Source organism: Nocardia sp. NPDC057455 (assembly GCF_042802775.1).
GTDB lineage: Bacteria > Actinomycetota > Actinomycetes > Mycobacteriales > Mycobacteriaceae > Nocardia.
This window is the reverse complement of sequence record NZ_JBHVDM010000004.1, coordinates 1-111427: the sequence shown is the minus strand read 5'-3', so window position 1 is coordinate 111427 and position 111427 is coordinate 1. Positions and strand designations below refer to the sequence as shown.

Sequence of the window (111427 nt, the reverse complement as noted above, 5' to 3'; positions counted from 1 at the left end):
GCCGTACGACACCATCGAACTGTCCAAACCCACCATCGCGGCGGTGAACGGCGCAGCCTTCGCCGGAGGCTGGATGATCGCCCAGGCATGCGACCTGTGTGTCGCGAGCACGACCGCGACCTTCGCGGTCACCGAGGTCAAAGTGGGCCGCAGTTCGCCGTGGGCCGCGCCGCTGATCCACATGATCCCGCAGCGGATCATGATGGAGCTGCTGTTGACCGGCAAGCCGATCGATGCGCGGCGGGCCTACGAGATCGGGCTGGTGAACCGGTTGGCCGAACCCGCGGACTTACTGGACACCGCGCTGGAGCTGGCCGCCGAGATCCTCGCGGGCGCTCCTCTGTCGGTGCGGGCGGCCAGGGAGACGGTGATGCTCGCGACCGAGATGGGCCGCTCGGCGGCGCTGCAGGCGGCCCGGCACGCTTCGGTGCGTTGCTACACGAGCGAGGATGCGCAAGAGGGTCCCCGCGCGTTCGCCGAGAAGCGCAGTCCGCGCTGGACGGGTCGCTGATCCGGGCCCACCGGTTCGTTCGACTATTGACCCATCCGGAAGAACCATGCTAAGCATGTGCACAGCATGCTGAGCTGATGCTCGATTACGCCGGAACGGCGGCCGGCGCGACGTCGGTGATGTGCGATCCCATTGATCAGGAGTGTGCTGTCATGGCCTTATCCCCCCTGCCCGAGTCGCCGGAGTCGGTCACCTGCGGAGTGGTGACCGTACTGTTGGACGGCACGGAATCCGCCATCGACGTGCGCCCCGACGAGACGGTGCTGGAAGCCGCGAAGCGGGCCGGGCTCAATCCGCCGTTCGCTTGTGAAGAGGGTAATTGCGGCACTTGCATGGCGCGGCTCGTGGCGGGCCGCGTCGAGATGCGGGTGAACGACGCCTTGACCGACGAGGACGTGGCCGACGGCTACGTGCTCACCTGTCAGTCCGTCCCGCAGACCCCGTCGGTGACCGTCGACTACGGATGACCCGGGTTGCGGCTCGAATTCGGCCGCAGCGCAATGATCCGATCGACTGCGCCGAATCCGGTGCCTGTCCACCGGCTAGCTGGCACGCAGGTCCACCAGCACCTGGCCGATCGCGCGGCCGTCGGCGACGTGCCGCAGCGCGGCCGCGGCCTGTTCGAGCGGGTAGGCCGCGCCGATGTGCGGCCGGATGTGGCCACCTGCGAGTAGAGCCGCGAGTTCTTGCTCGATGCGGTGTTATTCGGCGGGCCTTGTCGATCTCCCACGCGGTGTAGAGCACGAACAACCGGAACTGCTGCAACTGCGCGTAGGAATCGGCGATGTAGCCCTGCACGCAATGCGACACATCGCCGACCTGACCGGCCCGGCCCATCGGAACGGCGACCCGCGTGCAGGCCGGATCGTCGAGTGCCCCGTCGGCGTGGGCGATCCGAGCGAGGTTCGGTGTCGGGACGCTGTGAGGACCTGCGGGTCACGCGCGTCACCGGCCTCCACGAGAGCCTCTCGGGGTAGTGGCAGATGAAACGCGTTGTCCGCCTATCTGTTCGTGCGGGTCATCGGCCGCGCGCGACTTGGTTGAACGGGATGTCGCGATCGGCGGCGAACTCGCGCGGCATGCCGAGCACTCGCTCGCTGATGACGTTGCGCGCCATCTCGGTGCTGCCCCCCGCCAGGCTCCACGCCGATCGGAACAGGTAGTCGAGGCCTACCCCGGTCGTGTCGGCCGCGTCCCCGGGGCTGTGGGTGGCCGCGGTGGACCCGGCGATGCGCACCGCCAGATCTGTTTGCAGCCAAGCGTTCTCGGCGGTGAAGAGCCGGGGGATGGCGCCGGCGGATGGCGGCAGGTCGCCGCAGGCGATCGCCCGCGAGACATGCGCGATGAGCTGGTCGCGCACCACGTTCATGGCCCGCGCCTCGCCGATGTCCTCCCTGGTGCGCGGGTCGTTGCTCTGCCCGGTGGCGCGGGCCAGCGCGAGCAACTGATCGGCCTCGCCACCCAGATGCGGGCGGGCGCCGCTGGTGTACGGCGAGGTGCCGCCCAGCGCCGCCCGCTCGTGGTAGAGCAGCCGGGACGCCGCGTCCCAGCCGCCGTCCACCTGGCCGAGCACCGCTTCCTCGGGCAGCGTGACGTCGTCGAAGAATTCCTGGCAGAACTCGGTCGAGCCGGTCACCTGTTTGATCCGCTGCACCGTCACGCCCTCGGCGCGCACCGGCACCAGGAACATGGTGAGCCCGCGGTGCTTGGTGACCTCCCAGTTGGTTCGCGCCAGGCACAGGCCGTAGTCGGCGGCGTAGGCGCCGGAACTCCAGATCTTGGATCCGTTGAGAATCCAGCGGTCGCCGTCGCGCTGGGCGCGGGTGGTGAGCCCGGCCAGATCCGACCCGCCGCTTGGCTCGGACAGGAACTGCGCCAGGATCTCCTCGCCGCGCAGCACGGCGGGCAGGTGCGCGCGCTTCTGCTCCTCGGTGCCGAGATCGAGCAGGCTCGCCGCGCAGATGGCCAGCGTCGGCACGTTCAGCAGCAGCGGCATCTCGTAGGGAAGCGATTCCTCGGTGAACGCGCGCTGGTGCGCGGTGGTGAGGCCGAGCCCGCCGTAATCCGCCGGGAAGCAGATCCCGGCGAAGCCGCCGTCGTGCAGGATTCGTTGCAGTTGCCGGGCGCGATCCCACGCCTCCTCGGTGTCGGACTTGTAGTCCGCGGCGGAAGCCGGGGGCAGATTGTTCCGCAACCAGGTCCGCGCACGGGCGCGGAAGTCTTCAGTGGGCTCCAGATCGGTGGTCATAGCGTCGTGCCTTCCAGGAGTTCGATTCGGTTCACGCGGCTGCCCGGTCGAGCAGGTCGGTGATGTGGCGCCGATGCTCTTCGGGAGTGCCGTAGAGGGCCCGGCCAAGGGTGATCCGGCGCAGATACAGGTGCAGGTCGTGTTCCCAGGTGACGCCGATGCCGCCGTGCAACTGCACGCAGTCCTGGGCGATTACCGGAGCCTTCGCTCCCACATACGACTTGGCGATGCTGATCGCCTCGTCCGCGCCCGAAGGGTCGTCGTCCCATGCCGCCGCGGCGGCGGTCGAGGTGGCGCGGCAGGCTTCCAGCCACGTCTTGTTGTCGGCCATCCGATGCTTGAGCGCCTGGTAGGAGGCCAGCTGCCTGCCGAAGGTGTAGCGGTCGAACAACCAGCCCAACGTCGCGGCCAGGGCGGTGTCGGTGGCGCCGACCATCTCGGCGGCGGTGAGCGCGGCCGCGGTACGCGCCTGCGCTCCGATTGCGTCCGTGGCGGCGCCGCCCACCTGCACCACGGCGTCCGGGGGGACCGCGACGTCCTCGAAACCGACGCGCGCGGTGCGGCGGACCAGATCCAGGGTCCATGCCGGGGTGACGGTCACACCGGGGGCGTCGGCGCGCACCAGCAGTTGAACCGGGCCGTCGGCGTTCTCGGCGGTCACCAGGAACAGGTCTGCCTGGTCGCCGGACTCCACGCGGTCTTTGACCCCGTTGAGCCGGTAGCCGTCGCCGTCGGGTTCGGCTCGGGTGCCCGGGGCCTGCCCGGCGGTGCCGGAGCCGGGTACGAGCGCGTCGAAACCTCGGCCCGGTTCGTAGACCGCCCACGCCGCGATCGTTTCGCCTGCGGCGACGGCGGTGACGATTTCGGCGAAACGACTCGCGTCCGAGGCGAGCCCGGCCAGGACCGCGTTGGTCGTGACGAACGGGCCGGGCGCGCAGGCGCGGCCCAGTTCCTCGGCCACCAGAGCGAGCTCGGTCATCGCTCGCCCGGAAACCGTTCCGCCGCCGAGGTTTTCCGGCACCAGCATGGCCGTCCACCCCAGTTCTGCCCCGCGCCGCCACCAGGTCCGGTCGAATCCGGTTCCGGACTCGCCGAGCGTTCGCACGGTGTCCACCGGGACGGTGCCCGCCAGGAAATCGCGAGTGGTCGACTGGAAAAACCGCTGATCCGCGGTGGGGTCGAGGCTCATGATGCCGGTCCTTCGGTTGACGTGCGGCGCTGAATATGGAAATCTCATACTCACAGATGAGAGTCATATTCTCAATCGCGGAAGTCAACCGGCGATGTCGGCCGATGAGCGGCGCCGGCCGGGATGTCGAAGGGACCGTCGAGTGGTGAACAACTTCCAGGATCTGGACTTCTTCCTCGGGCAGGAGCTGGTCGCCGATCCGTACCCGTACTTCGACGCGCTGCGCGAGCAGTGCCCGGTGGCGCGCGAGAAGCACCATGACGTGATGATGGTGACCGGCTACGAGGAGGCGCTCGAGGTCTACAACGACGTCGAACGGTTCTCCTCCTGCATCTCGGTCACGGGTCCTTTCCCCGGCTTCCCGGTTCCGCTGGAGGGGGCGGCGGACGTCGACGCGCTGATCGCCGAGCATCGGGACAAATTGCCGATGAGCGACCAGTTGCCCACGCTCGACCCGCCGGTGCACACCGATCACCGCGCCTTGCTGATGCGGCTGATCACTCCGAAACGACTCAAGGAGAACGAGCAGGCGATGTGGGCGATCGCCGACCGGATGCTCGATCGGTACCTGGCCGAGGGCAAGGGGGACTGCATGCGCGAATTCGCGGGCCCCTTCACGCTGTATGTGATCGCCGATCTGCTGGGTGTCCCCGAGGGCGATCAGGAAGAGTTCCTGCAAGCGCTGCAACGTGATCCGCACCGCGAGGGCGCCAGCGTCGGCAGCACCGCGGGCGAGAACATGTCGCACAACCCCATCGAATTCCTGTACGCCAAGTTCTCCGACTACGTCGAGGACCGCAGGAAGAACCCGCGAGGCGACGTGCTGACCAGCATGGCCACCGCGACCTTCCCGGACGGGCGTGAGCCCGAGGTGCTCGACGTGGTGCGAGTGGCGGCGAACCTCTTCTCGGCGGGGCAGGAGACCACCGTCCGGCTGCTCAGTTCGGCGCTCAAGATCCTGGCCGAGCGCCAGGACATTCAGCAGTACCTGCGCGAGGACCGTAGCCGCATCCAGAACTTCATCGAGGAGTGCCTCCGGATGGAGAGCCCGGTCAAGGGCGACTTCCGGCTCGCCAAGGTGTCCAGCACGGTCGGCAAGACCGAAGTGCCCGCGGGCACGGTCCTGATGGTGGTCAACGGCGCCGCGAACCGAGATCCGCGCCGGTTCGATGATCCGACCACCTTCGCGGCAGAACGCTCGAACGCCCGCTCGCACCTGGCTTTCGGGCGCGGCGTGCACACCTGCCCTGGCGCGCCGCTGGCGCGTGCCGAAGCGCGCGTCGCCATCGAACGGCTGCTCGAGCGCACCAGCGGCTTCCGCATCGATGAGAGCGTGCACGGCCCCGAGGGCGCCCGCGACTATCGCTATCTGCCGACGTTCATCCTGCGCGGGCTCACCGCACTGTATCTGGAGTTCGACGTCGCCGAGGGCGGGGCCCGATGAAGGTCACCGTCGACGCTGATCGTTGCCGGGGCCACGGCGTCTGTCTCGGCCTGTGCCCGGACGTGTTCTCCTTGACCGACGACGGCTACGCCGCAGCCACTGTCACCGAAGTGCCCGCGCACCTCGAGGCGCAGGTGCACGAAGCGGTGCGGTCCTGCCCCGAGAGCGCGATCGTCGTCGAGTGAGTGCGGCGGCGGGCATGCTCGGGTGCTCGCCGCACCACCGAGAACGGTGCCGCTGCGCACGCAAACCACCCGGGCGGAGACCGCCGTTGCGTTCCTGCCGTTCGCGGGCACTCCGGCGACGCCCAGAACAGGGCTTCGGTCGAGCCGATGGAGGGCCGCGAGGGCCGTCCGGCGGGGGGAGGAGCGAAAGCGGTTACGCGGTGGACGTATTGCCCGAGTTCTCGACCGTCGGCGGGATCGTCCAGTGCGGCTCGCGGACGGCATCGTCGCCTCCGCAGGCAACGCGATGATGACACAGCTCGGTTGATCACTGTTTCATATTGCGGAGCAAGCGTTCTCGCCGCGCATAGCGCTCTGATCCGAGCCGCACCGGATCGCTGATCAGCTCCGGTCGGTGGCGGGCACACCCGCTGCGATGGCGGCGTCCAGTATCCCTAGCTCACCGCCCGATTCGGTGATCAATGCGCGGGCGACCGCCACGTCTTTGCGAAGAAATTCGCCCACCGAAGCGCGGAAAGCGTCGACGGTGCCTTTGGCCGCGATGCTGGTGACAGCACGGCCGCCGCTGCTCGCGTGTGGCAGTGCCGACAGCAGCGTCGCCTCGTCCAGGCCCAGCTGGCCGCCCAGCCGGACCGCGTCTGCGACCAGTCCTATCTGCGCCGCGAACAATGCGTTGTTGACCAATTTGACCCGCTGTCCCGCACCCACCGGACCTACGTGCAGGACAGGGCCGGCATACGCGCGGACCACCGTTCGCGCTCGATCCACCGAGCCGTCGTCCCCGCCTAGGAAGACTGTGAGTTCGCCCGCGGCGATGCTGTGCGGCCCACCGCTCACCGGCGCGTCGACGACGCCGACGCCACGAGGCGCCGCCGCCGCGATCTCGGCCACCGTCGCGGGACTTCCCGTGGTGTGCACGATCAGCACCGCATCGTGTGGCAGGTCGCGCAGCAGAGTCCCGCCGAGGCACACCTCGCGGACCTGATCGTCGGTGAACACGCACACCACCACGGCGTCCGCGGCGCCGGCGGCCTCGGCGACGGTCGCGACCGCGTCGGCCCCCCTCCCGGCGATCGCCGCGCGGGATTCGGCGGATCGCCCGACTGCTCGGACGGTGTGCCCGGCGAGCGCCAAGCGCTGGATCATCGGGCGGCCCATCCGCCCGGCTCCCACGAAACCGATGCGCACGCGAATCCTCCTTCAGCGCTGCCGGTCCATCAGCGCCAGGGTCGCGTCGGCGGCGCCGAGCACGATCCCCGGCGCCACGCCCGCCGTGTCGGCCAGGTCGGCCACCAGGCCCACGTCCTTGCGGAGCAGATCGCCGGCATGCGCGGCGAGCCGATCCAATGTGCCACCCGCGGAGACGATCCGGCCCAACGCGAAACTGTTCGCGGTGCCGTGCGTGATCACTTCACCGAGCCGTTCGGTGCTGATGCCCAGACCCCGGCCGAGCGCGAGCGTGCCGGCGGCGGTGGCGAGATTCGCGGTGAACAACAGGTTGTTCAGCAATTTCGTGGCCTGGCCGGAGCCCACGTCGCCGAGGTGGACGATCGGATTCGCGTAGGTCTCGAACACCGGACGGCTGCGCTCTACGGCCTCGGCGGAGCCGCCCGCCATGACCAGCAATCTGCCCTCCGCCGCGGCGGGCCCGCCGCCGCTGACCGGCGCGTCGATCACCGTGACCTGGTATGGCGCAGCCAGTTCGGCCAGGTCACGGCAGGTGTGGGGGTGCACAGTGGAATGCACGGCGATGATCGACCCAGGTGCGAGCCCGGCCAGTACGCCGTTGTCGCCGGTGACCACCTCGCGCACGTCGGCGTCGCCGACCACGCACAGGCAGACCAGATCGCTGCGCGCGGCCAGGGCGGCGGGGGATTCGGCCGTCATGGCCGCGGTGCCGGCGAACGGCTCCAGCGAGGCGGGTCGCCGCGCCCACAAGGTGGTCGGGTAGCCGCCCTCGACGATGCGGCGCGCCATCGGCGCACCCTGACTGCCCAGCCCGATGAATCCGACACGCATCAGCGCACCTCCTCGGTGGTCGTTTCCGGCGCGGGAGCGGGCCGGTAGAAGACGGCGAGCAGTCCCGCCGTGGCGAGTAGGGCCACACCCAGCGCGATGCCGCCACCGGCCCAGCCTGCGACCTCGATGCCTGCCGCGTGGTCCAGCGACAGGCGTCCGGGCCCGAGCAGGCCCAGCACCAGCGCGATCACCGCCAGCACGAGTACGTACTCGTAGCCTTCCTGGAAGACGAAGAACCCGTTCGCGCGGTGCGCCAGCAGTCCGGCGACGAGCATGACCGAGATGACCGCCGCGGCGGCGAACGGGGTGAGCAGGCCGAGCGCCAGCAGTGCGCCCGCGCCGATCTCGGTGATCACGCTCAGCCAGGCCTGTAGTACGCCGTTGCGCAGTCCCAGCCCGCCGAACCACCGCGCCGTCCCGGCGATCCGGCCGCCGCCGATCCAGTGATTGACGCCGTGCGCGATCATGGTGACGCCCACGACCAGCCGCAACAGCAGCAGCGCGACATCGGTGACCTCCATGGCCTCACCTTTCTGGTCGCACGTACGCGCGACCGTCCAATTGAACTGCGGGTCCGGTGAATTCGCCGGTGTCGGCCGCGACGACGCACTCTTCCGCGAAGGCGAGCGCCTTCAGGTGGTATGCCGCCGCCGTGTAGCCCAAGCTGACGTTGTGCCCGGTGTTGGGTTGTAGATTGAGCACCACTCGCGGCGCCGCCAGGAACAGCGCGCCGATGGCGATCAGTTCCTCGATGTCGTTGCGCCACACTGTCTCGTGATCGCCCGCGGTGAAGCGCACCGGGATCGGCACCCGCGCGGCCATACGCGGGAATTCCGCTTCGGCCCAATCGGTGATGACGGCGGCCTCCAACCGGGGACCGGGGACGGCGATCGCCGCACCGCCCACGAGTTCGGGTGGATACAGCCGCTGCGGTCGCCACAGCAGCCCCCCGAGTCCGGCGGGACGGGTGCCTTCCGGTCGTGGCCCCCACAGCACTTCCTGGGCTTCGGGATGGTGAGTGCGCCCGGTGCCTGCCAGCTCCACGCCGAGCAGTGCGCGGCCGCGCTCGTCACCGGCCATGCGCAGTGCGAGTTCACATCCCGCCGAGTGCGCCAGCAGGAAGACGCCCGCACCGCGCGGACGGTCGTCGAGTAGCGCTTCGACGGCCCCGTACATGAGGTCGACGCGCCGCTGGGGTGCTGCGAGCTGATCGCCGAACGGCCCGGAAGCGCCGTAGCCGGGCCGGTCCAGCGCCAGCACGGTGTAACCCAGCCGTTGCCCCATGCGCAGCAGTGAAAGCTCCGGGTGGCCAGGGCAATCGAAGTACGTCGAGGTGGTGGCGCCGCCGTGCAGGGCGAGCACCACCGCGCGTGGCGCGGACGCTTCCGCCAGCAACCCCGATACCGGGATACCGTCGACCTCGGCGACCACTCGCAGCGGTCCGGCGGCGTCCACCGGGGTGAAATCGGATTCGGTGAGTGTCATGGCGTGCCCGTCGATGTCGCAGCTCAGGAATCGGAGCGGAGCAGCATCGCCCCGCCGGGCGTGAGCCCACCACTGGAGACGACCGCGACCCGCGCACCGGCGACCTGCCGATCCCCGCCCGCCCCGCGCAATTGCACCACGGCCTCGTGCAGAAGTCCCATGCCGTGCGTGCGGCCGTGCGAGAGCTGGCCGCCGTGCGTATTGACCGGGATGGCGCCGTCGCGGGCGATGTTCTTGCCCCCGTGGAGAAAGTCCTTGGCCTCACCGATCCCGCAGAAACCGAGCGCCTCGATCCAGGACAGGCAATTGAAACTGAACCCGTCGTAGAGTTCGGCGACGTCGACGTCCGCGGGACGCAGCGTGGTACGCGTCCACAGGTGCGCGGCCGGGCCGAGTACCTGTGGCTCGTGGGTGAGCGTGCTCTGGTCCCACTCGACGCGCTCGACGATCTGGGTGCCGACCGCCTCCACCAGCACCGGCGGACCGGGCAGATCGCGTGCGGCGTCGAGCGCCGAGACGATCACCGCCACCGCGCCGTCGCAGGGCACGTCGCAGTCGTAGAGCCCGAACGGGGTGGTGATCGGCCGTGCCGAGAGGTAGTCGTCCATGGTCATCGGGTCGCGGTAGACCGCGGTCGGTTCGAGTTCGGCGTTGGCGCGCTGGTTGAGCGCGATCCAGCCCAGCGTCTCGCGCGTGGTGCCGTAGCGGTGGAAGTGACGCTGGGCGTTCTGGGCCAGTGTGTGCGCGGCGGAGATCGCGCCGAACGGCATCAGCCAGCTCGTGGTGCGGCCGCCGGCGGGTGGGACGCGGCCCGCCTTGGTCAACTCGTTGAAGGTCGATTCCCAGACGGTGCGAAAGCACAGCACGTGCCGGGCCAGTCCGGCCGCCACCGCGGTCATCGCCGCGACCACCGACCCGCCCGGCCCGAAGGTCTCGATGCCGCCGTTGTGCCAACTGGGCCGCAGGCCGAGGGCGGCTTCCAGGGCGGTGACCCCGCCCTCGCCGAAGCCGCCGAGATTGCCGCCGCCGGGATAGGAGGCCAAGCCGTCGATGTCGTCGAGGGTCAAGCCCGCGTCGGCGACCGCGCGCTCGCACGCCTCGATGGTCAGCGCGAGCGGTGGCACCATCAGCCTGCGCCCGATCCGGGACATCCCGATCCCGGTGAGCGCGACCTTGTCCTCGAACTTCTCCTGCCGCAGCATCGGCCGTACGTGTTCGGCGAATCGCTCCGGCTCGATGTCGTCCACCGGCAGCGGCGCCGGCTCGGCTTGTCCGGCGGCGGGGCGGAACAGCGGCAGCCAGACGTCGGCGTCCTGCTGGAAGACCACCTCCACCCGCATACCGAGGGCCAGGTCGTCCGGATCGGCGTCGATGATGTTGGTGGTCAACCGGACCCGCGGATCCTCCACCAGCGCCACCTGCGCGACCACGTACGGCGGTCGCAGGCCGGGCACGGCGAAGCGGTGGTTCACCGTGAAGCCTGCCAGGGTGGCTTCGCCGGAGACCTCCCGCACACCGAGATCGTGCCCGCGGCAGTACCGGCACACCGGTTGCGGCGGGTGGATGAGCGCCGCGCAGGATCGGCACTGCTGGATGCGCAGCGTGCCGTCGGCGCCCGAGGTCCAGAAGAACTCGGTGTCCAGGCCGAGTAGCGGCAGCGGCCGTCCCGACGGCTCGGCCGTCGTCGCAGGGGTCTGCTCCGCGTCTGCCACAGCGTCTCCTCGTAGTCGTCGCAGCCGGTAGCCGCGTGTGTCCAGCGGTGGCCACACGCGGCGAGTCGTCCGGTTCGGTCAGATCTGTGCCGCGCCTCTGCGGACGGTCACCGGCTCGGCGAGCCGCTGCTCGTCGCAGATTCGCTGCAGCTTCTCCAAGGTCTCGTCGAGCCCGGGACCGAGCCGGGGACCCGGGGTGAACTCGGTGGGCAGGTGCCGCATGCCCTGGATCACCGCGATCGTGTCGTAGTGCACCGTCTCCTCCGGAACGCACCGGAAGTCCGGCATCCGGTCCAGCACGGCGACCAGCATCCGCTTGAACACCGTGCGGGCCACGTTGGACCCGATGCAACGGTGGATGCCGAGGCCGAAGCTGTAGTGCCGGTTGCCTTTCCGGTCCAGGATCAGCGTCTCCGGATGATCGAACACCGCGGGATCGCGGTTGGCCATCGCCCACGACAACCAGACGCGATCGCCTTCTCTGAAGGAGGCCCCCGCCACCTCGCAGTCCTCCGCGACGGTGCGCCCGTCGCCGGGGGCCGGGGTGTAGTAGCGCAGGAACTCTTCGGTGGCCGAGTCCAGCAGCAGATCCCGTTCCCGGCTGAGGGTTTCGCGTTCAGCCGGATTCTGCGACAGCCATTCCAGAGCGTGTGCGGTGAGCGCGGTGGTGGTGTCGAAACCGCCGCCGATGAGCAGGCTGAGCATGCCCAGGATCTCCATGTCCGGCAGCGGCTCACCGTTGACCTGCGCCGCGGCGACCGCGTGGATCAGCCCGGGCCGGGGATTCTCCCGGATCTCGGCGAGATTGGTCAGCAGGTCCAGTCCCATCGTGCGGTGCATCTCCGCGACGCGCGGGTAATCCGGCGAGTCCGGCGGCGTGTACACCGCGGCGTGCACCGGCTCGTTGTAGATGGTCCACTTCCGCAAGGGGACGCCCAGCATGCCGAGAGTCAGCACGGCGGGAACCACATTCGCCAGATCGTCGACGAAATCGATCCGGCCGCTCTCGATCTTCTCGTCGAGGGCCGCGCGCACCACCTCGTCCACGAACGGCACCCAGCGTTGCACCGCCGCGGGGGAGAGGTACGGGTTGAGCGCCGAACGCAGTTCCCGGTGCTCGGGCTCGTCCATCTCCAGGATGCCGCCGCGGATGCCCCGTGCGCGAGGCGCGGGCGGAATGGAGATTCCTCGGTAACCCTTGCGGACACCCTGGGGGTCGTGGTCGTTGGACAGATGCGGGCAGCGCGCGAGTTCGAACACCTCCTTGTTGCCCGCGGCCACCCAGTGACCGTCGTAGGTGTCGGTCCACGCGAGTGGGCACTCGCTCTGCATCGCCTCGGTGATCGGCTGGAAGTTCTCCCGGTATTCGGGTGCGTAGCGGTCGAAATGGAACCGGGGCTGCTTGCGCTCGATATCGGTGACGTTCTCCACGGTCATGGTGAGCCCTACTCGGCGATCGAGATCGCGCGTTCCGGGCAGGAGTGCGCCGCCTCGCGGACCTGATCGTGCTGGTCCGTGGGAACCGATTCGCCGATCGGGGAGGAGTGGCCGTCGATCTCACTGAGTTCGAACGATTGCGGGGCGATCATCGCGCACAGCGTGTGCCCTTGGCAGCGCTGCTGATCGACTCGGACCTTCACGGTGTTTCTTCCTCTCAGATGTGGTAGTCGTACCACTTCAGGTAGCCGCCCGCGTCGACGCGCAACTGCGTGCCGGTGATGTAGCGCGCCTCGTCGGAGGCCAGGAACAGCACCGCGTCGCTGATGTCCTCGGGCTCGACGTAGGGGGTCGGCATGGCCTGCTGCACATGGAAGGCGGGCTCGGCGTCCGCGCGGGTGGGATGTTCCAAGTCCGGGCGGAAGGATCGGTACATCGGTTCGCTCTGCAGCATCGGAGTGTTGCAGTTGGTGGGGTGGATGACGTTGGCGCGAATGTTCTGCGGCGCGATGTGCAGGGCGAGTGCGTGCACGTATTGCGCGAGACCGCGTTTGGCGACCACATAGGCGATCCCGCCGGGATCCTTGCCCGGCTGATCCACCTTGGACACGTCCATCAGCGCGGCCACCGAGCCGGTGGCGATGATCGAGCCGCCCGCGCCCAGATGCGGTAGCGCGACCTGGATGGTGTTGATGACGCCAACGAGGTTGGTGTCGATCACGTCGGACCAGGCCTGCCACTGCGGTGTGCCCTTCATGCCCGCGATGCCCGCTTGGGCGATGACGATATCCAACCGCCCGAATTCGGCGAGACCGCGCTCCAGCACGGCGCGCAGCTGCCCGGCCTCGCGCACATCGGCCGGTTCGGCGACGATGCGGCGGCCGGTCTTCTCGACCAGCCGTGCGGTCTCGTCCAGATCCTCCGGGCGCGACAGCGCGTACCCGATCGTGTCGATGTCGCGGCAGATGTCCACCGCGATGATGTCGGCACCTTCTTGCGCCAGCCGTACCGCATGGCTGCGGCCTTGGCCACGAGCGGCTCCGGTGACGAAGGCGACCTTGCCCTCCACGCGTCCCACGGGCCATCCTTTCGTTCTTGCTTGTCGTGCTGATCCATCGCGCCTGTTGCGCGACGGGTCTCAGGTATTGCGTCCGCCGTTGACGCCGAGGATCTGGCCGGTGATGTAACCGGCCTCCTCGGAGATGAGGAACGCGCAGGCGGCGGCGATGTCCTCGGGTGTGCCGACCCGGCGGACCGGGGTCCGCTGGATGTGGTCCTCGACGGAGCCGCCGAGTCGGCGGGCCTCCTCGTTCTTGCGCAGCATCGGGGTGTCGATGAACCCGGGCGGCACCGCGTTCACGGTGATGCCGGACGGGCCCAGCTCCAGCGCCAGCGCTTTGGTCAGGCCGTTGACCGCCGACTTGGCCGAGACGTAGTGCGTCATGAACGGCTGGCCCGAATGCGTGCTAGATGAGGAGATATTGACGATGCGCCCCCACCCCGCCGCCAGCATGTCCGGCAGCACCGCCTGGACGCAGTGGAAGACACCGTTGAGGTTGACGTCGATCACCCGTTGCCACTCGGCGAAGGAAATGTTCTGGAAGCGCTTGAAGCCGTCCACGCCCGCCGCGTTCACCAGCACGGTGACCGGGCCGAGCTTCGCGCGGACCGCGGTGAGCGCCTCGGCGATCTCCTCCGGTTCGGTGACGTCGGCCCGGTAGGCGAAGTCGTCGTCCGCGGGTGGGTTGAGGTCCAGGGAGGCGACGTGGAATCCATTGCTGCGCAACCGCTGTGCGATCCCCAACCCGATGCCGGACGCTCCTCCGGTGACCACTGCCGTCTTCACGCCTTCGACCCCTCTCCGGTCAACGCGCTGATCGGCGACCGGTGCAAGCGCGGGTCGGTCGAGACCGGGACGCATGTAGTGTCGACCACAAGAATCTTCCTTTCGAATGTGAGAACCGTACTCTCCGAAGTGATCGACGCGCAAGAGTTGCCGCCTGTCGGGTGGAGCTGCGCCTCGTGGGCCGATAGCAGTTCTCGAGGTTTCCCGGGTTGGCGATTACTGCTGCCTTTCGCGATATCAAGTGTTAAGTTCTCCGCAATAGAGAATCGTATTTTCATATCCGGCGAGGAGACAGGATGTCAACGCAGGAACAGGCGATAGCGGTGGCGCGGCGGCTGCTGATCGACGGGCAGCTGGTCGAGACCGGGCGCACGCTCGCGTCGCTCGATCCCGCGACCGGCGCGGTGTACGGCTACGCGCCGGAGGCCGGTGTGGCCGAGGTGGACGCGGCCGTCGCGGCGGCGCGCCGGGCCTTCGACACCACCGACTGGGCGACGAACCACGAGTTCCGGGTGCACTGTCTGAACCAGCTGTACCAAGCGCTGCGCGACAACGTGGAGGAGCTGCGGGAGCTGACCATCGCCGAAGTCGGTGCGACGCGCACGCTGACCCACGGCAACCAGCTCGAGGTTCCCTTCGAGATCGTGCGCTACTACGCCGGACTGCTGGCGGGCTACGCCTGGAGCGAGGACCTCGGCGTGGTCGAGATCCGCGGTCAGCGGCACCGGCGCTGGGTGGAGCTGGAGGCCGCGGGCGTGGTGGCCGCCATCGCCGCCTACAACTATCCGCATCAGCTGGCGCTGGCCAAGCTCGCTCCATCCCTTGCCGCCGGATGCACCGTCGTGCTCAAGGGCGCGCCCGACACTCCGTTGGCCACCTTGGCGCTCGGCGAGATCATCGCCCGGCACACCGACATCCCGCCCGGCGTGGTGAACGTCCTGGCCTCCTCCGATGTCGAAGTCGGCAAGCGGATGACCACCCACCCGGACGTCGACGTCGTCACCTTCACGGGGTCCACGCCGGTGGGCCGCCAGATCATGGCGGCCGCCAGCGGCACGCTCAAGCGGGTCTTCCTGGAACTGGGCGGCAAATCGGCGATGATCCTGCTCGACGACGCCGACTACACCAAAGCCGCGCTGTTCGCGGCGTTCAGCGTGGTGACCCACGCCGGGCAGGGGTGCGCGCTGACCACCAGGGTGCTCGTGCCGCAGCAGGACCACGACAGGATCGCCGAGTCGATCGCGGCGAATTTCGCACACGTCAGCTACGGCGACCCGGGGGATCCCAAGACCTATATGGGCCCGCTGATCAGCGAACGCCAGCGCGACAAGGTGCACGGCATGGTGCAGCGCGCGGTGGCCGCCGGCGCCACGCTCGTCACCGGCGGCGAGAAGATCGACCCGGGCTACTTCTACAAGCCCACCCTCTTGGCGAACGTCGACCCGGACAGCGAGATCGCGCAGGAGGAGGTCTTCGGCCCGGTGCTCACCCTCCACCCCTACACCGACGAGGACGACGCGGTGCGCATCGCGAACAACTCCATCTACGGCCTGTCCGGGGCGGTCTTCAGCGCCGACTCGGAACGGGCGAAGGCGGTGGCGCGGCGGATCCGCACCGGCACGCTCAGCATCAACGGCGGCAACTACTTCCATCCAGACGCTCCCTTCGGCGGTTACAAGCAGTCCGGCATCGGCCGGGAGATGGGCCGCGTCGGCCTGGAGGAGTTTCTGGAGCGCAAGACCCTGGCGGAGGTGGTCGTGTGAGCGAGTGCGGACGAGTTCGAGCACGTCACGCGCAGCCGAGGACGAAGTCCGGGGCCGGGGAGGGGCTGTCATGAGCAAGCCGCTGGAGGGCATCCGGGTACTCGAGGTCGCGATGTACGGCTTCGTCCCGTCGGCGGGCGCGGTGCTGTCCGACTGGGGGGCCGATGTCGTCAAGGTCGAGCACGCCGTCACCGGTGACCCGCAGCGCGGGCTGCGGCAGGTGGGGGTGTTCAAGGTCGAAGGCGATCCCAATCCCAACGTGGAGCATGCCAATCGGGGCAAGCGCAGCATCGGCGTCGACATGTCGGTAGCCGAGGGACGCGAGGTGATCTACGACCTCGCCCGCCGCGCGGACGTGTTCCTGACCAGCTTCCTGCCGCAAGCGCGCGGCAAGTTCGGCATCGACGTGGACGACATTCGCGCGGTGAACCCGGACATCGTCTACGCACGGGGCAGTGCGCTGGGACCGCGCGGTGTCGAATCCGACCGGGGCGGCTACGACATGACCGCCTTCTGGTGCCGCGGCGGCATCGCGGCCACCATCACCCCGCCCGGCATCGAGGGCATGATCCAGCCGCCCGGCCCGGCCTTCGGCGACACCATCTCCGGCACCAATCTCGCCGGTGGGATCGCGGCCGCGCTGCTGAAACGTGAACGGACCGGACAACCTTCGGTGGTCGACGTCTCGCTGCTCGGCAGTGGACTGTGGGCGCTGGGCCACACGGTCGCATTGTCGGCCAGCCAGGACAAACCGCTGGTTGCGCCGGTGCCCGGCGCCCACGGCGCGCCGACCAATCCGCTGTCGGGGCTCTACGCCACCGCCGATGATCGCTATCTGTCGTTCGTGATGTTGCAGCCCGCGAAGTTCTGGTCGGACGTCTGCCGTCACATCGACCGCCCGGATCTGGCCGAGGACCCGCGCTTCGCCGACGCCGCGCAGATCGCCGCGCATACCGCCGAGGCGGTGCAGATCCTGCGCGAGGTGATCAAGGGGCGCACCCTGGCCGAGTGGAGCGAGCGCTTCGCCACCCTGGCCGGTCCCTGGGCTCCGGTGCAGGACTCGTGGCAGGTCACGCAGGACGCGCAGATCAAAGCGAACGAATATCTGCTTCCCGCAGGCGAATTGGAGCTGGTTTCCAGTCCGGTGCAGTTCGACGTCGGCGCACCGGACCTGCGGCCCGGTCCCGAATTCGCCGCCCAAACCGAGGAGATCCTGCTCGAAATCGGCCTGGATTGGGACCGCATCATCGCGCTCAAGGCCGCCGGCGCGGTGGCCTAGGCGCGGGAAAGAGGAACGGATGCCGTACATCGCATCGCTGGGCACGTATCTGCCCTGCTGGGGCAGCCAGCGCAGCCGGATCATCGGCGACGACGAGGACGCCGTCACCCTGGCGGTGGAGGCGGGACGATCCGCCGTCGCGTTCGGCGAGCCGGTGGAACGCGTGGTGCTGGTCAGCCGTGATCTGCCGCTGGTGGAGAGCAGCAACGCCGCGGTGCTGCTGGCCGGGCTCGGCCTGGATCCGGAACTGGAGGTCATCGAGCGGCTCGGCGGCGCCCCGGCGGCGTTGGACGCCTTGAGTTCGGCGCGCCCGCGGACCCTTGTCATCGGTGTCGACCTCGAGCCGGCGGGCGCGGTGGCGGCCTGGGTGTCCGACCGCGACGGCCTCCAGGTGCGCACCGCGGCGCGTGTCACGCGCAGCCTGCCGGTGCGTACCCGCAACGCCCTCGGCGCGGTACACGACTACGGCGATCCCCGGCTGCTGCACGAACGGGGGTTGGTCGCCTCGCTCTCGGCGGCGTGGCTGGACACCCCGGTGGCGGTGGCGGGCGTCGATCACAAGCAGGCGGCGGCACTGTGCCTGGCCGACCCGCCGCAGTTGCCGACGCTCGGCGCCAGTGCCGGGATGTTCGCGCTCGCCGCGATGGCCGAGTGGGGCGGCGCTGGATTGCTGGTCGGCGTGGAGCAGGCCAACCTGAGCGGGGTCATGGTTGTACCGGGCGCCGCCCGGGTGCGGCGCAACGAACTACCCGCGCGTGCGCTTCCGGAGGTCGTCGCCTTGCCCGGCGCGGACCTGCCGATCTCGCTTGCCGCGTATGAGCGCGCGTTCGAGGCGAAGGTCCGCTGGGAAGCGGGCAGGCACGGCGACAGCGCCGAGTTGGATTTCCCGCCCCGCTACCGGGTGGGACCGGACGGCAGTCTCAGCACCGGCTACACCCTGGTGCCGCTGCCACGGACCGGCAGCGTCTACGCCGAGACGACCGTGCGAATCCCGGTGCCCGGGTTGAAGAGTCCGTACTCGCTGGTGATCGTGGAACTCGATGACGTCGGCGTCCGTGCGCTGGCCAAGGTCACCGGCGCCGACCCGGGCACGGTCGCCATAGGCGACCGCGGGCGCATGGTCCTGCGCCGGGTGGCGGTGCGCTCCGGCGTGCCCGACTACGGATACGCGTTCGAACCGGAACCGGAGGCGGTATGAGGAAAGTGGCCATCGTCGGCGCGGGGATGACGCCCTTCGCCGAACACTTCGCACTCGGCATCCAAGACCTGTTGCTCATGGCGTTCGCCGAATGCGCGGCCTCGGTCGACAAGGGCCTGCGCACGACCGATCTGCAGGCCGCCTGGTTCGGCGCCATGGGCACCACCGGCGGTTTCCCGGCAGGCGTGCTGGCCGACGCGCTGGACCTGCCGGAGCTGCCCGTGACGCACATCGACAACTCCTGCGCCACCGGCAACGACGCTGTCCGCAACGCGCTGTTCGCCATCGCCTCCGGCGCGATCGACGTGGCGCTCGTGATCGGCGCCGACAAACTGCGGGAGACGGCGCAGAAGGATCTGCTCCGCGAGTGGGAGACGCTGACCAGGGACAACGCTTGGGACTACCAGCTCGGCCTGTTCGCTCCCGCTGGTTTCGCGTTGCACGTCAACCGCTATCTCTACGAGTCCTCGGCGACGCGGGAGCACTTGGCGATGGTCGCGGTGAAGAACCATCGGCACGGCGCGCGAAACCCGAAAGCGCGGTTGCGGTTCGAGATCACCTTGGAGCAGGCGCTGGCCGCGCCGATCGTGGCCGACCCGTTCGGCGTGTACGACTGTGTCCCGCAGAGCGACGGCGCCGCGGCCCTGGTGCTCGCCGCCGAGGACGTGGTGGGCCGCTATACCGACAGCCCGGTGTGGATCCGCGGTGTCGGTCTGGGCCTGGACTCGGTGATGCATCAGCACAAGCGGGACATGACCACCTTCCCCGCCACGGTGCGGGCGGCGCGCGCCGCGTTCGCGATGGCGGGCCTCGGCCCGGCCGATATCGACGTCGCCGAGGTGCACGATTTCTTCACCGGCATCGAGCTGATCAGCTACGAGGATCTCGGTTTCGCCGAGCGATTCGAGGCGCACAAACTGGTGGAAGCCGGAGCCACGGCGGTCGGTGGCGTACTACCGGTCAATCCCAGCGGCGGACTGAAGACGAAGGGGCACCCACCTGGCGCGACCGGCGTCGCGCAGTGCGTGGAATTGTTCGAGCAGTTGCGCGGCACCGCGGTCAACCAGGTGGACGGCGCGCGAATCGGTTTGGCCCACAATCTCGGTGGGCCCACCGCGGTGTCGGCGGTGACGATTCTGGAAGGCTCGCGCTGAGGACGAACACCCCGGTGCGCGACGGCTTCTGTCGTCGCGCACCAGGGCTGTCCTTACTCAGATCTGTTCCCAGACGGTGATTCTGGTCCGGGCCGGGTCGGCCGCCGAGGTGACGGCCATGCGTCCGTCGGCCGCGCGCTCGCCGAGTTCGGCCAGCAAGGTGCGGATGTCGCCGTCGATGTCGTACACGGCGAGGTAGCGCGCCTCGCCGTCACCACCGCGAATCAACCGGTGGCGGGTGCACGACAGGACGCCGGGGACGGCGAGCATCTCGGGGATGTGCGTCCCGGTGTACCACTCGTTGTATTCGGCGTCCATTCCGTCACGCGGAGTGGAGAAGATCAGCAGCCGCACTCCGCTGCCTCAGCTCGCGCGCTGGGCGTAGGCCGCCGCGTATTCCTTGCGGGACCTGGTCGAGGTGTCGACGTCGGTCGCCTTCGCCCGCAGCGCACCCACGGTCGCCTGCTCCTTCGGGATGTGCGCGAAAGGATCCCAGTTGAAGTGACGCGTGGCGTTCTCCCAGGTGATCTTGTGGATGTCGGCGTCGTCGGCGCCCGCCGCCCGCAATTCCTCGAGCACGAACTCGGGGGCATCGGGCCAGATCGAGTCCGAGTGCGGATAGTCGCATTCCCACGCGATGTTGTCGATGCCGATGTCGTGGCGGAATTTGAGCGCGGTCTTGTCGGTGACGTAGCAGGCGAGCACGTGCTCGCGGAACACCTCGCTGGGCAGCTTGCCGCCGAAGTCGCGGCGCAGCCAGCGCTGATTGGTGTAGTGCCGGTCGGAGCGGTCCAGGAAGAACGGGATCCAGCCGACGCCGCCTTCGGACAGCGCGATCTTCAGTTTCGGGTAGGTCCGGAACGCGGGACCCCACAACAGATCCTGAGCGGCGATCAGCGAGATGCTCGGCGCCAGCACCATCAGGTTGTCGATGGGCGCGTCCTGCGCCAGCCGCAGCACGCCGAAGCCTTGGCCGATGTGCAGGTTCATCACCGTCTCGTGGTCCGACAGGGCCTGGAACACCGGCGCCCAGTAGTCGAGATCGTGGTAGCTGGGCAGGCCGTCGATGTGCGGCAGCTCCGGCATGGTCACCGAGTGACAGCCCCTGGCCGCGAGCCGTTCGATCTCGGCGACCGCCAGCGCCGGGTCCCACATGGGCAGGATGCCGATCGGTATGAACCGGCCCGGGTAGGCGCCGGCCCAGTCCTCGATGTGCCAATCGTTGTACGCCGAGATCATCGCGACGGTGATCTCGTCCTGCCCGCCGCGGCTGAGGTGCCCCGCGCTGAAGCCGGTGAACGTGGGGAAGCACATCGAGGCGAAGACACCGTTGACGTCCATGTCGCGCACGCGGTCGTGCACGTCGTAGACCGCGGGCCGCATCTCGGCGTAACCGGCCGGGTCCCTGCCCCACTCCTCGGCGGGCCAGGTGACGACGGCGTTGAGGCCGGCCACGCCGGTGGGCCGATCCCGGTACACCCACCGGTCGATGCCGTTCTCGTCGGCGACGACCTTCGGGGCGAGGTCGGTCCACTTCTTCGGAACGTGGCCGTCGAACATGTCGAGCGGCTCGACCACATGGTCGTCGATGCTCACCAGGATCATGTCGTCGATGTTCACGTGACTCCTCGCTTTCGTGCGCTGCGCCGCGCTCCGACGGGTGAGACGGCAAATCTTCATTAGAGAGAATCTCACTCTCATATCTGCAATAGACGATACACCGGGGTTTGGGGTTACGTGGACATGAAGATGGTGACCGAGACGGAGATGCCTCTGAGTGGCGCGCTGACGCGCGCAATCGCCAGCGGGCGGGCCTACCACTGGAATCGGCGGATATCCATGGCATCGGTACCCCTGGCCCCAGCACTGCGGAGCCGCTCAGGTCAGCCGAACGCCAGATGCACAGGGGTGCCGTCCACGATCGTGGCCGCGACGAGGTCGCGGTCCGGAACGGTGACCTCCTGGGGCGGCACGCGTAGCAGGGTCAGGTCGGCGACCGCTCCGGTGGCGACGGTGCGTGGCACGCCCGGCCTATTCGGATGTCCGGCGAACAGGGCGAGCGCGGCGGCGAGAGATATCCGCTCCGAGTTCGGCTCGCGCTCGATCGCCGCGCGCACCACTCGCCACGGGTCGGCGTCACCGAACGGGGCATCGGTTCCCGCCGCGACCAGGACCCCGGCGGCCGGAAAGGAGCCCAGCCGCCACAGGTCGCACCGGTCCTCGGCCGCCACCTCGCGGGCATACTGGCCGGCCCGCTCCACCAGGAAATGCGGTTGGGTCACCACCGGAATCCGGTTGCGCCGCAACCATTCCATGGTGTCGGCAGGCACCATGGCGCCGTGCTCGATCCGGTCACCGGCCAGCACCCCGGCCTCATCGATCGCGGCGATGGTCAGGATCAACTGCACCCGGGTCACGCAGTGCACCGCGACCGGTCGCGTGGCCAGGTGCGCTGCCCGGACGCGTGCGACGAACTCCGGCAACGAGGGGAGTGCGGTGTCGTCGAGCAGGATCTTGGTGGGCCCCAACGAGAAGCGCGGCTGCCCGGGATCGGTCACCCCCGGCGGTGCCATGCAGTGCACCCGCTGCCGGATCGTCCCGGCCGCCACTGCTTCGGCCAGCGCGGTGACGTCGTCCTGCGACAGCCCTGGAGTAGCGTCGGTGTACCCGGTGACGCCCGCGGCCGCGGCCTGGGCGCTGATCAGCGCCGGATCGGCGGAGGTGGGCGGCACTCGTGCGCCGAGCCAGGAATCCAACCGCCACAGGCGCCCGTTCGCATCGCCGTGCGGATCGCGCTCCACCCCCGGAAGCGCGCATGTGTTCACCCGTGTCTCCTGGCAGCCACGGGAGTTCAGCACCCACAGCGCACCGGACCGGTGCTGGATCCGGACCGGCCGATCCGGGACCAGGCGATCGAGAACGGCACGGTCGAGCGGACCCGCCACACTGTCGTGGTAGCCGACGCCGCGAATCCACCGGCCCGGTGGAAGCTCGGCGTCCGCTCCACGCAGCGCGGCGCCGAACTCGGCGGCGTCACGAACCAGCGGCGGCCCGACCGGCACCGACCCGGCCCGTGCGGCGAGCGCCCGCAGATGGATGTGGTGATCGTGTAGTCCGGGCAGCAACCAGCCGCCGTGGGCGTCCAGGTCGTCCTCGCCGGGCAACGGACGCAATCGCGTGCCGCATTCGACGATTCGCCCGCCGCGCCAGCGCACATCGGTGTGCGGACTGCCGGACAGCGTGGCGTTGCGAATCAGCATGTGCCGCTCAGGCCAGGTACCGGACCAGGTGCTCGGCGACGCAGGCCGGCTTGTCCGCGCCTTCGGCGGTGATCGTCACGGTGCGTTCGGCCTGCACCCCGCCGGGCACATCGGTGACGGCGGCGAGCGTGACGGTGCCGCGCACCCGGCTGCCGACCCGCACCGGACTGACGAAGCGCACCTTGTTCAGACCGTAATTGATGGCCATCCGGGCCGACCGTACCGACATCAACTGCTGGCTGATCGGGGCGAGCAGCGCGAGAGTGAGGAAACCGTGGGCGATGGTCGCCCCGTATGGGCCGCCCGCGGCGCGCTCGGAGTCGACGTGAATCCATTGGTGGTCGCCGGTCGCCTCGGCGAACAGATCGATGCGCCGCTGGTCGATCTCGATCCAGTCGCCGGGTCCGAGCACGGTGCCGACCGCGGCGCGCAGGGCGTCGAAATCACGGAACTCGGTCATAGGGCATCCCTTCGGCGATCGACGTATGCACGATATCCTGTGCCCGGATCCGACATCGCTACCGCAGCTGGTCCTTCATCACCTTGCCGGTCGCGTTCAGCGGCAGTTCGCGCAGGAAGCGCACCGAGCGTGGAACTTTGTAACCCGCCATCCGGTCCCGGCTCCAGGCAATCAGCTCCTGCTCGGTGACCGGGTTCTTGGTCACCACGAAGGCTCGGCCGACCTGCCCGAGCCGTTCGTCCGGGACGCCGATGACGGCGGCCTGGGTGATCGCGGGATGTTCCAGCAAGAAGCCCTCTATCTCGGCCGGATAAGCGTTGAACCCGCCGACGATGAACATGTCCTTCTTGCGGCCGATGACTCGCAGCCTGCCGTCGGGATCGAGACTGCCGAGGTCTCCGGTGTGCAGCCAGCCGTCGGCGTCGATCGCCTCGGCCGTCGCGCGCGGGTCGTCGAGGTAGCCCTGCATCACGTTGTAGCCACGAACGAGAACCTCGCTGTCATCGGCGATGCGGACCTCGATTCCGTCGCAAGCCTTTCCGACGGTCGTCGCGATCTGCTCGAAGGTGTCCCCGGGTCGCGAGGCGGTGGCGGTGCCCGCCTCGGTCAATCCGTATCCGGTCATGATCGACTGGAACGGAAGTTCCTCGCGCACCCGGCGGATGAGCTCGACGGGAATGTCGGCCGCTCCGGTGACCGCGGCGCGCAACGACGACAGATCGTGCTCGCCCGCCGCCTCCAGCAGTGAGTGGTAGAGGGTCGGTGGGCCGGGCAGCATCGTGATCCGCTCCCGCGCCACGAGTTCCAGCACCCGATCGACGTCGAACACCGGGACCGGAAGGATCGTCGCGCCACGGATCAGTGACGCGATGAGCCCCGCTTTGTATCCGAAGGTGTGGAAGAACGGGTTGACGATGAGATAGCGGTCGCCCGCTCGCAGATCCGCCAGATCGCACCACTCCGCGTAGAGCCGCAGCGTCTGCTCGTGGTTCATCAGCACGCCCTTGGGGCGCCCGGTGGTGCCGGAGGTGTAGATGATGTCGGCGATATCGGTGCCCGCGACGTTCCGCTCGAACGGCGCGCCGCTGTCGAGGAAATCCGACTTCAGGTCGATCACGGGCACCTCGGCGGCGCCGGTGTAGTCGACACCGAGGAAGCCCTGCTGGACGAGCACCGCTTTGGCGCCGCTGCGCCGGATGATGTCGCCTGCTTCCTCGGCCTTGAACCGGGTGTTCACCGGCACCAGCACGCCACCGGCGGTGAGCAGGCCGAACGCGGCGACGATCCACTCCGCCGAGTTCGGCGCCCAGATGGCCGCCCGGTCGCCCTTGTCGATTCCCGCCGCGGCGAACGCCCCCGCTGCCCGGCGCACCCGGTCGGCGAGTTCGGCGAAGCTCCAGCGCAGGTCCCCGTCGACGACCGCTTCGGCGTCACCGAAGCGGTCCGCCGTCGTCTGGACCATCTGCGGGATGGTCTCCCAGGTCATACCTTCAGCAGCCCCGCCAGGTTGCCGCCCATGATCTTCGCCTGATCCGCCAGCGGCATGTCCTTGATCTCGTGGATGTAGCGCGCCGGCTCGGCCAGGCCCTCCGGATGCGGCCAGTCGGAGCCGAACAGCACGTGATCGGCGCCGATGACGCTGGACAACCGCTCCAGGTCCTCCTCCCAGAACGGGCTGACGTAGAGGCTCTGCTTGATGGCTTCGATCGGGTCACGGAAGCCGAAGCCCTCCGGCGCCTTCTTGTAGACGTCGGACAGCTGCTGCAACAGCGGCTCCAGCCAGGCGGAGCCGTTCTCGATGACGGCGACCTTCAGTTCCGGGAAGCGGTTCAACGCGCCGTGGCAGACCCAGGACGCCACCGCGTCGGTGACCGGCCGCCACTGATTCGTCATAGCGAAGGTGTTGGTCTTGAACGGCAGCATCTCCAGGCTGTTGCCGTCCCATTCGGCGTCGAAGCGCGAGTAGCCGCTGTCCGAGGAGTGCATGGTGACCAACACGTCGAGCTCGACGACCCGCTTCCAGAACGGATCGAATTCCGGCAGTGCGAACGATCGCATGCCCTTGAAACCGGGCACCGGGGCCGGGCGGACCAGGATCGCCTTGGCGCCGTGCTCGACGACGCACCAGTTCAGTTCCTCGATCGCCTTCTCGATGATCGGCAGGGTGACCACCGGGACGGTGAAGATCCGGTCGGAGTGCACGAAATTGCCGTTCTGGCCCCAGGTTTCGAGCATCCACTGGTTCAGCGAGTGGATCACCGCGTGGATCAGCTCGGGGTGGTGTCGCATGCGCTCCTCGACCAGGCTGGCCAAGGTCGGGAACATCAGCGCGCGCTGCAACTGCAGCTCGTCCATGATTTTCAGGCGTTCCACCGGGTCGCGGAAGGCCTGGATCGCGCGCATCGGCTCGCCGAAGATCTCACGCCTGCTCTTGCCGTCGGGGTTGCCGTGCTTGAAGTACTCCTCCATGGCGCCGGGCTTGGCGACGACGTCGAACGTGGGATTGGGGATGTACTCGCTGATCTGGCCGAGCACCGCGATCTTGGTGCGGCCGTTGATCTCCACGTACTGGATGGCCCCCGCGTACTCCTTGGGCAGGTACCTGGTGAGGGCGTCCTTGGTCTCGTACAGGTGGTTGTCGGCGTCGAAGAGCTGATAAGGCAGCTCGACTCTGGTCATGGAATTCTCCTTGTCGTTTTCTGAGAATGTTATTCTCTTCAGGGTCGCATCGCAATGCTCCCGGCGGCGGCGCGCGCGGCCGCGAGATCCTTGCGGACCACGAACTTCTGGATCTTGCCGCTGGCGGTACGAGGAAAGTCCGCGACGACGTGCACTTGTTCCGGCCATTTCTGCTTGGCCAGCCCGGCGGTGGCGAAGTGGGCGCGCAACTCGTCCAGGCTCGGCGCGGATCCGCCCGGCTGCAGCCGCAGCACCGCGGCGGTGCGCTCGCCGAGCCGGGCGTCGGGCACGGCGACCGCCACCGCCTCGGTCACGCCGGGCAGGGTGAGCAGCACTTCCTCGACTTCGAGCGCGCTGATGTTCTCGCCGCCGCGAATGATCATGTCGGATTTACGGTCGGTGATCGTCAGGTAACCGTCCGCGTCCAGCACGCCGATGTCGCCGGTGTGATACCAGCCCTCGTCGTCGAAGGCGGCCGCGGTGAGTTCGGCGTCGGTGTAGCCGAGGCACAGATCCGGTCCGCGGCTGAGGATTTCGCCGTCCTCGGCCAATCGCAACTCCACCCCGGGCAGTGCGTCGCCGTCGGTGAACAGCCGCTTGGCCTCGGGCGCTGTGTGGTGCGATCCGGTGATCGAGGGATGCTCGGTACTGCCGTACGAGCGGTACACGGTGATGCCGACCCCCGCCAGCCGGGTGGTGACCACGGTGGGCACCGCCGCGCCACCCAGACCTGCGTAGCGCAGGTGCGGCAAGTGCTCGGGGGTGAAGTCCGGATGGTCGAGCAGGCTGGTGACGTAATAGGGCACGCCGCCGCCCACGGTGAGCAGCTCGGTGCGCATCAACTCGAGCACCTTCCCCGGATCCCAGACATCGAGGAGGTTGATCGGCATCCGGTCGAGTACCGGGATCAGGAAGGCGTTCACCATGCCGATGAAGTGACCGACCGGCGCGCCGGTCAGTTGGTCGCCACGATCGGCCGGATAGATGCCGGCGAGTTGCCGGGTCTCGTGGCCGAGTGTCTGGTGGCTGTGTACCACTCCTTTCGGAGCGCGGGTGGTGCCGGAGGTGAATGCGATCAGCGCGGGGCCGGCCGGGTCGACGGCAATGATCCCCGGCATGGGCTCCGGGTCGAGCAGGTCCTCGAAATCCTTGCCCACCACGCCGACGATCGGGACGGCGTCGCGCAGGTTCGCAGCGAACTCGGTGTTGCCGAACTGATCGGTGGTCACGAAGACCTTCGGCCGGACGGCCGACAGGATGTAGGTGACCTCCTTGCGTCCGTAGAAGTGCACGATCGGCACCACCGTCGTCCCGAGGAACGCCGACGCCCAGAACACCGCCGCCGCTTCCATCCAGTTCGGCAGCTGGAAGGCGACCGTGTCGCCCGGGCCGACGCCGTGGCGGCGCAATCCGGCGGCCAGCCTGCGGGCGACGGTCTCGACCTCCCCGAAGGTGCCGGACCAAGGGCGTACCGCGGAGTGAACGCGAAAGGCGGTGTCGGGCACGGCGGCCAGCCCGTCGGCCAGGAGTTCACCGATCGTCTCCGGGGTCCACCAGCCCTCCTCCTGGTAGCGATGGACCAGGTCGAGGGGGATCTTGCGCATCGTCGAACTCCCATCCCGTGGCGGTGCGCCGCGCGAGATACGTATATTGTTCTCTAAAATAGAGAATCACATTTCCTAATGGGAGAACAAGGCATGGTCGAGCTCGAGTTGGACGCGGGATTGGCGGTCGTCACGATCAATCGCCCGCATGCACGCAATGCCATCGCGCCGGGCACGATGGACGAACTGGAGAAGGCGATCGACGCCGCTTCCGAAGCCGGGGCGCTGGTCATCACCGGCGCGGGAGACCGTGCCTTCGTCTCCGGCGGCGACCTGAAGGAACTCGCCGCCCTGCGAACCGAGGAGCAGGCGGCGGGCATGGCCCGGCGGATGCGCGGCATCTGCGACCGGCTCGCCGCGTTCCCCGGTCCGGTGATCGCCGCGCTGAACGGGCACGCGCTCGGCGGTGGTGCAGAGGTGGCGGTGGCCGCGGATATCCGAATCGCGGCCGACGACATCAAGATCGGGTTCAACCAGGTGTCGCTGGCGATCATGCCCGCCTGGGGTGGCGCCGAGCGGCTGGCCCGGCTGGTCGGTCCGGGCCGGGCGCTGATGCTCGCGGGCGCGGGAACCATCCTCGACGCCGCGTCCGCCGAGCGGGTCGGGTTGGTGGACATGGTGCTACCACGCGCCGAGTTCGACAAAGGCTGGCGCGCCACGGCTCGATCGTTGGTGAACGCGTCGGCCGGCGCGATCAAGCGGGTGGTCGGTGGTGCACCCCCGGAGGAGGCTGTCGAGGCGTTCGCCCGGCTCTGGGTGGCCGACGAGCATTGGCGGGCTGCCGAACGAGTGATGAATCGCGTCAAGTGATTCCCGGTCGTGCCTCGGCATGGAGCGGGTGGGTGGACCGGCGCCGGAGGTCGGCAAGTGATGTAAATCACATAGTGCATATGTGCAAGTAGATTATCAGAGCTGGAGAACCGACTTACGGTGTGATCGGTAGGTTTTCCGGTGGAGTGGACGGCGCTGCGTCACCAGCCCTGGTGCGCTGTCCGCTCTCCGCATCGACCGTTCGGCTCGACGTGCGGGCGCCGTCGAGGCGATGGCTGGGCCGATTCCAGTGTCGGCGCGGCCACCGGTGCCCGCGCGGGTTTCGCGGTCGGGCCTGCCAGAACTGCATGTTCGATAACGGGATGAGTAACCATGGCCAGACGATCCGTCGATTCCGTTGACCGAGGTGTTCGGGAACTCCACTCCGTCGCACGGTGGCGAGCCCATGCGCGACGGCATCCGCTGCGCTACCGCTTGGCGGTCGTGGCGCCGAGCGCGACCGAGGTGATCCGCCACGCGGGCGGTTGGTTGTTCGACCGCACCACCGCGGGGTGGGAGGTGACGGTGCTGGTCTCCGACCACGTGAATGTGCGTCCGCTGCGGATTCTCGGCGCAACGGTGCTCGACTTGGAGCAGTCGCTGGCGGCCCCTGTGCACGACACCTGGCCCACGGCGGTCGCAGTGGCCGCGGAGACGTACCGGTCCGATGGCCGGGTGCGCGACGGAGTGCTCGACTGCCTCGATCGCGGGCTCACCGAGGTCGCGGTGTGGGGTGCGGACCTGCCCGCCGAGCTCGATAACCGCGTGGGCCCCGCGCAGCATCGAATGAGCATGGCGGCGCGGGCTTTCAAGTCGTGCGCTCTCACTGCGGCCGGAGTTCCGGCCGAGGCGGTGGCGTCGAGCGAGATGTTCCGGACGGGTGGTCTCCGGCCGCCGACCTATCGGTGCGAGGTGGATCTCGTTCCGGCGCGCTGACGGCGGCCGGTCGCGGCGCCAATCAGGTGGATTCCGGTCCGGCATCGCGCTCGCCTTCGAGTTTCTCGATCTCCCGCTCGACCAGCTCGAAGGCTTCGGCGTGCCCGCCGGACATGCCCAGCGCCCGCTCGAGTACCACCACCCGGGAAACGCTGGTCATCAGCACCGCCATCGCCGCGGGTGGAAATCGCGCGGTGTCGAATTCGTATTCGTTCAGGATCCGCTGCAGCGCGGCCGTCTGGATGGTGCGGAATCGCTCCGCGTAATCGGCCACCGCCGCACGTATAGCAGGCCGGTGATTGGAGAGGCCGACGAATTCCATGGTGAAGCGCACCGCGGCCGGGTCGGTGCTGAAATCCCACAGGGCGCGCAGCGGTTTGTCGGATTTCATCATCTCGGCTTGGAGTTCGAGTCCTTGCTCGGCGCGGCGCTGGAAGATCTCCAGGAGAAGTTCGTCCATGGAGCGGAAGTAATAATGCACCAGCTGCGGTTTGAGTCCGGCGCGGTCGGCCACCCGACGGGAGGTCACCGCTGCCCAGCCCTCCTCGAGCAGCAGTTGTTCAGCGGCGTCGAGCAGGACGCTGCGATTCCTGGCGTCGGGTGCTCCGATCCTGCGGGGCGATGGCATGCGCCGTCCTCCTTCGAGAAATCCGGTCGTGGGGTCGATTCGTATCGTAATACCAGCAAACGCTTCTATTGACGCGTTGTCTCGGCACATGCTATGCATGTGCACAGCATCTTGCTGAGCACCCGCTCGGCATCCGGTGTCGGGGCTGGTCCCGGCCGTGCGATTCGATGCTGTGCGGTACCGACATATGGACACCAGGTAGTCAGGAGGTCCGTGCGGGCTCGTGGTGACACGGCGCGCGATCCGCTGCACCGATTTCGTGGTGCGTGCGCAATTTCTCGCATGACGGCTCGGTTGCCGAAATAACGGCGGCAGGTTCGGTAAACGAGCCTTTCCGGACGACGGAAGCGCCGCCCGTTCGAGTGGCAGGATAGTGGCCTGCCACTCTATTGGTGCTTTCATCGTGGGGTCGAATTTTATTCACCACTGTCCGGCAAAATCACGAAAGTTTTTCCGCTATTGACTCGTGATGTGGCTGCCCGCACAATAGCGATGTGACGCTTCGTTGCCGGAGCGGTACTCGGGGCGAGATTCGAGTCGGGTAGACGGGCCGACGTCTCGAGCGCGGATTTCCGACCCTTCGGAAGCGCGGCAGTCACTGGACCGTTCGAATGTCCGATTATTTCTTCACATCAGTGCGGCCGTCGCAGGGAACAAACTGTTTCGGATTGTTTCGCGCGGCGGGCGATGAGTGGCGGACCTGGAGAGTTTCGAGATCGATGATGATTCCCCGAGAAGCCGACGCACGCGCGGATACGCGCGTCGCCGCCGACGGCGGCGCGCCGCCGGAGAGGTGGGCGACTCGGGCGATCACCGCGTGGTGCCGCGGTTACCTGCGCCGGCATCCGATCACCGCCCTGGAAACCGTTGGCGGACAGTTCGTTCTGGGCGTGCGCGCACTGCAGTACTTGTGCGTGGACGTTGTCACCGGGCGCTTCGCGTTCGAGGAGTTCGTCAGGCAGGCCGCGTTCATGGCCTCGGCGGCCGTGTTACCGACGATCTTCGTGTCGCTGCCGATCGGGGTGACGCTGTCCATCCAGTTCGGCCTGCTGGCCGGGCAGGTGGGCGCCACCTCGCTGGCGGGCGCAGCGAGCGGGTTGGCGGTCATCCGGCAGGGGGCGCCGATGGTGGCCGCGCTCCTCATGGCCGCGGCGGTCGGCTCGGCCATCTGCGCGGACCTCGGCTCCCGGAAGATCCGGGACGAGCTGGACGCGATGGAGGTGATGGGGGTATCGGTGGTACGGCGACTGGTCGTGCCGCGCCTGGCCGCCGCGGTGGTGGTGGGCGTGTCGCTGACCGGTGTCGTCTGCTTCGTCGGCTTCCTGGCCGGATACCTGTTCAACGTCTTCGTCCAGAGCGGCGCGCCCGGCAGTTTCGTCACCACCTTCGCGTCGTTCGCGACCGTGAGCGACCTGGTGCTGACCCTGTTCAAGGCTGTCGTGTACGGCGCCATCGTGGCCGTTGTGGCGTGCGAGAAGGGATTGTCGACCAAGGGTGGTCCCGCGGGCGTGGCCAACTCGGTCAACTCGACCGTAGTCGCGTCGATCCTGTTGTTGATGAGCGTGAACGTCGCGGTCACGCAGCTGTCGATGATCTTGCTCCCCAGGCAGGGGCTGTGATGGCCGCGCCCTATCGCCCGCCGGGGACGCGCCTCGCGCTGCGGAGCTTCACCCAGCTGGGCACGGCGGTCATGCGCCTCGGGCACATGATGACGTTCTTCCTGCGCGCCTTGTTCTCGATTCCGGTGATGTTGCGCTACTACCGAACCGAGTTCGTGCGCCTGCTGTCCGATGTCACATGGGGCAACGGTTCGGTCGTCGTCGGTGGCGGGACCGCAGGGGTCATCATCGTGCTGGGTGCCGCGGGCGGGGCTATCGTCGGCTTGGAAGGCTACAACGCCTTGCATCTGCTCGGGATGGAGCCGACGATCGGGCTGATCGCCTCGACCGCCTCCACGCGCGAACTCGCTCCGATCATGGCCTCGCTGGCATTCGCGGCGCAGGCGGGCTGCCGGTTCACCGCGCAACTGGGCGCGATGGGGATCGCCGAGGAGATCGAGGCGATGGAGTCGATGGGTATCCGCTCCATCCCCTACCTGGTCAGTACCCGGATACTCGCCTCGGTGCTGGCGATGATCCCGCTGTACGTGGTGTGCCTGGCGGTGAACTATATCGCGGTGCGGGTGGTGGTCGGGCTGTCCGGCGGCCTGTCGGCGGGAACCTACGAGCACTACTTCCAACTGGTGCTCAACGGGCCCGACATCGTCTACTCGCTGATCAAAGCCGTCGTCTTCGTCGTCCTCACCTCGACCGTCCAGTGCTACTACGGCTTCTACGCCGCCGGCGGCCCGCAGGGCGTCGGCATCGCCGCCGGCCGGGCGATGCGAGCGGCGATCTCGCTGATGATCGTCGTCAATCTGCTGCTCACGGTTGCGCTGTGGGGCATCGGCGCCAGCGCGAGGCTCGGAGGATAGCCATGTCGATCCTGTTCGAGAAGGACGGGCGTGGCCCCTCGGTGGTCGCGCTGCTCGTGCGCGGACTGATTCTCATCGTGGTCACCGTGGCGGTCGTATCGGTGCTGCTGATGAAGTCCACCGGCCGCTTCGACGACAAGGTGGAGGTGACCGCCCTGCTGGAGCAGCTCGGCGACGGACTGCCCGCACGATCGGACGTGAAATTCCGCGGGATGCTGGTCGGCACGGTGGCCGAGGTCGCACCGGCCGTCGGCAGCGGCCCGAACCGGGTGCGGCTGCTGCTGGATCCCTCCGCGGTGGCGCGAATTCCCCGGACGGTGACCGCGCGGGTCGTCCCGAGCAACGTTTTCGCCGTGTCGTCGGTGCAATTGGTGGACAACGGGCCCGGCGCCGCGCTGACCGCTGATGCCGAGATCCGCCAGGACGGCAGCCTTTCGACTGTGCAACTGCAGACCGCCCTCACCAAACTGCGCGAGATCATCGCGAGCACGGCGCGAATCGGCGCGAGCAACACGGTGGGTGTGCTCGCCGCGGTCGCGACGGCGACCGATCGTCGTGGCGCCGACATCGTGGCGGCGGGCGCGCAACTCGAACGCATCACCAAGGAGTTCGACGCGCTGCTCACCCCGGACGGCGGGCCGCCCACGCTGACCCTGATGGCCGCCGCCGTGCGCGGACTGAACGCCTCCGCGCCCGATCTGCTCGACGCGCTGCACCACGCGGTCATACCCATGCGGACCTTCGCCGAGCACAACCAGCAACTCGTCGGTCTCCTCTCGGCCGGTGGCACGAGCCTGTCCACCGTCGGCGAGACGCTGGACCGGCGCACCGACCAGATCGTCACCCTGGTCGACCAGATGGGCCCGGTTCTCGATGTGTTCGCCGAGGGCTCACCGGCGTTCGGGCCGATCGTCGTCCGGATCAAGAAACTGTCCGACCAGTGGTTCACCGAGTTCTGGAACCAGGACAGCCCCCGCGGGCGAGGCAAGTTCCAGTTCCGCTTCACCCCGCACACGCTCTACACCCGGGCGGATTGCGCACACTACGGCGAGCTGGCCGCGCCGAGCTGTAGTACGGCGCCCACCGCCGTACCCACTCAGGAGCTGCCGCCCACGATGGACCCGCGGACCTATCCACCCCCGCCCGTCCTGCCCGCGGATCTGCAAGAGCTGATCCGTCGTGTACTGATCGGCGAGGCCGATGGCGCGGAGTCGATCCTCGCGCCCCTGCTGGGCGACGGCCCGTTTCCTGGAGGCGCTCGATGAGCTATCGCCGTTCCCTGGTCGGGGTGAGTTTGTTCGTCGCCGTCGCGGTCGGCCTGCTCTGGGTCACCTTCGTGACCCTGGACCGCGGTGTCGATGGGGGTGCCCACCCCTATTCGGCGGTGTTCAGCGATGTCAGCGGATTACGGGCCGGCGACGACGTGCGCATGGCCGGAGTCCGGGTCGGCCGCGTCGACAAGATCGAGTTGGACGGCACGCGAGCCCGGGTGCGGTTCCGGGTCGAGGACGCCCAGCAGCTGTCCGGCAACACCAAGGCGTCGATCACCTACCAGAACGTCATCGGTCAGCGGTATCTCGGTCTCTCGCCGGCCGATTTCGGTGATCCCGCACCGCTGCGGCCCGGCGGGGAGATCCGGTTCGAGCACACCGAGCCCTCGTTCGACATCTCCGCGCTGCTCAACGGATTCGAGCCGCTGTTCGGCGGCTTGGACCCGAAACAGGTCGACAACGTGACCGGTGCCCTGATCAAGGCCTTTCAGGGCGACAACACCTCGGTGGTGCTGCTGATCCAGCAGGTATCGACGCTGGCCCAATCGCTCGCAGGACCGGACCAGGTGCTCGGCGCCGTCATCACCAACCTGAATCAGGTGGTGGGCGATCTCGCCGTGCACAGCGGCGAGGTGAGCTCGCTCATCGCGCGGTCACGCTCGATCATCGACGGGCTCGCGCGGCACCGCGACGAGCTGCTCGGCACACTGACCACCGCCGCGACGGTGACCGACCGGATGGCGGGCGTAGTCGCGGGGGTGCAACCCGATCTCGACGAAATGCTGTACCGAGAACCGGGTTTCACCCGGCACTTCATGGAGAACAAGGAGAATTTCGCCTATCTCGGATTCAATCTGCCCGCCCTGATGAAGGGCCTGGCCAGGGTGAGTCAGGAAGGCGCCTACCTCGGCACCTATCTGTGCAATTTCGGCGTCGACCTGTTACCCAGCCTGACGACGCTAGTGCCCACCGTGGTGGGGCTCGCGTCGGCCACCGGGAAGCCCCAGCAATCACCGATCTGCGGGTGAGAGTATGAGATTGAAAAAGTTCGCAAGACAGGCTGTTTCGACAGCAAGGCAACCGATCGAGAGCCACCCGCGTGCCACGCTGGGCGTGGCGGCGCTGGTGGTGCTGCTGACCGCCCTCGGCGCCGCGCTGGGGGTCAACGCGCTGGGCGTCGGAAAGGTGTCCTACGAGGCGGAATTCGCCCAAGCGGCCGGGATCCGCCCGGGCGACTCGGTGAGCATCGCCGGCGTGCCGGTGGGGACCGTCGAGACGCAGCGGCTGGTCGGCGACCACGTGGTGGTCACCCTGGAGGTCGACAAGAGCGTGTCCCTCGGGTCGGAGACCGGGGCCGCCATCAAGCTGACCACCTTGCTCGGCGCTCGTTACGTGGAACTGCGCCCGGCGGGGCAGGGTTCGCTGCCCGGCCGACGAATCGGGTTGAGCCATACCACCGTCCCCTACGACCTGCAGCGTGCACTGGAGAACGCCACGGTCACCTTCGATCGGATCGATGCCGCGCAGATCAGCAAGTCGCTCGACGGCTTGGCCACCCAGCTGGACGGTGTGCCAACGGTGCTGCCCGGACTGCTGGAGAACATGCGCGCGCTGTCGGCGATCATCGGCGATCGCCGCGGGGAATTGGGCGCGCTGCTGGCCGGCACCCAGCGGTTGACCACGGTGGTCACCCAGCAGCGTGCCGACCTGGGCACGATCACGACTCAGGGCCGCGACCTGCTGACCGAAATCGTCTCCCGCCGCGACGCCATCCAGCGACTGATGGACGGCACGCGGCGTCTCGCCGACCAACTCCGCGCGCTCGTGGTCGACGACCGTCCGAAGCTCGAAGAGCTGATCACCGGCTTGAACGGACTGCTCGGCAGCCTCGCCCGCAACGATCAACTGCTGCGGAACACGCTGGAGATCCTGCCCGTTCCGGTGCGCAATTTCGCCAACGCCTCCGGTACCGGCAACGAGGTCGATTTCACCTCGTCGGCCGGTCCGCTGGTCGATTCCTGGATGTGCGCTATCGGCAGCCGCGCCCAGCAGGCGAATCTGCCTCCGTATTTCAAGGACTGCAAATGAGAGGGATAGGTCTTCTGATCCGGTTCGGCGCGGTGCTGCTGGTCGGTGCGCTGGCCGGATGCGCCGGTGACGCGGTGGGCTTGCGCGACAGCGGAAAGACGGTGACCGCCTCGTTCGACAACGGCGCCGGTCTCTACGTCGGCAACGCGGTGGCGGTGCTCGGCATGCCGGTCGGCGAGGTCACCGACGTTGTCGCGCGTGGTTCGCATGTCGAGGTGACGATGAAGATCGACGCCGACGTGGACATCCCCGCCGATGCGACAGCCGTCACGTTGTCGACGTCGGTGCTGACCGATCGTCACGTCGAGTTCACCCCCGCCTACCGGGGCGGCCCCACTTTGGCCGACGGCGCTCGGATCGATATCGACCACACCAGGACTCCGGTGGAGTTCGATCGTCTGCTGGGCGCGGCCGATCGGATAAGCGGCGAGCTGAAGGGCGCGCAACCCGGCGACGGTCCGATCGCGAAGCTGCTCGGCGTCTCCGCGGCGATCACCACCGGCAGCGGCCCGCAGCTGCGTGCGACCATGGACGAACTGGCCGCCGCGATACGCCTCGGCGACGACGGCGGCGCCGAGGTCCGCGACTCGATCACCCGGATCCTCGACCAGCTGGCCACGCTGATGCGCGCGGTCGCCGACAACGAGGGCGTGATCCGCGAATTCGGCACCGCTACCGGGCAATTGGGCGATGTGCTGGCCGACCTCGATATCGGCGCCGGCGACACGGGTGCGCAGATCAACCAGATCCTGCTGCAGGCGAGCGATCTGCTCACGCACAACGCCGGGAGCCTCGCGGCCACGGTGTCCGACGCGAACACGGTGACGCGGGCACTCGCCGACTACCGGCGCGAGCTGGCCGAATTCATCGACGTGACGCCGCTGCTGCTGAACAACGCCTACAAAGCGGTCGATTTCGAGCATCGCGGCGTGCGGGTGCACGCGCTGCTGGACAAGGTGTTCTTCGACAGTCAGCTCGTCAAAGAGGTGTGCAACATCCTGGGCCTGCGCCAGCTCGGTTGTGCGACCGGTACTTTGCAGGACTTCGGGCCGGATTTCGGGCTCACCGACATGCTCGAAGCGATGTCGAGGTTGCCGCGATGAGGCACTGGGAACGAGGAATTCGCGCGGCGGCGCTCGGCGCGGCGGTACTGGCGACGACCACGGCGTGTTCGGTCGGGCTGGAGGACCTCCCGTTGCCCGCGCCCGGCGTCGGAGGCGCGAATTACACCATCCATGCCGACTTCGCCAATGCGCTCAACCTGCCCGCAAAGGCGAAGGTCCGGCTCGCTGGGGCGGATGTCGGCGAGGTGACCGGCATGGCGGTGCGCGACTTCACCGCGGTCGTCACGATGAGCATCGGGAAACGCGTGATCCTGCCGCTCGGGACGCGCGCCGAACTGCGCACCGCCACTCCGCTCGGCGATGTCTTCGTCTCGCTCACGGCACCGGCGGACGCCACACCCGAGACGCCGGCCCTACGCGATGGCGACAGCATCGCTCGCGATGCCACGGCCGCCGCCGCCACCATCGAGGAGCTGCTGACAACCGCCTCCCTGTTGGTGAACGGTGGCGCGATCCGCAATCTCACCACCATCGTCAACGGTCTCGGGCAAGCGGTCGGCGATCGCGGCGACCGGGTCGGCGCCTTGATCGAGCAGTCGACCCGGGTAGTCCAGGCGCTGTCGGCCCGCTCCGAGGACATTCGAACCACCCTGGCCCAGATCGACCGGCTCGCGGTGCAACTCAACGCCCAGCGCCGGACGATCGATGACGTGGTCTTCGCGGCCGGGCCCGCGCTGACCACCCTGCGGGACAATGCGAGGCAAGCGCTGGACCTCGTGCGCCGAGTGGACCAGATCAGCGGGCAGCTCGCGAAATTCCCCGGACTGAACGGCGCCGCCACCACCGGCATGGTCGCCGACATCAACCGGATCGCGGCCGAACTCGATGCCGCCGCGACCGACCCGAACGCGAGCGTGGCGGCGATGAACGCGATGCTCGGACCGATCATCGCCATCACCACGAGCACGTCGGCGAGCGTGGACGCCGACATGCGAGATCTGGCGATCGGCGCCTTGCCCGACCCGAACCATACCGGTGATCCGGAGAGCCGGGTGCCCGGCGCGGAGGACTGGGCGGCGTTCGTCGGGAGCCTCACCTACACGTTGCTGAGGCTCCAGCAGCGGGTGACCGGAGGTGGCCGATGAGCACGTCGACCCGCCTGCGCGCGGCGGGTGCGAGGGCACTGGAGATGCCCGCGCGGGTGCTGGTGACGGCAGTGCGCGCGGGACGAGCCAGGCGTCCGGCCCTTTCCGCGACCGCGCTGGTGCTCACCCTGGTGGTGGGCGTGGGTTATCTGGTCTTCGGCGCGCTCGGTGTCGATCCGGTGGCCTCGACGATCACCGTGCGGGTCCACCTCGCCGATTCCGGCGGTCTGCTGGCCGGTCGGCAGGTCACCTTGCGCGGGGTGCCGATCGGGCGGGTGGAGTCGGTGGAGCTGACCGGTACCGGCCTGGTCGCGGTCGCCTCCGTCGACGCGGACGCGCGCGTGCCCGCCGAGGGAGAGGTGCGCGTGGCGAGCCTTTCGATGGCAGGCGAACAATACCTGGACTTCCGTCCCACCCGGGACGACGGACCGTATCTCGCCGACGGCGCCGAGATCGCGGTCGAACGCACGACCACGCCGACACCGCTGTGGAAGACGCTCACCCAACTGGATTCGGCGCTGGCTCAGGTCGATCCCGCGGAACTGGCGGCCATCGTGGACGAGCTCGGAGTGAGCCCGGAGGGGCCGGGCAAACTCGCCGACATCCTCGACGGCGGCGTATTCCTGGTCTCCACCCTGGATTCGGTGCTTCCGCAAACGGTGAGCCTGCTGCGCGACAGTCGGTCGGTGCTCGCGACGATCGGTGATTTCGGTCCCGGTCTGAGCAGATTCGCCGCCGACGCGAATGCCTTGCTCGGTGGTGTCGAGCAGAAATCCGGCGGATATGTCGAGTTGCTCGCAGCGGCACCGGGAACCTTGCGCGCGCTGGACGCCGTACTCGCGGAGAACTCCGCCGCGGGCGCGAGCCTGCTGGCGAACCTGGCGGTGGTGGCCGACACGACGTCGAAACGAGTGCCCGCTTTCCAGGAGTTCTTCTTCCCGACCGAGCGCTCCGGCTCGACGCTGGACGCGATCGGCGTGGCGTTCCACGATGGCGGCGTATGGGGTTTGGTGAATCTGTATCCCCGGTACACCTGCGACTACGACCTGCCCCGGCACCCGCCGTCACTGCCGGACTTCCCCGAGCCCTACCTGTACACGACCTGTCCCAACCGCGATCCCTCGGTGCTCATCCGCGGCGCGCGCAACGCGCCCCGCCCACCGGGCGAGGAAATTCCGGACGGTCCGCCGCCGGGCGTGCGTGCGGACCAGCAGGCCACCCCCACACCGATCGGGCCGCTGTCGCTTCCGCTGACATTCGCGGGACCGCCGCTGCCACCCCCGCCGCCCGCGCCGCGGCGATGACCGGAGAAAGGAAGCACCATGAGTCACAGCGAAACCGGGACATCGGTAGCGACTGAGGAGAAGCCGTCGACCGGCCACGACGAAGCCGAGGAGGCAGCCGCCACGACGGACGCCGCCCGGACCGAGCAGCCCGCCGAGGACGCCGCGGCCGACCCGCGGCCGAGCGCGAGCACGCGGCCGGACCGGATGTCCCGGGTGCTCCCGCTGATTCGCCGCGGCCTGCTGCCCGTGACCGCGGCGGTCGCGGTCGCGGCTGTCGTCGCCGCGGCAGTCCTGGGATGGCAACTGAAGACGGAGCGTGACGTGGATGCCGCGGCCGAGGCCGGGCTCGCCGCGGCGCGCTCGTATGCCGTCACGCTGACGAGCGTGGACTCGGGCACGCTCGATCACGATTTCGGCGCCGTGCTCGACGGGTCGACCGGTGAGTTCCGGGACATGTACACCCGCTCCAGCGGACAGCTGCGGCAGCTGCTGCTGGACAACAAGGCGACCGGTAAAGGCACGGTGCTCGACGCCGCGGTCAAGTCGGCGACGAAGACGAAAGTCGAAGTCCTGTTGTTCATCGACCAAACGGTGACCAACACCGCTTCGACGGATCCGCGGGTCGATCGCAGCCGGGTCGTCATGACCATGGAACTCGTCGGCGGCCGTTGGCTGGCGAGCCGCGTCTACCTGCCCTGATAACTGATCCACCGATTACCGGCGCACCCTCGTGAGAATGGTATTCGCATATATGAAGAGTACTGTTACCATCGAGAAGGTTGCTTCTATCCCTCCAGGAGTGCTGCACATGACTGACTTCGATTCGGTCGACTACTTCACCGATCCGGCGCTCGTTCCGGACCCGCACCCGTATTTCGATCATCTGCGCGCGAAATGCCCGGTGACGCAGGAGTCCCGGTACGGCGTGTATGCGGTGACGGGGTACGAGGAGTCGACCGCGGTGCTCAAGAACGCCGATGTGTTCTCCTCGGCGATCGCGGTCGGAGGACCGTTTCCCCCGTTGCCGTTCGAGGTCGAGGGTGACGACATCACCGAATTGATCGAGCGGCATCGGAATCAGTTGCCGATGTTCGAGCACATGGTGACGATGGACCCGCCGCAGCACACCTATGCGCGCTCGCTGCTCAATCGGTTGCTGACGCCTGCGCGGCTGAAGGAGAACGAGGACTTCATGTGGCGGCTGGCCGATCGCCAGCTCGACGAGTTCCTGGAGCGCGGGCGGTGTGAGTTCCTCGCCGAGTACGCCAAGCCGTTCTCCTTGCTGGTGGTGGCCGACATGCTCGGCGTGCCGGAGGAGGACCACGAAGAGTTCCGCATCGCGCTCGGCGCCGAGCGTCCCGGGTCGAGAGTCGGTGCGATCGACAACGAGATCGTGTCGAGCAATCCGCTGGAGTGGCTGGACGAGAAATTCAGCTCGTATATCAGTGACCGGCGGCGTGAGCCACGTGACGATGTGCTGACGTCGCTGGCGCTGGCGAAGTACCCGGACGGATCGACGCCCGAGGTCATCGACGTCGTGCGTTCGGCCACCTTCTTGTTCGGAGCCGGGCAGGAGACCACGGCGAAGTTGCTGAGCGCGTCGTTGCGGATCCTGGGTGATCATCCCGAGGTGCAGGCGCGGTTGCGGGCCGACCGCAGCCTCATTCCGGTGTTCATCGAGGAGACGCTGCGGATGGACTCGCCGGTGAAGAGCGGTTTCCGCTTGGCGAAGCGGGCGACGACGATCGGTGACACCGATATTCCGGTGGGGTCGACGGTGATGGTCTGCCCGGGTGCGGCAAATCGTGATCCGCGTCGTTTCGAGGATCCGCACGAATTCCGTTTGAACCGCCCGAATTTCCGTGAGCACATGGCTTTCGGCCGTGGCGTGCATTCCTGCCCCGGCGGCCCGCTGGCGCGCGTCGAAGGCCGGGTATCTATCGAACGAATCCTGGACCGGATGCTCGACATCTCGATCGATGCGGACCGGCACGGCCCGGCCGGGCAGCGTGACTACACCTACGAACCCACTTTCATCCTGCGCGGGCTCACCGACCTGCACATCACCTTCACTCCCAATCCCTGAGTGAACCGGCGCGAATACCCCTCGCACCGGCGTAGTTCACGAGCAAGCCGTTTCGGCGGCACGACGAATAGAGGTAACCATGACCGGACGGGTCGAAGGAAAGGTCGCGTTCATCACCGGCGCCGCGCGCGGCCAGGGCCGCAGCCACGCGGTGCGGCTGGCGCAGGAGGGCGCCGACATCATCGCCGTCGACGTCTGCAAGCAGCTCGACAACGTGCCCTTCGCGATGTCCACGCCCGAAGATCTCGCGACCACCGCCGATCTGGTCAAAGCCGAGGGCAGGCGCGTGTTCACCGCCGAAGTGGACGTGCGCGACTACGCCGCGCTGAAGTCCGCTGTCGACACCGGCGTCGAGCAGCTCGGGCGGCTGGATGTCATCGTCGCGAACGCGGGTATCGGCAACGAGGGCGGGCAACTGCTCGACCTCGAGGAGAACCTGTGGGACGACATGATCGGCGTGAATCTCGGCGGCGTGTGGAAGACGGTGAAAGCCGGTGCGTCGCATCTCATCGCGGGCGGCCGCGGTGGTTCGATCGTGCTGACCAGCTCGGTGGGCGGGCTCAAGGCGTACCCGAACGTGGGCCATTATGTCGCCGCCAAGCACGGCGTCGTGGGTCTCATGCGCACCTTCGCCGTGGAACTCGGCCAGCACTCGATCCGGGTCAACTCGGTGCACCCGACGCACGTGAACACGCCGATGGTGATGAACGAGGGCACCTACAAGCTGTTCCGTCCCGACCTGGAGAACCCGGGCCCGGCCGATCTCGAGCCGATCTGCCGGATGTTCCACACCCTGCCGATCCCGTGGGTGGAGCCGGTCGACATCAGCAACGCGGTGCTCTACCTGGCCTCGGACGAATCCCGTTTCGTCACCGGCGTTCCGCTGCCGATCGACGCGGGCAGCATGCTCAAGTAGCTCAGCTACGCCAGGGGATGAGAATGCCATGCGATACGGCTTATGTGTGCCCTGCCTCGGCGAATTCGCCGACCCGCGTCAGGTTGCCGACCTGGCCCGGCGTGCGGAGGAGGCGGGGTGGGACGGCTTCTTCGTCTGGGACCACGTGGTGTTTCCCTACGGCGCCGTCGAAGTCGCGGACCCCTGGTTGCTGCTCACCCTGATCGCGGACGCGACGACCCGAATTCGTCTCGGCCCCTTGGTGACTCCGGTCGCACGACGCCGCCCCGGCACGCTGGCGCGGCAGACGACCTCGCTGGACCGGCTCTCCCGCGGCCGCTTGGTGCTCGGTGCAGGACTCGGCTTCACGCTGGAAGCCGAGTACGGCACCTGGGGCGAACCGGCCGAGCCACGTGAGGTCGCCGGACGGCTCGATGAAGGGCTGGCTCTGCTCACCGAACTCTGGTCCGGTGAGAAGGTCGACTTCCGCGGCGCACACCTGCGCGCCTCCGACGTCACGTTCCACCCGACCCCGGTGCAGCGCCCACGTCCGCCGATCTGGATCGGCTGCAACTGGCCCAACCGCTCGCCGCTGCGGCGTGCCGCCCGGTGGGACGGTGTCGTACCGATGATCGTCGGATCCGACGGCTCCTTCGGCCCGACACCGCAGATCGTCACCGAACTGATCGGCGCTGTCACCGAACATCGTTTCGACACCGGCGCTTTCGACGTCGTCATCACCGGGCGGACGCCCGCCGACCGGCCCGACCACGCCTGTGCCACGGTCGAGGCCATCGCGGCGGCGGGCGCGACCTGGTGGCTGGAGGGCTTCCATCCCGGCACGGGGGAGTACGCGCAGGCGCTGCGCCGGGTGACGGCGGGTCCGCCACGCCGGACTCGGCCGCGGCACCGCAGAGAAGGAACGAGATGAAGCACACCGAGCACGACCGGATCGGGCTGGGAGCCGACGCGATGAGCGGCACGGAGGAAACGTCCGAGTCAGGCGAGTCCTCCGTGACGCGGATGCTCGAGATCTTCGATGTCGTTCCGGTCGGCCCGAACACTTTCGTCGGCGCCAATGACGGCGGATCGCGCAAGGTGGTCGACGGCACCCAGTTGCTCGCCCAGTCCATCGTCGCGGTCGCGAAACGACTTCCCGGCAGAACGATCCGGTCGGCGCACGCCGTGTTCGTCCGGGTCGTGGATCCGGACGAGCCGGTGGAGTTCCTCGTCGACGTGACACACGAGGGGCGTTCGATAGCCGCCGCGGCAGTGGCGGTGCAGCAGAACGGGCGCCGTTGCGCTTCGATCTCCATCCTGGCCGATACGCCGGCATCGGACGTCATCCGGCATCATGCGCCGCCCCCGCGGGTCACCGGGCCCGCCGAGTCGATCGCGGCCGATATGCCCATGGCGGGCCGCGAGTTGCGCGTCGTCGATGTCGCGGACGTGAACGATCCCGCGGAGGTCGGCCCGCCCGAGTTGTCCGCCTGGCTGCGCTACGAACCAATTCCGGTCCGCGACGATCTCGCCAAGGCGCTGCTCGCCCACTTCACCGGTCACCTCTCGGTGTCGACGACCATGCGCGCGCATGACGGTGTCGGCACCAGCCAGGCGCACCACACCATCTCCACGGCGGTCATGACCGTGACGGTGAGTTTCCACGAGCCGGTCGGATGGGACGGCTGGCTGCTCTATTCCCACGAGAGCACGCAGGTGGGCGCCGGCATGTCCTACGTCCGCGGTCAGGTGCACACCGAGGACGGCCGGCTGATCGCCTCCTTCACACAGGAGGCGATGATCCGCCCGCTGCGCCGGGAACATGCCATGATCCCCGCGAGTTCGCGGCTTTGAACCTCGCCGGCCTTCGGGAAGGAGTCTTCGAATGGGTGAACAACAGGCGGACGTCGAGTCCTCCGGTTTCGCGGCCAGGCCCGACTATCGCGTCGACATCCACCGCCGCCGTAACCTCGTCACCGCGCGCCTCGGTGGCCGGCTCGTCGCCGAGACGACCCGGCCGCTGCTCGTCGACGAACAGGACCACGGGCTGGTGTTCTATTTCCCGCGCGAGGACTTGCGGGTCGCGCTTCGGCGCGACGACTCGCGCAGTAGCCGATGCCCGTTCAAAGGCCAGGCGACCTACTGGCGTTTCGACGGCGATGGCGAGGCAGCCGTGTGCTGGAGCTATGACGATCCCGTCGGCCAGGTGGGCCGTCTGCGTGGGCACGTCGCGTTTTACCAGAACCGGGTGCAGGTCAGCGTCGGTGTGGCTACACCGGCGGTGCTCGGCGTACCCGCCGTGATCTAGAACGCCGGCTACGCACCTGCGGCGGCTTTCGCTGTACCGAAAACTGAATTCTCGAATCCGAGAATTACGCTTCTGCGGTGTGCCAGGGAGGCCTATGCTGAGCGCGTGCCAAACACAGCTACCTACAAAGTCGTCCAGTGGACGACCGGCAATGTCGGGAAGAGTTCGGTGCGAGCGATCGTGGCGAATCCCTTGCTCGAACTCGTCGGCTGCTACGCGTGGTCGCCGGACAAGGTAGGCCGCGACGTCGGTGAGTTGTGCGGTATCGACCCCCTCGGTATCGCGGCCACCGACGACGTCGACGCACTGCTGGCGCTGAAGCCGGATTGCGTGGTCTACAACCCGATGTGGATCGACGTGGACGAGCTGGTCCGCATTCTGTCCTCGGGCGTGGACGTCGTCGCGACCGCTTCGTTCATCACCGGCCACAACCAGGGGCAGGGGCGCGACCGGATCGCCGAGGCATGCCGCCGCGGCGGTTCCACCATGTTCGGTTCGGGCATCAGCCCGGGGTACATCAACCTGCTCGCCATTCTGTCGGCGAGCATCTGCGACCGGGTCGACAAGGTGACCGTCGATGAGGCGGCGGACACTACGTTCTACGACTCGCCGGATACCGAGAAGCCGGTGGGATTCGGCAGGCCGATCGACGATCCCGGCCTGCCCGCGATGACCGCGCACGGCACCGGAGTGTTCGGCGAGGCGGTGCGGCTGATCGGCGACGCGCTCGGCGTCGAACTCGACGAGGTGCGCTGCGACGCGGAATACGCGCGGACGACAGCTGATCTGGATCTCGGATCGTGGACCATCCCGGCGGGCTGCGTCGCCGGTGTGCATGCGAGCTGGAGGGGCCGGATCGGCGACAGGACCGTCGTCGAGATCAACGTCCGGTGGCGCAAAGGGCAGACGCTCGAGCCCGATTGGAAGATCGATCAGGACGGCTGGGTCCTGCGAGTCGACGGCCGCCCGACGGTGAAGAACGTGGTCAGCTTTTTGCCGCCGCCGGATTTCGAGGCCGAGACGATCGCCGATTTCATGACCCTCGGGCACATCATGACCGCGATGCCGGTGATCAACGCCATTCCCGTCGTCGTCGCAGCGGCCCCCGGCATCGTGACCTACAACGACTTGCCGCTCACTCTTCCGCGCGGCGTCGTGCCGCAGGGCTGAAGCCGGTCAAACGCCGAAGACGCGCGCCGTGGCCAGCGTGGTGAGCCGGTTGTCGTTGCCGCTGTCGCGCAGCTCGACCCGGCCCAAAGCCTCGTGGACCCGCACTTCGGCCACCACCGGGCCCACCCGGGCGCCGAGCAGATAACGCAGGCCCAGGAAACTCGAGCTGTCGCCAGGGAGAAGCGAGAGCACGGCCTCCTCGGCGGCCAAGGCGATCAGGCCGCCGCAATAGCATTCTCGCCGATAAGAATATGAATCTCGAAGATGGCCGGCTCTCGGTCTCCCGGCGGTATCGCCGGTGTTGCTCGCCAGTCCGGGTTTGGGCTTCCCGGGCGGCAGCGACCTGCCGAAGCAGAGGGAAATGGCCGGTCGGGCAATGTCCAACGTGCGTCGGAGGTGACCGCGTGCCGATCTACGGGCCGCCGACCGCCTCCAATGCTTCTCGTGCCGCCGGATGGGAGAACTCGGACACGAGTCTCATCGTGCGCCCGGCCTCGACGGCGTCGAATCCCGCTCCCGGTCAGCGACCCGGCTATGCGCTCGATGACCGGGGGTATCGCTCGCGGTCCGCGCTCACAGCTGTGGCATGACCTCTTCGGCGAATAGTTCCATCGTCTCGGCGGCCTGTTTCGCACCGGCCATGAACACGAAGGACGAAATGCCTTGTTGTGCTCGTTCGCCCAGGCGGTCCACCAGCATGGCGGGCGTCCCGACGTAGCCGTGTTCGACACCGAACGCCTCGGCGCCGAAACGGCGGCGGATGCGTGTCTGCAACGCGGGCAGATCGCGCTCGTGTGGGGCCACCGCGAGGATCGCCTGATGCGATCTGCGGATCCGGGCCGGATCGCGGCCGATACGTGCGCATTCCGCTTCCAGCGCAGCGGTGAGCGTGGGCCAGTCGCGCAATCCGTAGGTAGGCACATTCCACACATCGGCGTAGCGTGCGACCAGCGGCATCGTGTATTTCGGTCCCGCGCCTCCGACGTGGATCGGGGGACGCGGCTGCTGGATCGGTCGCGGCAGGTTGGGCATGTCGGTCACTTGGTAGTGGCGACCCCGAAACGACGTGCGCTCCGAGGCGAACATCCGGGAGATGATCTCGAGCGCTTCACCCAGCCGCTCCGACCGCTCCGCGGCCGACCCCCACGGCATCCCCGCTTGCCGGTGTTCCTCTCGGATCGAGCCGCTGCCGAGGCCGAATTCCAACCGCCCCCCGGAGATCACATCGAGTGTGGTGGCCATGCGTCCCAGCAGCACGGGATGCCGAAAGTTGTTGCACAGGACCAAAGTCCCGACGCGCAACGTCGTCGTATCGGCCAGTAGCGCGGTGGCGGTCGTCCATGCCTCGAGCGCCGGGTGGTCGGGGAGTCCGGGGGCATAGAGATGATCGAACAGCCATAGGGTGTCGAAGCCGGTGTGCTCGGCCGTTCGAGCGAGGCCCGACAACGTTCCGTAGTCCGGGACTATCTGGGGGACGTAGATTCCGAACTTCAAGCCGGGAGTCCCGGCCCTTCGGCGCGGCGGCACCGGATCAGGGGGCGGCGAGTTCGTCACGCGACCACTTTCCCGAGATGTGACCTTGCTCCAGATCCGGGCGCTACCGGACATGCATATCCGGTTATATCAGTAATCCGGGCTTCCGTCCCGCCGAGGGTGCCGATGCCTCCGATGGTCGGAATCGGCCTCGGCGACAGTCGGGGCCACCGCGTCGACGAGCGCGCGACGATGCCGTCCGGCACCGGCGGGCGGTAGTCGAGCGAGCTTCGAACAACTCGGCCGTACGAGGCATCGGCACTATCGTCTGATCGCTTCCGGCCGCGCCGGTCACCGTGGCCGTGGTCGAGTGTCCGGAAGCAGCGGGCGCACCGCCGTGGCTTCGGGGCCGCGCTTGCGCATGGTGGCGGTGAAGAGGACGGGCTGGCCGGCGTACAACGACTTGTATCCGGTCGTCTCGATACTGGTGTACTCGACGAAGACCTGCGTGGGATCGTCGGCGGGCTGAAGGAATCCGAAACCCTTCTCGATGTTGAACCAGACCACCGTGCCGCGGCGCCAGAAATCCGCCGCGGTCCGGTGGTCGGGGCGTCCGGTCACGAAAGGATGGCCCGGGTCACGCGGCGTCGGGCAACGGATCGGCGTGCATGATCCGCTGCCACCAGGCGTCCAGTGGGCTGGGATCGGGCCAGACGACCGCGGCTTCGGGGGAACCTCCGCTTTTGGACTCGGCCGTTGCGAGCAGCGGGTCGTGCCGTTCGGTCAATGTCATGATCGGGTGCTCCATCAGGTGTTCCGTTCGCAGGGATAGCCTTTGTGCGGTAACGCCTCTCGCGTTCCGGTCCGGGTGCGGGCCCGGGAATCCGGGCCCGCTTTCTCCGCGGCTGCCTCAGGCGTCGATCGCCTTGTGCCCGTTGCCGCGACCGATCTCGATCTTGCGCGGCTTGGCCTTCTCCGCGACCGGAATAGTCAGTCGCAGTACGCCGTCGGTGTAGTCGGCGCGAATCTTGTCGGTGTCGAGGTTCTCGCCCAGGAACAGTTGACGGCTGAACACGCCGCGGGCGCGTTCAGCGGCGATCATCTCACGCCCCGAGTCGAGTTCGGGACGGCGGGCGCGCACCGTCACCACATTGCGCTCGATGTCCAGGTCCAGGGATTCGGGGTCGATACCGGGCAGGTCGAACTCGACGACGAACTCCTCGCCGGCGCGCCAGGCATCCATCGGCATCACCGCGGGATGCGCCTTCGTGCCGAACACCTGCTGCGTCAGACGGTCCAGATCGCGGAACGGATCGGTGCGCATCAGCATGGTCGCCACCTCCACTCACTCCATTCTCCGTAGTAGGGGCCAGGTAACCTCTGTTATCTGGCATAGATTTTTTATAGCATCGAGAGAAGTTGAGTGCAAGGCGCTAAACTAGGAAATCTGTTGAACAACCAGAAGTGAGGATGGATGACGCAGGAGAGGGGCGACTCGGGGCATCTGCCGGAGCCCGGCCGAGCGGTGTACGGCATCTCGGTCGCCGCCGGCCTGGCCGGGATCGGCGTGCAGACGCTCAGGCTCTACGAGCGTCACGGGTTGCTGACTCCCGAGCGCAGCGACGGCGGCACCCGCCGCTACAGCGGCAATGATCTCGCCCGGTTGCGGCGGATCACCGACTTGGTCGCCACGGGGGTGAACCTGGCGGGGATTCGCCGGATTCTCGACCTCGAGGACGCGAATGCCGACCTGCACGCGGACAACGACCGGCTGCAGGCCGACAACGTCCGCCTGCGAGACGCGCAGGACGACTGGCCCGGCCGGGCGTAGCCGGAAGCTATTCCGAGAAGTGTGTGCGCAGATCGACCACCGTGCCGGAATCGCCGGTGGTGACGGTGACGTCCGGAATGAGCGCGCGAATCAGCGGCATGCCGCGCCCGCGCAGCGGATCCGCCTGCGGGTCGGGTTGTTTCCATCGGCCGCTGTCGGCGATGGTCACCCGAAGTTCGTCGCCCTCGATCGACGCGCGCAAGCAGACCGCGCCGCCGTCACCGTGATGGCCGTGTTCGACGGCGTTGGTACACGCCTCACCGACGGCCAGCAGCACGTCGTAGGCCGGCGCGGCCGCCATCCCGCACTGGGTGAGCCAATCCTGGAGGGCATGCCGGACAGTCGCCAATTGCATCGCCTCGGCAGGAAAGTCCAGCTCCAAGGGCGGTACGGCGTTGGGTAGCGGGACCCGCTCGCCCGCGCTCACGAGCGCGCACCAGCCGCCGGGATCGGAGTGCGTCTGTCGCGGTCCGGTCGTGCCGTCGTCGTGCCGTGCCAAGGGCGTCGATGCGCCGTCACCTCGTTACCTCCCTGTCGGGGATCGGTGCGCTGTACCGTCACGTCGAGCACCTGGACCGTCATCGGGCTCGGCGGCCGTGTTCGCCGTGCGTGTGCCATGCTCCACGAAGCTATACCCCGCTGATCATTCCCCATTCATCGCGGGGTTCGTTCCGAAGAACCGCCGGGGCCCGAGCATTGCGCGAGATTCGTAAAACGCTGTGCCACAGCCCGGCAGGGGCGCGGTGGTATCGCGGGCGAACGCTGTTACAGGTTTTGCCGCGGCAGCCGCACGACTTGGACGAAGAAGTCGTCGATCTGCTTGATGGCGGCCACGAACTGATCGAGGTCGACCGGTTTGGTGACGTACGCGTTCGCGTGCAGCCGGTAGCTGCGCAGTATGTCCTCTTCGGCCGCGGAGGTCGTCAGCACGACCACCGGGATGTGGGCCAGATCGGGATCGGCTTTGATCTTCTCCAGCACTTGCCTGCCGTCGTACTTGGGCAGGTTCAGGTCGAGCAGGATCAGATCGGGCCGCGGCGCGCCCCCGTGCCTGCCCTGGCGGTAGAGGAACTCGAGCGCCTCCTCGCCGTCTCTGGCGACATGCAGGGTGTTGCCGATCTTGTTGTCCTCGAAGGCTTCTCGCGTCATCAGCTCGTCGCCGGGATCATCCTCCACCAGCAGGATGTCGATGGGCTGGCTGGGCGTGGTCATGCGGTTGCTCCTTCACGGGCGGCGAGGTCGGCGGTGCGGGCGGCGCTGTCGGATTCGGCGGTGCTCAGGGTAAAGCAGAAGCGCGCGCCCGCGGTGTAGTCGGTGTCGATCCAGATCCGGCCACCGTGATACTCCACGATCTTCTTACAGACGGCCAGCCCGATGCCGGTTCCGCTGTACTCCTCACGACTGTGCAGCCGCTGGAAGATGACGAACACCTTCTCGGCGAATTCGGGCGCGATCCCGATGCCGTTGTCGGAGACCGACAGCAGCCAGTCACTGCCGTTCTCACCCGGCTCGCAAGTGATCTCGAGCTCCGGTGCGCGCTCGGGTTCACGGAACTTGATGGCGTTGGCGATCAGGTTCTGCCACAGCATCGTCAGCAAGGTCGGATCGCCGACGATCTCGGGCAGCTCGTCCGGACGACGGATGCGGGTGGCGGTGTCGTCGATCGCGGTGGACAGGTTGGTCAGCGCCTTGTCCAAGGACTGGCCGAGGGCGGTGGGTTCGGTGCGGTCGGTGATCCGGCCCACACGAGAGAAGGTGAGCAGGTCGTTGATGAGCACCTGCATCCGCTTGGCGCCGTCGACGGCGAAGTCGATGTACTGCTTGCCGCGCTCGTCGAGCTTGTCGCCGTAGCGCTTCTCCAGCAACTGGCAGAACGACGCCACCTTGCGCAGCGGCTCCTGCAGATCGTGTGAGGCGACGTAGGCGAACTGCTCCAACTCGGCGTTGGACCGGCGCAGTTCCATGGCCTGCAGGTCGAGATCGGTTTTCTGCTCGGCCAGCGCGGCTTCCTGGGCACGCGAGGAGTCCAGCTCGGCGACAATCCGGCGGCGCATGCTCTCTACCGCGTGCGCGACGGTCGCCAGGTCGGCCGGGCCGTGCACGTCGATGTGATGATCGAAGTCGCCGCCCGCCACCCGAAGCGACGCGTCCGTCAAGGAGCCGAGGGGACGGGCGATCAAGCGCCGGATCAACACGGTCAGCAGCACACCGGTCAGCAGGAACGCGACGACCATCCCGGCCAGCACGGCGTCGCGCACCGTGCGGGTGTGCGCGAGCTCGTCTTCGTCGTGCGCGATGGTCGCCGCGAGACTGTTGCTCTGGACGTCGAAGCGCGTCCGGAGTTCATCGAACAGTGGTTTACCGCGGCTGGGGGTCGACGGTTCGATGCCGCGCGTCGTCCCGGAGGCCAACGCGGCTACCAGCGGCTCGGCGTACTCGGTGCGCCACCGCCGCGCGGACTGCTCCACGGCGTCGAGTTCGTCGAGTTGTGGCTGCCGGCCGGCCAGCAGCTCCCGCAGGCGGGTGACCGACTGCTCCTCGTCTCGGATGCCGTCCCGATAGGGCTGCAGAAACTGCGGGTCGGCGGTGATGCCGTAGCCACGTAGTCCGGTCTCCTGGTCTACCAGGGCACTCTGCAACCGGTAGGCCTCGGCCGCCGCGGGCAACGACTTGTCCAGCAGCCGATCGGTCACCCGGTTGGTCTGTGCGATCACCTGGGCGCCCGCCACGGTGCCGATGATCACCACCAGCACCATCGCGGCCAGCACCAGCTGGAACCAGGCCTGGGCGGTCAGCCGCGTGCTCAGGGGCGGCCGCCCGGTCGTCGTCGTCATCGGTTCTGGTCCTGTCCTCGCCTCTCGTCGTTCCATCCCAGATACAGGATGGCGACATCGTCGTCCAAACCGCCGCTGGCCCCCGCCAGTGCCTCGACGCGGCCGATCAGCTCGTCGACGAACCAATCGGGATCCGCGGCCAGGACGGCGCGGGCGACGTCCATCAGCCCTTGCTCGCCGAGACGTTCCTGGTCGGTCCCGATCCGTCCCTCGAACAATCCGTCGGTGAACACCATCAGCCCGGAGCCCAGCGGCAGGTTCAGATCGTGCACGGGCCACTCCGCGCGACCGGGCAGGAAGCCGAGGGCAGGCCCACCGGGCACCTCGATCCAGGTCAATCCGGAGGCCGAGCGCAGCAGCATCCCCGGGTGCCCGGCCCGCAGCACCTGAGCGCGGCGCTCGCCAGGATGCAGGATGAGGCTGGTCACCGTCGCGAAGGTCTGCCTGCCGGTGCGTTCGGCCAGCAGGACCTGTTCGAGCAGCCGCAGCTGCCGCGCACCGGTCACCCCGCTCAGCACCAGGGTGCGCCAGGCCAGGCGCAGCGCCACACCGGTCGCCGCCTCGTCCGGACCGTGTCCGGACACGTCGCCGATGACGGCGTGCACCGTACCGTCGGAGTCTTGCACCACGTCGTAGAAATCGCCCCCGAGCAGCGCGTGGGCCCGGCCGGGACGGTAGCGCGCCACCACGTCGACGACCCGCTTGCCGCGCAGTAGCGGAGTGGGCAGCAGGCCGCGTTCCAGCCGCGCGTTCTCCTGCGCGCGCATGTTGATCGCCTGCAACGCCGCGCTGGTGCGCTCGGCCTGCTTGCGCTGGATCGCGTAGCGCACGGCACGCCCGAACAGTTCGGGTTCGACCCGGCCTTTGACCAGGTAGTCCTGGGCTCCCGCCGCCACCGCCGCCAACCCGGTCTGCTCCTGATCCAGCCCGGTCATCACCACGATCGCGACTTGGTCGGTGTGCTGGCGGATTCGTTCCAACGCCTCGAGCCCTTGGGCGTCGGGCAGATGCAGGTCAAGCAGCACACAGTCGGGCGCGGCGGTGGCCAGATGTTCGGCGGCCTCCGCCAGTGACCGGACCCAGTGCAGCTGCAGCCCGGGGGCGCCGTCCACGACCAGCTCCTCCACCAGGAGCGCATCCGCCGGATCGTCCTCGATCAATAGCACCGAAGGTTGCTGCCACGGCCAAGCCGTGTCCACGATCACCTCGGGATCGTCGTCTGTCCCGTCACGCCGCACGGACACCACCGGTCGAGGGTCCGATTGCGGCAGAACGAATGACAGCACGATTGCCGTCGTCGGCGAACACCGACAACCCGGCCTCCGATCACCATGGGGCGGCACCAGCGCACGCCGACTGTCTCAGCGGCCGTTTGCTGGACCGAGAGGCAGTCAAGATCGTATCCGATCCGAGATTCGACCGAGACATGACAGCGTCGACCCGCGTGCAGGCGGAGGCCACCGAAACGATGGCGCGGGGAATCAGACCGCGGTGCCCGTGAGCCGCGCGATGTCGCGCTCGTCCTCCCGGACCGCACCGGTGTGGCGCGGCGAGCGGAGCTCCGCCAAGCTGCGGGCGACGACCGTGGCATGAACCGCGATGACGGCAAGGGAGGCCGAGCCGATCACAGCAAGAAGCACAACCACGACAGATACCGGTCCTTTCGGGTGCGAGCGGGCCGGTTGCCCACTCGATCGGGTGCCGAGTTCACGTTCGCCGATCTCGGCGGGCGCGCGCTCCGCCTCCAACGTGCCCCGGCTGCTCCGGACCAAACCCGCCATTCCGGCAGCGCGAACGGGACATCCGATCACGCGAGGACGACCTCGGCCGTCGCGCGACCGAAGATCTTGCGTCCGTCGTGTTCGGCGGTGATCGCGATGGTGGCGGTACGGGTGTCCGCGTCCAGGTGTTTCACCCGGCCGGAGAACTCGATCCGGCCGCCGGTCACGCCGACATGGACGGGATTGGTCAGGCGCACGTTGTAGGAGCGCAGCGCGCGGGGGTCGCCCAGCCACGAGGTGAGCAAGTCCACACTGAGCCCGATGGTGTACATACCCTGCGCGACCACGGTGTCCAGCCCCATCAGCGCGGCGGCCTCGGTGCTCCAATGGATGGGGTTCGGATCTCCCGCGACTCCGGCGTAGTTGACCAGATCGCCCCGGGTGACCGTGAGCGCGCGCGGGGGCAACTCCGCGCCGAGGGTGACGGTGCCGAAGGGCCGTACATGTGGGCCGGCCGGTGCGGGCGGTGTCTCGCGTACGGGCTCGCCGCCGTCCCCGATATAGCGCGGTTGCGATGCCCGGCGCTGTTTGCGTGCTTCGGGGCGGGCGCCGTGCATCACGACCGCGCCGAACCACGTCGGGAGAGCCTCGTCGGCCCGCCCGACCAAACTGGTCCGGGACGTGAGAACCGGCAGGCCGTCCTGATCGAGGATGGTCTGGCGCAGGCCGATGAGGTCGCCGCCGAACGCGTGCCGGAACGAGTCCAGGCACATCTCGAAGGCGATCCGGTCGCCGGCCTGCAGCGGCCGGTGGAATTCGATCATCTGATCGGTCTGGATGGTCCGGCTCAGGTCGTAGCCGGGCAGGATCGTGTCGAACGCCTCGGCGTAGGCGAGATATCCCGGCACCGCGCCGAAGGTCGGGGGAGCGAGCAGGCTGTCGTAACCGAGGTCGGCCGCCGCCTCCTCCGACCGATGCGCGGGGTGATGGTTGCGCACCGCGCGGGCGTACTCACGGATCTTCTCGCGCCCGACCTCGTAATGATCGCTGCTGCGATACCGGCGCCCGACCATCGAGGCGGGAAGCGCGGCATCGGTCACGTCGTTCGCGCCGGATGTGGCAGGGAGTCTGGACATCGCGGGGGAATCTACCCAACGAGAGGCGGAATTCCGGTCAGCCCGCATCGCACGCCGTTTCGCGGCCGGCGAGGTCCGCGAACCAGGCCGCGTCCCGCCGCGCGAGTTCCATTTCGCTTCCCATCGAAACAATAAGTCTCGGACGGAATTCGGCATGCGACAGCCGACGCGGCGTAGCCGCCCATCGGCCACCGCACCACAGAGCCCGGCGCCGATCGTCGGCGACGGGTGCGTGGTCGATCCGGCGCCCCGGTCGGCAGTAGTTTGAGCAGCCGACCCAGGGGAAGTCGATCGACAGGACCGGCAGGATGGGGTCGGCATTCGGCCCCGTTGTGGTCGCGCTCCTCGGCAGGCAGGCAGGTCGGTTCGATACCGATCGGGGAGTTGTCGGCCGAGTTGCCGCGCGGGCCACTTCGCAGCCGGGGACGGCGATCTCGTGCCGCCCGTCCCGACGGTCCGGTCGCCGGCCTTCCGCCCGCGGCTCGTAGGAGAGGAGAGAGATGCCTGATCCGAACCACACCACCGACGACGCCGGGATTCCGGTTCCCAGCGACGAGCACTCGCTGACCGTCGGGCCGGATGGACCGATCCTGCTGCAGGACTGGTATCTGATCGAGAAGATGGCGGCGTTCAACCGGGAACGCGTGCCCGAACGGCAGCCACACGCGAAGGGCGGCGGCGCGTTCGGCGTCTTCGAGGTCACGCACGACGTGAGCGCCTACACCATGGCCGACGTCTTCCAGCCGGGGAAGAAGACGGAGATGCTGGCCCGCTTCTCCACCGTCGCCGGAGAGCGCGGCAGCCCCGACACCTGGCGGGATCCGCGCGGGTTCGCTCTGAAGTTCTATACCGAGCAGGGCAACTTCGATATGGTCGCCAACAACACGCCGATTTTCTTCGTGCGCGATCCGATGAAATTTCAAGATTTCATCCGCTCCCAGAAGCGCCGCGCCGACAACAATCTGCGCGACCACGATATGCAATGGGACTTCTGGACGCTGTCACCCGAATCCGCACACCAGGTGACCTGGCTGATGGGCGATCGCGGCATCCCGCGCACATGGCGGCACATGAACGGTTACTCCAGCCACACCTATATGTGGGTGAACGCCGCGGGCGAGCGGTTCTGGGTCAAGTACCACTTCAAGACCGATCAAGGCATCGAGTTCTTCACCCAGGACGAAGGCGATCAGATGGCGGCGATGGATACCGACTATCACACACGCGACCTGTGGGAATCGATCGACGGCGGCGACTTCCCGAGCTGGACGCTGAAGATGCAGATCATGCCGTTCGACGAGGCGAGGAACTACCGGTTCAACCCCTTCGATCTCACCAAGGTGTGGCCGCACGGCGACTATCCGCTGATCGACGTCGGCAAGATGACCCTCGACCGCAATCCGGCGGACTACCACACCGAGATCGAACAGGCGGCATTCGAGCCGAGCAATTCGGTGCCCGGCACCGGGCCGAGCCCGGACAAGATGCTGATGGCCCGCTGGTTCTCCTACCCTGACGCGCACCGGTACCGCATCGGCGCCAACTACAAAGAGGTGCCGGTCAATACCCCGCACGCCACCACTGTCCGGTCGTACAGCAAGGACGGCGCGCTGCGCCACCACAACCCCGGCGACCCGGTCTACGTGCCGAATTCGAAGGGCGGCCCGCATGCCGATCCCGCGGCCGCGGGTCCGCCGGCGACCTGGCACACCGACGGCGAACTCGTGCGCTCGGCCTACACCCTGCACCGGGACGACGACGATTGGGGTCAGGCCGGAACCTTGGTCCGTGACGTGCTCGACGACGCGGCGCGCCAGCGGTTGGTCGACAACATCGTCGGACACCTGCTGAATGGTGTCACCGCGCCGGTGCTGGAACGGGCTTTCGAGTACTGGCGCAATGTCGACAAGCAGCTCGGCGACCGGGTCGAGGCCGGGGTGCGCGCGAAGCAGGACGAACGTGACCCCAAGGCGGCCCGGCAAGCCAATCCGGCTCGCTCGTCGGCGCAGGTCAAAGCTTGACGGACGCTACGGCGGCCGGTTTCGGGACCGGCCGCTTCGGCCTGCCTTCGTTATTCCTTCGTTATATGGTTCGCGAGTGTCCCTGACGGGCTCTTCGACCGGATACGGAAGCATTACTTCCGGATCCAGTGGACCGCAAGCACCGTGGTGTTTCGAATCAATTCGAGGCTCGGTGACGTCCCCGTGGCACCGGATGGGTCGTACCGGGCGGGCCGACAGAGATCGGAGGACCGCAGCATGGCGTTCGAGGCCGATGTTCGACGTCCGCCACGACGCTCGTGGCAGATCATGACCGCCGGGGCGGCTGCCGCCGCCGCGATACTCGCCGCCGCTCCCGCCGCCGCGCAGCCATCGCTCCGCAGTGCGCCCGAGGTCGGGGTGGAAGTCCCCATTCCCGGTGGATTTCCGGGTTTTCCCGAGATTCTCCGCTTCGCCCCACCGGCGCCCCCGGTTCCGCAGATGCCGCTCGGTCGAGCGGTTCCGCACCGCGCTTCGGCCGTTCCCACGATGCACGCACTCATGTCGAGTCGCTGACGTTCTCGGCACCCCGCGCCGCTGCCGCCGCGGAATCTCTCGCCTCGGCGGCCGGATCCCGAGTTGCCTCGTCTCTGGGGAAAGCGCGCAGGACGAGCCCGATCCCGCAGCCGACCACGATGGCGAAGCCCGCCCATGCCGAACCCGAGACGACGGTCACGGGGCCCCGGTCGCCGAGATGGTGTGGGGAGACCATCGTCCAGTCGAAAGATTCGGTACGAATGGGCGCCACGGTAGACGGTCGCCACAGGATCGCGATCGCCAGAATGCTGCCCGCCGTTCGCGGCTGGATGTAGGCACAGCAGTATCCCGCGACGACGGCGAGCGCGGCCGTGGCGAGGTTGCGCATGCCGCCGGCCGGGGCGACGGCGGCGAGGAGCGCGACAGCCGCCAGCAATCCGGCGCCGACCAGCGGGTTCGATAACCGGATCCCGCCGAGATAGCCGAGCAGGATCAGACCCAGCAGCAGCGGCACGCTCCATGCCGGGCGCGGCCCGTTGCCCACCGCGCTGCCGGTGGCACTGAGCGCGACCGCGAGAAAGATCGTGATCCCGTCCCGGCGTGGCAGCAGCCACGCGGCGACGGTTGTGGCCAGCAAGGTACACACCGCCGTCACGATGAGCCCGACGCTGCCGTCGTCGTGGCGCAAACGCCACTCTGTGACGGCCAATTCGGTCATCACCAGCACGATCGCGGCGACCACGGGGCTGAGCGGCAATTCCGGGTAGATGGGTTCCGGCGTCAACCGCTGTCGGCTGACCAACTGGCACGCCAGGATGAGCGCGGCCACGGCCGCGAGCAACCAGAGCGGCTGCGTTCCGAACACCGACCACACGCGCGGTTCGGACGCCGCCCGGTGTGGGTTGCCCAGAAGTCCCGAGGCCTGCGAGAGCGTGATGACCACGAAGCACCCGGCGCCGCCCACGACGAACCCCATCCCGGGTACGCGGCGGCCGAGCACCGCCACGCCCGTCGCGCCGAGCAGGATTCCGCTGCTGATCGCGTCGAGGTATGCGGTGGTGGTCAGGATATCGGGCGAGGAAGTGTGCGCTTCGACGGTGTGCGTGATGAACAGCAACAGCGTCGCCGCCAGCGCGATCCACCACGCGGTACGCGGCCGGGCCAAGCTGACCGCGACCACCGCGGTGACCGCGGCCACCAGCACTCCGATCGCCGCCTCACGCGGCACGCTGAGGACCAGCCGGTTGACCTGATAGGGCGTGCAATGGCAGGTCCGCCCGAAGCTGAGCGGCACGACCAGCAGCAGCCCGGCCACCGCGGTAGCCAGGAACGCGGTGACGCCTTCGAGCACCTCACTCCGTCGCACCACTCCACGGGCGTACCCAGCGAAGACGAACCGAACATCACTTCATCGCCGCGGCGCGCAGCATCAAACTGGGCGCGACCAGAGATTAGCTGATTGGATGCTGTTGCTGGATCGGTGCGGTGATTTGGTCGATCAAATCCCGCTTTTTGGCGGTTTAGCGCGGCAGAATGTGGCGATGCGGACATTTGCCCGATCGTTGCATGCTGTTGGTGCCGGGGTGCTGGTCGTGGTAGCCGGTCTGGGCATGGCGGCCGCCCCCGCCGCGAGCGACGCCCATGTTCAGTTGCCCTGGTCGACGTCTGATCTGGATGTGGTGCAGGCGTCGGGCGCAGCGCTGGCGGACGGAATCAGCGGCACGGTGCTGTGGTCGCGACAGCCGAACGTCCCGGTCCCGATAGCCAGCATCGCGAAGGTGATGACGGCACTGGTCGTGATCGACGCCGGCGACCTCGACCGAACCATTACCGTGCCGCAAGAAATCATCGCCTACTGCACCACGTACGACGGAAGCGACGCGGGCTTGATCCCCGGTGAGGTGCTCACCGCGCGACAACTCCTATACGCGATGATGCTGCCATCCGGCTGCGATGCCGCCTATACCCTTGCCGAGGCCTACGGGCCCGGCCAAGACGGCTTCATCGCCAGAATGAACGACACGGCGCGTCGAATGGGCCTGGCGGGAACGCATTTCACCGACCCCAGCGGGCTGCCCGCCCCCACCGACCACTCCACCTACTCCACACCGGCGGACCTGGTGGCCCTCGGCCTGCGCGCGATGAGCATGCCGGTGTTCCGGGACATCGCCGGGTCCCAGAGCTATCACCTGCCCGCCGGTCCTGGCAACCGCGCCCACTCCTGGCAGACCACGAACCGGATGCTGCACGACTATCCCGGCACCATCGGCATCAAAACCGGTTGGACCGACGCTGCGGGAACCTGCCTGCTGTTCGAGACGGTCCGGGCAGGAATACCGCTGATCGGTGTGGTCCTGCACAGCTCGCCCGACAGCGACGTCGCCGCAAGAGACGACGCCGAGCATATGTTGAACTGGGCCTACGATCCGATCCTGAGCGCGCTGCCGATCAGGTAGCGCCGAAGGCGGCGAGCCGGCCCGCGATAGACCGTCGCTCGCATACCGCCTCCTCTCTTCAGGTCCTGACGTCCTCCCCGCACTCGAGCGGGCGAGACGGAACGATCAGTGCTCGCCCGATGCTCCCGATGTGATCGCATGAGTTGGGGTCTCGGCGGTGCACGCGCTCGACACCGAATCCGGAGCCATCGCTGGGCGCTTCGACGCGCGTCGAAGCCGGTTTCTGCGTCAGGGGGTGAGCTTGCCGGGGTTGGCCCAGCGGGCGAGTAGGACGGTGGCGTCGTCTTGCAGGGTTCCGTGCTGATGGGTGAGGACGGCGTTGATCAGTCGGCGTGCGGTCTCGGGTGGTGGGTAGCCTGCTGCGGCTTCGCGGCGCAAAAAGTCGGTGAGGCGTTCTTCGCCGAAGAACGCACCTTCGGAGTCGCGGGCCTCGGTGATGCCGTCGGTGTAGAGGATGAGCCAGTCCTCTGGTTGCAGTACTTCCTCGGCGATGGTGAGCTCACCGTCGCCGAGCCCCAGCGGCAGTCGATGCCCGCCGGTGAGAGGTTTGACGATTCTGCCGCCGCGCATGATCATCGGTTGAGGGTGGCCGGCGTTGATGTAGCGCAACCGGCCGGTGGACATGTGCAGTTCGGCAAGGACCGCGGTGGCGAACTTCCCTCGTCCGAATCGGTCGGCGATGGTCTGGTCGATGACGCGAGCTTGTTCGAAGAGTCCGTGGCCGGCGCGGCGCGCGCTGCGGTAGGCGGCCAGCGCCGTGGCCGCGATGAGGCCGCTGGACGGGTCGTGGCCGACCGCATCGAGAACGATGAGTTGTGCGCTGGTGTCGGACAGCGCGTAGTCGAAGGCGTCGCCGTTGAGGTCGTAACGAGGTTCCATAACGCCGCTGATAACGAAGTTGTCCACGACGGCGGTCAATGGAGGCAGCATCGACCAGATCAATTCCGCATTGGGCGTGCGAGGCACAGTCAACCGGACTCGGTCCAAAGCGTCACCGAATCCGGTCATCGCTGTGACCAGGTGACCTAGCAGCCGTGACACCCATCGGCATTGCACCCGAAGTCCCGGGTCGTACAGGTCCTCAGGGTCACCGACTTGGATGTCGAGGACGCCGAGGCGTTCGCTTCCATCGAGTAGCGGCACCCACAACCGGGGGCGGTCGGCTACGTGTGAAGGGAGCGTCTGCACGAGCCGGAATGCGCGGCCGGGCAGGGTCGTGTCGACATCGAAACCCTCCTCCGGATTTGCGTGCTCCCACACACGGGACGGCGCCCGGACGGGATGCAGATAACTCTCGTCGTAGTCGACAAGGTACATGGAGATACGCACGCCGAGGGCGTCACCGGCGGCTGCCGCGATGGCAGGTAGCCGTTCGGGCGCCGCATTGTGGGCGCCGTCGAGAAGGGTCACCAGCCCCGCCAAAGCAACGCTGCCGGCTTCGGTGTCCCGGATGGTGCGGCTGTAGGTGGCGCGTCTGGACCAGGCGCGTTCGTCGAGGTGTTCGTTGACGGCATGGGCGAGAATGTCGCGGTCGAGTGTGGGAAGTTCGCCGAGCCCGTGCACATAGGCGTCGATCTCGAGGCAGCCGACGTCTCCACCCATGGTGAAGTAGCTCATCCACAGTTCTTCGAGGTCCAACTCGGCCCCCTTCAGGGCGAGGACCAGGCTGCGCTGCTGTTCGCGGGCGCGGTCTCTGCCCCGACCGGTGCTTCGGTCGGCGGCGGACTCGTCGTTCATGGCGACCACCATGTCTGGGAGACGGTGTCAGCTGTCGGCACAGCGGTTGCCGATCAGCGCCGACGACGGACGGTGGACATGGCCAGGCGTTCGGCGACGCGCCGCACGGTGCTGCGTTGCCGGCGTGCGGTGTGCGCGAGGATCAGGAACGCGGCCTGCTCGTCGACCCCGTCGCGGGCCATGATGATGCCCTTGGCCAGCGTGGTTACCTCACGGCCATGCAAACTGTTCGCGATCTGCCCGGTGACCCGCTCCGCGTCCTCGGCGGCTCGCATACCGGCCAGCAGCATCGCCGCCTGGGACGAGAACATCGTGAGCAGATGCTCCTCCCGCTCGGTGTAGGCGCCCGGTTGCACGGCGTAGACCTTGATCGCGCCGAGCGCCCGCGTGCCCGCGACCAGAGGCACACTCAAGGACGAGGCCAACCCCAACTCCGCCGCCGGCCGCGACCACGTCGGCCAACGCTCGTCGGACGCCAGATCGTCGACGCGCACCACCACTCGATCCGCCCACGCGGTCAGGCAGGGTCCCGCGCCCAGCCGGTACTGGAGATTGTCGGCCCGCTCGACCACCGCGTCGGTAGCCGCCGTGGTGGTGCGTCGGCCTTCGCTGTTCAACAAGCTGATCCCGGCACCCACGGTATGGGGAACCATCTCCACCGACAAGGAGGTAACCAACTCCAGCGCCGTGCGCACCGTCTCGGCAGACAAGAACAGACCCGACATACGCGCGAACGCGGCAACGATCCGATCCGCGGCCACATCCGGGTCCACCACGTCCTCGACGGCCGACACATCAGCAGACGAGGGGACATCAGAAGACATTCATCGACACCTCCTACCTCCGCATCAGCCCCTGCGCGCCGCACCGCTTCGACATCGCCGGGTCACGCGACGATGACCTCGTACGGCAAACCGCTGTCGCCGTTTCGAGTCGCCGCACCAGTGCGGCAACCTGGATCCGATCGAGGCAATACAACGTGTGCGACAACTGGCCCACTGTCGCCGACTACTCGATCACCCATGTCCGATTTGTCGAGCAAAGTATGTCGACAACGCTTCGATAGCCACCGGCGCTCGCGATCATGCCGATCGGTCTCCGATTCGGCGTTTCGATCATAGTGCACTGCTGGCATTCGCCGCGTGTTTGCCGGGAGGGGGAGTGCTGCCGCGGCACCGGCAGGCCGCGTTCTCTTTCGATGACGTTTCCGGTCGACGAACCCGACGGTGAACCGTCGGTAAATCTGCGCAGCAATCTCGCGGCGGAGTCGCGGGCGAAGATCGTCGACGAATATCCGAGATAGTTCACCGATGATCGGTTGGACGAACGCGACGGGGCGGTGATCGCCCTGTCGAACGGGGTGATGCTCGGTCCCAAAAATGATCATCGGCTGCGGTACACCGTCGCGTGGCTGCCGGCGATCGATCTGAGATATGTGCCGAAGGGCGACATTCCGAAGACCTACCTGCTCGCCGCCGCGATGGAAGTAGGCTGGTTGATGGCGTGGACACGTCCGGACCTGCGGGCTCGTATGCAGGGGATGAACCCTCGAATTCCCAGCCTGTCGGGCGGACAACATTTCGGTTTCGGCTTTCGCTCCTCGAGTATTTCGGGGGCGCCCGGACGAGGAAGGTGCACGATGGCAGCGATGGCGCGTGAAGTCTCACCCGTCGAGGCGGTGCGGCCGTATCCCGCGCGAGTCGGGCCGAAAGGGTCGTTCCTGTGGAAGATGGTCACCACTACCGACCCGAAAGTGCTCGGCATTCTGTACCTGACCTCGGCGACCGGGTTCTTCCTCATCGGTGGCTTGATGGCGCTGTTGATGCGCGGTGAACTGGCCAGGCCGGGCCTGCAGTTCCTTTCGCCGGAGCAATACAATCAGCTGTTCACGATGCACGGCACCATCATGCTGTTGTTCTACGCGACACCGGTCGTTTTCGGGTTCGCGAACGCTATTCTGCCGCTGCAGATCGGTGCTCCGGACGTGGCGTTCCCGCGGCTGAACGCTTTCAGTTATTGGCTGTATCTGTTCGGAGCCACCATCGCCACCGCGGGTTTTCTCACTCCGGGCGGCGCCGCCGATTTCGGGTGGACCGCCTACACCCCGCTCAGCTTGTCCGAGCACGCGCCGGGAGTGGGCGCGGATCTGTGGATCATGGGTCTGGCCGTCTCCGGGCTGGGCACCATCCTCGGCGCGGTCAATATGACGACCACGGTGATCTGCCTGCGCGCGCCGGGGATGACGATGTTCCGGATGCCCATCTTCACCTGGAACATCCTGGTCACCAGCATCCTGGTGCTGTTGGCCTTCCCGATCCTCACCGCGGCGCTGATGGCGCTGGCCTACGATCGGCATCTGGGTGGGCACATCTACGATCCGGGCACCGGGGGCACGATCCTGTGGCAGCACCTGTTCTGGTTCTTCGGTCATCCCGAGGTCTACATCATCGCGTTGCCGTTCTTCGGCATCGTCACCGAGGTGATCCCGGTGTTCAGCCGCAAACCCATCTTCGGCTACACCGCGCTGGTCTACGCCACGCTGGCAATCGGCGCTTTGTCGGTGGCGGTGTGGGCTCACCACATGTACGCCACCGGCGCGGTCCTGTTGCCCTACTTCTCCCTGATGACTTTCCTGATCGCCGTACCGACCGGGGTGAAATTCTTCAACTGGATCGGCACCATGTGGCGCGGCCAATTGACCTTCGAAACACCGATGCTGTTTTCGATCGGGTTCATCGTGACGTTCCTGCTCGGCGGCCTCTCCGGCGTGATCCTGGCCAGCCCGCCGCTGGATTTCCACGTCCACGACACCTATTTTGTGGTCGCGCACTTCCATTACGTGCTGTTCGGCACCATCGTGTTCGCCACCTTCGCCGGTATCTACTTCTGGTTCCCCAAACTCACCGGTCGCTTCCTCGACGAACGGCTCGGCAAGATCCATTTCTGGACCACGCTGATCGGCTTCCACATGACCTTCCTGATCCAGCACTGGCTGGGCAACGAGGGCATGCCACGCCGCTATGCCGACTATTTGCCGACCGACGGATTCGCGCTGCTGAACACGATCTCCACAATCGGATCGTTCCTGCTCGGCGTCTCCATGCTGACCTTCGTATGGAACGTGTTCAAGAGCTGGCGATACGGCGAGGTCGTGACCGTCGACGACCCGTGGGGCCAAGGCAACTCCCTGGAATGGGCGACCACCTCACCACCACCGCGGCACAACTTCTACGAGCTGCCCCGCATCCGCTCCGAACGTCCTGCCTTCGAACTGCACTATCCCCATATGTCCGAACGCATGCGCACCGAAGCCCACGCAGGCAGCACCACCCACGTCGCTCACGCTTTGGTCGCAGCAGATGACCAAGCCGCCGCTGACCCGGGGCCAACCTCCGGCGATTGATCGTGAGCTTTGCGACGAGGAGTGAGCGCGCTCAGGGCTGTGTTGCTCCCGCGGGCTCCAGGACGGCCATGAGCCGCGTCACGAAATCGATGTGCCGGCCCACCTGCAGGGCGTTTGGCGCCGACAAGCGGTCGGCCGTCGAAAGAGGGTGGTAGCACCGGTCGGCGAGCGCCGGGTGATGTGAAGCTGCTGTTCACGATCGGGTCTATCTGCTCGGGATCGAGGAAGCCACCCAAGGGACGCCTGTGAGGGTGGTTCGGTGGCGTCGCAGCCGCGCGCCCGCGAACAATCGGGTTGGGTGTGCGGCAGGTCGCTCTTGCCGCGGTCCGGGAACCGACCACGGCCTGGTCTTGCCTCTACTTGTGTTGCGCCATCAGGGGCAATGGGCCGACTCGTGAGGTGTCCAGAAACGCTGAGACGGCGCTCGTGACCGCCAGTGGTAGTAACCCGATTCAGCGACGTCGAGGAGTCGGCACGCGGCCTGCACCGGTAAACCCTCGGACGCCATGGTGGCTATGGCCGCGTATCGCCTTTTGGGTCGCCTCCCTGTTCTTTCAGCAGCTCACGAGCCCTTTTCAGGATTGCAACCTCCTGCTCGAGTTCCCGGATCCGCCGTTTGGCGGTGGACAGTTCGGCCTGCTCGGCGCGACATGCCGGGTAGCTGGCCGGTGTCGATCAGTTCTTGCTTGCGCCAGACATAGATCGTTGGTCACTGATGCCGAAATCGGCGGCCACCTGCGCGACCGGTCGACCTGCGGCGACCAGATCCAGAACCTTGCGGCGGAACTCTTTGGGCACGAACGAGTCTCCTTCGACGGTGTCGTGACCAAGAAGTCAACCAAACCGACTTCGAAAAACCCGGAGAACATCAGCATGCAACTCCGGCTACGGCTGTAACCCTAGATGTGTGAGGGCGGTTCGCGGCTACCGTATGGACGGTCAGAATCGAGTGAAGCCGGTGAGCGCTCGCCGTACTGTCACCTCGCCGACGGGTCCAGCACGCAGCCCGTCGAGCACCTCGTCGGACATCTCGCCGTAGGTCTCGAACGACTGAATGCTGCAGTGCTCCATCACCTCCCGGATGTAGGGGTCGGACAACTTCCAGTGTGCGAGCACTGCCTCCGAGTCGCGATAGAGCTGGAAACTGTGTGCAAGCCCGCGGTCCTCGTCGAGAAAGACCTGCACCATCAGTTGCGGGCCATGCTCTTCGACGAACGCTACCGCCCGCTGTACGGCCTCCTCGAACTGTTCGAGATGACCGTCGGTTATCCGCATGGTGTTGTGGAACAGAATGGTCATTCCTCCATAATTAAACCTCGATCATGGTTGAGGTCAAGTCGAACTTGCGCGACGTCTCATCTCATACAGCTGCCGATGACCTCCCCGTCGGCTCGTGGCCTGTCCCAGCAGGCGATCGTGGATGCGACGCCAACAGCTAGTTGAGGGAAGTAGCGAATTGAGCGAACCGGCCACTGTTCGTGAATTGATCAATCTCAACACGGTGATGCGGTCGGTGATCGATCGAAGCAGGGCTTGGCGAGCGCCGTGCAGCATCCCCGGTGCGCTCTACTGGTCGGTGCTGTGGGGACCGCCCGGACAGGATGCGGTTCAGACCCACGCGCAGCGGGGCTTTCGTGGCTTGCCCGCCCCTGGTCGGCAGTTCGGTGAGGACTCGCTGGGGGAGCTCGCGTAGTCGCACGTTGGTGTGCTGCGAGCAGGAGCGCAGCAGCTCGAACGCTTGCTGCTCGCCGATCCCGTAGACCAGCATCAGCATGCCTTTGGCTTGCTCGATCACCGTGCGGCCGGTCTCGAACGCGAACCGATCGGCTTCGTCTGGTGGTCGGGCTCGTGGATGTCCACATCCCCACCTCTACCGGAGTTCCGGCGTGAAGAACACCACCACCCGACTTGGAGAAAAACTCCACTCCAAGATGTAGACATCCTGGGAAGGTCGGTATACAGTCGCTGTCGTTGGAGTTGAAGAGTCTGGTTGGCCGGGCAGGTGAGCTGCCCGGAAAGCAAGAACTACCGTCCCCTCCGGCGGAGAAGAGAATCCGGTGCAGTCGGCCGGACCGCCGGAGGGGACGACGAAATTACCGCAAACAGATTTGTCGATCCGGGAGGTGGTCGCTGAAGCAGTTGCCTACACCTTGCGCGCCCGGGAAGAAGTGCCGGGCGCGGTGTTCGACGTCGGCTCTGCGGGTCGGCGATCGGAATTGATATAAAACCCCCTCGATCCCGGGCCCCGGCGCGCAATGCGCCGGGGCCCGTCGGCGTTGAAACCAGAGGTGTTGTGCAGCAACCGAACACAGACCCCATAGATCCCGACGACGCTTCCAGTGCCGCGGACCGGCTCGATGACGAGGACTATCCCGCCTACAGCATGGGCAGGGCGGCAGAAATCCTCGGCGTCACCCCCGCCTTCCTGCGCGGCCTCGACGCCGCTGAACTGCTGACACCGCAGCGCTCACCGGGCGGGCACCGCCGCTACTCCCGCTACCAGCTTCGGATCGCCGCCCGCGCCCGCGCGCTGGTCGACTCCGGCACACCACTGGAGGCGGCGTGCCGGATCATCGTCCTGGAAGACCAGCTCACCGAAGCCCTCGAACTCAACGCCCAACTCTCCCGCCAAGACCCACCCGCACCGGACCCCAGCAGCTGAACCCCTACCCGCCGACGCGGCGGGCGCCGAGTTCAGCCCACACCGTTTTGCCGCCCCCGTGATAGTTCACACCCCAGCAGGTGGCCAGCTCATCGACCAGGATCAACCCGCGATCGCCGGTGTGATCAGGGCGGCGGATGCGTGCCGGCGCCCGTAAGCCGTCGTCGACCTCCACCCGAAACCGGCCGCGACCGGCCACGATCAACCGGCACCCGCGAGGGGCGCAAGCATGCACGACAGCGTTGCTGGCCAACTCGTCACACACCTGCACCGCGTCCTCGACGCCGATACCAGTGGCACGCTCGAGCAGGCGCCGCACCGCGGCCCGTACTGCCCCAACGACACCCAACTCCACAACAACGCCGTCCACGCGTTCATCGGTACGCGCCGGAACCAGTGTCGAAACGCCCACCCTGCACCCCCTCCTTCCACTCGCCCAGTACCGGCCTAGCGGGTTACACCGAAGACTGGACAGACCCGGACGATTCCGCGGATTCACAGATTCATCGCTCGATAGACCGTTGAGACGTTGATCGGATGGGGGCCCTCAGAATTGCGTCTCGCGTGGGAACAGCACCGTCGTGGGTGAGTATTGGTTGCGGATCGGCATGATCGCTGTCGTCCTTGCCCCCTCGGTCGTTCACCTGTCCGTGCCCGGCCGGTAGTGCGCTGATGAAGGCGCGCAGATGCCCATCGACGCGAGCCGGTTTGACAATCGAGCTGAGGTGACCGGCCCCGGCCACGATCACCAGCTGGGCACCGGGTATCCGGGCGGCGGCGCGCACCTTGTGTCGCAAAGGGATCATGCGGTCTTCGGCGCCCGCGATGACCAGGACCCTCGCGCGCCCGAGAGCCGACAGACCAGCGCTGTGGTCACAGGTCGACACATCGGCCAGCAATGACAGCAACGTCATCGTTCGCAGGGAAGCAATCAGCCTGCGGGCCCGATGTAGGGAGACGAACGGCGCGCACCTGCTCGGCGCAGTCCGATGTCCGGCGAGTTCAGGGTGTCGGCGTTCGCTGGTGTCGGTGAACAGGCGACGCAACGGGGGGATCGCCCACCAGAGCATCCGCACCACCAGACCGACGACGAAATCAGGTAGACGCAGGGCGATTGCGCCCCACCTTCGCGGAACACAGTCCAGGAGTGCGACTCCAACCACCTGGCGTCCGAACAGCTCCGGACGCTGTTCAGCCAAGGCGGACACCGCCATCCCTCCCAGTGAGTGCGCGACGATCACTACCGGACGCTCGGATGCGAAAGCGTCGATGACCGTTCCGATGTCACGCCCTAGCTGCGCGACCGTGGCACGGCCGGTCGCCGGTTCGTCGGAGCGGCCGTGCCCACGGTGGTCGAACAGCACGATGCGGCCCAGGTCGGCGAGAGTCGCGCGCTGACGGCCCCAATAGATCAAGCCGGTGTTGATACCGTTGACGAAGAGGAGGGTGTGCGGACCGGCCGGGTCTCCGTCGAGTTCGACATGCAGTCCGACGCCGTCCTCGGTGATGATCCGCATCTCGTCCATGCCGAGATTATGGGTCAAGTTTCGACATCGCTTGTACGCCGGAACTATTCTTCCGAAGGTTGCTGACATCCAGGGGGACTCACCGTGGCGCAGGGCAAACGTTGATAGTGCATCTGACCGATGTTTTCGCGCCCCGCGTCGGGGGCATCGAGGTGCTGGTCGAGTCCCTGGCTCGCGCACAGGCCGCTGTCGGCGAGGAAGTTCACGTCATCACCGCGACCGTCGGCGGCAGTGACTCGGATCTGCCGTTCCGGGTCCACCGGCCCCGCCGAATGATCGACGTGCGCAGCATACTTCGGCGGCTGCAACCCAGCGTCGTGCATATTCACGTGAGCGTGGCCTCACCGCTGGCGCTGTACTCCGCGCACCATGCGCTTCGGTTGTGTATCCCGCTCGTAATCACGGTGCACAGCATGTGGGATCCCACGGTCCGTGCCTGCTACAGCGTGTTCGGGCGGCTGGCAGGCTGGCACGACGGCATGGTGTTCACGGCGGTGAGCACAGTCGTCGCCGACCAGGTGGGGCGGGCGTTGTCCAGCACCCCCGTCGTAGTACCCAACGCGGTGGCAACCGATTTGTGGAGGGCGCCGTCCACGAGTGGCACCGACTTGCATGTTGTTTCGGTGGGCAGGCTGGTGACGCGCAGGCAACCGTTGAAGCTGCTCGAGGTGCTGCGGCTGGCGCAGGACCGGCTGGCCGGTGAGGTGCGGGTGCGCGCCACGATCGTCGGCTCGGGCCCGCGCCGCCGTGCGATGCTCCGCTATCTGCGCAGGCATGACATGGCCGAGTGGGTGCATCTGGTGGGTTCGCAGGATCATCGGGCGGTACGCGAGATCCTGGCGTCGGCGGATGTGTACCTGAATGTCACACGTCGCGAGGCTTTCGGGTTGGCAACCTTGGAGGCTCGAACGGCTGGTGTTCCAGTGATCGCTCGATCCGGCACCGGCGTCGCGGATTTCGTCGAAGACGGCCGCGAGGGGCTGCTGGGCCGTTCCACCGAGGACCTCGTCACCGCGCTGGTGTCGCTGGGTCGGCGGCGGACGTTACGCGAACGCATCAGCGCCCATAATCGATCGGTACCCCCTGCCGAATTCAGTTGGCCCGTCGTACTGGATCGGCTGCGTACCTGCTACGACGACGCCGCACGGCGCGTCGTGGCAGATCCGGCCCGCAGGGAGGACGCACTCGGATGATCTCGCCAACACATGCCGCCCGCATCGGGTGGAGCAACGCCGAGCACTTCCGAAAACGGTTCGTCAACACCACGATCAGCGGTTTCGCGCATGACCTCGCGCGGGCCGTACGGCTGTTGCACCGCGATCCGCCTGCGCGCACGGTGCCTGCCCGCGCCGAGCGCGTGATCATCACGTTGTCGACTGTGCCGCACCGTGTGCGGTACCTGGGTCCGGTGCTGCGCAGCCTGCTCGACCAGACCGAACCCGCCGATCGAGTGGTACTCGCCTGGCCGCGGCACTCGCTACGCACGGGCGACCCCTACCCGCACCCGCCGGCACTGCCGTCGGGCGCGCAGGTGCTGCGGTGTACGGATCTGGGCCCAGCGACAAAGCTGCTGCCCACGCTGCTGGCCGAGCCGGACGCCGTCATCGTGGTGGTCGACGATGACGCGATCTATCCGGATACGCTTGTCGCGGACCTGCTCGCGGCGCATCGCCTGGAGCCGAAAGCCGCTGTGGGAGTGCGGGGATCGAGCGTGCGGTTCGACCGCGACCCCCGCTACTTCGGACACGTATACGGAACCGCGGTGTCCGAGGCCACCACAGTCGATGTGCTGATGGGTATGTGGGGATATCTGATCCCGCCCGGAGCGCTGGACGACGATGTCCACGATTTCGACGGCTGGCCGCCGGAAATGCGATGGCAGGACGATGTGTGGATCTCCGCGCACCTGGCGCGCCGGGATGTGCCGCGGTTGGTGATCCCAGTGCGCGGGGTGCCGATCGAGGCGGTGGGTGCGTTCGTAGGCGCGCTGCACCACACGGTGAACAGATCCGGCCGTAACGAGGCCGTCGCCCTCAGCACGTTCCGAGACCGGTGGGGGCCGTCGGCAGAATCACCGACGAAGGACTGCTCGGATCCCGAATGAGCTCGTAGACGGCTGGGTCCGGCTGCCGCATGTAGCGCGGAACCGCTGCCCCGCACACCTGCACGCGCAGCTGATGCCCGGTGGCGAACCGGTGCGCGATCGGCCACAACTCGACCCGGATGTCGTCCGCATCGGTTGGTGGCTCGACCCGCCGTATACCTTCGCAGATGTTGAAAGATCGCCCACCGGGATGCACGTCGCACACGCGCACGACGACATCGCAGACGCCACGCCCGCGCTGCGGGTGTGCGGTGGCTATGCGCAACCGAAGCTCGGCGACCACTGTCCCGATGACCTCGAGTGGTGCGCCGAGCGGGTCGCTGGTGTAGGTCAGCAGGTCGGGTCGACTTTCGATCTGTCGACAGTCCTGTGGCCGCGAGACTCCGACGATCACGGGACCACGGGGAGCGGGCGTGGGGTCCGCGGGGTCGTATCGAAAATGATCGCTTCCCGCCTGCTCAGCAGACACACGCGACAGCCGCCCGAACTCACGCAGGTGCCACCGTACGGGACTGGTCCCGGGCGGAGGCCAGGAAGCGTATTCGCGCCAGCGCCGGACCCCGGTGACGAACAGCCGAACGGGCTTGCGGGAGGGGCGATCCTCACCTCCACGCAGGTGGGTGTCAAACCACTGCCGGGCCTCACGATTCGCGACGACGAACTGCCGGAGGTTGTAATGCCCCCATGGTCCGATGGTGAGTCGCGGCGCACCACCAGCCGCACGCAATGCGGCATAGTCGCGGACGAGGCCCGGCAGGAAGACGTCGTACCAGCCGCCGACCAGATGTACCGGAGTCCCGGCGCATTCGGCGGGCGCACGAGCATGGTCGAGAAGTTCCCGCAACGGGCTGCCCGCGCCACTGTCGGCGATCACGGCTTGATAGAAAGAGACTGTTCGACCACTGGTCAGCACGTCCAACTCCGCAGCCGGGCGCCCCGACGCGATTGCCCGACGCGCCCGACGGGGCGCGCGCAGCGCGGTGATGAAGCTGTGATTCGAACACCAGATCAGCACGGACTCCAGCGCAGTCGAGCCGCCGGTGAAAATCGTGTCCGCAACCGATGAGGCCGCGACATGAACCGAAATAGCACGCAATTCGGGGATGTCGTCCGCAATCGCCCAGTGCGCGAACCCCATCGCGCTCATTCCATGCAACGCCAACCGTCCGTCGAACCACACCTGACCGCGAAGCCACTCGATCGTCGCCAACCCATCGGCACGCTCGGTGCTCAGCGGTAACACATCCTCGGCCGAGCGGCCGTCCTGCACCACCACCTGAAATCCCGCGCGCGCGAAATACAGTCCATAGATGACGCCAAGCGGTCGGCGTCCCATGGGGGATCGCACCAGGATGGTCGGTCCGGGTGCACCCGACGCACGGTGGTACCGGTCGGCGAGCAGGCGTTCACCATCCAGCATCGGAACGGAGAGGTCTCTCTCTACGCGGAGATCAAACATCGCGCTGGACAAACCATTCCGTGCCGCAGATCCGTCGAAACAGCGGCATCGGTAGCCGCTGCAACAAGCGCAGGGTGCGCAAGCCGTCACCGCCACCCGCCTGGCTGGCATGGGCCATCATGCTGGCGCGTTTGACGCTCGCGAAGCGTCGCACGTCGACCCGGTGGGTGATGTCCGCGCCGGGGACAAAACTCGTGCTGAACCGATCCATCGCCACCCCCGAGGGCAACAATCCGACAGCATTCACCAAGCGCAATACCCTCAGTAGCTGATCGCGATCGACTGTCGCTTCCAGCAACAACGGTGTGGCGGCCTGCCGCGCCGCCGCCGCGACCACCTGATGAACCTGGACGTGATCGGGATGTCCGTAACCTCCGGATGCGTCATAAGAGGTGACCACGCCGGCTCGCTCCTCGATCAAGAGTGTGGCAAGCCGCTCGGCCGCCTGGGCGACAGGTACGCCGCAGAAGCCGCCCGGCACGCGACCGTCGAGTCCGGAATCCGCGTACCGCAGGAATTCCACCCGGTCACATCCCAGGACTGCGGCTGATGCCAATGCCTCCCCCTCCCGACGCGCTGCGAGCCGCGGACCTGGTGGCGAATCCGCGAGGCCCGCGGCGCCATCGGTCGCGAACACGACGACCGTGCGCCGGCCGGCTTCGCTGACCCTGCGCATTGTTCCCGCCGTCAACAGTGATTCGTCGTCGGGGTGCGCGTGCACGAAGACCCACGGCGTGTCCGGCGCGCCGAGCCACTCGACGGGGGTTCGGGATGTCACGGTTCGCGCCGATCCCGTGCGGCATTCTCCGCGGCGTCCAGGGCCACAGCCTCGGCAGGGGTGAGTGCGGACCCGCCGAGATGACGGGGTTGCCACCACTGTCCCTTTCCGGAGTCGGGGTACTCCCGTTGTGCCCGGTCCAGCAGTTGCTTCATACGCTCACGCAGCTGGACGGTGACGTCGTCCGGGTCGTCGTCGGCCGCGGGGAACATCGGCTCACCCACGATCACCGTGAGTGGTAGACCCCGCTGATTCAGCTCACGATGGTTCGTGGTCCATAGCCGCTGTGTGCCCCATACTGCCACCGGCACCAGTGGCACCCCTGACCCTGCCGCCAACCGTGCTGCTCCGGTCCGTAACCGCTGGACGGTGAACGATCGTGCGATCGTCGCTTCCGGAAACACCACGAGGAACTCCTCTGCGGCGAGCGCGGCGGTCGCGGCGCGGTAGGCTTCGCCATCCCCGCCGGAACCCACTGCGATGTGCCGCATACTGCGCATCGCAGCGCCGTATACCCGATGGTCGAAATGCTCCTGCGTCGAGAGGAACCTTGCCGTCCGGCCCACCTTGTCCGCGGCGAGGGCGATCGCGAAAGGGTCCAGATACGACACGTGATTGCTGGCCACCACCGCACCTCCGACACAGGGTAGGTGTGATTCATCGACTATCCGAGTCCGCAGGCGCCATACACGCTGAACGGCCTTCACCATGGAAACCGCAACAGGGTAGACGATTTCATTCACAATTCGAACTTATCCGCTACGGATCGGCACCGAGCATGCCGGGTCATGCGGTCGGTGCGGTACTCGAAACCGGGCGACTGCCAGGAGCGGTGAAGCCCGCTGATGCTGCGTCTTGCGCCGCCATGGCGTGCAAGCCGAGCAGCAGCGGCCCCCTTCTCCTACCCGCACAATGAGCCAGGAAGAACGGGCCACGCAGATGGGATGGTCCCGCGAACGATGCGTCATCGTAGGGCGACACGGTCAGGGCGCGTTCTGGCTCGCGGCGGTGCGGGATGGGTGGCAGAGCAATCGCGCGCCAGGTCTTACCTGTGCTTGTGCCGCGCTCTCATGGGCATCCGTGCCGATTCGTGAGGTGTCCAGACCCATCGTAGTGGGGAAGTGCGCCACCTTCTTCTGCTTTAGCGTTGGCCGCGCTTGTAGGTCGCCGAGCAGCCGAATCGGTGCCGGGTAGACGAACGCATCGGCTGGAGGAAAGGCAAGCGATGAAACGAAGTTCCGATGTCGACGCCGGACGTGTGGCTGCGCCTGTTGTCGATTCGGTGAGAGTACGCGCGGGAATGGAAGTGGTCAGCCGGTCGATGGGGCACGCGCTCGTCGTCTTGGCGGCGGTGCTCGCGGTGACCGCAGGCGCGGTCACGGCGTCAGCTCCCGCGAGTGCTGATGCGCCGTCGATCACCGGTTCGTGGGCGGAGGACGACCGCACCGTGCAGTTTCGCGTGCATTCCGCAGCGATGGGGCAGGACATCATGGTGAAGGTGCTGCGCCCGGCAAACCATTCGGTGCCGCGGCCGACGTTGTATCTGCTGAACGGTGGCGGCGGCGGGCAGGACAGCGCGACCTGGCAGAAGAACACCGACGTGCTGCGCTTCCTCGCCGACAAGGACGTCAACGTCGTACAGCCGGTGGGTGGGCGCTGGAGCTACTACACCGACTGGCGGGCGCCTGATCCGAAACTCGGTGTGTACAAATGGAAGACGTTTCTCACCGAGGAGCTGCCGCCGCTGATCGACGCCGAGTTCGGCACGACCGGGGTGAACGCCATCGCGGGGCTGTCGACCTCCGGTACCTCCGTACTCCAGTTGCCGATCGCCAAACCCGGCCTGTATAAGGCGGTCGCGGCCTACAGCGGTTGCGCGCAGGTCAGTGACCCGATCGGCCGCGAGTTCGTGAAACTCGCGGTGGAGAGCTGGGGCGGCGGCGACACCGAGAACATGTACGGCCCGCCCGAGGACCCGATGTGGGCCGCCAATGATCCGTACCTGCACGCCGACCAGCTGCGCGGCATACGCCTGTTCCTCTCCACCGGAACCGGAGTTCCCGGAATGTACGACACTTATAACGGCGAATATGCCCAGCCAGGGCCGCGTGGCTATCTGAACCAGCTGGTGTTGGGCGGGTTGATCGAGGCTGCGGTGAACTGGTGTACGCACAACATGCGCGACCGCTTGAACTCTCTCGACATCCCTGCGACCTACGATTTCCAGCCTACTGGCACCCACTCATGGGGGTATTGGCAAGAGGCTTTGAAGGTTTCATGGCCAGTCTTGGCCGATGGCCTGGGGTTACCGCATTGAGCAACCATGCTGATGGTTCCCTGGGACGCCGTTGGGTAGATGACGTGAGTGCGGGCTGTGCCGACCGGCCTGTGGGGCAAGGTCGGCTGGAAGTGACCTGCTCGCACCAGTAGTTGTGACAGGCGATCATGGTGATTTTCCCGCTCGATCACAGGACGGCTCCATCTTCTACGGTTCTGCCGAGCACTGGTGAGTCTTTCCGGAGTTGTCCGACGTCTACAACGACGCTTACGCGCAGCCGGGACCGCGCGGCTACCTCAACCAACTGGTGCTGGGCGGCGTGATCGAGGCCGCGGTGAACTGGTGCACCCACAACATGCGCCACCGTCTCAACGCCCTCGGCATCCCCGCCGCCTACGATTTCCAGCCCACCGGCACCCATTCGTGGGGTTATCGGCAGGAGGCGCTGAAGAATTCGTGGCCGGTATTGGCTGACGGGTTGGCCTGCCGCACTGACGGCCCGGCGAGGGAGGGCGGGCAGCCGGCCGGCTCGATTCCACGGCTCGCTTTCCGTGAGTCTCGGCGATCCGCGCATGAGCGGGCAATCCTCCAGCGCTGGAAGGTCCGGATTCCGCTGTTGGCGATGACCGGTCCGATCAGCGGCAGGCGGTAGGCCCGAACGCGGCCGTGGCGGATACTGGCCCGCATGACTCACGCCCTGGTGGACTCCCAGTCTCTTCCGGCCGAGTTGCGTCCCTACCTGGACGGCCTCGTGCGTCGCACCCTGGCCGTTTGTGGACGTCATCTGGTCAGCGTTTTCGCGGTGGGGTCGATCGCGCTGCAGGACTACCGACACGGACGCAGCGACGTCGATGTGACAGTCGTCGCCGACCCGCTGATCCCCGCACGGGCACTGCGGGAACTGGCTGAATCTCTCGCCCATCCCGCCCTGCCCTGCCCTGCGGCCGGGCTGGAACTGGTGGTCTACGGCGCGGATTTCGTAGGCAGACCGTGCGGCGCGGCTGGTTACCTGATGGACCTCAACACCGGCCCGATGTTGCCGAACCGCGTCAGTTTCGATCCGGCGGATTCGGCGGACTTCTGGTACGTCATCGACCGTTCCATCGCTCACCAGGCCGGGCGTCTCCTTTATGGAACGGCCGTACGGCAGGTCCTCGCTGCCTCATCGGAGCGCGACCTGTATGCGGCGATGCAGGCTTCGGTCCGGGAACACGCAGGGGGAGAGGGGCATCTGGGCGACAACCGGGTGCTGAACGGCTGCCGGACGGTAGCGTTCTGCCGCACGGGTCGCTGGCTGGCCAAACGCGAAGCCGCACAAATGATCGCCACGTCCGAACAAGAGTTCCGCCCACTCATCGAAACCGCGTTGCACAGCTTCCAGCACCCACGCTCGGAAGCACTTCCACTGCCCAGCAACGACGTTCGAACCTTCCTGGCCTGGGTGGGGGAGCGCGTCGATGAAGCCGCAACCCACGCAGGAATCGGCGATCCGGGGAGTGGTACATACCCCGACGGATAACAGCTGCGTTTCGTCAGGGCATCGAGCCGCGGGCGAGTAGGCCGCAATCCGAAGTTCCGGGTTCACCCTGATCGCGCCGTCACCGGGATGCGCCCACATAACATGGCGAAATGTGGATATGCGCATTAAACTATAAGTGTCCGTGTAACAGCCAGATAGTCGCACCCGAATAGCAGTGCGTCGCACTTCTTTGCCTGCGATGCAGTGGGGCCGGGTTTGGACCGGCTGATCGCGAATTTATCTGTGACTGCGCGTTTTCGGATTGTAGAAGGGTGGATCCTTGATGTCGTCGATTCTGGCCAAAGGGCAGAATGTGTCGCTGCCGGACGATGCGGTCCGCATCGACGTCGTTCTCGGTTGGACCGAGGCGGAGATCGAGATCGATGCGTCCGCATTATTGCTTCGGGCGGACGGAAAAGTCGGCTGCGATGGCGATTTCATCTTCTACAACCAGCCCGAATCGCCGGACGGTTCGGTGCGCTTCTTGGGTACGAGTGCAACCGAGGAGGGTGCGCAGGCCCGAATCGCGATCGACCTGTCGACGGTTCCGGACACCGTTCGCACCGTGGCGCTCGCCGGGAGTGTCGGCGCCGGCACCTTCGGGCAGCTCGGCAAACTCGCGTTCCGGGTGGTGGATGGCGCGGGACATTCGCTCGCCGAGTACGTCACCGCCGACGCCACCAGTGAGTCTGCGTTCGTGTTCGGTGAGGTGTACCGCCGGGGTGCTCAATGGAAGATCCGGGCGGTGGGGCAAGGCTGGGATTCCGGTTTGGCCGGATTGGCGGCGGATTTCGGTGTCGATGTGGACGACGATTCCGGGCAGGATGCGACCGAGCCGTCACTCGGCGGCGCGGCCGTGGCGGGACAGGAGTCCGTTGTTCCGGCGCCCATGGGTCCCAGCGATACCTCCGCGCCGGAGGTCGTCGGCGGTCGTTCCTCCCGAGCGGATACCCCGGCGCCGCGGAGCAAAGGGGTGCGCACTGCGAAGCGGGTCGCCAAGAAAACAAAGCCGATGGAGTTCAAACTCGCCGAACACGAGGCATGGCAGCCGGCTCGGTTGTTCTCGGTGTTCGGTGTCGGCGCCGGCGAGGAGCAGGAACGGCGTGCCACCTCCGCGCTGATCGCCACGATGCAGGCCGTGCGTCCGTTCGCGCGAGCGCTGTGTGCCCGGATGGGAGCCCCGGCGGGTTCGTTCGAGGGGTACGTCGAGGTGCAGTATCAGCGGGGAGACTCGACTGTCATCCCGGATGCTGTGCTCAAAGTAATTCGTGGCGGCCGTGTTTGGACCGGCCTGCTCGAGGTGAAAACGGGCAACGGCAAGCTGCGGCGGGAGCAGCTCGAGAGCTACCTCGAAGTAGCGCGCAAGAACAAGTACGACGTGGTGGTCAGCTTGTCGAATGATGTGCCTGCCGGTCCGGGTGAGCTCCCCGTCCAAGTGGATCGCCGCAAGCTCGCGAAGATCGCCCTGCGGCACCTGTCTTGGGCGGAGGTGATGCATGAAGCGCGAATGCTTCTGTCGCACGGCAGTATCGACGATGATTTGCAGGCCTGGATCTTGAGCGAATTCTTGCGTTATCTCTGCCATCCCCGCTCCGGGGCCAGCGAATTCGTCGACATGGGCCGACACTGGGTTGCCGTTCGTGACGCGGTGATGGCAGGTACCCTTCGCGCCGGCGACCAAAAGGTTCTCGCTGTAGCTGATGCCTGGATGTCGCTGTCGCGGCACCTCGCACTGCGGCTGACCGCTGAACTCGGAGTCGGCGTCAAACACGTCCTGTCTCGTCGGCACCGCACCGATCCGGCGGCACGCAGTGCTGCCGTCGCGGAGAGACTGGCAGGCGAGGGTACCTTCGAGGCTGTGTTGCGCATTCCGGACACCGCCGGCGATCTGATGGTGATCGCAGACGTGCGAACCAATAGGATTCGCTGCCGTACCAGCTTCGACGCGCCGAACGAGGGTACCGCCGGTCGTCGGCTGTCGTGGTTGCTCAGGCAACTCCAGGATGCTCCGGGCGACGTGCAGGTCGAAGCGGTGTTCTCGGTGCGTGGCAATGAGGCATGTGAGCATCTCGACACAGTGCGTGGGAATCCGAAGGTGCTCACCGACGGCCGCGCAGGAGAGATCGTGTCATTCTCGCTGGAGCGGGCTTTCCCCATGGGCAACCGGCGATCTGGTTCGGGGACCGCCGCGACGTTCATCGCCAGCGTGACAGCGGCGACCGACGCCTTCTACGGATCGGTTGTGCAGCCGCTGCGCGGGTGGGTGCCGCCTGCTCCGAAGCAACCGGAGTCGTCCAACGCCGATGATGTGGTGCCGGTCGACGCTTGAACTCTCTGCACCCGGGTGCGTTATCAGCCCTGTTCGCTGTAGTGCACCCGGACCGGTACATCGTCGGCCCAGGGCTGGCGGGTGACCATGTCGGCGACTTTCACTTCCCCGCGTTCGAATTCGCCGGTGGCCGCGTCGACGAGGCGGTATTGCTGGGTCTGCTTGTGGAGCGGCTGGGCGTCCAGGAGTACCACGCGTACTTCGCCGGGTTCGAAATGGCAGCGCCGGTGCATGGCGGCGATGAGTTGTTCGTTGTGCATGTGGCCGTCGCCGAAATTCCAGCCGACGGCGGTGCTGCAGATGCGTTCGCCGTCGGTGATGGTGTACTCGTCTTCGCGGTCTGGCGGCATGGCGCGATGGACGAGGGTGAACAGTGCGCGGCCGTGCGTGTTCATGGCCCGGAAGGCGTATCCCAGGTACATCGGAATCTGCGCGCGGTCTTTGCCGTAGAACCGCTCCAGCTGAGCCTGCGGCATGCTCGCAATCGCGACGATGCTCCTGCCGATCTTCTCCGCGGCGGAAGGTTTGATGCACCACATCGTGGTGTCCCAGTTCCCGGCGTAGTAGCGCATGCCCGGCAGGAAGGAAATCTTGCGCGGGAAGAGATTCCCGGCGATCACGATGCTCGCGGTCACGACGAACAGCGCTGCCACCGGTACCGGGTTCCGCAGGCTGCCCAGGCCGAGGTCGGCGTGCGCGACGAACAACGCGGCGATGCCGAAGATCATGAAGACGTTCCACTCCAACGGCACGCCCATCGGAATGGCGGTCAGGATCGCCAGGTGGAAGCACACCATGACGAACGCCGCGACGGCCGTCGGCCACCCGCCGGGGGAGAAGAACAACACCAGCGGAACGCACATCTCCACGACGGTGCCGCCGTGGGCGAAGACGCGGGACAACCGTCCTGGCCGCAGATCGTCGGGGAAGCGTTCGAAAAACGCGCGTTTGAGCGGTCTCGGCCGGAACACCGGACTGTTGGACATCATCGTGGAGACCACGAAAGGAAAGTGCTTGTTCAGTTTCGACGTGGCCGCGCCCATCCAGATCACGACGAAAACCGCCTTCGCCGCCACGATCGAATCGGCTCCAGGGAAGAGGAAGGCGACGGTGAGCGTGGCATAGACCTCGCCCCTGGCGGCCAGGAAGATCACCTTGTCGCGTAGGCCGATGACCGCCAGCAGGCCGAGTATGGCCGCGACCTGCCAGTGCGGCAACAATCCCACGGTGGTATCCAGTTCCGGGATCGGGCCGGTGCCGTCGGACAGCAGGGCGACCGCCGTCATCGTCAGTAGCGCCGCGTACAGGGCGATGTCCACCGGGGTGCGGTTGTCGCCCTTGGTGAGCGGCACCCGGTCCGGCCAGGGTGGCAGCCGAATAGTATTGGGGCGCAACCAATACAGGATCGATCCGAGCGGTGGGAAGTATCGGTTGTTCAGCGGGCCGAATCCGCAGCCCAGCCCCACCACCTCGAACAGCAGCGTGTACAGCACGATCTTCTGGAAGACGATCGGTTCCGCCCACCAGGCGCCGACGTTCGTGAATCCGTCGATGCCCGCGGTGGCCAGCGCGACCAGCCAGCCACCGAGCACATAGAGGCAGATCTTTCCGACGTAGAACAGGTGCAGCACCACGGGTGTCCCGAAGCCCACTTCGGCCCAGTGCCGGGCCATGGGACGGATGCGCTCGCCGCGCGTGCCCTTGCTCCATTCCGCCATGTCGACCACGGGCAGGTCGGGCTCGAGAAACCCCATCAAGCACGCTCCGATCGCGAACGCCCGAGGTACGCCCGCGACCCCGAGGTTCCCGATACGGTGACAGGTGAGGCATTAGCTGTCAACGACTCCCGCGGCGCAGCTCTTGTCCGGCTGGGGCAAGATCGAGGCATGGACCAGACCCCGAGAGTGCCGCTGCCAAGGAGCATCGACGAATTCCGCGTGCTCGCGCACTCCCGGCTGGCGGGATTCCCGCGCATCGAGGTCGCCGACGCGCCCGGTGTACGCCGTGCGGCGGTGGTGTTGTGCGTGGTCGAAGAGCCCGGTGGACCGCCGGCGGTGATCGTCATCAAACGGGCTTACCGTGGCCGCAACGCCGGACAGTGGGGATTGCCCGGTGGCCGCTTGGACGAAGGCGAGACCGCGGAACAAGCCGCCCTGCGTGAACTGCACGAAGAACTGGGTCTGCGCGCGCGTCCCGGTGATCTGCTCGGCGCGCTCGACGACTTCCCCGCCGCGTCCGGTTTCACGATCACGCCTCTCGTTCTGGCGCTGACCGACGCCACACGACTACGGCCGAACCCCGGCGAAGTCCACTCGGTCCACTTGGTCGACCTCGCCCGGCTCGCCGCCGAGGACACCCCACGCTGGGTCCGGGCCGAGGACGCGGTACGGCAAGCGGAACTGCGCGATGATGCCGCTGCGGCCGGCGAAGCCGGCCTGTTGCAGATGCGGCTCGGCCCGAAGATGACCATTCACGCACCGACCGGCGCGCTGCTGTGGCAGTTCCGCGAAGTCGTCCTCCTCGGCACGGCCCCGTCTGCGGCCCGGGTCGCTCACTTCACCCAACCCGACTGGACCCATCGGTAGCTCACCCGGACCGCGGGCGCCGCCGCTTCGACGGCGTCACCACCCAGCCGCGCCGAGGACTCGCTGACTCCGGGGCTACCTCCTCGACCAGGTCCAGGCCTGCGACCTCGATCAGTGCGCGCATGTGCGCCTGCGACCATCCGGAGATCCGCAGCGGTGGTTCGTCGCGTTCGGTGAAAATCACCGTCCCATCGGTTCGGACCTCGGTGGGAAGGCCGCGGCGCGCCAGTCGACGCGCGTCCACCCAGGTGAACACACAGACGCCCGTGTCGCTCAGCCGGGCGCGGATGCCGCTCAGCAGGTCCGCCCGGTCGCGAACATAGCCGAGGAGTTCACCGATGGCGGAGACGAAGGGGTACTGGCCGTCGTCGCCGTCGAGGAACTCCGTCGCGGACTGCCGTCGATAGTCGATCCCGGGACAGTCGCCGTACCTGGCCCTGGCCAGTGACAGCATGCGCGCGGACACGTCGATGAGGATCACCCGTCGGCCCGCCCGGACGAACGCCAGAGCCTCGCGCCCGGAACCGGACCCCAGAAATAGCGCGGGGGTGTCACCGGCATCGGCCGCGAAGCGGGACACCGTCGCGAGAATCGCTGCGTCGAATGGGGCGGGTGGCCGATCCCAGCGTGCGTGGTCGTGCGCATCCGCGATGACATCGAACGGATCGCCCGGACCGGTCATGGGCGCAGCCGGCGGATGTCGTCGAGGATTGCCGCGATCTGACCGGCCCGATATCGGTCCAGGTCGCGAAGTTCGGTGGGCTCCGGACCCAGTCCGAGAAGTTCCTCGAATTCGAAACGTTTGCGCATCCAGCGCTCCAGAGCGCCGTCGCTCAGTCGCTCGTGACGCGCTTCGCGGGCGACGGCCGCTCGGTAGACCAGCTCGACGTCCGGTTCGGTGAACCGGTAACCCAGTGGTGCGAACGACGTCGACGGCTCGGCGATCACCTGGGCACGAAGTTCTCGGTGGGCGAGCGTGTTGCGGAAGGGTATCAGCGTGGTGAGGCTGAAGGACCGATGCAGCTGGTGTTCATCGACCCAGCACAGACTCTCGGCCAACTCGTCGAGCGTGCTGCGCGGCTCGAAGACGATCAGCGAAGCGACCAGCCCCACGTTCCGCTGCCGCAGACGGTGCACCATCCTGGACAACTCCGCCGGTGCCGTGCCCTTTCGCAAGCGGCGCAGCACCGAGGAGGAGCCGGATTCGACACCAGCGTGCACCTGAACCAGCCCCACCGAGCGCAGTGTGTCTAGTACCCGATCGAGTGTGCGGTCCAGCCGGGCGTAGATGGAGAAGGACACCTCGACGTTCCCGCCGCGTAGTTCGCCGGCGAACCGGCGTGCCCAGTCGACCGCGCCGGGAGAGCCCAGGAAATTGTCGTCGACGAACTGCACGCGCCGAATATTCCGGCCGACAGCGTGTTCGGCGATCTCGGCGACCACGTCGGCGGGGTCGCGCGCCTGCCACCGGCGGATGCGGGGCGCATCGGGCACACCGTCGACGGCACAGAAACTGCACCCGTGCATACAACCGCGAGTCGCTTCGACGTCGAGGACGCCCCGTGCGCGGGCGAAGTGGGGGAATCGGCGCTGCGGCGTGATCGTCTGCCAGCCGACGGGTGTCGCGGCCTGCGTCCGCCCGAAGTGGGACAGGCAGGTCGCGACCACGCGGTCGACGTCACCGGAATCCGCCACCGCGTTCACCTGATCGGCCACCGCGGGCTGCATCGACACCGCGGCCGCAGCGCGGCCCACCACCAGCACGCAAGCCTCGGGGTGAACGGCGCGGGCGGTCAGGATGGCCGCGATGACGCCGTCCGAGATGCGGTAGAGCGTGTCGAACACGATGACCGGTCGTGGCGCCAGCGAGCCCAGCGCCGCGGCGAGTCCCTCCGGATCGGCGGCGGAATCGTGATAGGCGCAGCCGATCCCGGCGCGGTCGAGTGCGGCGCCGATGGTGCCGAGCCGGAGGTTCTCGTAGGGGAGGTGGTAGGCGAGGGACGAGCCGTCCTGGATATTGACCAGCAGTGCCTCGACCGGCTGCGCCACCGCCGTGACGGCACGTTCAGGTGACACTGACGATCGAGAGCAGGCGATCGCGGATGAGTGTGCGATTGATCTCGCAGCGGACATCGGTTCCGTGTTCGAGATCGCCGGTCTGCGAGTTGTACCAGCGTGCTTGACAGTCACCCGCGCACTGCCATTTCGCGAAGCAATTCTTGCATTTCGCGATCTTGTTGACATCGTGCAAGCGCAGCCGGGCGATGCGGTTGCCGTCCACCTCGAATTCCCGGGTCTCCCGGTTGTATCGGCCGTAGTAGGCGTGCGCCGCGCGTTTGTCGTCGTCGTACATTATCTCGTAGCAACTCGAGATATGGCCGTCCGAGGTCAACGAGAAGTTCGGATCGGTGACTCCGCAGAAAGTCCGCCGGACATGGGGGAAGGTGGTGAGCGCTCCCGACACCACAATTGTCCTGCCGTATTCGTCGGCGATCTCCTGGGCGGCGTAATAGCCGCGCACGAATTCCTGCGCCTCGGGTTCGCCGAAGAATACCGATCGGCCACGGCCGGTACCGAGCACCGGCCCCAGATGGAAACGCGGCAGGTCGAACGTCGAACAGAGGTATCGGGCGATCTCGGGCATCTTGCCGACGGCAGCCCGGCTGATGGTCGACTTGATCATCAGGTCCGGAACCCGTCCGGTGAACAGTTCGATGACCTCGCGCACCCGGGAATAGGACGCACCGCCGCGGACGGTCGGCCGCTGCAGATCGTGGATCTGCGCGGGACCGTCGTGCGACACCTGCACACTGTCCATGTTGTCGGCGATCCACTGCGCCTTGCTGTCGCTGATCAACCCGTTGGTGACCATACTGGCGTCGACGTGCAGGTCGCCCGCTTCCTTGCGTGCGTACTCCCGGCCCCAGTCGACCACCGTGCGGATCAGATCGAAATCGAGTGTCGGTTCGCCGCCGCCGTGAAAGTTGAGGTGGGCGGTGTCGGCGCCGCTCGCCGCCGCGTTGTCGATCACGAACTTCGCGGCGTCCAACGCCATCTGCCGGTTGTACAGGTTGACCGGATAGTCACCGGCGTCGGCGTAGCAGTACGTGCAGCGGAGATTGCAGGCGGCGGTGACCATGTAGACCACCCCGGTCGGCGCGAACGATTCGTCCCAGGTGCCCACGGGGGCGGGATTCGGGGTGTCGGCAGGCACGATGAGCCCGAGTCCGTGCAGATGACGCAAGGTTTCGTGGCTCGCCGAACCTCCCTGCGAGCGCAGCTCGGCGGCCGTCTGCGGTGTCAGGCGGCTGATGATGCCCTCGAACGGTGCGTAGAGCAGGTGGCCGTCGTCGACATCGACGACGAACACCTCCTCGGCGATCTTGAACCGAGCGTCGGACATCAGAACACCTTGCATTCCCCGACGCATTGCGCGCACATGCGATTGTCCTGAACCGTGGGCGCGCCGATCCGCACCGTGTGATCGGGCTCGTGGCGGGATTCGCAAGAGAAGTCTGCCGAGTCGAACAGAAGATTCAGCGTGACCCGGTCGGATTTGATGTCGCTGAGCAGAGTTTCGGACATGAGTTCGGCTCCCGATTGGATTTCTGGAATACGAGAAGACAGTACCGAGTGTGGTGCGGCAGTGCTGTCGGTTGTCGGGATGGTTCGTCTCGGAAAATGGCGTGTCGTCCGCGTGTCCGCAGAATTCATTCGGTCGGATGTCATTCGTTCGCACGACTGCTGTTCGGTGCCGGATATGTTATTCGGCCGATTGCGTGATGATCCAGTCCGTTCCTGTCCCGCGCGCGAGGATCCTGCGTTCGGATTCGGTGAATACGACGACCGGCTCGTCGGTGTCCGACAGCGTCACCTCCAGCCGGTCGTTGCCGAAAGTCGCGCCGGTGAGGCCCTGTACGCAGTCCACGAGATGGCCGTCGGCCCGGACGTGCACCCGGAGTGCGGGATTGCCCAGCCACAGGTCGTAGTCCTGCACCAGGGTGGCCGCCAGAGCACCCGCTTGGCCGACCCGAGCACAACGCTCGCCGTGGAAGTTGTAGGCCGGACGGGCGAGCACGGTGGCCAGTGTCCGATGGTCGAGTTGCCGTTCGATGAACCGGCGGTCCAGCCGCCGCGTCGACGGTACGCATTCCCAGCGCCAGTTGTACCTCTTGATGTCGAGCACCGGCGAGTTGTCCACGAAATCCAGCCATTCGAACGAGATCTCGGTACCGCGGATGTCGAGGACCCGGCTCAGTGTCATGCCGAGCAGATTGGGCCGGCACGACGACCGGATCGAAAACGCGCCCTGCGCATGTCGCGTGCCCGGGCTGCCCGTCAGCACCTTTGGATCGGCCAGGTGGAAAACCGCGATCACGTACAGGTGATCACCCGGCTCGATGCCGTCGAGTGCTTCCAGATACCGCTCGTCCAGGAGCACCCGTGACGGCAGCCCCTCGGCGGGAACGTCATCGATCGTCCCTGCGGCGCAGCGCACCACGCCGATCGGATCGAAAACGGGAAGGGCCGGTGCCATCGGGATCATGCTCTACTCCTGGTCGGTGGGATTCGAGCGCGCGGGCGGGCAGCCGCGCGTATTCGCGACGGATCAGGTCGGCCATCACCGCACCGGCACGACCGGGGAGCGGCACGGCGAGGGCGCTCCCCCCGGAGAAGGGCCACGGTGCGCGGTTTCCGTTCGTCACAGCTTCCACGTGTGCCAGTAGCGTGGCAGCGCCGTCGATGTCACCGCGCGCGGTTCGGCACCGCGCGATATTCACCGCGAAGTGCAGCTGTTTGCCGGTGAGATAGTCGTGGCCGTATTCCAGGCTCAGGGTGTGACAGACATCCAGGGCCTCGCGTAATCGTCGCTCGGCGGTGGCGTGGTCGCCGTTGTGGAACCGCAGCAGGGCGAGCACGGGCAATGCCTCGGCGCGGACCACCGCGGTCAGTTCCGGTTCCGGCTGCCGCAGCCGCGCGCCCACCTCGTCCACGATGGCCGTGGCCGCCGCGAGACGGCCGTGCTTTGCATCGACAGCGGCGAGCTGGCAGTGTTCGATCAGCACGCGAGCGGTCACGATACCGGCGAAGGCGTGGCGCGCCGACAGAATGTCGAGCTGTGCGCGGACCGTGCGGTAATGCGTGCTGGACGCGGGCGGTGAAGTCGGCGGCGCTACCGCCGCGTTCGCCTCGAGCCGCAGCATGTGCCGCCGCACCCCGATGTCGAGGAGCTCGAGCTGTCCGCGGGTGGGAGTCGGCGACGCCGCGACGCGGGCCGACTCGTCGGCACGGAGATAGGCCGCGATGGCCTCGGTCACCGCCTCGGCCGCCCGCGCACGCAGCTCGTCCGCGTCTCGGCCGCCTGCCGTCAGCACGATCGACGGCCTTTGCTGGTCATCGGACGAGTCTGGCCGCCCGGGTCCGGAAAATCTGTCCGGCGATCGGAGGACAGATCGAAACGAAGGTTTCTGCGCGGCGGAGCCGGGCTGTGCCCGCGCGAGACCATATCCGGCCTGCTACCTTGAACGTCGTTCAAGTTCTATGCGGAGGGTTGTCGTGGAGGGTGTCGAGGACTCTCGGGAGCCGAGGGTTGGTATGTCCGCGCGGGACATGGCGCAGATCGCCGTCTTCGCGGCGCTGATCGCGGCGCTGGGCCTGCCGGGCGCGATCACGGTCGGGTTCAGCGGGGTGCCGATCACGGTGCAGACCCTCGGTGTGATCCTGGCGGGTGCGGTGCTCGGGGCACGTAAGGGGACGGCCGCGGTGGTCGTCTTCTCGACGCTGACGATGATCGGCCTGCCGCTGCTGTCCGGCGGCCGTACCGGTCTGACGGCGCTGGCGGGCCCCAGCGCCGGGTACCTGATCGGCTGGATTCCCGCGGCGCTGTTCATCGGCGTGTGCACCGCCCGCATCCTGCCCAAGTACCCGATCGCGCTCGGCCTGCTGATCAACGCCGTCGGCGGCCTGTTGATCATCTACCTGTGCGGCACGGTGGGCCTGCTGCTGCGCACGGATCTGGGGGTCGGGGCCGCTGTCACCACCAACTTCGCGTTCATTCCCGGTGACCTGCTCAAAGTCGTCGTCGCGAGTGTCGTGGCCAAAGGAGTGCACCGCGCGTATCCCGGTCTGATCCGTGCCTAGCCCGGAACTCGGCGGCGCGGGCGACGCGCCTGCCATCGACTTCGGCGGCCGCGCCTACACCTACCGCGAACTCGACCGGGCCATCGAGCAATGGATCGCCCGGAACCCGGACGCGGCCTGCTACGACGCGTCCGCTCTATCGGTCCCGGACGCGCTGATCTGCGTCTGCGCCGCCGCACGGCGCGGTATCCCGGTCTTCGTGGAGAATCCCGCCGCGCGCCCACATCGCACTGGCATACCGCCTGCGGCGTTCCTTCTGGTCGCGACGTCGGGCTCCACCGGTCGCCCCCGGCCGCTCGCGCGAACGGCCGCCTCCTGGTACGACAGCTTTCCGGAGTTCACGGCCATCACCGGTGTGCGACCGGCCGACCGCGTGCTGATCACCGGGCCGTTGCACGCGACCATGCATCTGTTCGGCGCGCTGCACGCGTTGTGGCGCGGCGCGTGCGTCACCGACGACCCGGCGCGAGCCACGGTGGTGCACGCGGTTCCCGCGGTACTGCGGGCGGTGCTGCGCACCTGCCCGCGCCTGCGCACCGCGATCGTCGCGGGCATCGCGCTCGACGACGGTGCGCTGGCGGCGGCCGGCAATGTCGAGATCGTCGAGTATTACGGCTCCTCGGAGGTCTCGCTGGTAGCGGCGCGGCGCGTTCCCGAGCCGATGCGGCTGCTCGACGGAGTCGATGCCGAAGTGCGTGGCGGATTGCTCTACGTTCGATCGCCCTACCGCGTGCTCGGCGCGCCCGATTGGTTCGGGGTCGGCGACTTCGCCGAACTGGGCGACGATCGCGCGCTGACCGTGCTGGGTAGGGGGGAGTGCGCGATCAATGTCGGTGGCACCACAGTCATCGCCGAGGAGGTGGAGCGCGTCCTCGAATCACTCGACGGCATCGCCGCGGTGGCCGTGATCGGCTCACCGCATGCCGTCTTCGGTGAAACCGTCACGGCCGCGGTGCAGTTGGACGGCGGCGCCGGGCTGGACGAGATCCGGTCGCGAGCACGCCGCGTACTGGCCAAGGAGGCCGTGCCGCGGCGATGGGTGCCACTGCCCGCGCTGCCGCGGACCGCCGCGGGAAAGGTCGCCAGGGGTCGGCTGAAAGACTTGCTGACATGAGCCCGGTTCCCGTTCTGGTAGCGCCGCGCCGCACGCCGATCGGCAACGCGGGACATGGATTGGCCGAGCTGACCGTCACCGACCTTGCCGCTCCCGTGCTGCGCGCCGTGCTGGCCTCGCTGCGCGGCGCGGGCATCGACGCCGAAGTGGACGACGTGGTGCTCGGCAACTGCCTGGGACCCGGCGGCGATCCCGCCCGGGTCGCCGCGTTGCGGGCGGGACTCGGGGTGCACGTCCCGGGTGTCACCGTGGATCGACAGTGCGGGTCGGGGCTGGACGCGGTGATGCAGGCGGCGTTGCGGGTGCGCAGCGGCGCGGATGAGCTGATCCTCGCCGGAGGCGTCGAATCGGCGAGTACCGCTCCGTGGCGCTTCTGGCCGCCGGTGGCCGACGCCGAGCCCGTGCGCTACACCCGAGCTCCCTTCGCGCCGCCCGGCTTTCCCGATCCGGACATGGGCGCGGCCGCCGACGATCTCGCGCGAGCGCGCGGCATCAGCCGGGAGCGACAGGACGCTTACGCGGCCCGTTCGCACACGCTCGCCGCGGCCACCGACTTCTCCGCGGAGATCGTGCCGGTCGGTGACGTGCACCGGGACGAACGTATCCGGGCGGGCATGACCACGACCAGGCTCGCGCGCCTGCGCCCCAGTTTCGGGGTCGACGGCACGGCCACCGCCGGCAATTCCTGCGGCATCTCCGACGGAGCCGCGGTCATGGCGGTCACCAACGAGTCGATGGCCGCCGGGCTGCCCGCGTTGCGGATCCTCGGCTGCGCGGTCGCCGGATCCGACCCCGCGTTCCCCGGTCTCGGGCCGGTGCCGGCGATCCGCAAACTCCTGCGCCGGACCGGCTTCGGTGTGGCGGACCTCGGCGTCATCGAGATCACCGAGGCGTTCGCGTCGGTGGTGCTGGCGGTGGCGGACGAACTGGGCCTCGACGAGTCGAAGATCTGCCCGCAGGGCGGCGCCATCGCGATGGGTCACCCGTGGGGCGCGTCCGGAGCCATCCTGCTGGTGCGCCTGGCGAGCCGGATGCTGCGGGCGGACGGCCCGGCGCTCGGTCTCGCGGCCTGCGCCATCGGCGGCGGGCAGGGCATCGCCGTGTTGGTGGAGCGAGTGTCATGAGTGAGATCGTCTTCGATTCGGTGCACCACCGTTTCGGTGAGCGGAAGGTGCTGCGCGACATCGACTTGAGGATCACCGAGCGCCGCGTCGGCATCATCGGGTCCAACGGTTCCGGCAAATCGACTCTGGCGCGCATGATCAACGGCCTGTTGGCGCCGAGTTCCGGCACGGTCACGGTGGACGGCGTGGACGCCTCCCGCAAGGGCGCGCGGGTGCGGCGGAAGGTCGGGTTCGTGTTCACCGACCCCGATACCCAGATCGTCATGCCCACGGTCGCCGAAGACCTCGCCTTCTCCCTGCGGCGGACGGGGTTGAGCAAGCAGGAGGTCGCGGCGCGCGTCCGGGAGATCCTGGAACGTTTCGGGCTCACGGGCCACGCCGAGCACCCCGCACATCTGTTGTCCGGCGGCCAGAAACAGCTGCTCGCCCTCGGCGCCGTCCTGATCCGGCGGCCGGAGGTGATCGTGGCCGACGAGCCGACCACGCTGCTGGACCTGCGCAACGCCAGGCTCGTCGCCGACGCGCTGGACGATGTCGATCAGCAGGTGATCGTCGTGACGCATCAGCTTTCGTTGCTGGAGAGCTTCGAACGTGTCATCGTGATCGACGACGGCGCGGTGGCGTTCGACGGAGCACCCGGTGACGCCGTCGCGGCATACCGGGCAGCGGTCGAATGATCGGCCTGTACCGTCCGGGTGATTCGCCGCTGCATCGGATACCGGCCGGGGTGAAGCTGGTGCTGCTGCTCGGGTCGATCGTGGCCACCACGGTCTTCGCGCGGACTCCGCCGCAGGTGCTGGCCGTCGGAGGGATGGTGGCGGGACTGTTCGCGGTGGCCGGGATCCCTTGGCGAGTCGCGCTGGCACAACTGCGTCCCTTGGTGTGGATGCTGTTGCTGATCGCCGCTTTCCAGATGCTGATCAGCTCGCCCGCGCGGGCAGCGGTGGTGTGCGGGGTGCTGGTGGTCTCGGTGGCGCTGGCGGCGCTGTTCACCCTCACCACGCGGGTGACCGACATGCTCGATGCCGTGACCCGGTGGCTCGGTCCGCTGCGCAGGGTCGGTGTCGATCCGGAGCGGATCGGCCTGCTGCTGGCTCTGGCCATCCGGTGTGTCCCGTTGCTGGCCGGGATCGTGCACGACGTCGCGGAGGCGCGGCGCGCTCGTGGCCTGCAATGGTCGATGACGGCGCTGGTCACGCCGGTGCTGGTGCGGGCGTTGCGGACGGCCGACGCGATGGGCGACGCCCTCGCGGCGCGGGGAGTGGACGATGACTGAACTGCTCGCCGCGCGGATCGCCCGGCAGGTCGCGGCGAATCCGGCCGCGACCGCCGTGATCTCGGCACGCGAGCAGGTGGATTACGAGCGGTTCTGGTCGAAGGTCGTCCGTGTCGCGGCCGGACTCGGTGACATGCGCCGGGTGGCCGTCCTCCCCACCTCCGATGTCGCATCGCTGGTGGCGGTGACGGCGGCGATGCACGCCGGGGTGAGCGTCGTCCTGCTGCATCGTCATCTACTGCCCGCCCAGCTGGGCCGGGTGCTCGCGCTCACCGAGCCGGGAGCGGTCGTGGCCGCGCCGCAGCAGCATCGGCGATTGCGGCGGCTGGGATTCGACGGAACTGTGCGGACCGCCGCCGCACTGGAATCCGAGGGTCCGGTGGGCCGGGTGGAGCCGGGCGCCGAACTGCTGGTCGGCATCACCTCCGGCACCTCCGGTGAACCGAAACTCTTCGTGCGCGACCACCTGTCGTGGGCCACCACGCTGGATCGCTCCGATCGCGCGTTCGACGTCGGCGCCGGGGACCGGGTGTCGGTGCCCGGCGTGCTGGACCACACGCATTTCCTCTACGGCGCGTTGCACGCCTTGACCCGGGGCGCGACGGTCGATCTGCGACCGGCCACCGATGCACTGAATGATGCTGCGACGCATCTGTATTCGGTGCCGACGATCGCGTGGGACGTGGTGCGCGCCGGTATCGGTCCGATCGGCGGTGTCCGGGAAGTGCTGTCCTCGGCGGCCCGGTGGCCGCGCACCGCGCGGCAAGCGTTGCAGGAGGTTCTGCCCAACGCCTCGCTCGTGCACTTCTACGGTGCGTCCGAAACGAGCTTCGTCTCGTTCGATCGCGGGCTCGGGAGCACGGACGAGAAGTCGGCGGGCGAACTGTTCCCCGGCGTGGAGGCGCACGTTCGCGACGGTCTGGTGTACGTGCGCAGCGACATGCTGTTCGACGGCTACCTCACCGCCGACGGTGTGGTCGGCGGTCCGGTCGACGGGTGGATGACGGTCGGCGACCGGGGCGAGGTTGTCGGCAACCGGCTGCGGCTGTTCGGCCGGGACAGCGACATGCTGATCCGGGCCGGTCTCAACGTGGAACCCGCCGCTGTCGAAGCGGCGCTCACGGCGATACCGGGTGTCGCCGAGGCCGCCTGTATCGGTGTGCCCGACGCGCGCATGGGAGAGGCGCCCGCGGCGGCGATCGTGGTGGGTGCGGACGCACCCGCCGCCGAGGAGATCTGGCGGCGGTTGCGCGCGACTTTGCCCAGTCCGAGTATGCCGGTGCAGGTCCTGGTCGTGGACAGTCTGCCGCGCACACCGCGGGGCAAGCTGGATCGGGCAGCGCTGGCCTCGAGACTGGCCGCGCACCGCCGTGGCGGTCGCGCCGGCGAGGCAGATCACTGAGGGCGGACGCTTCGGCCCGGGTATACCGGTCGATGCGGGCTCGGCTGGGTCGCCGAAACGGCGGCGCGACGAGTAGACGCGCCGCCGTGCAGCGTTCAGAGCGTCGCTGACGGATCGGCCACCCGGACCGGTTGCGCTGATGACGTGCCGAACCACGTGGTGTAGAACATGATCGCCAACGCACCGAACGCACCCAAGAGCACGATTCCGCACGGAATCGGGTACGACGCCATCTGCACGGCGAGGAATCGAATGCTCAGCAGTACACCGGTGCAGACCGCGACTCCCATGGCGACGATCCGGATTCGGGGGCGATCCCACCCTCGGTCCGGATCGCGCAGCGCGGATTCGACCGTCAGGCACAACGCCGCGCCCACGATCAGGTCGACACCGTAGTGGGCGCCGAGGCCGAGCGTCGCGAGGAGTGTGCACACCAGCCAGAACGCGCCGCCCCAGCGCAACCACAGTGGGCCGCGCCGGGAGTGGATGAACAGCGACAGCGCCCAGGCGGTGTGCAGGGACGGCATGCAGTTGCGCGGGGTGATGGCGTCGAAGCGCAGCGCTTCGATCGACGACGGCACCGCGGGAACGACATTCGGCCAGACGTCGGCGATCTGGAAGCCCAGCCCTTGCGGTCCGTACGCGAGCACCGGACCCACCACCGGGAACACCACATACCAGATCGGCCCGACGACCCCGAGCGTCAAGAACGTTCGCACCAGGTAGTGCCGTGGCCAAGCCCCGGTCGTCACGCCGCGCAACTGCCAGGCCGCGACCAGCACGGCCGCCAGCGGAAGCTCGAAGTACACCCAGCGCACCACGCCCGAGGCCACTGGTCCCGCCGCGTCGAGCGCGTGCCCGACCAGCCACGACGGGTTACCGAGGGCGCGATCGGCGACTTGCACGTAGGGGTCGAGGACCATCGGGCAGGCCCACGCGGTGATGTCCAGCCAGATCTCGCTGATCTTCGTCGCCGAGATCAGCAGGGCGCCGAAGGCGATGGTGCGCAACGCCGTGCGGCGTCGCTGCTCGTCCCACCGCACGAACGCGATCACCGCCAGTGCGGTCAGCACGAGGGTCGGACCGTTGCCGACGGTGAACGGCCGTCCCTCGGCCGTCCTGATCAGAACGAACACCAGGTCGATGGCGACCGCCGCGGCGACGGCGCCGACCCGGGCGCGAACCGTGATCCCGGCCAAGGCCAGCAGGAACCCGGCCCACGGTGTGGTCGCCGACTTCGGCGTTCCGGCATAGTCGCGCAGCAGGCTGGTCAGCGGTCCCAGCGCACCGATGTGCGCGGCCACGAACTCACCACCGACCAGTGCGAGCACGATGGCCGCGATACCGCACCATACGACCACCGGCCGCGACCGACGCTCCCGGAGCTCTTCGTTGCCCACTTGCTCGCTCGGTGGGGTCGAGCTCCCTAGTACGTCGTTCACAAGCACCGAGACATCGTAAACAGGACATTAACGGCGTATGTACGGGGAGACGTCCGCGCGTGGGCGGGTGCCGTGGCCGACGGTGCGGAATACGCGGCTGGATCGATCGTTACCGGCTGGCGTTGGACCCCGATTCCGGGCCGTCCCTCCATCCGGACGCTCTCCGCGATCGGTCCTTCGTCGATGCCGCGGTGCTGATCGCTGCGCGGTAGCGGGGCTCTCTACGGATCGCCGTGGCGCCGAGCGGAGCGGTGCCGTCGCCACAGATGAATCCGCGCGGCCCGCGCAGCGACCGCCCGGCAGCGTGGTCTCGCCGCCGGGCGTCGCGGTGAGCCGCATTCCGATAGGCGGTCCGGCCGCGACGAATCGTGATCGGCTCGGCGAATGATCACGTGGTGCGATACGTGCGGGCCACCAGTGCCGAGCGCAGGTACCACAGGCCCGACGGCTGCGACGGGTCGAAACCGGTGAGTTGTCCGATCCGCTTGAGCCGGTAGTCCACGGTGTTGGTGTGCACGTGCAGCACGCGTGCCGTGCGCTGCCGGTTGAGGTTGTTGGCGATATGCCGTTGCAGCGTCTCCAGCAGCTCGGGGTGGGCGTCCAGCGGATCCAGCAGCGAGCCGAGATATTCGCGGCCGGGCCCCGGTCTGGTCAGCTGGTATTCCAGCGCCAGTTCGTCGAAGCGGTAGAGCCCGGCCATCGCCTGCAAGCGCTGCACCATGTCGAGCAGTTCGTGAGCTTGGTCGGCGGCGGTGGGAATCTTCTCGGGGGTCGCCTCGACCATGGTCGCGGTGACGCCCACCTGCGCGGCGTGTGACAGCTGGGTGACCAGCGTGTCCAGTTGCTCGTTGTCCAGATGGCCGGACGGGATGAGCACTGTGCCGCCGTCGACGCTCAGCAGCGACAGCGCGGCCTCGCCACAGCGGGTGGCGAGTTCGGCCTGGACCCGGCGCAGTTTCCGGCGCGCGACGACCTTGCCGTCCACCATCGGGTTGCGTTCGTCGCGGTGCGGCGGGATCGCCACGGCCAGAACGGCATACGACGACGCGATGGCGATGCCGCACTCGCGCGCCATGGTGGAGGTGCTGTGGCCGCCGAGCAGCGCGGAGGTCAGCGTGTGCACGGCGGTGTGGTGCTCGCTGACCACCGCGCGCAGCTCACGGACGTAAGCCATGGATACCGCGGAGTTGATCATGTCGAGCATCTCGACGACCATCTTGGCGCCGTCGACGAGATCGTCGTAGTCCTTCATCGTCGCGTTGGACACCACCAGGTCCAGGCCCATCTTGAAGCCTTCGTGGATCGAGTGGTGGATGGTGTCGATCGGCACTCCCTCCCGAGCCCACCCCGCGGCGGCGTCACCGAGCCGCTGAAGTTTCTCCGGGAGGTCCTTTCCGTCGAGCATGCTCACCGCCAGCTCCAGGCATACCCGGGTGATGGTGGTGACGTCGCCGGCGATCGCGTCACCCGGTAGGGTTCCGCACGGGATGACGTTCTCGACGAAGTGCCCGACCATCTGACGCGATAGTCCGCGAACATCCTTCAGCGGGGACGACATCGGCTTTCCCGACAGGGTCAGGCTAGGCCGGGCCGAACTGTCGACGGACATTGGCGACTCCCTTCCGCCCACGATTACTGTGCAGCGCATTCACACTAATCGCTCGATCGTTGTCGCGGACCCGATCGACAGGTTCTGTGAGAGCAGGAGGGACCGGTCGGTGCGGGGTTGTGAACGGTCACAGCGATCGGGCATGGCAGTGACTATCGATGAGCATCGTCACATTCCGGCGGCTGTGCTACCGACCGTCGTCGGATTTCGGTGGGCGGCGCCGGTTCGGTCGTTGCCGCGAGCGCGGGCGGACATGCCGGGAGATCACCGGCGCCGGGCACGGCCATGTGACGAGGGTCTTGTCCGGCACGTGTCGTGTCCTGGATGTGTGCAGTGCCCGTCCCCCGCGCACGCCGCCGCTCGGGTTCGCCCGGGTGCCCGTGCGCTGAGACCAGCGCGGTATCCGGTGGCGTGAGCCCGGAATACGCGCCGGGCCTGCGGAGTTTCGCGGCCGTGCCGCGCATCGCGGCCGAGGCTTCCCAGCAGCGCGAGTACCGCGCAGGAGTCGTATCGTGTTGACGGACAATGCGGTACCGGTGAATCGGCGGCGATAGGTTGTCACCATGAAGTGCTATGGCGTAACCGCGAGCGATGCCGAATCGTGGACCGAGATCGCCAACAGCTTCGTTCCGATGGACTACCGCTACGGCGATCCCGAGCGGTGGTATTCGGGGCTGACTGTCCAGGAGTCGGCCGCCTACCGGTTGTTGCGCTGGGAGCAGCGGGGAACCAGTACCTCCTACCGCACCCGGACGAACATCCGCCACGGTCCGTGCGACGACTTCTATTGGGTCGTCGTCCCCGAACGGGGCGTGTACTCGGTGCGCTACCGCGAGGAGGAGACGCGAGCGCGACCCGAACAGGCCGCGGTGACCGCGCTCGACGATCTGTGCCAGATCCACATCCCGCTGTTGTCGGCCTACGCGTTCCAGCTGCCCCGTGCCGAACTGGACCATCGCGCGGGGCCGCTCGCCGAGCGCGGCATGACGATCGACCTGAATTCCGGGCTGGGCCGGATCACCCAGGCCATGATCCGCAGCACCCATGCCGAACAGTCGGATCTGTCCGACCGCGAGTTCAACGCGGTCTGCGACCGGATCGCCGAGTTGCTCAGCCTGATCGCGCTCGGCGAGACCGGTCCGCAACGAACCCATCACGCCCATATCGTCGCGCAGATCCGGCAATACGTGCGAGCCAACGTCGGCCGCAGTGACGTGCGCCTGCCCGCGGTGGCGCACGCGCTGGGCTGGTCGCCCCGGCAGTTGCGCTCGGTGCTGCAACGGGCCGGTACCACCTACCGCGATGTTCGGCGGGACGAGGCCCTGCGCGCCGCGCGCGACCTGCTCGAGGACCCCGCGCGGGAGGACGATCCCATCAGCGAGCTGGCGGTCCGCGCCGGATTCACCCCTGCGTGGTTCTCCGCGGCGTTCAAGGCGCGTTTCGGTGAGACGCCGCGCGACTTCCGTCGGCGCCGAGCGGCGGAACGCCGTGCGCCGGGCGACCCGCGGCGGCCGACGCCGGCGTCCTGAACGGAAATCAGTTGGCAGGCAGAGTGATCGAGAGCCTGCGCAGCCGCGCGGGATCGGCGATCACCCGGTATCCCGCCACTCGATGGCCGCGCACTGTGACGGTGAGCGCCAGCAGCAGCCTGCCGTGCGGGGCGACCACGATGCCCGGGTGACCGTCGACCAGCGCGAGCGCCGCCACCTGCGAGCGCCGCCGCAGCAGTACGGTTTCCCCGGCCACCGAGTCCGCGCCGCGCACGGTCGTGGCCACTCCGGCGGGAAGCGCGGCGGCGTCGGCCGTCCGGACCACATCGGGCGCCAGAACGGCCAGGAGCGCGTCGAGGTCGCCGCTGCGCGCCGCACCGAGAAACGCGTCGACGACATGCCGCTGCGCGATGTGGTCCGAAGCGTGCTCACCTCGCACGCGGTGCCTGGCCCGGCTGGCCAGCTTCTTGGTGGTCGGCGTGGTACGTCCGACGATCGGCCCGATCTCGTCGAACGGCACCGCGAACAGGTCGTGCAGGACGAACGCGACCCGCTCGGCGGGGCCGAGCCGGTCCAGCACCACCAGCAGTGCCCGGCCGACGGAGTCGATCAGCACCGCCTCGCGCTCCGGTTCGTTCTCGTCGGCGCCGCTTTCGAGCCGGGCCGGCTGGTCGAGCGGTTCCTCGCGCCGCGCTGCCCTGGCGCGCAGCATGTCCAAGCAGATCCGGGACACGACGGTGGTGAGCCAGCCCGGCAGGTTGCGTACGTCCTCGACGTCGTGCCGGGCCAGCCGCAGCCAGGTCTCCTGCACCGCGTCGTCGGCCTCGGTGGGTGAGCCGAGCATGCGGTAGGCGACCGCGTGCAGGTGGTCGCGCCGGGACTCGAATTCCCGCGCGAAACCGTCTTCGGTGGGCATCGGTCACCTTTCCGCTCCGTGGTCCGTCATTCGAGATGACGTATCGGACAGCGCCCAGGTGACCGGGCGCGCCACCTGACGAAAGGGTATTGCCATGGACATCGCCTACGTTGTCGCCACGGTGCTGGCGGCCGCTGCCGCGTTGCTCGCGGCGGGCATCGACGTGGTTCGCGCCGAGTGGGTGCGAACGAATATGCGCGCCTACGGGGTTCCGGATTCGTGGCTGACGGCACTGGCCGTCGTCAAGGCGGTCGGCGGGGCCGGGCTGCTGGCCGGCCTGGCGTTTCCGCCGATCGGGGTGGCCGCGGCGGCCGGGCTGGTCGTCTATTTCATCGGCGCGGTGCTGACCGTGGTCCGGGCGCGGCAGTACACGCACATCGGGTACCCCTTGCCGTATCTCGTGCTGGCAGCCGCCTCGCTGGGACTATTCGTCGCGGTGTAGCTTCCGCGTCGACGGTGCCATCGTCGTAGGCGGGCGCGGGAAGTGGTTGTCGTCATCCGCGCCGCCATCCGGGCCCGGCTGGACGATCGAATGGTTTCCGCGCCCGCGCTGCTGTCCGGCGTACCGAGGCACATGCTGGACACGGCGGTCTACCACCGCAGACGCGAGTCGATCGCGCCGAAGATCCTCAAAACCTTCACCGGAAGGTCGGAGGCACCTCCGCGCGGGAGCATGGACCGGCCGCGATGTCGGGGGGAGTTCCTCCGGTGCGCTCCGTACCGCACAGGAGGAACGACCGCCCTATCCGGCGAGGATGAACTCGGCCGCCTGCTCGCCGATGAACACCGCGGGCGCGTGGGTGTGGCCGCGGATGATGAGCGGCATCACCGAGGCGTCGGCCACCCGCAGTCCTTGCACGCCGCGCACTTCCAGCCGGGGCGTGACGACGCTGGCCGAATCGGTGCCCATTCGGCAGGTGCCGACCGGATGGTAGAGCGTGTGGGCGTAGGAGTTGAGCGTCAGCTCGAGTACGGCTTCCGGGTCCGCGGGTGCTTTCGGCGGGTAGATCAGCGGGCCGAGCACCGCCTTCATCGAGGGCTCCGCGGCGATGGCGGCGCACACCCGCAATCCGGCCATGATGGCGGCGCGGTCGGCGCCGGCGCTGTCGGACAGGTAGCGCGGATCGATCACGGGTTTGGCGGACGGGTCCGCGCCGGACAAGGCGATCCGTCCTCGGCTCTGCGGACGCAGCAGCACCGTCGCCAGGATCACGCCGTGTTCGGTCGGGTCCTGAAGCCCTTCGTAATAGAACGGCGCGGGTGCGAAGACCAGCTCCAGGTCCGGGAACTCCAGATCCGGCTTGCTGCGCACGAACCCGTAGGCCTCGCCGACGTTCGAGGTGAGCATGCCGCGATGGCGGATCAGGTAGGCCAGTAGCTGGCGCGGCCGCTCAGCGCCGAACAGCGAATCGCCCGCCACTCCGTAGCCGATGCCCGCGACCAGATGATCTTGCAGATTCGCACCCACCTCCGGCGCGTGGTGGCGCACCTCGATGCCGTGGCGGGTCAGTTCGTCGCGATCGCCGATGCCGGAGAGCATCAGTAGTTGCGGGCTGTTGATCGCGCCGCCGCACAGCACCACCTCACGCCGCGCGGTCACCGTGTGCGTGCTGCCGCCGTGGCGGTACTCCACGCCCACCGCGCGCGTGCCGTCGAACAGCACCCGGGTGGCCAGCGCCGCGCTGCGCACCGTGAGGTTCGGACGACGCAGGGCGGGCCGCAGATAGGCGTCGGCGGTGCTCCAGCGGCGGCCCGCGCGCTGGGTGACCATGGTCTCGCTGAACCCTTCCGGCTGCGGGCGGTTGGGCGGCTCGACCCGGTAGCCGGCCTCCTGCACCGCGGCCAGGTAGGCGGCGGTGAGGCCGCGCGGGCTGCGCTGACGGGAGACGTGCAGCGGGCCCTCGGTGCCTTCGTCCGGATACTGGGCGTTCTCCACATGTTCGATGCGGCGGTACTGCTCGACGGCCGCGGCGAAACCCCACTCCGCACCCGCAAGCAGCGCCCACTCGTCGTAGTCCGCCCGGAATCCGCGCACCCACATCATGGCGTTCATCGAGGACGAACCGCCGAACATCTTGCCGCGCGGCCAGTAGATCTCGCGGTTCTTCAGCTCCGGCTGCGGCTGCGTGAGGTAGTCCCAATCCACCTCGGAGCGGAACAGTTTCGCGAACCCGGCGGGAATGTGCGCGAACTTGTTCTTGTCCGGCGGGCCCGCTTCCAGCAACGCCACCGTGGTGCCCGGATCGGCGCTGAGCCGATTGGCCACCACCGCGCCCGCCGATCCCGAGCCGACGACGACGTAGTCCGCGGAAAGCTCACCAGATTGCACTTTTCCCACTCCGATCTGCACCGACTACGGCAAAGATACGAGCAAGCCCGCGTCGCGTGGCGGATTTCGGGTAACCCGGCGCGAAGTCGTCCCGCGTAGTCCGCGCTACCGCAGGATCAGCAGCGCGGAGGTCTCGATGCGATCGGCGATCTCGGAGTAGGACCCGTAACCCATGCCCGCGCGCACCAGCGCGCCCGCGTAGAGCAATTCCAGCGATTCGACCACGTCCGGGTCCGGATCGGGACCGAGGGCGCGGATGATGCGCTTGCGGATCTCGGCGCCGATGCGTCCGCGCAGATGCTCGACGTCGGGATCGCGGCCGAGCAGTGCGCTGGTGACCGCGCCGGAGAGTTCCTGTTCGTCGGCCACCAGCATCGCGATGTTGCGCAGCTCGGCGACCACCCGGACGGTCGGGTCCGGGTCCTCGCTGACCGGTGACGGCGACGCGACCAGCCGCCGCCAGAAGATCTCGGCGACCAGATGCTCCTTGGACGAGAAGTAGGTGTACGCCGTGGCCGTCCCGACCCCGGCCGCCGCGGCGACCATCCGGATGGTCATGCCCGCGAACCCTTCGCGCGCCAGCACTTCCACCGCCGCGCGGGTCAGCTTGTCGACGGTGTCGGCCTGCTTGCCGGACAGCCTGCGGCGGGTCGCCTCGAGAATGACGGAATCGGGTTCGGACATGTGTCTGGATCCTACTAGGGGGCTCGGGGCGGTTCAGTTCTTGGCCGCGGCGATGCCGGCCCGGCGCCCGTAGAAGCTGCCGTCGCCCAGCGACGCGCCGCTGACGTAGCCGCCCGCGCACAGGCCGGAGGTGCACCGGCCGGCCGCGAACAACCCCGGAATCGGCTCTCCGGAGACGTGCAGCACCCGCGAATCGAGGTCGGTGCGCAGTCCGCCGAGGGTGAAACCGGCCGTGAAGCCGCGCATGTCGAAGGCTGCCACCGGTCCGCGCAGCGGGCGCACCCATTCCGGCTTCTTGCCCAGCACCGGATCCGCGCCGTCGGCGGCGTGCAGGTTGTAGCACGACACGGTCGCCTGCAACGCCTGGCCGGGCAGGCCCATCTCGGCTTCCAGTTCGGCGATGGTCTCCGCGACCCAGGTCGGGGGCTGACGGAAGAACGGCGTGGAGGTCTCGGTCGTCAGTGCCTGCTCGTAGGACGCTTCGTCGATCACCAGGTACGCCTGATTGTCCTGCTGGATCAGCGTCGCCTGACCGATCCGGCCGGGGTAGGTGTCCTCCGGGATATAGCGCTGGCCGCGCCCGTTGACCAGGATGCCGCGAGCCAGCAGCTGCGGATCCCCGAAGAACGCGACCTCGGTCGCGTCCATGTGCGCCAGCTCCGCGCCGAGCGCCTGCGCCAGCCGGATGCCGATGCCGTCGTGTTCCTCGATCGCGGCTGCGGGCCTGCCGATCAGCCGTGGCGCGTACCCTTCGATCATCTCCTTGTGATAGGCGAAGCTGCCGGTGGCCAGGACGACGCCGCGCTCGGCGCGGATGGCGACCGCCTTGCCGTAGCGCCGCGCCAGCACCCCGACCACCCGATCGTCGTCGTCGACGATCAGCCGCGCGATCCGCATGTCGTACTCCGCCCGGATGCCCAGCGCTGCCGCGGTGTCGGCCAACGGCTTCATCAGCATGTAGCCGCCGCCCTTCTCCCCGGTGCGCTTGTCGGCCATCTGCGGAACATGGCCGCGCGGAGCGGGTTTCGCGATCGCGTTGAAGGGCGCGGCGTTCTCGCCGCCGGAGTACATCAGTCCTTCGTCGTGCGGCGGCTCCCATCCCGGCTCGCCCCAGAACGCCTCGCGAAACGGTACGCCACAGGACACCAGCCAGTTGAAGTGCTCGACACTGCCGCGGCAGTAGTCGGCGATCTTCGCCTGGTCCACGCCGGGGCCGAGCGCCGCGAGGAGGAAGGACTCCATGTTCTCCGGCGTGTCCTCGAAACCGAGGGCCTGTTGCAGCGGTGTGCCGCCGCCCAGATAGATGAATCCGCCCGCCAGGGCGGCGGCGCCACCCCAGCCGCCGGTGCGCTCCAGCACCAGCACGTCCGCACCCGCGCGGGCGGCCTCGATGGCGGCGCAGACCCCGGCGATGCCGTATCCGGCGACGACGACGTCGGCCCGGTGGTCCCAGGTCGGAACGCGGCTCGCGCGCAGGGGGCGAATGGTGGTGGCGTCGGACATGGTGAACGGATCCTTCACTGCTCGGCGGGCGCGGACTGCGCGCGGGCGGCCTTCTTCTGCTGCGCCACGATCGTGCTTATCAGGATGTCGAGTTTGGTGCCGTTCGGCCAGCCCACGTAGTGGCACAGGAACACCGCGATCTCGTGCAGTTGGTCTTCGGTGAGTTCGCCGTTGCGCAGCGCGGCCCCGATCTGGATACCCGCGGTGTCGATCGCGCCCTGCGCGGCCAGCGCGCCGAGCAGCAGCAGCCTGCGGTCGCGGACGGTGAGTCCGGGCCGCGACCAGATGTCGGCGAAGAGGTGGTCGGCGGTGACGGCGAAGTGCGAGCCCGGGTATTCCTGGAACTCCGTGCCGTACACCTCGGCCATCTTGGCCAGACCGCGCTGCCGTGCGGTGTCGCCGGAACCGTTGTCGCTCATGAGGTTTGCCTTTCGGATGCGAAGGTGCCCGCCCCGACGCCGAGTCCGGGGCCGAGCCGGTCGAGGGCGAGTGCGGCCAGCGGCAACTCGGCGCCGAGGCGTTCGCCCAGTTCCATGGCGAGACCGAGATCTTTCTCCCCGAGGTCGCGCACGTGCCGCAGGATCGGCAGCCAGAAGTCGCCGTCCTGGATCGGGGCGGTGGTGTCGCGCAGCATGATGGCTCCGGGCCCGCCGGTGACCGCGTCGGAGTGGCGCACCACTTTGCCGAGCGCGGTGAGGTCGAGTCCGGCCGCCTCGGCCAGGCGTTGCGCCTCGGTGGCCGCGGTGAAGGAGACGAAGTGCAGCAGGTTGCGCGCCAGTTTCATGCGCGTGCCCGCGCCGACCGGCCCGGCATGCACGATCAGATCGGCGAAGCAGCCGAACGGTTCGCGTACCTGCTCGAACGCCGCGTCGCTGCCGCCGACCATGACCGCGAGCGTGCCGCGCGTCGCGCCGGGCGCGCCGCCGCTGATCGGCGCGTCCACCAGTTCGACGCCGCGGGCGTGACAGACCGTCGCGAGTTCTTCGGCGGTGCGATCGCTGATCGTCGAATGCACAGCGACCACGGTGCCCGGCGCGGCGGTCCGCAACACCCCCTCCGGGCCCGTGATCACGTCGCGGACCTGGGCGTCGTTCACCACCGTGATCGAGATGACCGCCGCCTGCCTGGCCAGCTCTGCGGCGGAGGCGACCGCCGCGGCCCCGGCCGCGAGGAACGGCTCGACCGCCTCGGGCCGCATGTCGCACACCGCCAGCCCGCCCGGCCATTCCAGCAGGCGCTTGGCCATCGGCGCGCCCATGTTACCGAGGCCGAGGAACCCGATACGGGCGCTCATGACCGCACGATCTGTCCGCCGTCGACGTTGAAGATCTGCCCGGTGACCCAGCTCGCCTCGTCCGACAGCAGGTACAGGCAGGCGCCGACCAGGTCCTGCGGCGTGCCCATCCGCTTGAGCGGCAGGCGTTTGACGATGTCGTCGACGATCACGTCCGGGGTGACCGCTTTGGTGGCGTCGGTGTCGATCGGACCCGGCGCGATGGCGTTGACGCGGATGTTCGACCCGCCGAGTTCGAAAGCCAGTTGCTGGGTGAGCCCGTTGACGCCGACCTTCGCCAGGCCGTAGAAGCTGGAATACAGCCACGCGGCGGTGGAGGACTGGTTGACGATCGACCCGCTGCCGCCCTTGGACATGTGCGGCCAGACGGCGCGAGTCATGATGAGCGCGCCGTCCATGTTCACGCTCATGAACTTCCGGTAGTAGTCCCATGGCACGGTCAGCAGCAGATTCAGTTTCATCTCGCCGTAGATGGCGGCGTTGTTGACCAGATGGTCGATGCCGCCGAACTCGGTGACGGCGAGCTCGGCCAGCGCGGTCGCGGAGTCGGGATCGGACACGTCGACGTGTCCGAACACCGCCGTGCCGCCGTCGGCGACGATCTTCTCGACGACCGCCGCGCCGCCCTCGGCGTTCTTGTCGGCGACGACGACGTTCGCGCCTTCTGCCGCCAGCGCTCGCGCGTAGGCGGCGCCGATGCCCTGGGCGGCGCCGGTGACGATGGCGGATCTTCCCGTGAAACGGGCCATGGAGTTCAGCTCCTCTGTGTTGTCCGCGGCGGTCAGACCGCGGTGGCGATGACTTTGGTCTCGAGGTACTCCTCGAAACCGGCGATGCCCATCTCACGGCCGAGGCCGGATTGCTTGTAGCCGCCGAACGGGACGTCGGCGGAGTACCAGATCCCGCCGTTGACGCCCAGCGTCCCGGTGCGCACGCGTTCGGTGACGCGCCGGATGCGCTCGGGATCGGTTCCCCAGACCGAACCGGACAGGCCGTAGGGGGAGTCGTTGGCGATGCGGACGGCGTCCTCGTCGCCGTCGTGCGGAATGATCACCAGCACCGGGCCGAAGATCTCCTCACGGGCGACGGTCGAGCTGTTGGGGACGTCCGCGATCAATGTCGGTTCGACGAAGAACCCTCGCTCGTGCCGGGCCGGTCGCCCGCCGCCGACCACGATGCGCCCGCCCTCGGCGCGCGCGATGTCGATGTAGCGTTCGACCCGCGCGCGCTGGCGTTCGGAGATCAGCGGCCCGCAGACCGTGCGCGGGTCGGCGGGATCGCCCGGCCTGATCCCGCCGAGCGTGGCCGCGGCCGCCTGTACGGCTTGGTCGTAGGCGGCGCGCGGAACGAGCAGCCGGGTGGACAGCGCGCACCCTTGCCCGGCGTGCACGCACACCGAGAACGCGGCCATCGAGCAGGCCGCCGCGATGTCGGCGTCGTCGAGCACGATGAACGCCGATTTGCCGCCCAGTTCGAGGAACGCTTTCTTCAACGTCGTGGCGGCGCCGGTCATGACGGCCCGGCCGGTGGCGGTGGAACCGGTGAAACTGATCATGTCGACGCGCGGGTCGGCGGTCAGCCGGGCGCCGAGCGTATGGTCCGCGGAGGTCACGATGTTCACGACGCCGGCCGGGAAATCGGTCTCCTCGGCGATGATGGCGCCGACCGCCGCCGCGCACCAGGGAGTATCGGGGGCGGGTTTGAGCACGACGGTGTTCCCCGCGGCCAGCGCGGGACCCAATTTGGCGAAGTTGATCTGATGCGGGAAGTTCCACGGCGTGATCGCCCCGACCACGCCGATCGGCTCCCGGCGCAGCAATCGGCGCGTCTTGATACCCATCGGCTCGGCCACGCCCAGGTCGGTTTCCCACTCGTAGTTCTCGGCGAGTCCGGCCGCGTAACTCAGGTCGGCGACCGGGCCTTCCAGCTGCGGGCCCGCTGTCAGCATTCGCGGGGCGCCGACCTCGGCGATCGTGATCTCGCGCAAGTCATCGACGTGGGATTGCAACGCGGTGCGCAGCTGCTCGAGACAGCGGGCGCGGAAGGCGTGATCGCGCGACCAGTCCGTCTCGTCGAACGCGGTGCGCGCGGCGGCGACGGCCGCGTCGAGATCGGCCGCGTTCGCGTCGGCGGCGAGACCGAGGACCTCCTCGGTCGCCGGGTTCACTGTCGCGAAGACACCGTCGGCGCCCTCGACCAGCTTGCCGCCGATCAGCAGGCGGGACCCGTCGGCGGGCAGAAGGCTGCTCATGGAATACTCCGATACTGTCTGGACACGTGTACGGAATATAGTCTCGGATCGCGATCGGTGGCAATAACAGGTTCTAACTCTGCCACTCTTGCCGAGTTTGTGCGCGGGAGCGGACGGCCCGTCGCGATGTCCTCCGGTATGTCCGTTCGGCCACGTGAAACCCGCTGATGTCACAGAGGCATTGTCCGTCGAGGCAGGGTGGTGGTACTGTCCAGACACATGTCCAGCTATCTGTCTTTGACGGTTTCGCGGTGGCCTACCGTGTGGCGGAACGTGTTATCGGTTTCGGAGTGTGGGCGATGACGGCTGCGGTGGAGCCGCTGGTGTTCGATCCGTACGATTACGGGTTTCACGAGGACCCCTATCCGACGTACCGGCGGCTGCGGCAGGAGGCGCCGCTGTATCACAACCCGGATCTGAGCTTCTGGGCGTTGTCGCGGCATGCGGATGTCACCGGAGCGTTCCGTGACAGTGGGGGGCTGTCGAGCGCCAATGGAGTGTCGCTGGATCCGGCGGCGTGGGGCCCGCACGCACATCGGGTGATGTCGTTTCTGGCGATGGACGACCCGCGGCATATGCGGATGCGACGACTGGTCTACAAGGGGTTCACGCCGAAACGCGTCGCGGAGATGGAAGTCCGGATCCGGGAGTTGACGCTGTCGTATCTGGAGCCCGCGTTGGCCGGCGGCTCGTTCGATTGGATCGACGAGGTCGCGGGCAAACTGCCGATGGACGTCATCTCCGAACTGATGGGGGTCCCGGCCGTGGACCGGGTGGAGATCCGCCGGTTGGCGGATCTGGTGGTGCACCGTGAGGACGGAGTGCTCGACATCCCGATGGCTGCTGTCGAGGCGTCGATCACGCTGCTGGGCTACTACACGGAGATGGTGGCCGAGCGCAGGCGGGCCCCGAAGGAAGATCTGACCTCCGCCTTGCTGGATGCCGAAATCGACCGCGACACACTGACCGACGAAGAGATCATCGGTTTCCTGTTCTTGATGGTGGTGGCCGGGAACGAGACCACCACGAAACTGCTGGGCAACGCCCTGTATTGGGGGGCGCGCAACCCGGGAGAGTACGCGAAAGTCGTCGCGGACCCGGATCTGATCTCCGACTGGGTGGAAGAGACGCTCCGCTACGACACCTCCAGTCAGATGGTCGCCCGCACCGCCACCGCCGACCTCGGCTACCACGGCGGCACGATCCCGGCGGGAGCGAAGGTGCTGCTGCTGATCGGTTCGGCCAACCGCGATCCCGCGGTGTTCGACGACGGCGACAGCTTCCGGATCGATCGTGCCGACAAGTCCGGGCTGGCCAGTTTCGGTGCGGGAGTGCACTTCTGCCTCGGTGCGCACCTGGCACGGCTGGAAGCGACCGTCGCCCTGCGCGAGTTCGGCTCCCGAGTGCGGTCCTACGACGTCCTGGAGTCCGGGATCGCGCGCGTTCATTCGTCCAATGTGCGTGGGTTCGCCCACCTTCCCATCACCGTGGAGACTCGATAATGCCAAGATTCACACCCCATCCCGAGCGCAGGCCCGCGCTCGTCTCCGGCGCTTCCTCCGGGATCGGCGCCGCCACCGCCGTGGCCCTGTCCGAGCTGGGCCACCCGGTCGCGCTCGGCGCGCGCCGAGCCGAGCAGTGCGCCGAACTGGCGGACAAGATCCGCGCCAACGGTGGTGAAGCGTTCGCCCACCGCCTCGACGTCACCGAGCCGGACTCGGTCGACGAGTTCGTGCGCGCGGCCGAGGAAGCGCTCGGCCCCACCGAGATCCTGGTGTCCAGCGCGGGCGACATCGAGTTCGGACAGGCGCACGCGATGGATCCGGAACGGTTCGTGCACCAAGTACAGGTTCATCTCGTCGGCGCGCAACGCCTCGTGCACCGCGTGCTGCCCGGCATGCTGCGCAGGCAACGCGGCGACGTCGTGCTGATCAGCTCGGACTGCGCGTCCGAACCGCGTCCGCGCACGGGCGCCTACAGCGCCGCCAAGGCCGGGCTGGAAGCGATGGCCGCGCAGATGCGCATGGAACTCGAGGGCAGCGGCATTCGCCTGTCGCAGGTCCGGCCCGGCCCGACCCTGACCGGCATGGGCATGGACTCCACGCCCGAGATCGTCGGTCCGGTGCTGGAGGACTGGAAAGCATGGGGCTTCGCCAGGCACCCGTACATGCTGCGCGCGAGCGACCTGGCCGCCGCGGTGGTGGCGGTGGTCTCCACGCCGCGGGGCTCGCACCTTGTGCTGGTCGAGGTGCAACCCGAGGCGCCGGTGCGTCCGCTCGCGGACGACCAGGTATCGAACGAACAGTAGGGAGCGACGATGCGAGTGCTGGCCGATCTGGATCTGTGTCAGGGGCATGCCGTGTGCCAGGACGAGGCGCCCGAAGCGTTCCACGTCCCCAAGCGCGGCAAAGTCGAGATCCTCGACGCCGTCGCGGATCCGCGCGCACAGGCCGACGTGCAGCGCGCCGTCCGGTTTTGCCCCACCCAGGCGTTGTCGATCGCCGCGGACGAGTGAGCGGAATTCCTCGCACGCGGCGGGTAGGCAGGCCGTGTGGAGGCGAATACGATGAATCCGAAACCGGAACGTGTTCTAATTCAGGCGCACTGTCCGGTCCGGCACCTGCGGCGATGTCCGACGTCATGGAGATGATCCGATGAGCACAGCACACACCGACAAGGCGAAGGGCGCCCTGCCCGCCAGGATCACCGGGGAGTTGATCGCCCGGCTGACCGGCCTGGTCGCCGCCGACGGTAGCGCGGCGCCGTTCGAGATGACCGAGGTCTACACCGGTGCGCCGGTCGGTGCGCTCGCGCAGTCCTCCCCGCAGGACGTCCTGCGCGCATGCGCCGCCGCCCGCGCCGCGCAGACGGAATGGGCCGCGCGGCCACTGCGGGAGCGACTGCGGGTGTTCGAGCGGCTGCACGAGCTGATCCTCGGCGAAGTGGAGACCATCGCCGATCTGATCCAGATCGGTTGCGGCAAGACCCGTCGCATGGCCGTCGAGGAATCCTGCGACGTGCCCATGGTGGTGAGCCACTACCTCAAGACCGCGCGCCGGGTGCTGCGGCCGAAGCGGCGCGGCGGCCCGATGCCCCTGCTGACCATTTCCACCGAACAGCACCGTCCCAAAGGGCTCGTCGCGGTGATCGCGCCATGGAATTTTCCCTTCGCCATCGCGCTGTCCGACGCCATGCCCGCGCTGATGGCGGGCAACGGCGTCGTGCTGAAGCCGGACAACAAGACCGCGCTGTGCGTGCTCTTCGGCGTCGAGTTGCTGCACCGGGCCGGGCTGCCTCGCGGTCTGGTCCAGGTGGTGTGTGGTGAAGGACCCGATATCGGGCCCACCCTGATCGACAACGTCGACTTCGTCATGTTCACCGGCTCGACCGCCACCGGCCGGATCGTCGGCGAGCAGGCCGGTCGCAACCTCATCGGGTGCAGCCTGGAACTGGGCGGCAAGAACCCGATGATCGTGCTCGCCGACGCGAACTTGGACGAGGTCGTCCCCGGCGCGGTGTTCGCGACGTTCGCCAACTCGGGACAGGCGTGCATGCATATCGAGCGGATCTACGTGCATCGCTCCATCCATGACGAATTCCTCCGACGGTTGGTCGCCGCCGCGGCGGAATTGAACGAAAAGATCGGCGGCGCCTACGACTACACGCCGGAGTTCGGCTCCCTCGTCTCCCCGCAGCATCTGGAACGGGTCGCCGCCCACGTCGAGGACGCGCGATCCAAAGGCGCCACCGTGCACGTCGGCGGGCAGGCGCGTCCCGATGTCGGTCCCGCGTTCTACGAGGCCACCGTGCTGACCGGCGTGACCCCCGAGATGACCCACGCGACGCTGGAGACCTTCGGCCCGGTCGTCACCGTGTACCCGTTCGACGACGAGCAGGAGGCGGTGCGCCTGGCCAATGCCACCGACTACGGCCTGAACGCCAGCGTCTGGACCCGGGACTTCGCGCATGCCGAGCGGATCGCCGCGCAGTTGCAGGCGGGCAATATCAACATCAACGACGGTTTCGTCGCGACCTACGCCGCCAAAGGCACGCCCTCGGGCGGCGTGAAGCAGTCCGGCGTCGGCACCCGGCACGGGGACCAGGGCCTGCTGAAGTACACCGACACGGTGAACGTCGGCGTGCTCAAGAAGCAAGTGCTCGCCGCACGGGCAGGTCAGCCCTACGACAAGCAGCTGAAGATGACTCTGACGTCGCTGCGGCTGATGCGCCGAACCCGGCTGCGCTGAGCGCGGTTCGCCCGCCCGAACCGCCGCGCCCGCAACGGTCACCGCCCCGGACGATCCGGTAGCGTGGCCGTCGGGGTGGATCCACGGAATCGAGAATGGGCAGGTCCATACGTATGAGCCTTCGAGAAGTTCCGCTACGCACGCTGTCCGGCGAACCGACGACGCTGGCCGACCTGGTCGGTGACCGCGCCGTCCTGCTGGTCAACGTGGCTTCGAAATGCGGGCTGACGCCGCAGTACTCCGGCTTGGTCGAACTGCACAAGTCCTTCGGGCCGCGCGGTCTCAGCGTGGTCGGCGTGCCGTGCAACCAATTCATGGGCCAGGAGCCGGGCACCGCGGAGGAGATCCAGCAGTTCTGTTCCACCACCTACGGCGTCGATTTCCCCTTGCTGGAGAAGACCGACGTCAACGGCGACCAGCGCCACGCCCTCTACCAGCAGCTGGTGGAGACCCCCGACGCCGAGGGCACCGCCGGCGACATCCAGTGGAATTTCGAAAAGTTCCTGATCGACCGCGACGGGAAAGTGGCGGGCCGCTTCCGCCCGCGCACCACCCCCGAGGCGCCCGAACTGGTCGCGGCGATCGAAGCCGTGCTCTGAGGTAGAGGCGAAAGCCGGAGCCGTCG

The 111427-nt window shown here is 67.7% G+C and carries 110 protein-coding genes (1 of these 110 cut by a window edge); 50 read left to right on the top strand and 60 right to left on the bottom strand.

All coding sequences use genetic code 11. The features are described from left to right. Positions 1-511, top strand: the 3' portion of a protein-coding gene (locus tag ACFU5M_RS03080) for an enoyl-CoA hydratase/isomerase family protein (protein WP_379042768.1). 257 nt of this gene lie to the left of the window's left edge; 511 of the gene's 768 nt are visible here — the last part of the coding sequence; its start codon lies beyond the left edge, outside the window; it ends in the stop codon at positions 509-511. 152 nt (positions 512-663) lie between these two features. After that, positions 664-978, top strand: a complete 315-nt coding sequence (locus ACFU5M_RS03075; protein WP_379042765.1) for a 2Fe-2S iron-sulfur cluster-binding protein — start codon at positions 664-666, stop codon at positions 976-978. 75 nt (positions 979-1053) lie between these two features. On the opposite strand, the gene ACFU5M_RS03070 is transcribed toward ACFU5M_RS03075, so the two are convergent. The 3 genes from ACFU5M_RS03070 to ACFU5M_RS03060 all read right to left on the bottom strand — a co-directional run bounded on the left by ACFU5M_RS03070 (position 1054) and on the right by ACFU5M_RS03060 (position 3948). After that, positions 1054-1155: a hypothetical protein gene (locus ACFU5M_RS03070; RefSeq protein ID WP_379042871.1), complete on the bottom strand. Its 102-nt coding sequence runs from the start codon at positions 1153-1155 to the stop codon at positions 1054-1056. A gap of 374 nt (positions 1156-1529) precedes the next feature. Next, entirely contained in the window at positions 1530-2759 is a 1230-nt protein-coding gene (locus ACFU5M_RS03065; protein ID WP_379042762.1) for an acyl-CoA dehydrogenase family protein, read from the bottom strand. A 31-nt stretch (positions 2760-2790) separates the two neighbouring features. Beyond that, entirely contained in the window at positions 2791-3948 is a 1158-nt protein-coding gene (locus ACFU5M_RS03060; RefSeq protein ID WP_379042759.1) for an acyl-CoA dehydrogenase family protein, read from the bottom strand. Positions 3949-4090: 142 nt separating this feature from the next. Here ACFU5M_RS03060 and ACFU5M_RS03055 point away from each other — a divergent pair, with 142 nt between their 5' ends. Then, complete coding sequence (locus ACFU5M_RS03055) at positions 4091-5392, top strand: cytochrome P450 (RefSeq protein WP_379042756.1); 1302 nt, start codon at positions 4091-4093, stop codon at positions 5390-5392. Continuing rightward, positions 5389-5577 (top strand): ferredoxin, encoded by a 189-nt coding sequence (locus ACFU5M_RS03050; RefSeq protein ID WP_379042753.1) that lies wholly within the window; start codon positions 5389-5391, stop codon positions 5575-5577. The genes ACFU5M_RS03055 and ACFU5M_RS03050 overlap by 4 nt, the downstream gene beginning before the upstream one ends. Positions 5578-5958: 381 nt before the next feature. Here the strand turns inward: ACFU5M_RS03050 and ACFU5M_RS03045 are convergent, their stop codons facing one another. The 9 genes from ACFU5M_RS03045 to ACFU5M_RS03005 all read right to left on the bottom strand — a co-directional run bounded on the left by ACFU5M_RS03045 (position 5959) and on the right by ACFU5M_RS03005 (position 14076). Next, positions 5959-6765, bottom strand: coding sequence for an NAD(P)-dependent oxidoreductase (locus ACFU5M_RS03045; protein ID WP_379042750.1), 807 nt, complete (start codon positions 6763-6765; stop codon positions 5959-5961). 12 nt (positions 6766-6777) lie between these two features. Then, positions 6778-7596, bottom strand: coding sequence for an NAD(P)-dependent oxidoreductase (locus ACFU5M_RS03040; protein ID WP_379042747.1), 819 nt, complete (start codon positions 7594-7596; stop codon positions 6778-6780). Then, positions 7596-8117: a DoxX family protein gene (locus ACFU5M_RS03035; RefSeq protein ID WP_379042744.1), complete on the bottom strand. Its 522-nt coding sequence runs from the start codon at positions 8115-8117 to the stop codon at positions 7596-7598. The genes ACFU5M_RS03040 and ACFU5M_RS03035 overlap by 1 nt, the downstream gene beginning before the upstream one ends. Positions 8118-8121: 4 nt before the next feature. Further along, a complete protein-coding gene (locus tag ACFU5M_RS03030) occupies positions 8122-9081 on the bottom strand; it encodes an alpha/beta fold hydrolase (RefSeq protein ID WP_379042741.1) in 960 nt (319 codons plus the stop codon). Positions 9082-9104: 23 nt separating this feature from the next. Then, positions 9105-10793, bottom strand: coding sequence for an OB-fold domain-containing protein (locus ACFU5M_RS03025; RefSeq protein ID WP_379042738.1), 1689 nt, complete (start codon positions 10791-10793; stop codon positions 9105-9107). Positions 10794-10871: 78 nt separating this feature from the next. After that, complete coding sequence (locus ACFU5M_RS03020; RefSeq protein WP_379042735.1) at positions 10872-12230, bottom strand: cytochrome P450; 1359 nt, start codon at positions 12228-12230, stop codon at positions 10872-10874. A gap of 8 nt (positions 12231-12238) precedes the next feature. Further along, entirely contained in the window at positions 12239-12433 is a 195-nt protein-coding gene (locus ACFU5M_RS03015) for a ferredoxin (protein WP_379042732.1), read from the bottom strand. A 14-nt stretch (positions 12434-12447) separates the two neighbouring features. Continuing rightward, on the bottom strand, positions 12448-13308 hold the full coding sequence (locus ACFU5M_RS03010) for a mycofactocin-coupled SDR family oxidoreductase (RefSeq protein WP_379042729.1): 861 nt from the start codon (positions 13306-13308) through the stop codon (positions 12448-12450). A 60-nt stretch (positions 13309-13368) separates the two neighbouring features. Next, positions 13369-14076, bottom strand: a complete 708-nt coding sequence (locus tag ACFU5M_RS03005) for an SDR family NAD(P)-dependent oxidoreductase (protein ID WP_379042726.1) — start codon at positions 14074-14076, stop codon at positions 13369-13371. A 296-nt stretch (positions 14077-14372) separates the two neighbouring features. Between ACFU5M_RS03005 and ACFU5M_RS03000 the strand changes: the two genes are divergently transcribed. The 4 genes from ACFU5M_RS03000 (at position 14373) to ACFU5M_RS02985 (ending at position 19470) form a co-directional block, all read left to right on the top strand. After that, positions 14373-15839, top strand: a complete 1467-nt coding sequence (locus tag ACFU5M_RS03000; RefSeq protein WP_379042724.1) for an aldehyde dehydrogenase family protein — start codon at positions 14373-14375, stop codon at positions 15837-15839. Between the two features lie 70 nt (positions 15840-15909). Next, positions 15910-17118 carry a CaiB/BaiF CoA transferase family protein gene (locus ACFU5M_RS02995; RefSeq protein ID WP_379042721.1) on the top strand — a complete coding sequence of 403 codons (1209 nt, stop codon included), beginning with the start codon at positions 15910-15912 and terminating at the stop codon, positions 17116-17118. A gap of 19 nt (positions 17119-17137) precedes the next feature. Then, the gene (locus ACFU5M_RS02990; protein WP_379042718.1) at positions 17138-18316 is read left to right on the top strand and encodes an OB-fold domain-containing protein; all 1179 of its coding nucleotides are present in this window, start codon (positions 17138-17140) and stop codon (positions 18314-18316) included. Next, positions 18313-19470, top strand: a complete 1158-nt coding sequence (locus ACFU5M_RS02985; protein WP_379042715.1) for a beta-ketoacyl synthase N-terminal-like domain-containing protein — start codon at positions 18313-18315, stop codon at positions 19468-19470. Before ACFU5M_RS02990 ends, ACFU5M_RS02985 begins: the two co-directional genes overlap by 4 nt. A gap of 57 nt (positions 19471-19527) precedes the next feature. Here the strand turns inward: ACFU5M_RS02985 and ACFU5M_RS02980 are convergent, their stop codons facing one another. The 7 genes from ACFU5M_RS02980 to ACFU5M_RS02950 all read right to left on the bottom strand — a co-directional run bounded on the left by ACFU5M_RS02980 (position 19528) and on the right by ACFU5M_RS02950 (position 27473). Further along, complete coding sequence (locus ACFU5M_RS02980) at positions 19528-19824, bottom strand: hypothetical protein (RefSeq protein WP_379042712.1); 297 nt, start codon at positions 19822-19824, stop codon at positions 19528-19530. A gap of 9 nt (positions 19825-19833) precedes the next feature. Beyond that, complete coding sequence (locus ACFU5M_RS02975) at positions 19834-21090, bottom strand: amidohydrolase family protein (protein WP_379042709.1); 1257 nt, start codon at positions 21088-21090, stop codon at positions 19834-19836. Positions 21091-21353: 263 nt separating this feature from the next. Beyond that, positions 21354-22730 carry an amidohydrolase family protein gene (locus tag ACFU5M_RS02970; protein ID WP_379042706.1) on the bottom strand — a complete coding sequence of 459 codons (1377 nt, stop codon included), beginning with the start codon at positions 22728-22730 and terminating at the stop codon, positions 21354-21356. Positions 22731-22737: 7 nt separating this feature from the next. Beyond that, a complete protein-coding gene (locus ACFU5M_RS02965) occupies positions 22738-23190 on the bottom strand; it encodes a MaoC family dehydratase (RefSeq protein ID WP_379042703.1) in 453 nt (150 codons plus the stop codon). A 58-nt stretch (positions 23191-23248) separates the two neighbouring features. Further along, positions 23249-24676, bottom strand: coding sequence for a FadD3 family acyl-CoA ligase (locus tag ACFU5M_RS02960; RefSeq protein WP_379042700.1), 1428 nt, complete (start codon positions 24674-24676; stop codon positions 23249-23251). Further along, the gene (locus ACFU5M_RS02955; RefSeq protein ID WP_379042697.1) at positions 24673-25869 is read right to left on the bottom strand and encodes an amidohydrolase family protein; all 1197 of its coding nucleotides are present in this window, start codon (positions 25867-25869) and stop codon (positions 24673-24675) included. The genes ACFU5M_RS02960 and ACFU5M_RS02955 overlap by 4 nt, the downstream gene beginning before the upstream one ends. A 38-nt stretch (positions 25870-25907) precedes the next feature. Continuing rightward, complete coding sequence (locus tag ACFU5M_RS02950; RefSeq protein ID WP_379042694.1) at positions 25908-27473, bottom strand: AMP-binding protein; 1566 nt, start codon at positions 27471-27473, stop codon at positions 25908-25910. A gap of 93 nt (positions 27474-27566) precedes the next feature. Between ACFU5M_RS02950 and ACFU5M_RS02945 the strand changes: the two genes are divergently transcribed. Both ACFU5M_RS02945 and ACFU5M_RS02940 read left to right on the top strand, forming a co-directional pair. Further along, a complete protein-coding gene (locus ACFU5M_RS02945; RefSeq protein ID WP_379042691.1) occupies positions 27567-28283 on the top strand; it encodes an enoyl-CoA hydratase/isomerase family protein in 717 nt (238 codons plus the stop codon). 333 nt (positions 28284-28616) lie between these two features. Then, complete coding sequence (locus tag ACFU5M_RS02940) at positions 28617-29219, top strand: hypothetical protein (protein ID WP_379042688.1); 603 nt, start codon at positions 28617-28619, stop codon at positions 29217-29219. Between the two features lie 22 nt (positions 29220-29241). Here the strand turns inward: ACFU5M_RS02940 and ACFU5M_RS02935 are convergent, their stop codons facing one another. Beyond that, positions 29242-29847 (bottom strand): TetR/AcrR family transcriptional regulator, encoded by a 606-nt coding sequence (locus ACFU5M_RS02935; RefSeq protein WP_379042685.1) that lies wholly within the window; start codon positions 29845-29847, stop codon positions 29242-29244. A gap of 722 nt (positions 29848-30569) precedes the next feature. Here ACFU5M_RS02935 and ACFU5M_RS02930 point away from each other — a divergent pair. From ACFU5M_RS02930 to ACFU5M_RS02860, 15 genes are all read left to right on the top strand, one after another. Further along, positions 30570-31466, top strand: a complete 897-nt coding sequence (locus ACFU5M_RS02930) for an MlaE family ABC transporter permease (protein WP_379042868.1) — start codon at positions 30570-30572, stop codon at positions 31464-31466. Beyond that, positions 31466-32320, top strand: a complete 855-nt coding sequence (locus ACFU5M_RS02925; protein ID WP_379042682.1) for an ABC transporter permease — start codon at positions 31466-31468, stop codon at positions 32318-32320. Before ACFU5M_RS02930 ends, ACFU5M_RS02925 begins: the two co-directional genes overlap by 1 nt. Before the next feature lie 2 nt (positions 32321-32322). Continuing rightward, on the top strand, positions 32323-33585 hold the full coding sequence (locus tag ACFU5M_RS02920) for an MlaD family protein (RefSeq protein ID WP_379042679.1): 1263 nt from the start codon (positions 32323-32325) through the stop codon (positions 33583-33585). Next, positions 33582-34619 (top strand): MlaD family protein, encoded by a 1038-nt coding sequence (locus tag ACFU5M_RS02915; protein WP_379042676.1) that lies wholly within the window; start codon positions 33582-33584, stop codon positions 34617-34619. The genes ACFU5M_RS02920 and ACFU5M_RS02915 overlap by 4 nt, the downstream gene beginning before the upstream one ends. Before the next feature lie 10 nt (positions 34620-34629). After that, positions 34630-35679 carry an MCE family protein gene (locus ACFU5M_RS02910; RefSeq protein ID WP_379042673.1) on the top strand — a complete coding sequence of 350 codons (1050 nt, stop codon included), beginning with the start codon at positions 34630-34632 and terminating at the stop codon, positions 35677-35679. Continuing rightward, entirely contained in the window at positions 35676-36782 is a 1107-nt protein-coding gene (locus tag ACFU5M_RS02905) for an MCE family protein (RefSeq protein WP_379042670.1), read from the top strand. Before ACFU5M_RS02910 ends, ACFU5M_RS02905 begins: the two co-directional genes overlap by 4 nt. Then, complete coding sequence (locus ACFU5M_RS02900) at positions 36779-37888, top strand: MlaD family protein (protein WP_379042667.1); 1110 nt, start codon at positions 36779-36781, stop codon at positions 37886-37888. The genes ACFU5M_RS02905 and ACFU5M_RS02900 overlap by 4 nt, the downstream gene beginning before the upstream one ends. After that, positions 37885-39192 (top strand): MlaD family protein, encoded by a 1308-nt coding sequence (locus ACFU5M_RS02895; RefSeq protein ID WP_379042664.1) that lies wholly within the window; start codon positions 37885-37887, stop codon positions 39190-39192. Before ACFU5M_RS02900 ends, ACFU5M_RS02895 begins: the two co-directional genes overlap by 4 nt. An 18-nt stretch (positions 39193-39210) precedes the next feature. Then, positions 39211-39873 carry a hypothetical protein gene (locus ACFU5M_RS02890; protein WP_379042661.1) on the top strand — a complete coding sequence of 221 codons (663 nt, stop codon included), beginning with the start codon at positions 39211-39213 and terminating at the stop codon, positions 39871-39873. Between the two features lie 109 nt (positions 39874-39982). Next, on the top strand, positions 39983-41260 hold the full coding sequence (locus tag ACFU5M_RS02885; RefSeq protein WP_379042658.1) for a cytochrome P450: 1278 nt from the start codon (positions 39983-39985) through the stop codon (positions 41258-41260). Between the two features lie 79 nt (positions 41261-41339). Next, on the top strand, positions 41340-42176 hold the full coding sequence (locus tag ACFU5M_RS02880) for a mycofactocin-coupled SDR family oxidoreductase (RefSeq protein ID WP_379042655.1): 837 nt from the start codon (positions 41340-41342) through the stop codon (positions 42174-42176). Between the two features lie 28 nt (positions 42177-42204). After that, positions 42205-43086 carry an LLM class flavin-dependent oxidoreductase gene (locus ACFU5M_RS02875; RefSeq protein ID WP_379042652.1) on the top strand — a complete coding sequence of 294 codons (882 nt, stop codon included), beginning with the start codon at positions 42205-42207 and terminating at the stop codon, positions 43084-43086. A 41-nt stretch (positions 43087-43127) separates the two neighbouring features. After that, on the top strand, positions 43128-44009 hold the full coding sequence (locus tag ACFU5M_RS02870) for an acyl-CoA thioesterase (protein ID WP_379042865.1): 882 nt from the start codon (positions 43128-43130) through the stop codon (positions 44007-44009). Positions 44010-44040: 31 nt separating this feature from the next. After that, positions 44041-44463, top strand: coding sequence for a DUF427 domain-containing protein (locus tag ACFU5M_RS02865; RefSeq protein WP_379042649.1), 423 nt, complete (start codon positions 44041-44043; stop codon positions 44461-44463). Positions 44464-44568: 105 nt separating this feature from the next. Further along, on the top strand, positions 44569-45633 hold the full coding sequence (locus ACFU5M_RS02860; protein ID WP_379042646.1) for a dihydrodipicolinate reductase: 1065 nt from the start codon (positions 44569-44571) through the stop codon (positions 45631-45633). A 6-nt stretch (positions 45634-45639) separates the two neighbouring features. On the opposite strand, the gene ACFU5M_RS02855 is transcribed toward ACFU5M_RS02860, so the two are convergent. From ACFU5M_RS02855 to ACFU5M_RS02835, 5 genes are all read right to left on the bottom strand, one after another. Then, a complete protein-coding gene (locus tag ACFU5M_RS02855; RefSeq protein ID WP_379042643.1) occupies positions 45640-45825 on the bottom strand; it encodes a hypothetical protein in 186 nt (61 codons plus the stop codon). A 381-nt stretch (positions 45826-46206) separates the two neighbouring features. Further along, complete coding sequence (locus tag ACFU5M_RS02850) at positions 46207-47127, bottom strand: LLM class flavin-dependent oxidoreductase (protein WP_379042640.1); 921 nt, start codon at positions 47125-47127, stop codon at positions 46207-46209. Between the two features lie 330 nt (positions 47128-47457). Next, complete coding sequence (locus ACFU5M_RS02845) at positions 47458-47727, bottom strand: cold-shock protein (RefSeq protein ID WP_063052859.1); 270 nt, start codon at positions 47725-47727, stop codon at positions 47458-47460. A 16-nt stretch (positions 47728-47743) separates the two neighbouring features. Then, entirely contained in the window at positions 47744-47899 is a 156-nt protein-coding gene (locus tag ACFU5M_RS02840) for a hypothetical protein (protein WP_379042636.1), read from the bottom strand. A 117-nt stretch (positions 47900-48016) separates the two neighbouring features. Further along, positions 48017-48436, bottom strand: coding sequence for an Hsp20/alpha crystallin family protein (locus tag ACFU5M_RS02835; RefSeq protein WP_040872081.1), 420 nt, complete (start codon positions 48434-48436; stop codon positions 48017-48019). A 144-nt stretch (positions 48437-48580) separates the two neighbouring features. Here ACFU5M_RS02835 and ACFU5M_RS02830 point away from each other — a divergent pair, with 144 nt between their 5' ends. Next, positions 48581-48937, top strand: coding sequence for a MerR family transcriptional regulator (locus ACFU5M_RS02830; RefSeq protein ID WP_379042633.1), 357 nt, complete (start codon positions 48581-48583; stop codon positions 48935-48937). A gap of 7 nt (positions 48938-48944) precedes the next feature. Here ACFU5M_RS02830 and ACFU5M_RS02825 read toward each other — a convergent pair whose 3' ends face one another. From ACFU5M_RS02825 to ACFU5M_RS02800, 6 genes are all read right to left on the bottom strand, one after another. Next, complete coding sequence (locus ACFU5M_RS02825) at positions 48945-49436, bottom strand: ATP-binding protein (RefSeq protein WP_379042630.1); 492 nt, start codon at positions 49434-49436, stop codon at positions 48945-48947. Positions 49437-49702: 266 nt separating this feature from the next. Then, positions 49703-50149, bottom strand: coding sequence for a response regulator (locus ACFU5M_RS02820; protein ID WP_379042627.1), 447 nt, complete (start codon positions 50147-50149; stop codon positions 49703-49705). Further along, the gene (locus ACFU5M_RS02815) at positions 50146-51771 is read right to left on the bottom strand and encodes a CHASE3 domain-containing protein (RefSeq protein WP_379042624.1); all 1626 of its coding nucleotides are present in this window, start codon (positions 51769-51771) and stop codon (positions 50146-50148) included. The genes ACFU5M_RS02820 and ACFU5M_RS02815 overlap by 4 nt, the downstream gene beginning before the upstream one ends. Beyond that, positions 51768-53009, bottom strand: a complete 1242-nt coding sequence (locus ACFU5M_RS02810; protein WP_379042862.1) for a PP2C family protein-serine/threonine phosphatase — start codon at positions 53007-53009, stop codon at positions 51768-51770. Before ACFU5M_RS02810 ends, ACFU5M_RS02815 begins: the two co-directional genes overlap by 4 nt. Before the next feature lie 243 nt (positions 53010-53252). Then, positions 53253-53417 (bottom strand): hypothetical protein, encoded by a 165-nt coding sequence (locus ACFU5M_RS02805; protein ID WP_379042621.1) that lies wholly within the window; start codon positions 53415-53417, stop codon positions 53253-53255. A gap of 161 nt (positions 53418-53578) precedes the next feature. Beyond that, the gene (locus ACFU5M_RS02800; RefSeq protein WP_379042618.1) at positions 53579-54628 is read right to left on the bottom strand and encodes a fused (3R)-hydroxyacyl-ACP dehydratase subunits HadA/HadB; all 1050 of its coding nucleotides are present in this window, start codon (positions 54626-54628) and stop codon (positions 53579-53581) included. A 500-nt stretch (positions 54629-55128) separates the two neighbouring features. Between ACFU5M_RS02800 and ACFU5M_RS02795 the strand changes: the two genes are divergently transcribed. Then, positions 55129-56649: a catalase gene (locus tag ACFU5M_RS02795; RefSeq protein ID WP_379042615.1), complete on the top strand. Its 1521-nt coding sequence runs from the start codon at positions 55129-55131 to the stop codon at positions 56647-56649. Positions 56650-57166: 517 nt separating this feature from the next. Here ACFU5M_RS02795 and ACFU5M_RS02790 read toward each other — a convergent pair. Beyond that, complete coding sequence (locus tag ACFU5M_RS02790) at positions 57167-58513, bottom strand: hypothetical protein (RefSeq protein WP_379042613.1); 1347 nt, start codon at positions 58511-58513, stop codon at positions 57167-57169. A gap of 94 nt (positions 58514-58607) precedes the next feature. Here ACFU5M_RS02790 and ACFU5M_RS02785 point away from each other — a divergent pair, with 94 nt between their 5' ends. Next, positions 58608-59600 (top strand): D-alanyl-D-alanine carboxypeptidase family protein, encoded by a 993-nt coding sequence (locus ACFU5M_RS02785; RefSeq protein WP_379042610.1) that lies wholly within the window; start codon positions 58608-58610, stop codon positions 59598-59600. 228 nt (positions 59601-59828) lie between these two features. Here ACFU5M_RS02785 and ACFU5M_RS02780 read toward each other — a convergent pair whose 3' ends face one another. Further along, positions 59829-61337, bottom strand: coding sequence for a PP2C family protein-serine/threonine phosphatase (locus ACFU5M_RS02780; RefSeq protein ID WP_379042608.1), 1509 nt, complete (start codon positions 61335-61337; stop codon positions 59829-59831). 53 nt (positions 61338-61390) lie between these two features. Then, on the bottom strand, positions 61391-62161 hold the full coding sequence (locus ACFU5M_RS02775; RefSeq protein WP_379042605.1) for a GAF and ANTAR domain-containing protein: 771 nt from the start codon (positions 62159-62161) through the stop codon (positions 61391-61393). 815 nt (positions 62162-62976) lie between these two features. Here ACFU5M_RS02775 and ctaD point away from each other — a divergent pair. Beyond that, the gene (ctaD, locus tag ACFU5M_RS02770; protein ID WP_379042859.1) at positions 62977-64740 is read left to right on the top strand and encodes a cytochrome c oxidase subunit I; all 1764 of its coding nucleotides are present in this window, start codon (positions 62977-62979) and stop codon (positions 64738-64740) included. 373 nt (positions 64741-65113) lie between these two features. Here ctaD and ACFU5M_RS02765 read toward each other — a convergent pair whose 3' ends face one another. From ACFU5M_RS02765 to ACFU5M_RS02750, 4 genes are all read right to left on the bottom strand, one after another. Then, positions 65114-65248: a hypothetical protein gene (locus tag ACFU5M_RS02765; RefSeq protein ID WP_379042602.1), complete on the bottom strand. Its 135-nt coding sequence runs from the start codon at positions 65246-65248 to the stop codon at positions 65114-65116. Between the two features lie 167 nt (positions 65249-65415). Then, positions 65416-65538, bottom strand: a complete 123-nt coding sequence (locus ACFU5M_RS02760) for a hypothetical protein (RefSeq protein WP_379042599.1) — start codon at positions 65536-65538, stop codon at positions 65416-65418. A 141-nt stretch (positions 65539-65679) separates the two neighbouring features. Beyond that, entirely contained in the window at positions 65680-66039 is a 360-nt protein-coding gene (locus ACFU5M_RS02755; protein WP_379042596.1) for a hypothetical protein, read from the bottom strand. A 136-nt stretch (positions 66040-66175) separates the two neighbouring features. Then, positions 66176-66535 (bottom strand): ANTAR domain-containing protein, encoded by a 360-nt coding sequence (locus ACFU5M_RS02750; RefSeq protein WP_379042593.1) that lies wholly within the window; start codon positions 66533-66535, stop codon positions 66176-66178. Positions 66536-67033: 498 nt separating this feature from the next. Here ACFU5M_RS02750 and ACFU5M_RS02745 point away from each other — a divergent pair, with 498 nt between their 5' ends. Then, on the top strand, positions 67034-67402 hold the full coding sequence (locus tag ACFU5M_RS02745) for a MerR family transcriptional regulator (protein ID WP_379042590.1): 369 nt from the start codon (positions 67034-67036) through the stop codon (positions 67400-67402). Positions 67403-67406: 4 nt separating this feature from the next. Here the strand turns inward: ACFU5M_RS02745 and ACFU5M_RS02740 are convergent, their stop codons facing one another. Together ACFU5M_RS02740 and ACFU5M_RS02735 are read right to left on the bottom strand one after the other, a co-directional pair. Beyond that, positions 67407-67814 (bottom strand): ATP-binding protein, encoded by a 408-nt coding sequence (locus tag ACFU5M_RS02740; protein WP_379042587.1) that lies wholly within the window; start codon positions 67812-67814, stop codon positions 67407-67409. Positions 67815-67905: 91 nt separating this feature from the next. Then, a complete protein-coding gene (locus tag ACFU5M_RS02735) occupies positions 67906-68928 on the bottom strand; it encodes an alpha/beta fold hydrolase (RefSeq protein WP_379042584.1) in 1023 nt (340 codons plus the stop codon). A gap of 107 nt (positions 68929-69035) precedes the next feature. Here ACFU5M_RS02735 and ACFU5M_RS02730 point away from each other — a divergent pair, with 107 nt between their 5' ends. Continuing rightward, entirely contained in the window at positions 69036-70121 is a 1086-nt protein-coding gene (locus ACFU5M_RS02730; protein WP_379042581.1) for a glycosyltransferase family 4 protein, read from the top strand. Beyond that, complete coding sequence (locus tag ACFU5M_RS02725; protein WP_379042578.1) at positions 70118-71032, top strand: hypothetical protein; 915 nt, start codon at positions 70118-70120, stop codon at positions 71030-71032. The genes ACFU5M_RS02730 and ACFU5M_RS02725 overlap by 4 nt, the downstream gene beginning before the upstream one ends. Here the strand turns inward: ACFU5M_RS02725 and ACFU5M_RS02720 are convergent. From ACFU5M_RS02720 to ACFU5M_RS02710, 3 genes are read right to left on the bottom strand one after another with little or no spacing between them, the layout of a single operon-like run. Then, the gene (locus ACFU5M_RS02720; protein ID WP_379042575.1) at positions 70962-72452 is read right to left on the bottom strand and encodes a CocE/NonD family hydrolase; all 1491 of its coding nucleotides are present in this window, start codon (positions 72450-72452) and stop codon (positions 70962-70964) included. The genes ACFU5M_RS02725 and ACFU5M_RS02720 overlap by 71 nt on opposite strands. Before the next feature lie 31 nt (positions 72453-72483). After that, on the bottom strand, positions 72484-73212 hold the full coding sequence (locus ACFU5M_RS02715) for a PIG-L deacetylase family protein (RefSeq protein ID WP_379042572.1): 729 nt from the start codon (positions 73210-73212) through the stop codon (positions 72484-72486). A 53-nt stretch (positions 73213-73265) separates the two neighbouring features. Further along, positions 73266-73979, bottom strand: coding sequence for a lysophospholipid acyltransferase family protein (locus tag ACFU5M_RS02710; protein ID WP_379042856.1), 714 nt, complete (start codon positions 73977-73979; stop codon positions 73266-73268). Positions 73980-74569: 590 nt separating this feature from the next. Between ACFU5M_RS02710 and ACFU5M_RS02705 the strand changes: the two genes are divergently transcribed. From ACFU5M_RS02705 to ACFU5M_RS02690, 4 genes are all read left to right on the top strand, one after another. Further along, positions 74570-75586, top strand: a complete 1017-nt coding sequence (locus ACFU5M_RS02705) for an alpha/beta hydrolase (protein WP_379042853.1) — start codon at positions 74570-74572, stop codon at positions 75584-75586. A 205-nt stretch (positions 75587-75791) separates the two neighbouring features. Further along, positions 75792-76199, top strand: coding sequence for a hypothetical protein (locus ACFU5M_RS02700; RefSeq protein ID WP_379042569.1), 408 nt, complete (start codon positions 75792-75794; stop codon positions 76197-76199). A 33-nt stretch (positions 76200-76232) separates the two neighbouring features. Beyond that, on the top strand, positions 76233-77066 hold the full coding sequence (locus tag ACFU5M_RS02695; RefSeq protein WP_379042566.1) for an aminoglycoside adenylyltransferase domain-containing protein: 834 nt from the start codon (positions 76233-76235) through the stop codon (positions 77064-77066). Positions 77067-77349: 283 nt separating this feature from the next. Continuing rightward, positions 77350-79395 carry a TerD family protein gene (locus ACFU5M_RS02690; protein ID WP_379042562.1) on the top strand — a complete coding sequence of 682 codons (2046 nt, stop codon included), beginning with the start codon at positions 77350-77352 and terminating at the stop codon, positions 79393-79395. Positions 79396-79418: 23 nt separating this feature from the next. On the opposite strand, the gene ACFU5M_RS02685 is transcribed toward ACFU5M_RS02690, so the two are convergent. After that, positions 79419-81149 carry a DUF3556 domain-containing protein gene (locus tag ACFU5M_RS02685; RefSeq protein ID WP_379042559.1) on the bottom strand — a complete coding sequence of 577 codons (1731 nt, stop codon included), beginning with the start codon at positions 81147-81149 and terminating at the stop codon, positions 79419-79421. Between the two features lie 132 nt (positions 81150-81281). Between ACFU5M_RS02685 and ACFU5M_RS02680 the strand changes: the two genes are divergently transcribed. Then, complete coding sequence (locus ACFU5M_RS02680) at positions 81282-81980, top strand: NUDIX hydrolase (protein ID WP_379042556.1); 699 nt, start codon at positions 81282-81284, stop codon at positions 81978-81980. Between the two features lies 1 nt (position 81981). Here ACFU5M_RS02680 and ACFU5M_RS02675 read toward each other — a convergent pair whose 3' ends face one another. The 6 genes from ACFU5M_RS02675 to ACFU5M_RS02650 all read right to left on the bottom strand — a co-directional run bounded on the left by ACFU5M_RS02675 (position 81982) and on the right by ACFU5M_RS02650 (position 87355). Continuing rightward, on the bottom strand, positions 81982-82662 hold the full coding sequence (locus ACFU5M_RS02675) for a class I SAM-dependent methyltransferase (protein ID WP_379042553.1): 681 nt from the start codon (positions 82660-82662) through the stop codon (positions 81982-81984). Next, positions 82659-84056, bottom strand: a complete 1398-nt coding sequence (locus ACFU5M_RS02670) for a B12-binding domain-containing radical SAM protein (protein WP_379042550.1) — start codon at positions 84054-84056, stop codon at positions 82659-82661. Before ACFU5M_RS02670 ends, ACFU5M_RS02675 begins: the two co-directional genes overlap by 4 nt. Continuing rightward, complete coding sequence (locus tag ACFU5M_RS02665) at positions 84046-85383, bottom strand: radical SAM protein (RefSeq protein WP_379042547.1); 1338 nt, start codon at positions 85381-85383, stop codon at positions 84046-84048. The genes ACFU5M_RS02670 and ACFU5M_RS02665 overlap by 11 nt, the downstream gene beginning before the upstream one ends. Next, complete coding sequence (locus ACFU5M_RS02660; RefSeq protein WP_379042544.1) at positions 85383-85565, bottom strand: hypothetical protein; 183 nt, start codon at positions 85563-85565, stop codon at positions 85383-85385. Before ACFU5M_RS02660 ends, ACFU5M_RS02665 begins: the two co-directional genes overlap by 1 nt. Positions 85566-85743: 178 nt before the next feature. Then, positions 85744-86517, bottom strand: a complete 774-nt coding sequence (locus ACFU5M_RS02655) for a TrmO family methyltransferase (RefSeq protein WP_379042541.1) — start codon at positions 86515-86517, stop codon at positions 85744-85746. Then, positions 86450-87355 (bottom strand): hypothetical protein, encoded by a 906-nt coding sequence (locus ACFU5M_RS02650; RefSeq protein WP_379042538.1) that lies wholly within the window; start codon positions 87353-87355, stop codon positions 86450-86452. Before ACFU5M_RS02650 ends, ACFU5M_RS02655 begins: the two co-directional genes overlap by 68 nt. Positions 87356-87536: 181 nt before the next feature. Between ACFU5M_RS02650 and ACFU5M_RS02645 the strand changes: the two genes are divergently transcribed. Genes ACFU5M_RS02645 through ACFU5M_RS02620 form a run of 6 tightly spaced genes read left to right on the top strand, consistent with a single transcriptional unit; the run spans position 87537 to position 93037 of the window. After that, positions 87537-88121, top strand: coding sequence for a biotin transporter BioY (locus ACFU5M_RS02645; protein ID WP_379042535.1), 585 nt, complete (start codon positions 87537-87539; stop codon positions 88119-88121). After that, entirely contained in the window at positions 88114-89235 is a 1122-nt protein-coding gene (locus ACFU5M_RS02640) for a class I adenylate-forming enzyme family protein (protein WP_379042532.1), read from the top strand. Before ACFU5M_RS02645 ends, ACFU5M_RS02640 begins: the two co-directional genes overlap by 8 nt. Next, positions 89232-90359, top strand: coding sequence for a thiolase family protein (locus ACFU5M_RS02635; RefSeq protein WP_379042529.1), 1128 nt, complete (start codon positions 89232-89234; stop codon positions 90357-90359). Before ACFU5M_RS02640 ends, ACFU5M_RS02635 begins: the two co-directional genes overlap by 4 nt. Further along, positions 90356-91036 (top strand): energy-coupling factor ABC transporter ATP-binding protein, encoded by a 681-nt coding sequence (locus tag ACFU5M_RS02630; protein WP_379042526.1) that lies wholly within the window; start codon positions 90356-90358, stop codon positions 91034-91036. The genes ACFU5M_RS02635 and ACFU5M_RS02630 overlap by 4 nt, the downstream gene beginning before the upstream one ends. Next, positions 91033-91635 carry an energy-coupling factor transporter transmembrane component T family protein gene (locus ACFU5M_RS02625; RefSeq protein WP_379042523.1) on the top strand — a complete coding sequence of 201 codons (603 nt, stop codon included), beginning with the start codon at positions 91033-91035 and terminating at the stop codon, positions 91633-91635. Before ACFU5M_RS02630 ends, ACFU5M_RS02625 begins: the two co-directional genes overlap by 4 nt. Continuing rightward, positions 91628-93037, top strand: coding sequence for an AMP-binding protein (locus ACFU5M_RS02620; RefSeq protein ID WP_379042520.1), 1410 nt, complete (start codon positions 91628-91630; stop codon positions 93035-93037). Before ACFU5M_RS02625 ends, ACFU5M_RS02620 begins: the two co-directional genes overlap by 8 nt. A 95-nt stretch (positions 93038-93132) precedes the next feature. Here the strand turns inward: ACFU5M_RS02620 and ACFU5M_RS02615 are convergent, their stop codons facing one another. Both ACFU5M_RS02615 and ACFU5M_RS02610 read right to left on the bottom strand, forming a co-directional pair. Next, complete coding sequence (locus tag ACFU5M_RS02615) at positions 93133-94485, bottom strand: DUF5933 domain-containing protein (RefSeq protein ID WP_379042517.1); 1353 nt, start codon at positions 94483-94485, stop codon at positions 93133-93135. A gap of 382 nt (positions 94486-94867) precedes the next feature. Beyond that, the gene (locus ACFU5M_RS02610; protein WP_379042514.1) at positions 94868-96088 is read right to left on the bottom strand and encodes a PucR family transcriptional regulator; all 1221 of its coding nucleotides are present in this window, start codon (positions 96086-96088) and stop codon (positions 94868-94870) included. A gap of 563 nt (positions 96089-96651) precedes the next feature. Here ACFU5M_RS02610 and ACFU5M_RS02605 point away from each other — a divergent pair. Beyond that, a complete protein-coding gene (locus tag ACFU5M_RS02605) occupies positions 96652-97617 on the top strand; it encodes an AraC family transcriptional regulator (RefSeq protein ID WP_379042511.1) in 966 nt (321 codons plus the stop codon). A 7-nt stretch (positions 97618-97624) separates the two neighbouring features. On the opposite strand, the gene ACFU5M_RS02600 is transcribed toward ACFU5M_RS02605, so the two are convergent. After that, positions 97625-98494 (bottom strand): sigma-70 family RNA polymerase sigma factor, encoded by an 870-nt coding sequence (locus ACFU5M_RS02600; protein WP_379042508.1) that lies wholly within the window; start codon positions 98492-98494, stop codon positions 97625-97627. Between the two features lie 94 nt (positions 98495-98588). Between ACFU5M_RS02600 and ACFU5M_RS02595 the strand changes: the two genes are divergently transcribed. Continuing rightward, on the top strand, positions 98589-98936 hold the full coding sequence (locus tag ACFU5M_RS02595; protein ID WP_379042505.1) for a DoxX family protein: 348 nt from the start codon (positions 98589-98591) through the stop codon (positions 98934-98936). Positions 98937-99236: 300 nt separating this feature from the next. On the opposite strand, the gene ACFU5M_RS02590 is transcribed toward ACFU5M_RS02595, so the two are convergent. The 7 genes from ACFU5M_RS02590 to ACFU5M_RS02560 form a co-directional block, all read right to left on the bottom strand. Beyond that, positions 99237-100823 (bottom strand): GMC family oxidoreductase, encoded by a 1587-nt coding sequence (locus ACFU5M_RS02590; RefSeq protein ID WP_379042502.1) that lies wholly within the window; start codon positions 100821-100823, stop codon positions 99237-99239. A 105-nt stretch (positions 100824-100928) separates the two neighbouring features. Next, positions 100929-101507, bottom strand: a complete 579-nt coding sequence (locus tag ACFU5M_RS02585; RefSeq protein ID WP_379042500.1) for a TetR/AcrR family transcriptional regulator — start codon at positions 101505-101507, stop codon at positions 100929-100931. A 33-nt stretch (positions 101508-101540) separates the two neighbouring features. Next, positions 101541-103010 (bottom strand): FAD-dependent oxidoreductase, encoded by a 1470-nt coding sequence (locus ACFU5M_RS02580; RefSeq protein WP_379042498.1) that lies wholly within the window; start codon positions 103008-103010, stop codon positions 101541-101543. Between the two features lie 14 nt (positions 103011-103024). Then, on the bottom strand, positions 103025-103429 hold the full coding sequence (locus ACFU5M_RS02575; RefSeq protein WP_379042496.1) for a carboxymuconolactone decarboxylase family protein: 405 nt from the start codon (positions 103427-103429) through the stop codon (positions 103025-103027). Further along, a complete protein-coding gene (locus ACFU5M_RS02570) occupies positions 103426-104304 on the bottom strand; it encodes an NAD(P)-dependent oxidoreductase (protein ID WP_379042493.1) in 879 nt (292 codons plus the stop codon). Before ACFU5M_RS02570 ends, ACFU5M_RS02575 begins: the two co-directional genes overlap by 4 nt. Further along, positions 104301-105053, bottom strand: coding sequence for an SDR family oxidoreductase (locus ACFU5M_RS02565; RefSeq protein ID WP_379042490.1), 753 nt, complete (start codon positions 105051-105053; stop codon positions 104301-104303). Before ACFU5M_RS02565 ends, ACFU5M_RS02570 begins: the two co-directional genes overlap by 4 nt. A 32-nt stretch (positions 105054-105085) precedes the next feature. Then, entirely contained in the window at positions 105086-106555 is a 1470-nt protein-coding gene (locus ACFU5M_RS02560; protein ID WP_379042487.1) for an aldehyde dehydrogenase, read from the bottom strand. 299 nt (positions 106556-106854) lie between these two features. On the opposite strand from ACFU5M_RS02560, the gene ACFU5M_RS02555 reads away from it, so the two are divergent. The 5 genes from ACFU5M_RS02555 to ACFU5M_RS02535 all read left to right on the top strand — a co-directional run bounded on the left by ACFU5M_RS02555 (position 106855) and on the right by ACFU5M_RS02535 (position 111401). Then, positions 106855-108057, top strand: a complete 1203-nt coding sequence (locus ACFU5M_RS02555; RefSeq protein WP_379042484.1) for a cytochrome P450 — start codon at positions 106855-106857, stop codon at positions 108055-108057. Further along, positions 108057-108863 carry an SDR family oxidoreductase gene (locus tag ACFU5M_RS02550; RefSeq protein WP_379042481.1) on the top strand — a complete coding sequence of 269 codons (807 nt, stop codon included), beginning with the start codon at positions 108057-108059 and terminating at the stop codon, positions 108861-108863. The genes ACFU5M_RS02555 and ACFU5M_RS02550 overlap by 1 nt, the downstream gene beginning before the upstream one ends. Before the next feature lie 9 nt (positions 108864-108872). After that, complete coding sequence (locus tag ACFU5M_RS02545; RefSeq protein ID WP_379042478.1) at positions 108873-109070, top strand: ferredoxin; 198 nt, start codon at positions 108873-108875, stop codon at positions 109068-109070. A 139-nt stretch (positions 109071-109209) separates the two neighbouring features. Next, positions 109210-110802, top strand: coding sequence for a succinic semialdehyde dehydrogenase (locus tag ACFU5M_RS02540; RefSeq protein WP_379042475.1), 1593 nt, complete (start codon positions 109210-109212; stop codon positions 110800-110802). Between the two features lie 113 nt (positions 110803-110915). After that, positions 110916-111401 (top strand): glutathione peroxidase, encoded by a 486-nt coding sequence (locus ACFU5M_RS02535; protein WP_379042472.1) that lies wholly within the window; start codon positions 110916-110918, stop codon positions 111399-111401. The last annotated feature ends 26 nt before the right edge of the window (positions 111402-111427 follow it).

What these genes read in the sequence shown, in the direction of transcription:
- ACFU5M_RS02720 (WP_379042575.1), bottom strand. Translation starts at nt 72,452, where the DNA reads ATGCTGGATGGTGAACGCCTGCTCGCCGACCGGTACCACCGTGCGTCG.
- ACFU5M_RS02895 (WP_379042664.1), top strand. Translation starts at nt 37,885, where the DNA reads ATGAGCACGTCGACCCGCCTGCGCGCGGCGGGTGCGAGGGCACTGGAG.
- ACFU5M_RS02540 (WP_379042475.1), top strand. Translation starts at nt 109,210, where the DNA reads ATGAGCACAGCACACACCGACAAGGCGAAGGGCGCCCTGCCCGCCAGG.
- ACFU5M_RS02600 (WP_379042508.1), bottom strand. Translation starts at nt 98,494, where the DNA reads ATGCCCACCGAAGACGGTTTCGCGCGGGAATTCGAGTCCCGGCGCGAC.
- ACFU5M_RS02725 (WP_379042578.1), top strand. Translation starts at nt 70,118, where the DNA reads ATGATCTCGCCAACACATGCCGCCCGCATCGGGTGGAGCAACGCCGAG.
- ACFU5M_RS02795 (WP_379042615.1), top strand. Translation starts at nt 55,129, where the DNA reads ATGCCTGATCCGAACCACACCACCGACGACGCCGGGATTCCGGTTCCC.
- ACFU5M_RS02685 (WP_379042559.1), bottom strand. Translation starts at nt 81,149, where the DNA reads ATGGGGTTTCTCGAGCCCGACCTGCCCGTGGTCGACATGGCGGAATGG.
- ACFU5M_RS02605 (WP_379042511.1), top strand. Translation starts at nt 96,652, where the DNA reads ATGAAGTGCTATGGCGTAACCGCGAGCGATGCCGAATCGTGGACCGAG.
- ACFU5M_RS02955 (WP_379042697.1), bottom strand. Translation starts at nt 25,869, where the DNA reads ATGACCAGAGTCGAGCTGCCTTATCAGCTCTTCGACGCCGACAACCAC.
- ACFU5M_RS02995 (WP_379042721.1), top strand. Translation starts at nt 15,910, where the DNA reads ATGAGCAAGCCGCTGGAGGGCATCCGGGTACTCGAGGTCGCGATGTAC.
- ACFU5M_RS02960 (WP_379042700.1), bottom strand. Translation starts at nt 24,676, where the DNA reads ATGACCTGGGAGACCATCCCGCAGATGGTCCAGACGACGGCGGACCGC.
- ACFU5M_RS02900 (WP_379042667.1), top strand. Translation starts at nt 36,779, where the DNA reads ATGAGGCACTGGGAACGAGGAATTCGCGCGGCGGCGCTCGGCGCGGCG.
- ACFU5M_RS02765 (WP_379042602.1), bottom strand. Translation starts at nt 65,248, where the DNA reads ATGGCGTCCGAGGGTTTACCGGTGCAGGCCGCGTGCCGACTCCTCGAC.
- ACFU5M_RS02555 (WP_379042484.1), top strand. Translation starts at nt 106,855, where the DNA reads ATGACGGCTGCGGTGGAGCCGCTGGTGTTCGATCCGTACGATTACGGG.
- ACFU5M_RS02925 (WP_379042682.1), top strand. Translation starts at nt 31,466, where the DNA reads ATGGCCGCGCCCTATCGCCCGCCGGGGACGCGCCTCGCGCTGCGGAGC.
- ACFU5M_RS02560 (WP_379042487.1), bottom strand. Translation starts at nt 106,555, where the DNA reads ATGAGCAGCCTTCTGCCCGCCGACGGGTCCCGCCTGCTGATCGGCGGC.
- ACFU5M_RS02985 (WP_379042715.1), top strand. Translation starts at nt 18,313, where the DNA reads ATGAGGAAAGTGGCCATCGTCGGCGCGGGGATGACGCCCTTCGCCGAA.
- ACFU5M_RS02620 (WP_379042520.1), top strand. Translation starts at nt 91,628, where the DNA reads ATGACTGAACTGCTCGCCGCGCGGATCGCCCGGCAGGTCGCGGCGAAT.
- ACFU5M_RS02570 (WP_379042493.1), bottom strand. Translation starts at nt 104,304, where the DNA reads ATGAGCGCCCGTATCGGGTTCCTCGGCCTCGGTAACATGGGCGCGCCG.
- ACFU5M_RS02755 (WP_379042596.1), bottom strand. Translation starts at nt 66,039, where the DNA reads ATGACCATTCTGTTCCACAACACCATGCGGATAACCGACGGTCATCTC.
- ACFU5M_RS02950 (WP_379042694.1), bottom strand. Translation starts at nt 27,473, where the DNA reads ATGCGCAAGATCCCCCTCGACCTGGTCCATCGCTACCAGGAGGAGGGC.
- ACFU5M_RS02830 (WP_379042633.1), top strand. Translation starts at nt 48,581, where the DNA reads ATGACGCAGGAGAGGGGCGACTCGGGGCATCTGCCGGAGCCCGGCCGA.
- ACFU5M_RS03060 (WP_379042759.1), bottom strand. Translation starts at nt 3,948, where the DNA reads ATGAGCCTCGACCCCACCGCGGATCAGCGGTTTTTCCAGTCGACCACT.
- ACFU5M_RS02970 (WP_379042706.1), bottom strand. Translation starts at nt 22,730, where the DNA reads ATGCTGATTCGCAACGCCACGCTGTCCGGCAGTCCGCACACCGATGTG.
- ACFU5M_RS02735 (WP_379042584.1), bottom strand. Translation starts at nt 68,928, where the DNA reads ATGGACGAGATGCGGATCATCACCGAGGACGGCGTCGGACTGCATGTC.
- ACFU5M_RS02935 (WP_379042685.1), bottom strand. Translation starts at nt 29,847, where the DNA reads ATGCCATCGCCCCGCAGGATCGGAGCACCCGACGCCAGGAATCGCAGC.
- ACFU5M_RS02630 (WP_379042526.1), top strand. Translation starts at nt 90,356, where the DNA reads ATGAGTGAGATCGTCTTCGATTCGGTGCACCACCGTTTCGGTGAGCGG.
- ACFU5M_RS02705 (WP_379042853.1), top strand. Translation starts at nt 74,570, where the DNA reads ATGGAAGTGGTCAGCCGGTCGATGGGGCACGCGCTCGTCGTCTTGGCG.
- ACFU5M_RS03050 (WP_379042753.1), top strand. Translation starts at nt 5,389, where the DNA reads ATGAAGGTCACCGTCGACGCTGATCGTTGCCGGGGCCACGGCGTCTGT.
- ACFU5M_RS02930 (WP_379042868.1), top strand. Translation starts at nt 30,570, where the DNA reads ATGATTCCCCGAGAAGCCGACGCACGCGCGGATACGCGCGTCGCCGCC.
- ctaD (WP_379042859.1), top strand. Translation starts at nt 62,977, where the DNA reads ATGGCAGCGATGGCGCGTGAAGTCTCACCCGTCGAGGCGGTGCGGCCG.
- ACFU5M_RS02675 (WP_379042553.1), bottom strand. Translation starts at nt 82,662, where the DNA reads ATGACCGGTCCGGGCGATCCGTTCGATGTCATCGCGGATGCGCACGAC.
- ACFU5M_RS02965 (WP_379042703.1), bottom strand. Translation starts at nt 23,190, where the DNA reads ATGACCGAGTTCCGTGATTTCGACGCCCTGCGCGCCGCGGTCGGCACC.
- ACFU5M_RS02885 (WP_379042658.1), top strand. Translation starts at nt 39,983, where the DNA reads ATGACTGACTTCGATTCGGTCGACTACTTCACCGATCCGGCGCTCGTT.
- ACFU5M_RS02880 (WP_379042655.1), top strand. Translation starts at nt 41,340, where the DNA reads ATGACCGGACGGGTCGAAGGAAAGGTCGCGTTCATCACCGGCGCCGCG.
- ACFU5M_RS02820 (WP_379042627.1), bottom strand. Translation starts at nt 50,149, where the DNA reads ATGACCACGCCCAGCCAGCCCATCGACATCCTGCTGGTGGAGGATGAT.
- ACFU5M_RS03075 (WP_379042765.1), top strand. Translation starts at nt 664, where the DNA reads ATGGCCTTATCCCCCCTGCCCGAGTCGCCGGAGTCGGTCACCTGCGGA.
- ACFU5M_RS02710 (WP_379042856.1), bottom strand. Translation starts at nt 73,979, where the DNA reads ATGGTGAAGGCCGTTCAGCGTGTATGGCGCCTGCGGACTCGGATAGTC.
- ACFU5M_RS02580 (WP_379042498.1), bottom strand. Translation starts at nt 103,010, where the DNA reads ATGTCCGACGCCACCACCATTCGCCCCCTGCGCGCGAGCCGCGTTCCG.
- ACFU5M_RS02550 (WP_379042481.1), top strand. Translation starts at nt 108,057, where the DNA reads ATGCCAAGATTCACACCCCATCCCGAGCGCAGGCCCGCGCTCGTCTCC.
- ACFU5M_RS02815 (WP_379042624.1), bottom strand. Translation starts at nt 51,771, where the DNA reads ATGACGACGACGACCGGGCGGCCGCCCCTGAGCACGCGGCTGACCGCC.
- ACFU5M_RS02655 (WP_379042541.1), bottom strand. Translation starts at nt 86,517, where the DNA reads ATGGCACCGGCCCTTCCCGTTTTCGATCCGATCGGCGTGGTGCGCTGC.
- ACFU5M_RS02920 (WP_379042679.1), top strand. Translation starts at nt 32,323, where the DNA reads ATGTCGATCCTGTTCGAGAAGGACGGGCGTGGCCCCTCGGTGGTCGCG.
- ACFU5M_RS02780 (WP_379042608.1), bottom strand. Translation starts at nt 61,337, where the DNA reads ATGAACGACGAGTCCGCCGCCGACCGAAGCACCGGTCGGGGCAGAGAC.
- ACFU5M_RS02775 (WP_379042605.1), bottom strand. Translation starts at nt 62,161, where the DNA reads ATGTCTTCTGATGTCCCCTCGTCTGCTGATGTGTCGGCCGTCGAGGAC.
- ACFU5M_RS02565 (WP_379042490.1), bottom strand. Translation starts at nt 105,053, where the DNA reads ATGGCCCGTTTCACGGGAAGATCCGCCATCGTCACCGGCGCCGCCCAG.
- ACFU5M_RS02545 (WP_379042478.1), top strand. Translation starts at nt 108,873, where the DNA reads ATGCGAGTGCTGGCCGATCTGGATCTGTGTCAGGGGCATGCCGTGTGC.
- ACFU5M_RS03065 (WP_379042762.1), bottom strand. Translation starts at nt 2,759, where the DNA reads ATGACCACCGATCTGGAGCCCACTGAAGACTTCCGCGCCCGTGCGCGG.
- ACFU5M_RS02990 (WP_379042718.1), top strand. Translation starts at nt 17,138, where the DNA reads ATGCCGTACATCGCATCGCTGGGCACGTATCTGCCCTGCTGGGGCAGC.
- ACFU5M_RS02690 (WP_379042562.1), top strand. Translation starts at nt 77,350, where the DNA reads ATGTCGTCGATTCTGGCCAAAGGGCAGAATGTGTCGCTGCCGGACGAT.
- ACFU5M_RS02865 (WP_379042649.1), top strand. Translation starts at nt 44,041, where the DNA reads ATGGGTGAACAACAGGCGGACGTCGAGTCCTCCGGTTTCGCGGCCAGG.
- ACFU5M_RS02835 (WP_040872081.1), bottom strand. Translation starts at nt 48,436, where the DNA reads ATGCTGATGCGCACCGATCCGTTCCGCGATCTGGACCGTCTGACGCAG.
- ACFU5M_RS02695 (WP_379042566.1), top strand. Translation starts at nt 76,233, where the DNA reads ATGACTCACGCCCTGGTGGACTCCCAGTCTCTTCCGGCCGAGTTGCGT.
- ACFU5M_RS02635 (WP_379042529.1), top strand. Translation starts at nt 89,232, where the DNA reads ATGAGCCCGGTTCCCGTTCTGGTAGCGCCGCGCCGCACGCCGATCGGC.
- ACFU5M_RS02595 (WP_379042505.1), top strand. Translation starts at nt 98,589, where the DNA reads ATGGACATCGCCTACGTTGTCGCCACGGTGCTGGCGGCCGCTGCCGCG.
- ACFU5M_RS02940 (WP_379042688.1), top strand. Translation starts at nt 28,617, where the DNA reads ATGGCCAGACGATCCGTCGATTCCGTTGACCGAGGTGTTCGGGAACTC.
- ACFU5M_RS02660 (WP_379042544.1), bottom strand. Translation starts at nt 85,565, where the DNA reads ATGTCCGAAACTCTGCTCAGCGACATCAAATCCGACCGGGTCACGCTG.
- ACFU5M_RS02665 (WP_379042547.1), bottom strand. Translation starts at nt 85,383, where the DNA reads ATGTCCGACGCTCGGTTCAAGATCGCCGAGGAGGTGTTCGTCGTCGAT.
- ACFU5M_RS03030 (WP_379042741.1), bottom strand. Translation starts at nt 9,081, where the DNA reads ATGACACTCACCGAATCCGATTTCACCCCGGTGGACGCCGCCGGACCG.
- ACFU5M_RS02840 (WP_379042636.1), bottom strand. Translation starts at nt 47,899, where the DNA reads ATGACATTGACCGAACGGCACGACCCGCTGCTCGCAACGGCCGAGTCC.
- ACFU5M_RS02870 (WP_379042865.1), top strand. Translation starts at nt 43,128, where the DNA reads ATGAGCGGCACGGAGGAAACGTCCGAGTCAGGCGAGTCCTCCGTGACG.
- ACFU5M_RS02800 (WP_379042618.1), bottom strand. Translation starts at nt 54,628, where the DNA reads ATGTCCAGACTCCCTGCCACATCCGGCGCGAACGACGTGACCGATGCC.
- ACFU5M_RS02875 (WP_379042652.1), top strand. Translation starts at nt 42,205, where the DNA reads ATGCGATACGGCTTATGTGTGCCCTGCCTCGGCGAATTCGCCGACCCG.
- ACFU5M_RS03035 (WP_379042744.1), bottom strand. Translation starts at nt 8,117, where the DNA reads ATGGAGGTCACCGATGTCGCGCTGCTGCTGTTGCGGCTGGTCGTGGGC.
- ACFU5M_RS02585 (WP_379042500.1), bottom strand. Translation starts at nt 101,507, where the DNA reads ATGTCCGAACCCGATTCCGTCATTCTCGAGGCGACCCGCCGCAGGCTG.
- ACFU5M_RS02905 (WP_379042670.1), top strand. Translation starts at nt 35,676, where the DNA reads ATGAGAGGGATAGGTCTTCTGATCCGGTTCGGCGCGGTGCTGCTGGTC.
- ACFU5M_RS02575 (WP_379042496.1), bottom strand. Translation starts at nt 103,429, where the DNA reads ATGAGCGACAACGGTTCCGGCGACACCGCACGGCAGCGCGGTCTGGCC.
- ACFU5M_RS02610 (WP_379042514.1), bottom strand. Translation starts at nt 96,088, where the DNA reads ATGTCCGTCGACAGTTCGGCCCGGCCTAGCCTGACCCTGTCGGGAAAG.
- ACFU5M_RS02625 (WP_379042523.1), top strand. Translation starts at nt 91,033, where the DNA reads ATGATCGGCCTGTACCGTCCGGGTGATTCGCCGCTGCATCGGATACCG.
- ACFU5M_RS02945 (WP_379042691.1), top strand. Translation starts at nt 27,567, where the DNA reads ATGGTCGAGCTCGAGTTGGACGCGGGATTGGCGGTCGTCACGATCAAT.
- ACFU5M_RS02915 (WP_379042676.1), top strand. Translation starts at nt 33,582, where the DNA reads ATGAGCTATCGCCGTTCCCTGGTCGGGGTGAGTTTGTTCGTCGCCGTC.
- ACFU5M_RS03000 (WP_379042724.1), top strand. Translation starts at nt 14,373, where the DNA reads ATGTCAACGCAGGAACAGGCGATAGCGGTGGCGCGGCGGCTGCTGATC.
- ACFU5M_RS02535 (WP_379042472.1), top strand. Translation starts at nt 110,916, where the DNA reads ATGAGCCTTCGAGAAGTTCCGCTACGCACGCTGTCCGGCGAACCGACG.
- ACFU5M_RS02890 (WP_379042661.1), top strand. Translation starts at nt 39,211, where the DNA reads ATGAGTCACAGCGAAACCGGGACATCGGTAGCGACTGAGGAGAAGCCG.
- ACFU5M_RS03040 (WP_379042747.1), bottom strand. Translation starts at nt 7,596, where the DNA reads ATGCGTGTCGGATTCATCGGGCTGGGCAGTCAGGGTGCGCCGATGGCG.
- ACFU5M_RS03020 (WP_379042735.1), bottom strand. Translation starts at nt 12,230, where the DNA reads ATGACCGTGGAGAACGTCACCGATATCGAGCGCAAGCAGCCCCGGTTC.
- ACFU5M_RS02785 (WP_379042610.1), top strand. Translation starts at nt 58,608, where the DNA reads ATGCTGTTGCTGGATCGGTGCGGTGATTTGGTCGATCAAATCCCGCTT.
- ACFU5M_RS02680 (WP_379042556.1), top strand. Translation starts at nt 81,282, where the DNA reads ATGGACCAGACCCCGAGAGTGCCGCTGCCAAGGAGCATCGACGAATTC.